Below are 111,200 nucleotides of genomic sequence, written 5' to 3'. Positions count from 1 at the left end.
CGCAGATCGGGCGGGGTCGCCTCACCCTTGAGCATCGCGATCGCTTCGGCGAGCGGCATGATGCGCTGGCTGTCCTGCCCGAGCGTGCGGATCGCAACGGTGCCCTCCTCGGCTTCGCGATTGCCGACGACGAGCAGGTACGGAACTTTTGCGAGGCTGTGTTCGCGGACCTTGTAGTTGATCTTTTCGTTGCGAACGTCGCTTTCGGCGCGGATGCCTGCGGCGACGAGCTGCCCCGCCGCGTCCTTCGCATAATCGTCGGCATCGCTGACGATGGTGGCGACGACCGCCTGCACCGGCGCGAGCCAGGTCGGGAAACGGCCGGCGAAATGCTCGATCAATATGCCGATGAAACGCTCATAGGTGCCGAGAATCGCGCGGTGGAGCATCACCGGCCGGTGCCGCTCGCCATCCTCGCCGATATAGCTCGCATCGAGGCGTTCGGGCATCACGCGGTCGGACTGGATCGTCCCGCACTGCCAGGTGCGGCCGATCGCATCGGTCAGGTGGAATTCGAGCTTGGGCGCGTAGAAAGCCCCCTCGCCCGGCAGTTCTTCCCAGCCATAATCGTCGTTCGCCATGCCCGCGCGTTCGACCGCTTCGCGAAGTTCCTGCTCGGCCTTGTCCCACATTTCGTCGGTGCCGAAACGCATGTCGGGGCGCAGCGCGAGCTTCACCGCATATTTTTCGAAGCCGAGCTGCTTGTAGACGCGGTCGAGCAGCGCGCAAAAATCGCGTACTTCCTCGACGATCTGGTCCTCGCGGCAGAAGATATGGCCGTCGTCCTGCGTGAACTGGCGCACGCGCATGATGCCGTGGAGCGCACCGTGCGGTTCGTTGCGGTGGCAGCAGCCCATTTCGGCCATGCGCAGCGGCAGGTCGCGATAGCTTTTCATCCCCTGACGGAAGATCAGGACGTGCGCGGGGCAGTTCATCGGCTTCAGCGCCATCCACTCGGCGCCGTCGGAGACGATCGGACCTTCGTCCTCGATATTCGGCACCTCGTCGGGGATCACGAACATATTCTCGCGATATTTGCCCCAGTGGCCCGATTGTTCCCACTGGCGCGCGTCCATCACCTGCGGGGTCTTGACCTCCTGATAGCCCGAGCCGTCGATCGCGCGGCGCATATAGGCCTCGAGCTCGCGATAGATGCGGTAGCCCTTGGGATGCCAGAAGACGCTACCATGCGCCTCTTCCTGCAAATGGAACAGGTCCATTTCGCGCCCGATCTTGCGATGGTCGCGCTTGGCGGCCTCTTCGAGCCGGACGAGATGCTCATTGAGCTGCTTCTTGTTGAGCCAGCCGGTGCCGTAGATGCGCGAAAGCTGCGCATTCTTCTGGTCGCCGCGCCAATAGGCGCCCGACACGCGCGTCAGCTTGAACGCGGCGGGGTCGAGCTTGCCGGTCGAAGCAAGGTGCGGACCGCGGCACATATCCATCCAGCCCTCACCCGAACGATAGACGGTGAGTTCCTCGCCCTGCGGCAGTTCGGCGGCCCATTCGGCCTTGAAGGTCTCGCCCTCGGCGGCCCATTTGGCGATCAGCTTGTCGCGCTCCCACACTTCCCTCGTGAGGGGGAGGTCGGCGGCGATGATCTTGCGCATCTCTTCCTCGATCAGCGGCAGTTCGTCGTCGCGGAACGGGCCATGCTCGGCGGTCGGCGCGAAGTCGTAATAGAAGCCGTCGTTCGTCGAGGGGCCGAAGGTGATCTGGGTGCCCGGAAACAGGTTCTGCACCGCCTCGGCAAGGACATGGGCATAGTCGTGGCGGAAGAGTTCGAGCGCGTCGGCCTCGTCGCGGCTCGTCACCAGCGCGAGGTTCGTGTCTTCCTCGAGCGGGCGCATGATATCGCGCAGCTCGCCGTCGATCTTTGCGGCGAGCGCAGCCTTCGCAAGGCCCGGTCCGATGTCGGCCGCGATCTGCGCCGCGGTAGTGCCGCGCACGACTTCACGGGCAGAGCCATCGGGAAGGGTGACACGGATCATCTGGGACATCGAAAAACTGGCCTTTCTTGCGCAAAAGTGCGGCGCCCCTTTGCCAGCATGCGATATGGGCGGCAAGGGGCGGATTCACAACAGGACTTGCAATGAGATAATGTATCATTATCTGGCGTGCGAACCCCTCCCGCGAAAGACAGATCATGTGCCTCCCCGCCGCGCGCCCGCGCCTTGCCGACCTGACGGGGCTTGCCCTATCCTTTACCTGCCTGCTCCACTGCCTCGCGCTGCCGCTCGTCCTCCTGCTCGCCCCCGCGCTGAGCCGATGGATCGCGCTGCCCGAGGGCGTTCATGCGGCGATATTGCTGCTGGCCTTGCCCGCAGCGGCGATCGCGATGCGCGATGGGTGGAGACAGCATCGGCGGATCGCGCCCGCAGCGCTCGCGACCATCGGGCTGGGCTTCCTCGCCCTGGGCCTGTCGGCGCACGAGGGGTGGATCGCCGCCGCCGATCCCGAAGCCGCCGACCGCTTGCTGACTTCGATAGGCGCGCTGACGCTTGCCGCCGCGCATCTCGTCAACTGGCGCTGGCGTCACCGCGGCGGCGGGCATAAGCTGCCGGCATGACCGACACCCCGCGCCATCACATCGCCGCAATCCTGCCGTGCAGCGACCTTGAAGCCAGTACCGCCTTTTACGAACAGCTCGGCCTGTCGGTCGTCAGCGACTATGGCACGTACCGCCTGCTCGAAGACGGCAAGGGATGGCAGCTTCACCTGACCAATGAATCGGGTCCGACCTGGCCCAAACGCGACCAGAATCCCTTTGGCCTCTATCTCTACAGCGAACGGGTCGACGAACTGGCCGGGCGCGTGCGCGACGCGATCCTCGGCCCGGTGAAGGCAGCGACGCACAAGCCATGGGGCATGTATGAATTCGCGCTCTCCGATCCCGACGAAACGCTCGTCCGCATCGGCTGGCCGAGCCGTCCGATAGCTTAGCTAAAACAGCACCCTTGTCATTATGTAAATGAAACTTGACCTTTCTGCAGAATGCGATGTAAAACTCCCTTGTCTTTCAGATAAGGAAGTTTGACATGTCCGAAAAGGCTGCAAAAGTTGAAGCCGGCTTTGCGGGTCGCCAGCCGGGCTTGTGGGCGGCCGCCTTCGCGGTAGCGTTGTGCGCGATCGCCTATGCCGAGCATCGCGGCTTTCTGGGCGGCTGGCGTTCGCTACCCTTTGTCGCAGCGGCAACGCTGTTTCTCTTTCCGCTGACGAAGGCGGCGAACAATCGGCAAGCCGCTGCAGGCGCGCTGTCGCCGGCGACGCGGCGATATAATCGCCGCATGTTGATCTGGTCCCTCGGCTATGTCCTGTGCCTGGGTATAGCTATGACCGTTCGCAACTACCTCCACCCGCAAGGCGCGCTGCTATGGGGGATCGCCGTGCTGCCATCGGCACCGATGCTCTTCTTCGTGTGGGTGCTGGCGCGTTATGTCGTCGAGGAAGAGGATGAATATCTGCGCTATCGCCAGACGAGCGCCGCCCTGATCGGCCTCGCACTCGTCCTTCTGGCCGGAACGCTGTGGGGCTTTCTGGAAACGTTCGGCGTCGCCCCGCATGTGCCCGCATGGTGGGTGGTACCGGTCTGGGCAATCGGCCTGGGACTGGGCCAGATGTTAGTGGCGTCGGCCGAACGGCGTGCCGACCGGACATGAAGAACCGCCTGAAAGTCCTGCGCGCCGAACGCGACTGGAGCCAGCAGGATCTCGCCGAGCGACTCGAGGTGTCGCGCCAGTCGGTCAACGCGATCGAGACCGGAAAATACGACCCCTCGCTCCCCCTCGCCTTTCGCATTGCCGACCTTTTCGACATGCGGATCGAAGAGATTTTCCTGCGAAGCTGACCGGCAACCTTGCCCCCCCGCCCGCGCCCCGCTAGGGCGGCGGCAGCCGGAAAGGAGCCGTCCCCATGTTCAAGCGCCTGTTCGTCGACCATCCGAAGAGCGTCGATGAAAATTACATCGAGCATTTCGGAGTCGCGTCGAAATTCGGCGTCACGATGATCTATGGCGGTCTGTGCGCGCTCGTCCACGCGGTCGTTCCCGGCTGGTGCATCACCACGGGCAGCGACACGATCCAGCGGCTGAACCACATCATGGTCGAAAAGCGGCGCGCCAAAGGGCAGGCCGTGATGCAGATGAGCACGATCGACTGGGTCATCTGATCCCGGTGGACGCTGCCCCCGATTATCTCGACCGTCCGGGCCGCCCGCGGCTCGCCTTTCGCTATACGCCGGGCACCGGTCCGACGATCGTCTTCCTGCCCGGTTACATGTCCGACATGGCGGGGGGCAAGGCGACCGCGCTGTTCGACTGGGCGGTGGCCGAGGGTCATGCGTGCCTGCTGCTCGACTATGCCGGATGCGGGCTGTCGGACGGGCTGTTCGCCGACCAGACCCTCCTCGACTGGCGTGGCGACGTGCTCGACCTGATCGATGCGAAGGCCGAGGGCCCCGTCGTCATCGTCGGATCGTCGATGGGCGGCTGGCTGATGCTACTCACCGCCTTGGCACTCGTGCAGCGCGACGGCTCCGCCCGCGTCGCCGGGCTGGTCGGCATCGCGGCAGCGCCCGATTTCACCGACTGGGGGTTCAGCGACGCCGAGAAGGCGATCATCTTCGCCGAGGGCGCGCTGATCGAGGAAACGCCGTACAGCGACCAGCCCTATTTGACGACGCGGGGCTTCTTTCAGTCGGGCGAGGCGAACCGGCTGCTGGCAAGCGAAATCCCCATCACCTGTCCCGTCCGCCTGCTCCACGGCGAAGAGGATGGCGACGTGCCGTCCGAGATCAGCCTGCGCCTGTCGGCGGCACTTGCCAGCACGGACGTACAGGTGACGCTGGTGAAGGGCGGCGACCACCGCCTGTCGCGCGATACCGACATCGCGCTGCTGATCGACACCGTCGCGCGTATCGCGACAAATTAGACACCGTCGCGCGTATCGCGACAAATTGGACCCCGTCGCGCGGCTCGCGACAAATTAGAGGAACATCATGGCTCGCAGCGATTTCAAATTCAGCGTCAAGAAGCGCGTCCGTTATGCCGAGATCGATGCCCAGGCCGTGGTGTTCAACAGCCGCTACCTCGAATATTTCGACATCGGGATCACCGAATATTGGCGCGCCGCGGGCGTTTATGAGCAATGGCCAGCCAACAGCAGCCCCGAATTCCACGTCGCACGCGCCGAGGTCGACTATAAGGTCCCGATCCTGCTCGACGAAGAGATCGACATTTGCGTGCGAGCCGCGCGCGTCGGCAAAAGCTCGATGACCTTCCTGTTCGAACTGCACGGCGCCGGTAAAGACGACCTGCGCGCCAGCGGGCAGCTCATCAACGTCCATGTCGCCGAGGCGCAGGGCGCACCGGCGCCGGTGCCGGACGAATTCCTATTCCTGTTCGAAGCGTTTGAAGGACGCGCCCTTCGCGCCTAATATAAGCGGATGATCAAATATCTTCACACGATGATCCGCGTGTCGGATCCCGATGCCACGGTCGAATTCTTCAAGCTGATCGGGCTCGAAGAAACGCGCCGCTTCGACAGCGAGCAGGGACGCTTCACCCTCATCTTCCTCGCCGCCCCCGGGCAAGGCGACGTCGCCGAGGTCGAGCTGACCTATAACTGGCCCCCCGCCGACGGCAGCGCGCCCGAGGAATATACGGGCGGGCGCAATTTCGGGCATCTTGCGTACCGCGTCGACGATATCTATGCGACGTGCCAGCGGCTGATGGACGCCGGGGTGACGATCAACCGCCCGCCGCGCGACGGCCATATGGCTTTCGTGCGCTCCCCCGACGGCATTTCGGTCGAACTGCTCCAGGAAGGCCATCTGCCGCCGCAGGAACCCTGGGCCTCGATGCCCAACACGGGCGCCTGGTAGGAGCCGTGCGATGCCGGGCCTGTTGATCAATATCGACGTGCCCGACCTTGCCAAGGCTGAGCATTTTTACACTGCGGCGCTGGGCCTGACCGCCGGGCGCCGCTTCGACGACGATATCGTCGAACTGCTCGGCAGCGACGTTCCCATCTATCTGATCCGCAAGCCAGCGGGGTCGGCGATCGGCCCCGGTGGCGGCGACTTTCGCCGGTACAACCGCCACTGGACGCCGGTGCATCCCGACTTTTCGGTCACCGGCCTCGATGCAGCGATCGCCAGAGCCGTCGCCGCGGGCGCGGTGCAGGAGGGCGAGACATTGGATCTCGCCTATGGCAGACAGGCGATGTTCGCCGACCCGTTCGGCAATGGATTCTGCCTGATCGAGTTCAACGCCCAGGGTTATGACGCCCTTCTGAGCTGAGCAGGCGGACCAAGGCCCCGGCGCCTCCGCTCCGTCTTGAAGGGGCGAGACGCTGGAAAGGAGATATCATGGCTGCGCTGGACATCGTCCGTATTCCCGTTCTCAGCGACAATTATGTCTGGCTGGTCCATGACCCCGAAAGCAAGGCGACGATGGTCGTCGACCCCGCGGTTGCCGAGCCCGTTCTCGAAGCCGCTGCGGCACGCGGCTGGACGATCACCGATATCTGGAACACCCACTGGCACCCCGACCACACCGGGGGCAACGCGGCGATCAAGGAAGCGACAGGGTGCACGATCACCGGCCCCGCTGCGGAATATGCGCGCATCCCGACGCTCGATGTGCAGGTGAAGGGCGGCGACAAGGTCAAGCTCGGCAACCATGTCGCCGACGTCTGGGACGTCCCCGCGCACACTGCAGGCCACATCGCCTATCATTTCGCGCGCGACGCCGCGATCTTCGTCGGCGACACGATGTTCGCGATGGGTTGTGGCCGCCTGTTCGAGGGCACCGCCGAACAGATGTTCGCGAATATGCAGAAACTCGGCACGCTCGACGACGCGACGCGCGTCTATTGCGCACACGAATATACGCTGTCGAACGCGCGCTTTGCGGTGAAGGTTGAGCCCGACAATGTCGCGCTCGCCGAGCGGCTGGCCGCGGTCGAGTCCGCACGCGCCGCGGGCGAGGCGACGGTGCCGACGAGCATCGGCGAAGAGCGCGCGACCAACCCCTTTTTGCGTGCGCCGAATGCCGCCGAACTCGGCCGTATCCGCGCACTCAAGGATGCGGCATAATGCCGCTTCAGCGCCCATTCATCTGTCCCGGCCATATTGGCCGATCACAAGGAGCATTTTCATGGCGAAGCTGAACCTGATGGCCGCCGCGCTGTTGACCGCGGCCGTGCCGCTGGTCGCCGGCTGCGCGCCCGCCGGATCGGGTGAGCCCGGCGCGGCGGCGCTGACCCCGAAACAGGCCGAACAGCTCGACAAGCAGCTCGCGGGCAAGGTCCCCGGCGAGCCGGTCAAATGCCTGCCCAATTATCGCAGCAGCGACACGATCCGCGTGTCGGACAATATCCTGCTGTACCGGTCGGGCGGTAACCTCGTTTACCGCAACGACCTGAGGAGCAGCTGCCCGGGCCTTGCGCGCGACAGCGACATCATGGTCGTCCGCCAGTTCGGGTCGTCGACCTGCGCCGGCGATTTCTTCCACCTCGTGGACCGGTCGAGCGGCATTCGCGGACCGACATGCGTTTTCGGTGAATTCGTCCCCTATCGCAAACCGGCGGGGGACAAAGGCTGAGCCACGGGTTCAGTCGCAGGCGGGGTCCGGTTTGCGCCGAGCTCTTCGGGTCGCACCCCCGCCTGCTCTGATGATCACGCCCTGTAAAGGGCCGCGATCTTGTCTTCGTAGACCTGCCGCAGGATATGGCGGCGGATTTTCATCGACGGCGTCATCTGCTCATTCTCGATCGTGAAGGGCTCGTCCGCGAAGTCGAACTTGCGGACCTTTTCGATTACCGAAAGCTGGCCGTTGACCCGGTCGACCGCAGCGCGCAGTGCGGCGCGGAACTTCTCATGCTCGCGGAGCAGCTTGAGGTCCTTGGGCAGCCCTTCGGCCTCGGCCCATTCGGCCATCCATTCGGGATCGGGCACAAGGATGCCGACAAGGTGCGGCCGCTTGTCGCCATAGACCATCGCCTGCAAAATCTCGGGCTGGAGCGTCAGCATGCCCTCGACGCGCTGCGGCGACACATTGTCGCCCTTGTCGTTGACGATCAGATCCTTCTTGCGGTCGGTGATGACGATGCGGCCCTTGTCGTCGATATGCCCGATGTCGCCGGTGTGGAGCCATCCGTCCACGAGCACACGCTCGGTTTCGGCCTTGTTGCGCCAATAGCCCTTCATCACCAGTTCGCCGCGGACGAGGATTTCGCCGTCGTCGGCGATGCGGACCTCGGTGTTCATCAGCGGCGGGCCGACGGTGTCCATCTTGATCCCGGCACTCGGACGGTTGCAGCTGATCACCGGGCCGGCTTCGGTCTGGCCATAGCCTTGCAGCAGGGTCAGTCCGATCGAGTGAAAGAAGACGCCGATTTCGGGATTGAGCGGCGCGCCGCCCGACACCAGCGCCTTCATCCGGCCGCCGAAGCGCTTGCCGATCTTCGGGCGGAACAATTTGTCGAGGATCAGGTCGACGGGGCGGTCGAGGATGCCCATCCGCCGCTCATAATCCTTTTCGCCGACGCGCAGCGCCTGATTGAGCATCCAGTTGGCGAGCTTGCCCTGCTTCTCGACGGACTTGATCATCCGCGCGCGGATCACCTCGAACAGGCGCGGCACGACGACCATGATCGTCGGGCGCGTCTCCTCGATGTTCGAGACGAGCTTTTCGAGGCCTTCGCTATAGTAGATTTGCGCGCCGACCATGATCGGCAGGAACTGGCCGCCCGAATGTTCATAGGCATGGCTCAGCGGCAGGAAGGAGAGGAACACCTCTTCGTCGCCGATGCCGAAATCATTGACGAGCACTTCGGCCGCGCCTGCGGCATTGTGCAGGATCGCGCCGTGATGCTGCATCACCCCGCGCGGCGCGCCGCCGGTGCCGCTGGTGTAGATGAGGCAGGCAGTATCTTCGCGTTTCACCCCGAGCCCGCGCGCCTTCGTCTCTTCTACCCACGCCTCTCCGCCCGCGACGAGCGGGTCCCAGTCGTGGATCGAGACTTCGCCCTGTTGGCCGACGCGCAGGCTTTCCATGCTGATGACGATGTGCGCTTCGGAGCGCATCACCGCAGGCATCAGCGTGCGCGCGAGCTTTGCGGTCGAGACGATCACCGCCTTCGCGCCGCTGTTGTCGAGGATATGCTGGTGGTCGCGTTCGGTGTTGGTCGTATAGGTCGGGACGGTGATGCAGCCCGCGGCCATGATGCCTAGGTCGGCGATGCACCATTCGGGCCGGTTCTCGCTGACGAGCACCACCCGGTCGCCGTCCTTGAGGCCCAGTTCGCGCAGATGATGCGCGAGCGCCGCCACCTGGTTGGCGACCTGCCGCCAGCTCAGCGGGTGCCAGGCGCGATCGGCCTTGCGCCACAGGAAGGGATCTTCGCCGCCGCGCCCCGCACGGTCGAAGAACATCGCGACCAGACTCGGAAAATGGTCGAGATGGGGATTTGCAAGCTTCATTCTGCCTCTCTCCAGGGAGATTTCATTGCTTCTGTTTTGTTATCGTTGATTAATTCTGCGCCGGCGCGCCGTCGATCGACGAGCTGCCGGGGCCGCGCGGATCGGCAGCGCCGCGCCAGCCGGCCGTCGTGTGCTCGACCGCGTTGAGCTTTGACCCGAGGCTGGTCGCGGTGAAGCTGTAACCGAACGGTTTCATCTTCGCGGCGATCGCCTTGCCCGCGTCATTATTCTCGATCAGCACGCCGTCCTTCCCGAAGAAAAGGTTCGGCAGCTCCATCGCCTGCTTCGCGTCGAGTCCCCAGTCGAGCACGCCGACGAGCACCTTGGTCACGTGCATGATGATGCGCTTGCCGCCCGCCGAGCCGACCGCGAGCACGACCTTGCCGTCGGGGCCGTAGACGACCGTTGGCGACATCGAGGAGAGCGGACGCTTGCCCGCTTCGACCCGGTTCGCGGTCGGCACCCCGCCCTCGGTCGGCGCGAGATCGAAATCGGTGAGCTCGTTGTTGAGGAAATAGCCGTTCGCCATCAGCTGGCTGCCGAAGATGCTTTCGATCGTCGAGGTCATCGACACGAGATTGCCGTCCTTGTCGACGGTCACGAAATGCGTCGTCCCCTGCTCCTCGACCGGCGGCGCGGCCGCGCGCGGCTTCGCGCCCGGCGGGGTGCCGGGTTCATATTTTCCGGCGGCGCCATAGGGCGAGATGAGCTGGCGGCGCTCGGCGAGATAGCTCTTGTCGAGCAGGCCCTTCACCGGGACGTCGACGAAATCGCCGTCGCCCAGATAAGCGGCGCGGTCGGCGTAGGAGAGCTGCATCGCTTCCGCGAGCAAATGCCAGCTCATCGGATTGTCCTTGCCCATCGTCTTCATGTCCCAGCCCTCGATCATGCCGAGGATGCCGAAGACGGTGGTCGCGCCCGACGAAGGCGGACCCATGCCGCACACCTTGTAGATGCGATAGGTGGTGCAGACCGCGGGGCGCTCCTTCGCCTTGTAGGCGGCGATATCCTTGACGGTCAGCTGGCTTGGATGGCGCGGCGCCTTGGCGACCGCATCGCTGATCGCCTTGGCATTGGCGCCGGTGTAGAAGGCGTCGGGACCGCGCGCCGCAATCTCGCGGAGCAGCTTGGCATAAGCGGGATTCTTGATCCGCGTGCCCACCGGCGCGGGCTTGCCATCAACGTAATAGATCGCCTGCGGCGCGGGAAATTCCTTCCACATCGGCTCGAACTGGACGAGCCAGGTGTTGAGCGCGGGGGTGACGATGAAGCCTTCTTCGGCAAGCTTGATCGCGGGCTGGAACAGCGCCTTCCATTCGAGCTTGCCCCATTTCTTGTGCGCCATTTCCATCAGCCGCACATTGCCGGGAACGCCAACCGACAGCCCGCCCGGAATGACGTCCATATAGCCGCGCGCCTTGCCGTCGGGGCCGAGGAAGCGTTCGGGTTTCGCCGCCGCGGGCGCCATTTCGCGTCCGTCGATCGTCGAGATGCTGCCATCCTTGGCATTGTGATGGGTCATGAAGCCGCCGCCGCCGATACCGCTCGACTGCGGTTCGACGAGCGTCAGCACCGCAACCATCGCGATGGCGGCGTCGGCGGCGGTGCCACCCTGATGCAGAATCTCGCGCCCCGCCTCGGTCGCGCGCGGATCGGCGGACGAGGTCACGCCCTGCGCGAGCACGGGGGCGCTGACGGTAACGGAAAGGAGGGCGGCGAGCGGGAGGAATCTTTTCAACATGCGCGCGACATTGGCGTGGGGTTGGGGTCAACGCAACCCTTGTTCCCCTCCGCGTGCGCGAGCGAGGCGAACCGCTTATTCCGTCCCCACCGCGTCCGACACACGCGCAAAACCGTCACGCGTCGCAAGCTTTTCGAGGCCATGCGCGATCCGGGCGGCGAGGCCGGGGCCTTCATAGACCATCGCCGAATAGATCTGGATCAGGCTGGCTCCCGCACGGATGCGTTCCCACGCCTGTTCGGGCGAGGCGATGCCCCCCGCCGCGACCAGCGCCAGCTTTCCTCCACTCGCGCTGCGGAAATCCCTGACCCGCTGCAGCGCCAGTCCGGCGAGCGGCGCGCCCGAAAGCCCGCCCGCCTCCTCCGCATGACGTGAAGCGAGCGCGGGGCGTACGATCGTCGTGTTCGACACGATCACCGCGGCGAGCCCCTTGTCGAACGCGACCGCAACGATATCGTCGATATCGGCGGGCTCGAGATCGGGTGCGACTTTGAGGAACACCGGCTTCGCGGACCCTGCGGGCTGCGCCGCGGCGACGCCGTCGAGCAAGGCTTCGAGCGCGCCCTTGTCCTGCAGAGCGCGCAGCCCAGGCGTGTTGGGCGAGCTGATATTGACCGTCAAATAGTCGGCGAGCGGCGCCATCGCCGCGGTGCCCTTCGCATAATCGGCAATGCGGTCGGCGCTGTCCTTGTTCGCCCCGATGTTGATCCCGAGCGGCACCGGCAGCCCATAGCGGCGGAGGCACCGGATTCGCTCGGCCGCCTTTTCCTGCCCGCCGTTGTTGAAGCCCATGCGGTTGATCACCGCGCGATCCTCGACGAGGCGGAACAGGCGCGGGCGCGGATTGCCTTCCTGCGGCAGCGGCGTGAGCGTGCCCACCTCGACAAAGCCGAAACCGAAATGCGGCATGACGTGCGCGACGCGCGCATCCTTGTCGAAACCCGGCGCGAGGCCGACGGGGTTCGGGAATCTCAATCCCGCAAGCTCGGTCGCGAGCGCGGGGCTGGTCAGCGCGTGCCGCGCACGCGGCAGCGGTTGCAGCGCGCCGAGCGTGAGATTGTGCGCCGCCTCGCCATCGGTGGCGTGGACGATCGGGCGGACGAGCGCATAGGCGCTATCGGTGAGCGAGGCGAAGAGCGACATGGCCCCGCCATTGCGCGCACGGTGACGCTATGGCAAGTCCCCTGCACATCGGAAAAACCGGGAGAAATTCGTGTCGCACCTCAAGATTATCGCTCGCTTGTCCACCGGCCTCGCGCTGTTCGCCGTGGCGGGCTGTGCGCCGTCCGCAGTGCAGGAAGCACCCGCCGTCGCCGCACCGGCGCCCGTTTCCGATGCCGCGCCCGCGGGTGCGAACCTCGCGCAATTCTTCGACAATTATGACGCGGCGCAGCTTTCGCTCACCCCGCAAGGCAAGGCCTATCGCGGCATTCGCGATGCCGATTATGGCAAGTGGAACGACGTCAGCGACGAAGCCGCGGTCGCGTCGCACAAGCTGCAACAGGCGACGGCCGAGGCGATGCGCGGCAGCTTCGATCCCAAGACGATGTCCGCCGACGATGCGCTGTCGTTCGAACTGTTCAACGCGCAGGCCGCGCGCGCCGACCGCCTGTTCCCCTATCGCAGCCATGGCTATGTCTTCGACCAGATGAACGGCGCGCAGAGCCAGCTTCCCGCCTTCCTGATCAACATCCACCGCGTCGCAAACGTCGCCGAGGCCGAAGCCTATGTGTCGCGCATCCGCGGCCTCGGCCCCGTGCTCGACGCGCTGTCGGCGCAGTCGGCCGAACGCGCGGCGAAAGGCGTCCAGCCGCCGAAATGGGTCTATGCCTATTTGATTTCCGACATCGGCAACCTGCAGAAGCCTGATAATGCGGTGGTCGAGGACATCGCGGCAAAGGTCGGCAAGCTCGACATCGACGCCGCCGAAAAGGCGCGGCTGATCGCGGCCGCGAGGGCGGCGTGGAACGAAAGCGCCGGCCCCGCCTATGGCCGCCTGCTGACCGAGATGAAGCGCCAGCAGGCGATCGCCCCGACCCAGGACGGCGTCTGGCGCCTGCCCGACGGCAAGGCCTATTATGAGGCGCTGCTCGCCAACTACACGACGACCGACATGACCGCGGCGCAGATCCATGACCTCGGCCTGTCCGAGGTCGCGCGCATCCATGGCGAGATGAAGGCGATCATGGCGAAGGTCGGCTTCAAGGGCACGCTCCAGCAATTCTTCGCGCACCTGCGTACCAGCCCGCAATATTATTACACGACCCGCGAGGCCTATCTGGCCGAGGTCGACGTCAAGGTGAAGGCGATGGAGGCGCGCCTTCCCGCTTTCTTTAACACGCTGCCGAAAGCGCATCTGCAGGTGAAGGCGGTCGAAGCGTTCCGCGAGAAATCGGCGGGCAAGGCCTTCTACCAGTCGCCGTCACCCGACGGGTCGCGGCCGGGCACCTATTATGTGAACCTCTACGACCTCAAGGACATGTCGAAGACCGAACTCGAAGCGCTCGCCTATCACGAGGGCGTTCCGGGGCATCATCTCCAGCGCGCGGTGCAGACCGAGCTCACCGGCCTGCCACCCTTCCGCCGCTTCGGCGGCTTCACCGCCTACACCGAAGGCTGGGGCCTCTATACCGAGGAACTCGGCAAGGACATGGGATTCTACACCGATCCCTACAGCGATTTCGGGCGGCTCGGCATGGAGCTGTGGCGTGCGTGCCGCCTCGTCGTCGACACCGGCATCCACGACAAACGCTGGACCCGCGAACAGGCGATCAAATATCTGAAGGACAATACGCCCAACCCCGACGGCGACATCGAGAAAGCGATCGAGCGTTATATCGTCTATCCGGGACAGGCGACGGCTTACCTCATCGGCAAGCTCAAGATCATGGAGTTGCGCGGCCGGGCGCAGGCGGCGCTCGGCGACAAGTTCGATTTCCGCACCTTCCACGACGTCGTGCTCGAATCGGGACCGGTGCCGCTCGACGTCCTCGAACGGCGCGTCGATGGGTGGATCGCGGCCCAGAAAGGTTAAGCAAATTGACGATTGCGGCTTGACGCGCGGGCGCGAAACGCAAATGATTTGACCCAGAAAATAAGGCAGCCGGATCACGGTTGCCAAAGGTCTGGGTCTTCATGTCGGATATTTCTTCCTCGCCTGGGGGCGTGGACGGCAGCGCGCCGTTCGAACTGCACTATTTCCCGCCGGACCCCGATCTGGCGGAAATGGTGTCGAGTTTCTATTTCGCGCGCATCAACATGCCGCGTTTCGACGAATATGAGCGCGCCGACCGCCCGCAATTCCGCTTTGTGACGGCGGCCGACGGCGAATATATCTTTGCCGACGACCACAGCTCCCATGTCTGCAAGGCCAATATCGTCGGCCCAACGAGCGGGCGCGTGCGCGCGATCAGCAATTGCCCGACCCAGATGTTCGGATTCGGCATGCTGCCCGCGGGCTGGGCGGCGCTGATGGGCGACGATGCCGACAAGCTGACCGACCGCGCGATGGATGCCGCCGACCTGTTCGGCCCCTGGATCGATGAGGTTGCGACCACGCTGGAAACCGCGACAAGTGTCGAGGAAAAGCTGGTGATCGGCAATAATTTCGCGCGCGAGGTGCTGACGCGGGGCGAGACCGCACCGATGTGGTTCATCCGCACCGTCGATGGCTGGCTCACCGAATCGCCTTCGCCGCAGGTTCCCGAGCTGGTCGAGGCGACGGGCATGTCGATCCGCTCGGTCGAGCGGATGACGAAGCATTATTATGGCCTATCGCCGCGGATGCTCGCGCGCAAATATCGCGCGGTCCGCGCCGCGTCGGCGCTCGCACGCGGCGAAGGGCTCGACGCCGCACAGCTCGGCGATGCATTCTACGACCAGTCGCACCTGATCCGCGAGATCAAGCGCTTCGCCGGCGCGACCCCTGGCCAGCTCGGCAAGCCGACCAGCTATACCGAAGCGACGACGAGGGGCCGCAAACAACTCGCGGGCAAGGTCAGCCCGCTCGTGTCCGAGACCTGACGCGGGTTAACCATCAAAAGCGCAGGCCGCGTCGTTTTGGCGTTTTCATCCAATCGCGAATCGTCGCGCGGGCATAATCCCCCGTTGCGACCCAGAAGAGCTCATCCTCTGACGAGGACTTGAGACCTTCATCTTGGCACTCATTTGGCTTCGGCCGGATGGGTGCCTTTTTTTTGGCGCAGCTTTTCTATCATCGCGCATATCCGCGATTGCTTGCGCTCGCGGGACCGCGCGCCTATGTAAGTGGAGTAATTTACTCCAGTTAAGAATCGTTCGCAACTGCGACGGAAAAGAACATGCGCCTGTCCAATCTTGCCGACTATGCCGTGGTGCTGATGAGCGCCGCCGCCCGCCAGTGCGGGTCGGTGCCGATTCACGCCGGCATGCTGGCCGAGCAGACGGGCATCCCGGGGCCGACCGCGCAGAAGCTGGTAAGCCAGCTTGCGCGCGCCGGACTGCTCGTCGCGTCGCGCGGTACCGGCGGTGGCGTGCGGCTCGCGCGGCCCGCGGCGGCGATCAATGTCGCCGAGATCATCGAAGCGGTCGAAGGACCGATCGCGCTCACCGCCTGTGTCGCCGAAGGGCGCCATGATTGCTCGCTCGAGGGCAGTTGCAAGGTGCAGCCGCACTGGGGCGTCGTGAACGGCGCGGTACGCGGCGCGCTGGCGGACATCAGCCTTGCGAGCCTGTCCGTCGCACCGAAAACTCCCCTCCCGATTCCGGCGCTTGCCGGCGACGAGATCAGATTATGACCGACAACACCGAACTCCCCGTCAAGGACCAGGCCGCGCACGATGCCGCCGCCAAAGTCGCCGATTACGAGCATGGCTGGTCCTCGGCGATCGAGACCGACTTCGCGCCCAAAGGGCTGACCGAGGATACGGTCCGCTTCATTTCGGCCAAGAAGAACGAGCCCGAATGGATGCTCGACTGGCGGCTGAAGGCGTTCCGCCACTGGCAGACGATGGAGACGCCCGACTGGGCGAAGCTCAACGTGCCGCCGATCGACTATCAGGACGCCTACTATTACGCCGCGCCCAAGGCGAAGCCGAAGCTTTCGAGCCTCGACGAGGTCGATCCCGAGATTCTCGAGGTCTACAAGAAGCTCGGCATCCCGATCGAGGAGCAGAAGGTGCTCGCCGGCGTCGAGGGCGCGCGCAAGGTCGCGGTCGATGCGGTGTTCGACAGCGTCAGCGTCGCGACGACCTTCCGCGAGGAACTGAAACGCGCGGGCGTGATCTTCCTCTCGATCTCCGAAGCGATCCGCGAATATCCCGAGCTGGTGAAGAAGTGGCTCGGCAAGGTCGTGCCGATGCACGACAATTATTTCGCGACATTGAACTGCGCAGTCTTTTCGGACGGGACGTTCGTCTATGTGCCCGAGGGTGTGCGCTGCCCGATGGAGCTGTCGACCTATTTCCGCATCAATGCCGAGAATACGGGGCAGTTCGAACGCACGTTGATCATCGCCGACAAGGGCGCGTACGTCAGCTATCTCGAAGGCTGCACCGCGCCGATGCGCGACGAGAACCAGCTCCACGCCGCGGTGGTCGAACTCGTCGCCTTGGACGATGCCGAGATCAAATATTCGACCGTCCAGAACTGGTACCCCGGCAACGCCGAGGGTCTGGGCGGCATCTATAATTTCGTGACCAAGCGCGCGCTGTGCCAGGGCAAGCGCAGCAAGGTGTCGTGGACGCAGGTCGAAACCGGCTCCGCGATCACGTGGAAATATCCGAGCTGCGTGCTCAACGGCGACGACAGCGTCGGCGAATTCTACTCGGTCGCGGTCACCAACAATTACCAGCAGGCCGACACCGGCACCAAGATGATCCACAATGGCAAGCGCACGCGCTCGACCATCGTTTCGAAGGGGATCAGCGCGGGCAAATCGAACAACACCTATCGCGGCATCGTGCGCGTCGCGCCGAATGCCGAGGGCGTGCGCAACTTCACCCAGTGCGACAGCCTGCTTTTGGGCAGCACCTGCGGCGCGCACACCGTCCCCTATATCGAGGTCCGCAACCCGACCGCGACGGTCGAGCATGAAGCGACGACGAGCAAGATCAGCGACGACCAGCTCTTCTACGCGATGCAGCGCGGGCTGGGACAGGAAGAGGCGGTGGCGCTGATCGTGAATGGGTTCGCGAAGGAAGTGCTGCAGCAGCTTCCGATGGAATTTGCCGTCGAGGCGCAGAAACTGCTGGGGATCAGCCTTGAGGGGAGCGTGGGGTGAAAAGATTGTTCCTTCTGCCTCTCGTTCTTGCGGTTGTTTCCTGCGGCAGCGAGGGCAATGAAAATCCAGCGTTTTTCGCTTATTATTCTTGCGCCGCGAATAAGATCGACCGTTCCTACTCTGAGCGGGAAATTGTCGATGAACCGTCTGCCCGCAAGGCGATTGAGGCAGCGCTTTCTTCCTGTGGCGAAAATCGAGATCAGGCGTTTGAAGCGTTCTTGGCCGAGGCGAAAGAACAGCCGGAGATTCAGGAATATGCCCGCGCCAACAATATGGATGAAGCGCAGATGCGAAAAAGCGCGGAAACCGAATTTGAACGCGCCATTCGCGGTCAATTGATGAGCAATATCGCCGAACTTCGCAGCGAAAAACTTTGAGAGCAAAATGCTGAATATCGAAAATCTCCACGCCACCGTCGCCGACAAGCCGATCCTCAAAGGCCTGTCGCTCGCCATCAACGCGGGCGAAATCCATGCGATCATGGGCCCCAACGGCGCGGGCAAGTCGACGCTCTCCTACGTCCTCGGCGGGCGCCCCGGCTATGAGGTCACCGACGGTTCGGCGACCTTCGACGGGCACGACCTGCTCGACATGGACCCGCACGAGCGCGCCGCGGCAGGCCTGTTCCTCGGCTTCCAGTATCCGGTCGAGATCCCCGGCGTGTCGAACGTCCAGTTCCTGCGCGAAAGCCTCAACGCCCAGCGCAAGGCGCGTGGGCAAGAGCCGCTGTCGGGCGGCGACTTCCTGAAGCTCGCGCGCGAGAAGGCGGGGCTGCTCAAGCTCGACATGGACATGCTCAAGCGCCCCGTGAACGTCGGCTTCTCGGGCGGCGAGAAGAAGCGCAACGAGATGGTGCAGATGGGGATCCTCGACCCCAAGCTCGCGATCCTCGACGAAACGGACTCGGGCCTCGACATCGACGCGCTGCGCGTCGTCGGCGACGGGATCAACAGCATCATGCGGCGCCCCGACAAGGCGGTGTTGCTGATCACCCATTACCAGCGCCTGCTCGACTATGTGCAGCCCGATTTCGTCCACGTCCTCGCCGCCGGCCGCATCGTCAAGTCGGGCGGCCCCGAACTCGCGCTCGAACTCGAACGCGAAGGCTATGCGGAGATCGCGGCTTGAGCGTGAGCGCCCTTCCCTCGCGGCGTGACGAAGCGTGGCGCTATAGCGACATCGACGCGGTGGCGGCGGCGTGGCCGCTGCCCGCGCCCGAAAGTATTGTCGTGCCCGCGGGCGGCGACTTCAGGCGCGCGATCGTGCAGGACGCAGGCGCGATCCAGCAGATCGAGATGAGCATCGGCAAGGGCGCGACCGCGTCGCTGCACATCCTCAACATCGGTGGCGCCTATGGCCGCATCGAACTTGCGGTGACGCTCCACGAAGGCGCCGACTTCACCCTCGGCGCGGCGCAGATCGGCGGCGGCGAACAGAATCTCGAGATCGTCACCACCGTCACGCATGCCGAACCCGGCGCGACGTCGCGGCAGATGGTGCGTTCGGTCCTCGGCGGTACCGCCACCGGCACCTATCTCGGCAAGGTCGCCGTCGCGCGCGATGCGCAGCAGACCGACAGCGAACAGGATGTGAAGGCGATGCTGCTCGATCGCAGCGCGACCGCCAACGCCAAGCCCGAGCTCGAAATCTTCGCCGACGACGTCAAATGCGCGCACGGCTGCGCGATCGGCGAGCTCGACGCGATGAGCCTTTATTACCTTCAGTCGCGCGGCCTGCCGCCCGCCGAGGCGAAAAAGATCTTGCTGCAGGCCTTCGTTGCGGGTGTGTTCGACGGCGCCGAGGATGAAGAGCAGTTGCAGGCGCTCGCGCTCGCGAAATTGGGGGAATTGGTGTGAGCACCGCGACCGCCCTCCGCACCTTCCCCGACGTCCGTGCCGACTTCCCCGGCCTGACCCCCGGCTGGCACTATCTCGACACCGCCGCGACGGCGCAGAAGCCGCAGGCGGTGATCGACGCGACCGTCAATGCGATGGGCCGCGACTATGCGACGGTGCACCGCGGCGTATACGCCCGCTCGGCCGACATGACACTCGCCTTTGAGGCGGCGCGGCGGCGGATCGCGGCATTTATCGGCGCGAAGGAAGAGCAGATAGCGTTCGTGCGCGGCGCGACCGAGGCGATCAACCTCGTCGCCTACTCGCACCCGCGCAAAGGCCGCGTGCTGCTGTCGACGCTGGAACATCACAGCAATATCGTGCCCTGGCAGCTCGCGGGCTGGCAGGTCGATGTGTGCCCGCTGACCGCCGACGGCTGCATCGACCTCGATGCGGCCGAAAAGCTGCTCACCCCCGAACATAATATGGTCGCCTTTGCGCATGTCTCGAACGTGCTCGGCAGCCCGCTCGACGTTGCGCGCGCCGCCGAGATCGCGCACCGCGTCGGCGCCGAGCTGCTGATCGACGGCTGTCAGGCGGTGCCGCGCCTGCCCGTCGATGTCGCGACGCTCGGCTGCGACTATTACGCCTTCTCGGGGCACAAGCTTTACGGTCCGACCGGCGTCGGCGTGTTGTGGAGCGACAAGCTCGAAATGCTCCCGCCCTGGCAGGGCGGCGGGTCGATGATCGACCGCGTGACTTTCGCGAAAACCACCTACGCCCCTGCCCCGACGCGCTTCGAGGCGGGCACGCCCGCGATTATCGAGGCAATCGGGCTCGCGGCGGCGGTCGATTATGTCGAGGCGATCGGCATCGACGCGATCCACGCGCATGAGGTTGCATTGGTGACCAGCCTGCGCGAACAGCTTGCGCGCAAGAATAGCATCACGCTCTTCGGCCCTGAAAACAGCGCGGGAATCGTGAGTTTTGCGATGGCGGGGGTTCATCCGCACGACATCGGCACTATCTTGGACGAAAGCGGGGTCGCGATCCGCGCCGGGCACCATTGCGCACAACCGCTGATGGAGCATCTGGGCGTCGCCGCGACCGCGCGCGCGAGTTTTGGCGTTTACAGCAATGACGACGATGTGGCGGCGCTGATCGATGGCCTCGCCCGCGTCGAGAGGATTTTCGGATGAGCGAGGATCGCATGATCAAGGTGGAAGAAGTCGCGAGTGTCGAGGCGCCGCCGAAGGCGCGCGTCGAGGATGCCGAGACAGCGCCCCAGAAATTGGAGCGCAAGCGCGACTATCTGGAAGGCTTCCTTGCCGCCAAGCCCGCCGAGGTTGCGCCCGGCGCGGTTGGCGGCGACCTGTACGAGGCGGTGATCGACGCGCTCAAGGAGATTTTCGACCCCGAAATCCCCGTGAACATCTACGACCTCGGGCTCATCTACAATGTCGAGATCGACGAAGGCCATGTGATGGTCACGATGACGCTGACCACGCCGCATTGCCCGGTCGCGGAATCGATGCCCGCCGAGGTCGAACTGCGCGTCGGCGCGGTTCCCGGGGTCGGCGATGCCGAGGTCAACCTCGTCTGGGATCCGCCGTGGTCGCCGCAGAATATGAGCGACGAAGCGCGGCTCGAACTGGGAATGCTGTGATGACCGAAACGAAAACGCGCGCGCGCCCTGCCGCCGTCACGCTGACACCGAACGCCGAAGAACGCATCGCGAAGCTGATGGCGTCGGCGCCCGAAGGCGCGATCGGCGTCCGCTTGTCGACCCCGCGCCGCGGCTGTTCGGGGCTCGCCTACTCGGTCGACTATGTCACCGAGGAGCAGAAGTTCGACGAGAAGATCGAGACCCCCGGCGGCACCTTCTACATCGACGGCGCATCGGTGCTCTACCTGATCGGGAGCACGATGGACTGGGTCGAGGACGACTTTGCCGCGGGCTTCGTGTTCGAGAATCCGAACGCCAAGGGCGCGTGCGGCTGCGGCGAGAGCTTCACGGTCTAAAGCGCGCTTTTCCGCGATAAATATGCTATGATGCCCGCTTCGAAAGAAGGGGCAGCACCATGGTTCGTGCCTTCTATCTGGCCTATGCGGGCCTGTGCTACGCGATATTCTTCGCGACATTCCTGTATCTTATCGCCTTTGTCGGCAACCTGCCCGTCGTCCAGCCGACGGTCGATTTCGCCCGCGAAGCGCAGCCCGGACGAACGGTGCTGATCGATGCCGCGCTGATCGCGCTGTTCGGTGTCCAGCATAGCGTGATGGCGCGCCCGGCATTCAAGGCGGCGTGGACGCGCATCGTCCCCGCGCCGATCGAACGCAGCACCTATGTGCTGTTGGCAAGCGCGGCGCTCATCGCCCTCATGCTGTTCTGGCACGAACTGACCGCGCCGGTCTGGACCGTCACCCATCCCGCCGGCGCCGCGCTGCTGTGGGCGCTGTTCGGTCTCGGCTGGCTGATCGTGCTGACGAGCACCTTCCTGATCAATCATTTCGAATTGTTCGGGCTGCAACAGGCGTGGTTCGCGCTGCGCGAAAGGGCGGCCGTGGCGCCAGTGCTGCGCCAGCCCTTCTTTTACCGGTTCGTCCGTCACCCGCTCTATGCCGGCTTCTTCATCGCTTTCTGGGCGACGCCGGCGATGACCGTCGGGCACCTGCTGCTTGCGGCGGGCATGTCGATCTATATGCTGATCGCGATCCGGCTCGAGGAACGCGACCTGATCGACATCTTCGGCGAAGCCTACGCTAGTTACCGCAGGCGCGTCGGCATGCTCGTCCCGCGCTTCGGCCGCCGTTAGTGGCAGACCGTCCAGCCCGCCGTCCGCGCCGCCATATCAAGGTGGAAATGGTCAGCGTGGGCGCGGTTGTAGTCGGGTGATAGGGTCGTGCTGAACAGGCCGCATGTTTCGTCGCGCACCGCGTGCAGGAATTCGCTGCGCTTGTCACCCGGCGCCCAGTCGTTGATCAGCGTGATGCGCGTGCCATCGGCCAGGACGAAGGCCGAAATATCGATCGCGTTGGCAGTCGAATGCTGGCTCTGCGCCTGTTCGCCCGCAATCTTGCGGCAATTATAGCTGCCGAGATTTTCGAGTTCGACGACCTTTTGCCCGAAATATTTCCGCGCGAGCGGCTGGACCACGTCGCGGTTCCACAGTGCCATCGCGGCGGTGACCGCGCAGCCCGGCGCGGCGCGCGCGGGCCGCATCGTCGGCACGAAGCTGTCGCCCGTCAGGATCATGCGCTGGCTCGCGCGGCACGCACCGGTGCCGATCGCGGGCCGCCGGAGATAGCCCGCACCCGCGCGATCGAAGGCGGCGAAGCAGGCGCTGTCGTCGCGCGCGAGCGCCGCCAGCTTGCGGTGCGTCGCCCAGCCTTGCGGCTGCGCAAGTTCGAAACGCGCGGCCGGATTATGCTCGGGATGGTCGCGCACCCACTGCATGCCAAGGATCGCGCCGAGGGTGACCAGCAGCGCGGCGCCGAACCAGAACAGATAGGGGCGGAGAGTCTTCATCTTGTCCGTTGCTGCGTGCCGCAAATTACCGCTTGTTGAAAGCGCTTTGCGGCTCGATAGCGTTCCGGGTGGCAAAACGCTCGATCCTGATCGTCGGCGGCGGCACCGCGGGCTGGCTGACCGCCGCCTATCTCGCGCGCTTTTTCGACCTGCCGCGCAACCCGCGCTTGTCGATCACGCTGCTCGCGTCGGACGAGATCGGCAGCATCGGGGTCGGCGAAGGCGCCTTCCCGACGATCCGCAGCACGCTGCAGTTCATCGGCATCGACGAGAGCGAGTTCGTGCGCGCGACGTCGGCGACTTTCAAGCAGGGCATCCGGTTCGACGACTGGGTCCATACCCCGGCGGAAGGCCGGTCGAGCCATTTTCTCCACCCGTTCGAGGCGCCCTATCATGGCGACGGGCACAGCCTGGTCTCCTACTGGCTGCTCCAGGACGAAAAGCTACGGCGGCCGTTCGCCGAGGCGATGACGATCCAGAACCGCGTCGCCGAGGCGCGCCGCGCGCCCAAACGCCGCGGCGAAGGCGAGTTCACCGGCCCGCTGAACTATGCCTATCATTTCGATGCAAAGCGGCTGGCCGACGTCCTGTCGAAACATGCGCGTGCGATGGGGGTCGTCCACCTGCACGGCACGCTGACCGGCGTCGAGCTCGACGGGACGAGCGGCGCAATCGACCATGTCGTGACCGCCGAGCATGGCACGCTGTCCGCCGACCTCTATATCGACTGTTCGGGTTTCCGCGCCGAGCTGATCCGCGGCGCGATGCAGGCACCGTTCCGCAGCGTGAAGGACATGTTGTTCACCGACCGCGCGCTCGCGTGCAAGATTCCTTACGACCAGCCCGAGGCCCCGCTCGAAAGCTATACGATCGCCGCGGCGCACGAAGCGGGATGGACATGGGATATCGGCCTTGCGGGCGCGCGCGGCATCGGCTGCGTCTATTCGAGCGATCATCTGGACGACGACCGTGCCGCCGATATCCTCGCTGCCTACACCGGCGGGCGCAGCCTCGACTTCGAGTCGCGGCGCATCCCGTTCGAGGCGGGCTACCTCACCACGCCATGGGTCGGGAATTGCGTCGCCGTCGGCCTGTCGGGCGGCTTCCTCGAACCGCTCGAATCAACCGGCCTCGTGACCATCGAAACCGCGGCGGCGATGATCGCCGAGATGTTCCCGCTCGGCGGCCCGATGCACGCCCCCGCGCGGCGCTTCAACGAGTTGATGACCGCGCGCTACGCCAATATCGTCAACTTCCTGAAGCTCCATTATTGCCTGAGCCGCCGGGGCGAACCCTTCTGGCGCGACAATGCCGACCCGGCGTCGATCCCGGAGCGGCTGAAAGAGCTGCTCGAGCAATGGCGCTATCGCCCGCCGGGACGCTTCGATTTCATCCTCGACCTCGAAAGCTTCGCCTTCTTCAATTACCAATATATCCTCTATGGCATGGAATATCGCACCGACCTGTCGCCGGTGCGCGAGGAATATCCCGACGTCGCCGAGGCCGAGCGCATCTTTGCCCGCATCCGCAGTTTTGGCGACCAGGCGGCGCACGACCTGCCCGCGCACCGCGCGCTGATCGACCAGATCAACGCGGGTGCCGCCGCCGCCTGAAATCAGGCGGGATTGGCGGACAGGCGTTCGGCGGGCTGCGCGTCGTCCGGCCCGTCGGTGCCGAGCGCGCCGAGTTCGCCGCTCTCGCGCGCCTTGCGGCCGTAGACCAACTCGAACAGCGGCCCCGCCATCACCGTGGTGACGATCGCCATCAGGACCATGATCGCAAACAGCGTCGGGCCGATGATGCCTTTCTGCAGGCCGATGTTGATGATGATCAGCTCCATCAGGCCGCGCGCATTCATCAGCGCGCCGATACCCATCGCGGTGCGATTGTCCTCGCCCGCGAGCCGGGCCGCGAGCCAGCAGGCGCCGAACTTCGCCGCGATCGAGACGAGCAGGATACCGGTGGCGATCGCAAGCAGGCTCAGGCTGTTCACCGTCGTAAGCTGCGTGTTGAGCCCCGAGTAAGTGAAGAACATAGGCAACAGGAAGACGACCGTCATCGGCTCGATCTTCTTCTTGATCTCATCGGTCAAAAGGCCGCGCGGCATGCACGCACCGAGCAGGAAGCCGCCGAACACCGCATGGATGCCGACCGCATCCATGAAGAACGCCGAAATGGCGTAGAGCATCAGCACGACCGCGAGCAGGCTGTGCGTGAGTTCGCCCTTCGCCTCGACCGCGCGGCCGAGCGGGATGAGCAGCTTGCGCCCGACAAAGAACATGAAGAGCGCGAAACCGAGGCCTCCAACGATCGCGAGCAGTGCGACCCCTGGACCGGCGCCGAAGGTCGCGAGCACGATCGCAAGCACGCACCACGACACGGCATCGTCGAAGGCGCCCGCGGTCAGGGTCAGCGTGCCAAGCGAGGTGTTCGCCAGACCGCGCTCGTTGATGATCCGCGCCAGCATCGGGAACGCGGTGAGCGCGATGCATGCGCCCATGAACAAAGTCGCACTTCCCTGCCCCAGCCCTTCGGTGAACAGACCGGGGATATCGAGCAGGAAGGGCGTGATCGCCGCTGCGAGCAGAAAGGGTGCGACGATACCCGCCGCCGACACGCCGACCGCGCTTTTCGCTTTCGACTGGAAATGGTCGAGGCGCAACGTGGTCCCGACGAGGAACATGTATAGGCCGACGCCGAATTGCGCGCCGACATAGAGCATGTTGCGCGTTTCCTTGGGGAACAGCGCAGCCTGGAATTCGGGGAAGAAAAGACCGAAGAGTGAGGGACCCAGCACGACCCCGGCGATCATCTCGCCGACCACCTGCGGCTGGCCCATGAAGCGGTGTGCCAGCCAGCCGACGACGCGGCAGACGAGCAGGATCACCGCAATCTGCAGAAAGAAATGGATGCTATAGTCGCTGGGCGCATAGCTTTGCGCCACATTCACCGCCGGGCCGTGCGCGCCGATGACATCGCCGACCGCCCGCATCAGCTCATCGAACATATGTGATACCAATTTCGTTCTCCCCACCGGAGCATGTGGCGACTCGCTTCAGCCTTCCACAACGCCCTTTCCCGACGTCAGGAGACACGAATGGCGCAAACACGCAATACCAACCATCAGATTGGTTCCATCTCGATCGGCGATTCTTGCGGCACCCCTCAAATTTGTTGCGGGCGCGTCACAGTGTAGTAACATACCTACATGTGAACGCTATCAAAATTGCCTTGTTTTTGCATAGGAAGGGCGGCGCACGATGAAACGGGTCACCAGCCGCGAGCTCAACCAGGACGTCAGCCGCGCGAAGCGGTTCGCGCTCGTCGAGCCGGTGTTCGTCACCGACCGCGGGCGCGCCACCCATGTGCTGATCAGCATCGACGCCTGGCGGCAGTTGAGCGGCGAGCGCGAGACGATGGCGCAACTGCTTGCGGCCGCACCCGGCGACATCCCGCTCGACCGCACGCTCCTGCGCCGCACACCGGACCGGGCCGGACGCGGCTGATGTTCCTCATCGATTCAGACTTGTTGCTCGACCTGCGCGATGCGCGCATCGACGGCGAAGGTGCGTTGCTGGCGGGCTGGGCACAGCGGACATCGCGCCAGTCGATGTTCCTGTCGGCGCTGTCGCTCGTCGAGCTGGAAAAGGCCGCGGCGCTCGCCGCAAAGCAGGGCAAGACGGCGGGCATTGCATGGCGGGGCTGGATCGACGGCCAGTTGCTGCCGGCGTTCGAGGGGCGCGTGCTGCCCGTCGACGTCGCGATCGCGCGCCGCCGCGCCGCTCTGCCCTTCGATCAGGATCATGACGCCCTGCTCGCCGCGACCACGCTCGAACATGGGCTGACGCTCGTCACCTATCGCACCCCGGCGTTTCGCGGCGCGCGGCTGAAGCTGCTCGACCCCAGCCGCCCCGCCCCCGATACGGGCGAGGACGGCGACTGGCGCGAGGCGACACGCGCGCGGGCGCCGTGGATCCGGAGCCTGTTTATTCGGGGATGACGGTCAGGCCGCCGCCTGCACCGGCCATGGGTCATCGTCGTTGGCGGGCTTACGCATATCAGGCCGAAGCGGACGGATGCGCCGTGCCCGCGCGCGAAACCGCCGGAACGGCGACAGCAGCACCGCCATGCGAACGGCGACCCACGCCTTCATCGACCGGATGCGCGCAAAGGTCGACAGCGCCCAAGTCGCGATCATGGCATCGACATAGGCAGTCATGTCCCACGCCAGCGCGACGGCGAGCTCGGCGGGAAGTACCGCAGCGTACGCCTGGATTGCGAACAGACCGACAATGAGGAACAGGATATGCTTGCGTTCGAGCCGTTCGAAGAGGCGGAGCGGCTCCTCCACCATCGCGCGGTGCATCCACCGCGCGGCATCCGTGTCGCGCGCAAACAGCATCACGCCGATCAGACCCGCCAGAAAAAGCGCAAAAACCATCGCCGCCCCCTATCGCCCCGAAAGTCTGGAGATAGGTCGGCGCCCCGCGCAAACAAGCAGGAGGCGTCGGGCCTAACCCAGCGGGACGAAGCTCACCGTCAGCCCGTCCTTCGGACGCGGGATCGGCAGCACCTGCCATTCGGGCGCGTACCCGTCGGCGACGGTGATGCGATGCGTCGTGATGACATGGTGGAAAAAGATCTTCGCCTGCATGTAGGCGAAGTGCAGCCCGAGGCACATGTGCGCGCCGCCGCCGAAGGGCACCCACGCATATTTGTGCCGCTCGCGCGCGACTTCGGGCGAAAAGCGCATCGGGTCGAACTTGTGGGGTTCGGGCCAATGCTCCTCCATCATATGCGTATAGGCGGGGCTGACACCGACCGAGGTGCCCGCTGGGATGCGGTAGCCGCCATATTCGAAATCCTTGAGCGCGCGGCGCGGGAAGCTCGGCACCGGGGGCACGAGGCGGAGGGCTTCCTTGAACGCCCATTCGGTCATTTCGAGCTGGCCGAGGCTGTTGTGGCCGACGCCCTCGCCCGCGGGGGCCACGGCAAGCATCTCTTCGCGCAGCTTGTCCTGCCATTCGGGGTTACGCGCGAGTTCCCACACCAATGTCGTGATCGAACTGGTGATCGTATCGTGCGCCGCCATCATCAGGAAGTTCATATGGTCGACGATCGCCTCGACCGACATGTAATTGCCGTCATCGTCGCGCGTGCGGCAGATCTGGCTGAACATGTCCTCGCCCGCGCCGTCGCGCCGCTCGGGCACCATCTTGCCGAAATAGTCGACCAGATAGGCGCGGCCCTTCGCGCCGCGGCCCATCGCGGTGAACGGCAAGGGCACGCGCACGACGCCGATCGACGCCTGTACCATGTCGACGAACGCCTTGTTGACCTTGTCCGCCTCGGGACCCCACGGGATACCGAGGAAGCTCGTCGCGGCGAGGTCGAGCGTGAGTTCCTTGATCGCCGGATAGAATTTGAAGGTCTTGCCGCTCCACTGGCCGATGCGATCCCTGATCCCCGCGTTCAGCGAATCGGCATAGTGGCGCATCGGTTCGGGTTTGAACGCGACCGAGAGAATCTTGCGGTCGGCGCGATGTTTTTCGAAATCCATCAGCATCAGGCCGCGCGGGAAAAGCAGGTTGAGCACCGGCCCCCATCCCTGTTCGGACGAGAATATCTTCTCGCGGTCGAACATGACGAGCTCGTTCGCTTCGGGGCCGTGCAGCGCAACGCTGCGCCCGCCGAAGCTGTTGTTGCGATAGACGCGGCCATATTTGGCGACCATGCGGTTCGCGAAGGCGGGATAGTCGCGAAGCTGGTCGAGCGTGTTGCCGAGCACGGGCATGCCGTCCTCGCCGGGGATATGGTCGAGCGCGCTGTCGGCGTTGCGCGGCAGCCAGTGCCGCGTGTCGGGGCCAAAGCGCTTTTCGGACCATTGGCCGGGCGCGGGCTGGATATTCGTCGGCGCGTTCATCGGGTCGAATCCTCATCCATTATCGTTGGCCTCATGGGTAACGAACTACTGACACTGATGCAAGTAACGCATCCGGCGAGCCTTTTCACCATTCACCGCAAATTCAACTCGACTCGTGCAGTTCAATAACCAAGGTGACGGGTCGCATCCGTTGGACCCTAAAGGACAAGGCTATGGCGAAGCGTATCAGGCGGCCCCTCTCCATCGCGCTCGGCGCACTCGCGACGACGATGCTCGGCGGCTGTTATTATGGCGATGTCTATGGCGCGAGCTATGCGTCGGGCGGCGATTGCGCCGCGCGCTATGGCGACGCCTATTATGATTATGACGGCTATGCCTATGACGATGGCTATGGCTACGACTGCTACGATGCGTCGGACTATGGCAGCGGCTTTGCCCAGATCGGCTTCGGCGGCGGCTGGTACGACAATTATTACTACCCCGGTTATGGCATGTGGATGTTCGACAATTACCGGAACCGCTATCCGCTGCGCGACCGCTATCTGAACTATTGGGGCGGGCGCCGCGCGTGGTGGAAACATCATGGCGGGCGCAACGACTGGAAGCCGGGACGTCCCGGCGGATGGAATCGCGGCGACGGCGACGGTCGTCCGGGCGATGGCCGCCCCGGCCGCCCCGGCGGCTGGAACCGCCCCGACCGCGACAATGACGGCCCGCGCGGCACGCGTCCGGGCCGCGGCCCCGGCGATGGCGCGACCGGAACGCCGCCGGTCACCGGCAATCCGGGGCGCCCCGACCGCGGCGACCGTCCGGGTCGCGGCGGCTGGAATCGTGGCGATCGCGACCGCGAGGGACCGCGCGGCACCTGGCCCGGCCGCAATCCGGCCAACCCGGGAACGCCGCCCGCCACGGGCAACCCCGGCCGTCCCGACTGGAGCGGAGGGCGCCCGGGTCGCCCCGATCGCGAACCGGGTGCCGGCCGTTCGCGCCAGATCCGCGATGTGATCGCGCCGCGCGACGGCGGGGCAAACCGCCCCCCGCGCGCCGAACGGCCCGCGCCGGCCTATCGCCCGCCCGCGCCGCAGCCGGCGCCGGTGGTGCGCAGCGCCCCCGAACCGCGGCCAGCTCCGGCAGCGGGACGCGCGCGCAGCGACCGTGGCAACGACGCCCGGCCCGACTAGGATATCAGGCCGGCGGCGCCGCTTTCGCCGCCGGCGCATCCTTCAGCCCCGCCGACACGACGGTCGCGGCGACAAGGTCGCCGATGACGTTGAGCGTCGTGCGGCACATGTCGAGGAAGCGGTCGACGCCGAGGATCAGCCCGATCCCTTCGGGCGGCACCCCCACCGAAGCGAGAATCAACGCGATCACCGGCAGTGATCCCGCAGGCACGCCCGCCGTGCCGATCCCGCCCAATATGCACACGAGCATCACGACGATCTGTTGCTGAAGCGTCAGGTCGATTCCGAAGAATTGCGCGAGGAAGATCACCGTCACCCCCTCGAACATCGCGGTGCCATTCTGGTTTGCCGTCGCACCGATGGTGAGCACGAAGCGCGCGACCTTGTCGGGCAGGCGCAGCCGGTCGTGCGCGACGCGGAGCGCCGTGGGCAACGTCGCGTTCGACGAGGCAGTCGCGAACGCCATGACGAAGGCCTCTTGCGTCTGGTGAAAGAAGGCAGCGGGCGATTTCCCCGCAAGCGCCTTCAGCAGCACCGGGAAGACGACGAACATCTGGAGCGCGAGCGCGAGCAGGACCACGCCGACGAAGGCCGACAGGCGGATGATCAGGTCCCAGCCGAACTGCGCGGCAAGGTTGAACATGAAACAGAAGACCGCGATCGGCGCGAGCTGGATGACGAGGCCGATCAGCTTCATCACCACCTCGAACACCCCTTCGACCACAGTCTTCAAGGCCTCGGTCTGCGGCGTGCGCACGAGCATCAGCCCGATGCCGAAGAAAAGCGCGAAGAACATCACCGCGAGCACGTCGTTCGCACCCATCGCGGCGAAGACATTGTCGGGGACGATCGCAACGACCGCGTCCATCCCCGTCTTCGCCTCGCCCGCACGATCGGCGATCGCCTGCGCGCCCGCCGCGCCCTCGGCCATCAGCGACCGTGCCAGCGCCGGATCGACCCCGGCGCCCGGCTGGAGCAGATTGACGAGGACGAGGCTGATGACGACCGAGATCGCCGAAACGATTACGGTGTAGACGAGCGTGCGGACGCCGACCGTTTTCAGCGCGCGCATCTCGCCCATTTCGGCGACCCCGACGATCAGCGCCGACACGAGCAGCGGGATGACGAGCATGAACAGGAGGCGCAGGAAAATCTGCCCGAGCGGCCCAGTCACATAGGTCGTCACCGTTCCGACCCAGGCCGCATCGGGCGCGCCATAATGGACGGCAAGCCCGATGATCAGCCCGGCAAGAAAGCCCGCGAGCATCCGCCATCGCAGCCGCCGGGCGCGGGCTTCATCCCGCGCCGCCCGATCGATTGCCGCTGCTTCGGCCATGGTCAGCTCCTTGCTCGCCCCCATGGGAGCGGCCCGAAGCTCGCGCGTTACGCGTTGTCGGCCGCCGGCTTATTTTCCCCTGCGTCATCTGTATCACGAAGATCGAGCCCGCGGGTTCCATGATGCGGTGTATGCGACGGTGCATGCGGCCGTTCGAGATCGGCGGGTTCGGGCACTTCGAGCATGCCCTCCCACTTCGTGATCACGCTCGTCGCCACGGCATTGCCGACGACATTGGTCGCGGTGCGGCCCATGTCGAGGAACTGGTCGATGGCGAAGATCAGCGCGACACCCTCGACCGGCAGGTCGAACATCGCGAGCGTCGCGGTGATCACGACGAGGCTGGCGCGCGGCACCGCGGCAATCCCCTTCGACGAAACCATCAAGGTCAGCAGGATCAGGATCTGCTGCGTGATCGACAGCTCGATCCCGTACGCCTGCGCGATGAAGATCGTCGCGAAGCTCGCATACATCATCGATCCGTCAAGATTGAAGCTGTAGCCGAGCGGCAGCACGAAGCCCGAAATACGGCGCGGCACGCCGAAACGGTCGAGCTGTTCGAACAGCTTGGGCATCGCCGCCTCCGACGAGGCGGTCGAAAAAGCGATCAGCAGCGGCTGGCGGATATAGCGGATCAGCGAGAATATCCGGCGACCGAGGAAGATCGCGCCGGCGCCGAGCAGGATGACCCACAGCACGACGAGCGAGAGATAGAATTCGGTGACCAGCTCGGCATAGGTGCCGAGGATGCCGAGACCATATTTGGCGACGACGCCGGCCAACGCGCCGAACACCGCGATCGGCGCAAGGCGCATCACATAGCCGGTGATCTGAAGCATCAGTTCGGCGAGCGACTCGGCGCCGCGCAGCAGCGGCTTGCCCTTTTCGCCGATGGCGGTGAGGCCGACCCCCGCGAACAGTGCGAAAACGAGAATCTGGAGGACGTTGTTGTCCGCCATCGCCTGAAAGATATTCTTCGGGAAGACATGCTCGACAAACTCGAACAGGTCGAGCTTCTTGACCTCGCCGACCTCGGCGATCGAGTGCGCCCCGACGGTGAGGTTAAGCCCTGCGCCGGGCTGGAAAAAATTGACCATGATCAGGCCAAGGCTGATCGAAATCAGGCTGGCGAGGATGAACCAGGCGATCGCGCGGGTTCCGATGCGGCCGAGCGCCGAGCTGTCGCCCATATGCCCGATGCCCGCGACCAGCGTGCCCAGAATGAGCGGCGCAACGACCAGTTTGATCAGGTTGAGAAAGATCGTCGAAAGCGTGCTGAAGCTGCGTAGCCAGTAAGTGAAAGCTTCGCTGTCGGCGGGGACATATACCCGCACCAGATAGCCGGTGACGACCCCCAGGATCATCCCGATCAGAATATACAACGTCAGGCGGTGCCCCATAATTTACTCCCTGTTCCGCCTTGGGCGGATCCATATGCCAGCGGGGGTAACAGGGTGATGCGCCGCGGGCAATCTCAGGTCAGGAAAAACACGATCGCGAAGCAGGTCGACACCCCCGTGATGATGTTGAGCGGCACCCCGATCTTCACGAAATCGACAAAGCGGTAGTCGCCAGCGGCATAGACGATCGTGTTCGTCTGATAGCCGATCGGCGTCGCGAAGCAGGCCGACGCGCCGATCATTAGCGCGATCACGAGCGGACGCGGATCGACGCCGAGTTCGGAAGCAATCGCCAGCGTTACCGGCGTCATCAGCGCCGCGACCGCATTGTTGCTGAGCAGCTCGGAGAGGATCAGCGCAAAGAAATAGATACCGAACACCAGAACCCACATCGGCTGGCCGGCAAGCGAAGGCTTGACCCAGCCGACCATCATCGCGACCGCGCCGCTCTGTTCGAGCGCAAGCCCGACGGCGAGCATCGCGAAGATCAGGATCAGCACGTCGCCGTCGATCGTTCCCCACGCCTCTTCGCTGTCGATGCAACGCGTGACCAGAATGACCCCGATCGCGATGATCGCGGCGACGCCGATCGACATCACATCGAACGCGGCGAGCGTCACGACACCGAACATGCACAATATCGCAATCCACGCCTTGCGGCGGCGGAAAGCGCGGACCTTGGCGAGGTCCGCGCCGATCAGGTGCGGATTGTCGCGCAGCGCCTCGACCTCGCGCGGGCCGCCGGCGACGAGCAGGCGGTCGGCAGGCCGGATACGGACGCTGGCAAGGTCAGGGCCGGGTTCGTGCGCCGGCCGGTCGAGTCCGATGATGCGCGCGCGCACCTTTTGCAGGAAAGGAATGTCGATCAGCCGCTGGCCGATCGCCGGATGGTTCGACGCGATCATCGTTTCGACGACCATGTCGCCCTCGGCGGGCTCGCCGCTGCCGATCCCGAGGCCGAAGCGCCCCTGTTCGCGCCAGGTCATCAAGGTTGCGCCATCGACGCGCAGGATAACGCGGTCGCCCGCGGCAAGCGTCCAATGTTCGAGGTCGCTGCCATGGACGACAACCGACCCGCGCCGCACACCCACGATCCGTGCCGAACGCGGCAAGTCGCGGAACGCCTCGGTGGTCATGCCGACCAGATCGTCGTCCTCGGCCAGCACCAGCTCGGTCAGATATTGATGCGCATCGTGGGTGCCCGCCGGACCTTTGACCGGCTTGTCCGAAGGCAGCAGCCACCACATCAACACAAGGCCGATCATGCCCGACGCCGCCGTGACAAGGCCGATCGGTGTGATCTCGAAGATGCCGAAGCGCTCCATCCCCGCCTGTCGCACGATGCCGTCGACGACGAGGTTGGTCGATGTCCCGATCAGCGTCAGCGTGCCACCGAGCACCGCCACGATCGAGAGCGGCATCAGCAATTTCTTCGCGCTGACCCCGGTGACCTCGGCGAGCTTCATCATGATCGGGATCAGCACGACGACGACCGGGGTGTTGTTGAGAAAGGCCGAGGCGACGAGCGCGCCGACGAGCACTTCGACGATGGCAAGCCGCGGATGTTTCTCCGCCCGCTTCATGATCGCGTCGGCGACACGCTGGATCACGCCGGTGCGGATCAGCGCGCCCGACAGCACGAACATCGCGCCGATGACGATCGGTGCCGAGTTCGAGAAGACCGAATACATGCCGTCGGCATCAAGGATACCGAGCGCGAGATAGGTGCACGCCCCGAGGATCGCGATGACCGTCGCGGGCAGCCGTTCGAGCAGAAAGCCGACGAACATCGCGGCGAGAATGATCAGCGACAGGACGGCCTGATGGGACTCGATGAAAGCTCGGACCGCTTCGACCATGTCAGCCGTTCTGCGCCCTGTGCAGCAATTTATGGTCGGCAAGGACAAGCGCCATCATCGCCTCGACCACCGGCGCGCCGCGAATACCCACGCACGGGTCGTGGCGGCCCTTGGTGACGATGTCGGTCGCCTCGCCCGCCTTGTTGACCGTCGGCACGGGGGTGAGGATCGAGCTCGTGGGTTTGAACGCGACGCGCACGACGACGGGCTGGCCGGTCGAGATGCCGCCCGCGATGCCGCCGGCATTGTTCGACAGGAAATCGGGGCGATTGCTGCCGTCGGCGGCAGGGCGCATCGGGTCGGCATTCTCTTCGCCACGCAGGCGCGCGGCGTTGAAACCCGCGCCGATCTCGACCCCCTTCACCGCGTTGATACCCATCATCGCGGCGGCGAGGTCGCTGTCGAGCTTGGCATAGATCGGCGCGCCCCAACCCGCGGGGACACCGCTCGCGGCGCATTCGATCACCGCGCCCAGTGAACTGCCCGACTTGCGCGCGGCATCCATCAGTCCTTCCCAGCGCTGCGCCGCGGCGGGATCGGGACAGAAGAAGGGATTGCGATCAATTTCGTCGAGGTCGAAGTTCGCCGGATCGATCGCATCGCCGCCGATTTCGGCGACCCAGGCATGGATCTGTACTTCGGGAATCACCAGCCGCGCGACGCCGCCCGCAGCAACGCGCGCCGCGGTCTCGCGCGCGCTCGACCGGCCGCCGCCGCGATAGTCGCGGATGCCGTATTTGGCGTCATAGGCATAGTCGGCGTGGCCGGGGCGATAGGCCTGCGCGATCTCGCCATAATCCTTCGATCGCTGGTCGACATTCTCGATCATCAGGCTGATCGGTGTGCCCGTCGTCTTGCCTTCAAAGGTGCCCGACAGGATCCGCACCTGGTCGGGTTCCTGCCGCTGCGTCGTGTGGCGCGACTGGCCGGGGCGGCGCTTGTCGAGGAAAGGCTGGATATCGGCCTCGGAAAGCGACAGGCGCGGCGGACAGCCATCGACGACGGCGCCGAGCGCGGGGCCGTGGCTTTCGCCCCACGTCGTGAAACGAAGAACGCGTCCGAAGCTGTTGAAACTCATTGCCCTATCCCATCCGGCCAAATGCGGGAGCATAATCCGCGCGTCCGCCTAGCGGCCAAGGCGCGCCCGAGTCCAGCATCATCGCCATGAAATGCGGCCCCGCAAAGGGCGACGCGAAGCGCGCGGCGAGATCGGGCGAATAGCGGAAGCGCGGGTAATAGGCCTCGTGCCCGAGGACGAAACCGATCGCCACGCCTTGGTCGCGCAAGGCATCGAGTCCGGCGCGGATCAGCGCATCGCCAATCCCCTGCCCCTGGCTGGCAGGTACGACCGAGACGGGCGCGAGGCCCGCGCCCGGAAGCGCGGCGCCGTCGGCTTCGACGTCCATCCGGCTGAACAGCACATGCCCGACGACGGCGCCGCCCTGTTCGGCGACGAGCGAGACCAGCGCATCGCCGTCCGCTTCGATCATGCGGACCAGTTCGGCCTCGCCCTGATGACCGAAGTCCGTCCCGGCGAAGGCCGCGCGAATGACGCCGTCGATCGCCTCCGCATCCGCCGCCGTCGCGGGGCGGATGACGAGGGCATCAGACAAGCGAGATGTCCGGGGCGTCTTCCTGTTTCATGCCGACAGTGTGATAGCCGGCATCGACATGGTGCGTTTCGCCGGTGACGCCGCTCGACAGGTCGCTGAGCAGATAGAGCGCCGAGCCGCCGACATCGTCGATCGTGACGTTACGGCGCAGCGGCGCATTATGCTCGTTCCATTTGAGGATCAGGCGGAAATCGCCGATGCCCGACGCGGCGAGCGTCTTGATCGGGCCGGCCGAGATCGCGTTCACGCGCACCCCCTGCGGACCATAGTCGTTGGCGAGATATTTGACGCTCGTTTCGAGCGCCGACTTGGCGACCCCCATGACGTTATAGTGGGGTATCACCTTCTCGGCGCCATAATAGCTCAACGTCAGCAGCGAGCCGCCGCCGTTGCCCGTCTCGGGATCGAACGGCGTCATCATCGCCGCCGCGCGCTTGGCGACTGCGGTGAAGCTGTAGACGCTGATGTTCATCGTCATCAGGAAGTCGTCGAGCGTGACATCGGCATAATGGCCGCGCAGCGCTTCCTTGTTCGTATAGCCGATCGCGTGGACGACGAAATCGATCGTCGGCCAGCGCGCCGAAAGCGTCGTGAACGCAGCATCGAGATTGTCCATGTCGGCGACATCGCAATCGATCAGGAAATCGCAGCCAAGTTCGTCGGCGAGCGGCTTCACCCGCTTCAGCATCACATCGCCCTGATATGAAATCGCGAGTTCGGCGCCATGCGCGTGGAGCGCCTTGGCAATGCCCCACGCAAGCGACTTGTCGTTCGCGAGGCCCATGATCAACCCGCGCTTGCCCTTCATCAGACCCGTCATTTTTTGTCTCCAGCCCCTTTGGCTTCAAACTTTACATCGTCGACGCGCCCAATAGCGTCGTGGCCCAAATCCTCAACCTCTACCAAAGCGGCATTGAGTTCGGCGCCCATCACCATACCCAATCCGACGAGGTAGAAAAAGAAGAGCGCGACCATGACACCCGCGAGGCTGCCGTAGGTTGCGTCGTAGGAGAGCAGGCTGGCGAGCAGCGGCGGCAGCGCGAGCGTGACCGCGATCCACCACAAGGTCGTGAACAGCGCGCCCGGCCATTTGGGAAACTGCCGCCGCCGGTATTTCGACGGCGTCAGGCTGTAGAACAGCATGTAGATCGCGAGGAACAGGCCGAAACCCGACACGCCGCGCGAGATCGCAACGACGCCGACCGACTGATATTGTTCGGGCAGCACGCGCGTGACGAACTGTTCGATGCCGACGATCAGCACCTGCATGCTGAACGACAGCAGCATGAGCACGACCGCGCCGGTGATGATGCCGATCGACAGCAGCCGGTAGTGGAAAAAACCCTTGCTGAAATGCGTGCCATAGGCGCGGCGAAGGATGTCGCGTACTGTCTCGATCAGGCTGCCGACGGTCCACAGCGCGACGAGCGCGCCGAGCCACAGGAAAATGCCCGTGCGCGCGGTCATCACCTCGCGGATCGGCCCCGACAGCGCTTTGGCGACCGTCGGCGGCATCGTCGAGAAAACCGCCTCGATCGCCGCTTCGCCGCCGCTGCTTCCGCCGAAAAGCGACAGCGCCGCGGCAAGCAGGATGAAGAAGGGGAAGAGCGCGATCAGCGCCAGATAGGCGAGGTTGCCGGCGTGGATGAAGCCGTCGGTGTAAGTGCCGACGACGACGCGGCGGGCAATGCGGTACGCGCGCGTCCCCGGCCCGAGCTGTTCGCGGCTGCGGTCGATAATTCCCTGCGCCCGCGCGCGCAGCTTGACGCGCTTCGCGCGCTCGGCGCGCGCCTCGGGCGAGTGCGGCGAATGCCCTTCGGCCAGAAATTCCTTGCCGACCTCGTCGGCGACCTCGCGCTCGAGCGCGGCGACGATCTTTTTCTCGCTGGCGTCAGCCACGCATCACACGCCAAGCTCCGCCCGCACGGCGCGGTCGTCGGTCCATTCGCTGAGCAGCGTCACCAGTGCATCGTCGTCGGCGGGCAGGTCGACCATCAGCCGCACGAGCTGGTCGCCGCGGCCGCCGCCTTTCTGGCTGAATCCCTTGCCCTTGAGGCGCATCACCTTGCCCGACGACGATCCCGCGGGGATCGACAGCATCACCGGCCCGTCGACAGTCGGCACCTTGACCTTCGCGCCCTTGACCGCCTCGTTGAGCGTCACCGGCAGGTCGAGACGGATGTTCGCGCCGTCGCGCTCGTAAAAGGGGTGATCCTTGACCGTGATCGTCACGATGCCGTCGCCATTGCCGCCCGGCCCCGGCTGACCTTTGCCGGAAAGGCGCATCTGCGTACCGGTTTCGACCCCGGCGGGCAGTTTCAGGTCGATCGTGCCGCCGTCGGCCAGTGTGATCCGCTGCGGCGCCTGCGTCGCGGCGTCGATGAAGGATACCGACAGGCGATAGGCGACATTCGCGCCCTTTTGCGGCGGCGCGCTGCGCCCGCCAAAGCCGCCGAACGGGCCGCCGCCACCGCCGCCGCCGCGACCGAACAGCCCCTCGAAAATGTCGCCGAAATCGGCGCTTTCGTTTCCGAAGCCGCTGAAACCGCCGGGTCCGGTGCGCTGGTCGCCGCGGAATCCGCCGCCACCGCCATAGCCGAACGGCATGGCAGGATTGCCCTCGCCGTCGATCTCGCCGCGATCGAACTGCGCGCGCTTCGTCTTGTCGGACAAGATGTCATACGCCTTGGTGACGTCGGAGAATTTCTCCGACGCCTTCGGATTGTCCTTGTTCTTGTCGGGGTGCAGTTCCTTGGCGAGCTTGCGATAGGCGGACTTGATCTCCGCTTCGCTTGCACTCTTCGCAACGCCCAGGGTGGAATAGGGATCGGCCATCATGCTCCTGTAGCCCGATAAGTGACTGGCCGTGAAGGCCCGATTGCGCGTCGATGTGGGAATGCGCCGCAAGAGATCAAGTTTCGCATATGCCGCTCGACCATGCGCGCGCGGCACATTATGACCGCGCGCATGACGGACGATCCCTTTGCCCTGTTCAACAGCTGGTTCGCCGAAGCGCGGACGAGCGAACCCAACGACTCCAATGCGATGGCGCTCGCGACGACGACGCCCGACGGCCGTCCGTCGCTGCGCATGGTGCTGCTGAAAGGGCATGGGCCCGACGGTTTCATCTTCTACACCAATCTTGACAGCCGCAAGGGCGGCGAGCTGGCGGCGAACCCGTATGTCGCGCTGCTGTTTCACTGGAAATCACTGCGGCGGCAGATCCGCATCGAGGGCGCGGTGACGCCGGTCGACGACGCCGTCGCCGACGCCTATTTCGCGACGCGCAGCCGCGACAGCCAGCTCGGCGCGTGGGCGAGCGACCAGTCGCGCCCGCTCGACAGCCGCAAGACGTTCGAGACGCGCTTCGAAGAGATGCAGGCACGGTTCGACGGACAGGACGTGCCGCGCCCGCCGCGCTGGTCGGGCTGGCGCGTGACGCCGACCGCCATCGAATTCTGGCAGGACCGCGCGCACCGGCTGCACGAGCGCACACGCTTCGTGCGATCCGGCGACGGATGGACCAGCGGATTGCTCTATCCATGAGCGCGCCGCGCCGCCTTCCGATCAGCCAGGTCGACGCCTTTGCCGACCGCCCGTTCACCGGCAACCCCGCTGCGGTCATGCCGCTCGACGAATGGCTTCCCGATGCGGTGCTGCAGGCGATCGCGGCCGAGAATAATCTGGCCGAAACCGCCTTCCTGATCCCCGACGAGAGCGGCGAGGCCGATTATGAGCTGCGCTGGTTCACGCCCGGGGTGGAGGTCGCGCTGTGCGGCCACGCGACGCTCGCGAGCGGGCATGTGCTGCTCTCGGCCGCCCAGTGGCGCAACGACATGACGTTCCGCACGCGCAAGGCGGGCATCCTGCGCGTCGCGCGCAACGGCGAGGACGAAGGCTACAGGATGGCGCTGCCCGCGTACCCGCCCGCGGCGAAGGCGATGCCCGATATCGTTCGCGCGATGGGCGGCGATGTCGTCGAAACTTTGTGGCACGAGGGCGGCTATGCGTTGATCGTCTACCCCGACGCGGCAAGCGTCCGCGCGCTCGAACCCGACCTGCGCGCGCTCAAGAAGGGCGGCGACATATTATATATCGCAACCGCGCCGGGCGCGGGCGACCCATCGGGGGCCGACGTCGTCAGCCGCGCCTTCGCGCCCGGCGCCGGGATCGACGAGGATCCGGTGACGGGATCGGCGCACAGCGTGCTGACGCCCTATTGGACGACACGGCTGGGGCGCGACCGGTTCGCCGCCTATCAGGCGAGCGCGCGCGGCGGCCATGTCGGCTGCCGCCTCGACGGCGGCATGGTCGAACTCACGGGGACCTGCGTCACGACGCTGGTCGGCGATTTCCTGCTATAGCGCTTCGGTCAGGTCGGCGAGATGGCGGCGCAAGGCCGGGAACTGCTCGTCGGTCGTCACGCCGAGCCGCACGATCGTCAGCCGCTGCGACGGCGAGACGATGATATATTGCCCCTGATGGCCGATGCAGGCGAACAGGTCGTTGGGGCCACGGTCGGGCCATAGCGCCGGGGTCACCCCCGCGGGGCGCTTGCGATTGAGCCAGATATGCCCGCCATAGCCCCCGTCATTCTTCGACGGGGTGAGCATGAAACGCATCCAGGTTTCGGGGAGCAGCCGCTGGCCGTTCACGACGCCATGGTTGCGCAGGAATTCACCGAACTTCGCATAGTCGCGCGCGGTCGCGTGCATGATCGACCCGCCGATCATCGTGCCGCGCGCGTCATATTCGGGCGTCAGGCTGGTCATTCCCAGTGGCTCGACCAGCCGCCCGCCGATGAAGTCGCGCATCGCGTCGCGGCGCGCGTCGGGGTTCTGCGACGGGGTCAGCGTGTCGGCGATGATGTCGGCGAGGATGACGCTGGTCGCCGAGCTGTAGTTGAACACCTCGTCTGGCTGCGCCGCTGCGGGCTTCGCTTCGGCAAAACCGGCCATGTCGCCCGCGCCGCCGCCGAACAGCATCGCGACCGTATCGCCCTGCCAGACCGGATCGCCGGTCTCGACATGCTCGAGCCCCGACGACATGTGGAGCAGGCTGCGGAGCGTGATCGCACCGCGCGGATCGCCGCTGCGCTGCCACGCATCGACCGGCGCCGGACCGTCGAGCGACAATTGCCCGTCGGCGACGAGGAAGCCGGTGAGCACCGCGGTGATGCTTTTTGCCATCGACCAGCTGATGAGTTTCGATTCGGGGCCGAACCCGGCGGCATAGCGTTCGTAGATCGGCTCGCCGTCGCGCAGCACATAGAGCGCGCGCGTCTGTCCGACATCGTCGGCGTCGGTGAAGAGCGCGTCGGCGCGCGCGCGGACCGCGGCGGGCAAGGCAGGAAGCGGCTGCGGCGCATCGACCGCGGCGACGCCGTCGAGCGACGCGCCGAATTTCGGCGCCGGCGAGGCGGGCGCCAAATTGCCCTGCCCCGCCGCCTGGCTCAGCGACCAGACGCCGAGCGTCGCGAGCGCCACACTTGCCAGAAGCCGTTTTTTCGTGATCATGGCGCGGGTGAATAACATCAATCCGACCGGGCCGACAACGGGCGAGACGCCGCCACACGCCGCGCCGCCGCCCGCCGACCCGACCCCCGCTGCGAGGCCCAGGAAGGCGAGCCGCTGGGGCGGCTGCCTGCCATGGGCGATCGGGCTCGCCGTACTGCTTGCGGTCTTCGCGATCTGGAAATTCCCGTCGTTCAAGGCGCAGGCCGAACTGGGGTCGGCCTATGCTGCGCGCGTCGGCTGTTCGTGCCGCTATGTCCAGGGCCGCAGCCTCGAAAGCTGCCAAAGCGATTTCGAACCCGGCATGGACATGGTTTCGCTGAGCGAAGACCCCGCAACGAAGACGGTCACCGGCAGCGTCCCGCTGCTCGCGTCGCGCAGCGCGCGCTACGCGGGCGCCAGCGGCTGCCTGCTACGCCCCGACAATTAACGCCGGAAACGAAGCGCGACGAGCGCAAGCGCCGCGGGCGCACCGAAGACAAGCAGCCCGATCGCCGCCTCCTCCGCCCAGCCATAACCGGCATGGAGCACGCCGACGAGCAGGTTGCCGATCGACACCGCCAGCCACAGAACGAGGAACAGCCGCGTCGCCCGTGCACCGTCCCGAATCGCAAGGCGCAGCGCGATCAACAACGCCAATCCGGCGAGAAGCATCATCATCGTGTGCGACATCCTATCCCGCGCCCTCCATGATCAGGGTCGCCGATCGATGGCGCCGCCGCCACTCGCCGGGCGACATGCCGAGCTTGCGGCGAAAGATCGCGCAAAGATGGGCATGGCTGGAAAAGCCGGTCGCGAAGGCAATTTCGGCGATTGTCAGCGGCCGGTTCATCAGGAACCAGCAGGCGTGACGCAGCCGCTGGCGCAGCACATATTGCGCCGGCGTGCGCCCGGTAGCGCGCGTGAAGTGGACGATCAGGCTGTTCACCGACATGCCGACTTCGGCCGCCATATCCTCCACGGTCAACGGCAGTTCGAGCTGCGTCTGGATGAACGCCATCAGGTCGTTGATGCGCTGAACGATGGCGGGAGAGTCGGGGCGGCCGGCCATCGCCGCGAGCGTCTCGTCAAGGATCGCCAGTAGCGGGCCGGCCGCCGCTGCATCGCCCGCGAGCAGCGCGCGAACCAGCGCCGCGAGCGCCATGTCGTGATGCGCCGCCAGCGCGCGCGTGCCCGGCGCGACCGTCAGCATCGCCGCCGGGATTTCGACCTCGATCGTGCGAACCGCGCCCCCCTTTGCCGCGGCGCGATAACGACGGCCCGCCGGCACCAGCCACATTTCGCCGGGCAGCGGATCGCCGAGCGACGTCCGTTGATCGTCCTGCCAGGTTTCGAGCCAATGATAGCTTCCCGCCTCATAGAGGATCAGCGCATGGACATCGCGTTCGATCGTCCAGCTCGACGGGCCATCGATCCGGTCAACGATCGAGGCGACCCTGAGTCCTCCCACTTCCATTACTTGAGTATGGCAAGAATGGGAAAATGTGAAAGCCTGCTATATTTGCCAATTCTATGGTTAAATCGCGCCAACCAATACTTCGCCTGACTTGCTCAGCCGGAGGAAAAACGAGCGTCAACAAGATCCTTTCGCGTGCCCCAGACACGTCGATACAGACCCCCCCCAGGCGGGCGACACCCTTGTCGCCCGCCGCCTTTTTAGGGTCCTGACCCTAAGGGCGAATACAGGGCCTTGTTTCAGGTCGCGGCGAGGAACTCGTCCATCGCCAGATTGACCGCGTCGGGTGCGTCCCACGGCACGAAATGACCGCAGTCGGGCACCTCGACAATCGTCACTTCGGGGACAAGCTCTTCCATCCCGTCGAGATTGCACGGCGGCAGCGCGACATCGTCGAGCGCCCAGATGACGAGCGTCGGGATGTTGAGCTTCGGGAACGGGACCGCCGGGGGTTCGGCATAGGGTGCGTCCATCGCGGGCACGTCGATCGTCGAACCGCGATACCAGTTGATCATCGCGCGGCAGGTGTCGCGATCCTCCCAATCCTTGAGCAGCCGGCCGATCTCGTCGGCGGGCTGGAGGCCGCCACTCGGCACGCGCCCTTCAAAGGCATGGGCGAGGATGCCCGCAATGCCATGTTCTTCGATGATCGCATCGCTCGCGGGGTCGCGAAAGGTGCGGATATACTGGCTCGCGGCGCGCTGGTCGGCGTTGACCGCGAGCAGCCGCTGGAAGATGCCGGGATGCGGCGCGTTGGCGATGACGGCGCGGGTCACGCGGCCCGCCCAGGCCGGGTGCAGCCCGCCCGGCTGGCCGCCAAGCGCAACGCCCCACGCGATCGCGCCGCCCCAGTCGTGCCCGACGACCGTGAATTCACCGACGCCGAGCGCATCGGCGAGCGCGAAGATGTCGGCGATCAGCTTGTCGGGTGTGTAGGATTCGACGTCCTGCGGCTTCGACGAGCCGCGATAGCCGCGCTGGTCGGGGGCGATGCAGCGGAAGCGCGTCGCGAAATGCGGCAATTGATGGCGCCAGGTACGGTGCGATTCGGGAAAGCCGTGGAGGAACATCAGAACCGGCGCGTCGCGCGGCCCCATATCGACGACGTCGAGCTCGACCCCGGTTGAAAGCTTTACACGCTGCTGCTCGAAATCGCCGATCATCGACACCGCTCCTTTGGTTTCTTTTCAAAACCAATCTGGCGGGGATCGATGCGGCTGGCAAGCTGCAACACATGGCGGGGTATCGGGCGATGGAAATCGGAGATTCGAACTGTCGGTTTGGGGGTGGGGAGCTGCCATACCCAATATTCGTCATCCCCGCGAAAGCGGGGACCCGGAGCGTACGTAAGCTGATCCCACACTGGGTTCCCGCTTTCGCGGGAATGACGAAGTTATAAGAACCGAAACGTCAACTTCCGGTCGCAACCTGCCCTTCAGGGATAGCTCACCGTCTTCGGCATTCCGGGAAGCGGGATGAATTCTTTGCTGTCGCCGGGGACGAGCGGGAATTTGCGCTCTTTCCACTCCTGCTTCGCGTCGTTGATGCGGTCGCGGCTGGAGCTCACGAAATTCCACCACAGATGGCGCGGCGTGCTGAACGCCTCGCCGCCCAGCAGCATGACGCGCGCATCGCTTTCGGCGCGCAGCGTCATCGCCTGTCCGGGTTTCAGGATATAGAGGCTGTACCGGTCGAGCGCCTCGCCATCGAGGCTCGCATCGCCGAGCGCGACAAGCACCGCGCGTTCGTCCGCCTCGGCATCGATCGGGATCGTCGCCCCGGCGTTCATCAAGATATCGGCATAGATGGTCGCGCTGTGCTGCGTCGTCGGCGCGGTCGCGCCCCACAAGCTGCCCATGATCACCCGCGCCGAAACATGGCCGTCCTCGACGAGCGGCAGATCGCCCGCCGCGACATGTTCGAAAGCAGGGTCGATCTCTTCCTTGCCGTCGGGCAGCGCGAGCCAGGTCTGCATCCCCGAAATGCCCGATCCGGTCGCGCGCTCGCCCTGCGGCGTGCGCTCCGAATGGACGATGCCGCGTCCGGCGGTCATCAGGTTGCACGCGCCCGGGCGGATCGTCGCATAGGTGCCAAGGCTGTCGCGATGGTCGATCGCGCCTTCGAACAAATAGGTCAGCGTCGACAGGTTGATATGCGGGTGCGGACGCACGTCCATGCCCTGCCCGATGTCGAAATGCGCGGGGCCGAACTGGTCGACGAAGATGAAGGGACCAACCATCGTGCGTTCCTTGTTGGGCAAGGTACGCCGCACGTCGAACGCGCCGATATCGTGGGTCGAAGGGGTGATGACGGTAAACATCAGCCGAGCCTTTCCAGTGTCTTTCGGGTCTTTTCGGTTTCGACATTGCCCGTGTTGCGCGTCGTGCCGGGTTCGAGCAGGACGACATGACATTCGCCGTCCAGCGCTTCGGGGCAATGTTCGACGCCGTGCGGGACGATGATGAACTCGCCGGGCCCGACGATCTCGTCGCGGTCGCGAAACGCCATCTTCATCCGGCCGGCGACGACGAGGAAAAGCTCATCCTCGACATCATGGTGATGCCAGTCGAATTTGCCGTCGAGCTTGACCAGCTTGACCTGAAAATCATTGATGTCGCCCGCGACGCGCGGGTTCCAGTGATCGTGGATGGTCGCGAAAGCTTCGGCGAGGTTCACCTTGGTCGTCATGTCAGTCCTCTTTCTGGCGCGCATCCATCATTGGGACGGCGCAATCGATGCGGCGACGGCGCGCAATTCGCGCACCATCGCACCGAACCCGAGGCCGCCGTCCGCCCAGCTGCCGATATCTATGGTGACGACGCGGCCGTTGATCCAGGTCGTACAGCCGGCCATCCGGACCGTCCCCACCTCGTCACCCTTCAATGCGACCGCCATCGTTCGCGCCTGATAGACGCACAGATCGTCATGGCCGAGGTGGACTGCCGATATCTGCGCGTCGATCTTCCGGCCCGTCGTGCTTTCCATACGGCGTTCGACGCGCTCGGCGAAAGCCTCGGATTCCTGTTCGCCGATATAGCTCGCGCTTCCCATCTGTTTCGCCACAAACGCCAGATAGGCCGCGCGCGACGGCGCGTTCGGATTGAAATTTTTCACATATTTCAGATGGATGAAATTCTGGTCGCCGCCATCGTCGCTGCTCGCGGATTTGCAATCCTGCACATAGGCAAGATTGGCGACAATATGCCCGTGGGCGCCCGAATGCTCACCGACCGCCGCCGCGGGCGTTCGCGGCGGTGTGCAATAGCCATTGGGCATGGGCAACCGATAGGACCGCCCGTCGATATCGAACACCAACGCTGCCGGTGCGTTCGGCGGCTGTGCAACCGGCGCATCGGCGAACAGCGCCAGCGCGGCGAGCGCGAACATGGTCACGCTTCTCCCGGCGCCGTCGCCTTGATCGCGAGCGCGTGGACGCGCTGGCCCGGCAGGTCGCCGAGCGCCTTGTTCACCGCGCGCTGGCGCGCGACGCGGTTCAGGCCCGCGAAGCCCGCCCATTCGATGCTCAGGCTGAAATGCGACTCGCCGCTGCCGTCGTCGCCCATATGGCCGTGATGGCTGGCGCTATCGTTGTTCACGACAAAATTTGCGTCGGGAAAGGCTGCGCTGAGCAGGCTTTCCATCTCTTGCTGTACGGGGCCTTTGCTGCTCATGGGTTGACCATAAGCGCTTCGTCGCCAAATTATAAGACCTCCAGCATCGCTCGAAAGTCCCTTGTGCCTTCTTCCGCACGCCCTTCCCGTTTTCATGGCCGCGTCCCGCGCGAGGAACTGTGCGCCGCGCCCGGATGCCGCGAACCCGGCGAATTCCGCGCGCCGATGGCGTGGACGCGCTCGCCCGACGGCCCGCCGCAATATCGCTGGCTGTGCCTCGACCATGTGCGCGAATTCAACGCCGGCTATAATTTCTTCGAAGGCATGACCGCCGACCAGATCATGGAGGCGCAGTCGCCGACCGCCGGCTGGGAAACCGAAAGCCGCACCTTCCGCCCCGCGGGCAGCGCCGACCTGCCGCCGCGCTGGGCCGATTTTCGCGATCCGATCGACGCGCTGGGCGCGCGATTCCGCCAGCGGATGGACGAGGCGCGGCGCGAGGCCGCCAATCCCGGCATCTCGCGCGAGGAACATGCCGCGATGCAGTTGCTCGGCCTGCCCGCCGGTGCCGACCGCGCGGCACTGCGGCGGCGCTACAGCGAGCTCGTCCGCAAATATCATCCCGACCGGAATGGCGGCGATCGCAGTTTCGAGACAAGACTCGGCGAAGTCGTTGCGGCATATCAGTTGCTGAGAAAGACTAAGGCATTCGCATAGGAGAGGCGCGATGACCGACCTGAACGAAGCGCGGATCGAGGTGGTGCGCCGGCACATGGCGCTCGAGATCACGCACGACTGGGACGGCGTCCTCGCGACCTTCGACCATCCACGCTACGAACTGATGGGGCCCGGCACGATCTTCGACGGCGAAGCGGCGGTGCGGTCCTATTTCGCCAGCTCGCGCGAGCCCTTTCCTGACCAGGCGAACGAGGTCATCGCGATCGCCGCCGATGAAACGACGAACACGGTGCTTGTCGAATTCTGGCTGACGGGCACGCACACCGGCCCGCTGAAACTCGGCGTGCGCACGATCCAGCCGACCGGCAAGGCCTTCCGCATTCGTATGGCCGCCAGCTTCGAATTCGCGCCCGGCGGCGACAAGATCGTGTGCGAACGTCCCTATTACGACCAGTCGGCGGTGATGAAGGCGCTCGGACTCCTCTGAAAAGGCGTTGCAAGCCGCAACCCATGACGATACCGCGACAGCCGAAGCGCCGCCGCGCGGCGACTCTCCCCGTTTGCTTGCTGGACTTTGCCATGACCGATATTCCGAACAGCCTTCCCGATCACCACGGCTCGACGCTGCTTGCGGCGCCCGATACCGAGGTCGATGCGCGCGAGGTCTTCGGGGTCGATATCGACATGAAGGTGCCGGCGTTCAGCGAGGCGGACGAGCGCGTCCCCGATCTCGACCCCGCCTATGTCTTCGACGGCGACACGACGCTCGCGATCCTCGCGGGCTTCAAATATAACCGCCGCGTGATGGTGCAGGGCTATCACGGCACCGGCAAGTCGACGCATATCGAACAGGTTGCCGCGCGCCTGAAATGGCCGTGCATCCGCGTCAACCTCGACGCGCATATCAGCCGTATCGACCTTGTCGGCCGCGACGCGATCGTGCTGCGCGACGGCCAGCAGGTCACCGAATTCCGCGAAGGCCTGCTCCCCTGGGCGCTGCAGACCCCCACCGCACTGGTGTTCGACGAATATGACGCCGGCCGGCCCGATGTGATGTTCGTGATCCAGCGCGTGCTCGAAACAGAGGGCAAGCTGACGCTGCTCGACCAGAACCGCGTGATCCGCCCGAACCCGCATTTCCGCCTCTTCTCGACCGCGAACACCGTCGGCCTCGGCGACACGAGCGGCCTCTATCACGGCACGCAGCAGATCAACCAGGGCCAGATGGACCGCTGGAACATCGTCGTTACGCTGAACTATCTGCCCGCCGCGACCGAAAGCGCGATCATCCTCGCCAAGGTGCCGGACACCGACGAGACGACGGTCGCCAATATGGTGAAGGTCGCCGACCTGACACGTCAGGGTTTCATCAACGGCGATATTTCGACCGTGATGTCGCCGCGTACGGTGATCAGCTGGGCGCAGAATACCGCGATCTTCAACAATATCGGCTTCGCCTTCCGCCTCTCGTTCCTCAACAAGTGCGACGAAGCCGAACGGATGATCGTTGCAGAATATTACCAGCGCGTGTTCGGCGAGGACCTGCCCGAAAGCGTCGTCGGCAAATAAGCGGCCGGGGCGTTCGCGCGCGCCGGATCGATTTCTCCCTTCCAAAGCCTGCCATCCTCTGCCAGCGTCGGCGAATGTGTCAGGCTTTTCAAAGGTGAAACCGCCGTGCGAATGATGCGCCTGCTCGCGATCCTTGCCCTTGCACCCTTGTCGGGATGCAGCATCGCAGCGGTCGATTATGGCAAGGTCCGCCATGCCGACTATGTCGCCGACCCGCGCTGCACCGCGCAGCCGGGCGCCGCCGTCGATGGCGAGGCATTGCCCTATTTCTTCGCGACGAGCCGCCTGCCCGACTGCCGGACGAGCGAGATCGAGCTACTCCATCACCGCGGCGACCAGATGCGTTACGGCCGCTTCAACGCGCCGCGCGACGTCGTAATCGGCAAGAAAAAGAAGCTGCTCGCGCCGCTCGCCTTCCAGACCTCGGCCGACTGGTGGCGCGCACTGCAGGCAGAAACCGACCGCAAGCAGGGCCGCGTGCTGCTCTATGTCCACGGCTATCGCGAAAATTTCTCGACGACGTCGAAGGACGCCGCGCAGATCGCGCGCATGACGGGATTCGACGGTCCGATCATCGAATATAGCTGGCCGTCGCAAGGCAAGGTCCTGAGCTATGTCGTCGACGAGACGAACATGTATCACGACGTCCGCAATTTCCGCGACTTCCTGAAATCGCTCGCCGAACAGAGCTGGGTGAAGGAGGTTGTGGTCGTGTCGCACTCGCTCGGCGCGCGGCTCGTGATCCCCGCGATCGCCTATGTCGATCGCACGTCGAGCAGCGCCGACAGCAGCAATATCTCGAACGTGATCCTCGCCTCGCCCGACATCGACCGCGAGACCTTCGAGCGCGACATCGAGGAGGAAGTGCTGTCCGCACGGCGCGTCGCCAACAATCGCCGGATCACCGTCTATGTCTCGCGCGCCGACAAGGCGCTCGCCGCATCGCGCGCGATCCACGGCTACCCGCGGCTCGGCTCGCCCTATTGCTTCAACCCGTTCGAGGCGGCCGACCTGAAAGCCCAGGGACTGCCCGAGCGTTGCTACCCGGCCTCGCGCGCCGGGTTGACGGTGATCGACACGACCGATGTGTCGCGCGGATCGACGGGGCACAGCAATTTCCTGCGCAGCGGCGTGGTGTGCTGGGACTTCATCGATGTCGTCGCCAACAAGCGCACGCGCCCCGAACGGGTCGCGACCCAGCTTGCGCATGTGTTCCGCCTGCTTCCCGATCCTGTGATACCCAAGAACGGCGACGATGCGATCTGTCAGCGGACGCCCGAAGTCGAAGAGCCGCAGTGAGGCCCTAAAAGCCGCACATGATCGCGAAGTTGGTGAGCCAGACGACCGGCCCCTCGCCGGTCCACAGCCACAAGCCCCCCGCCGCGATCAGGACAAAGAGCGCAAGCGCGATCCAGTCCTGCCGCGCGATCTTCACGCCGGCTGCAGCCGTTTGACCGGCGCGTCGGCGATCGGCAGGTGGACCAGCCCCGCGAACAGCCCGAGCGCGATCGAGAAGCCCCACGCGATATTATAGCTGCCGGTGGCGTCGAAGATGAGTCCCGCGGTATAAGCGCCGAAAAAGCTGCCGAGCTGGTGGCTCAAAAACACGATGCCATAGAGCATCGAGAGATAGCGGATGCCGAAGATGCGCCCGACGATCCCGCTGGTCAGCGGCACGGTGCCGAGCCAGAGAAAGCCCATCGCCGCCGCGAAAACGAGCGCGCTCGCGTGGCTCAGCGGCAAGAAAAGGAACAGCGCGATCACCGCCGAGCGCGCGGTATAGAGTGCGGAGAGCACATATTTCTGGCGCATCAAATCGCCCGCGCGGCCGAATACGTAAGAGCCGAGAATGTTGAACAGCCCGACGAGCGCGAGCACCTGCGCCCCGATCTCGATCCCCAGCCCCTTATCGTCGAGATAGGCAGGCAAGTGGGTGGCGATGAAGGCGATGTGGAAACCGCAGACGAAGAAGCCCGCGTTGAGCAGCCAGTAACCGCGATGGACCGCCGCCTCGCGCAGCGCCTCACGCGCGGTCTGTTCTTCGGCGACGAGCGCCCCGGGCGTGTCGGTGCGGCCCGAAACGCCGATCGCGAGCAGGCCGCACAGCGCGACGAGACCCGCCATGATCCACAAGGTCTGATGATAACCGATATCGCCGAGCAGCATCGAGGCGAGCGGCACGACAAGGAACTGGCCAAGCGAGCCGCCCGCAGTCACGATACCGAACGCGCTGCTGCGTTTTTCGGGGCTGACGACGCGGCCAACCGCGCCGAGCACGACGACAAAGGTTGTCGCCGACTGCGCCATGCCGATCAGCAGCCCGAAGCTGATGTGCAGCCCGATCGCATCGGTCGCAAACGCCGCCCCGACCAGCCCGAGCGCATAGAGCAGCGCGCCGCCAAGCACGACGCGCCCGGCGCCATGTTTGTCGGCGAGCGCGCCGACGAAGGGCTGGACGAGGCCGAAGAGCAGGTTCTGGAGCGCCATCGCGAGCCCGAAGTCCGAGCGGCTGATCCCGATATCGACACTCATCTGCGGCAGGAAGAGGCCGAACGACTGGCGCACGCCCATCGCCAGCGTGACGATGAAGGCGGCGCAGAGGATGACGACCCAAGGCGTTTTCATGGGGGAGAGTCTGGGGGAGGACATGAGCGGCGGATGCGCCTCCCTTCCGCTTGCGTCAAGCGAGCTTAGCTATGGCCGTCCGAGCCAAAACTCGGTAGCAAAGCAAAACCCTCCCCCTTGATGGGGGAGGCAGCGAGACTTGCGAACTTGTTCGCTAGTCGCAGCGGTAGGGGTGTGGTTGCGTCATGAAACGAACGCCGCCGAATGGCGCCACCCGGCGGGCAAGGCGATTGCGGAACGAAATGACCGAGGCCGAACGCAAAATCTGGACACTGTTGCGCACGGCCTTTCCCGATTGGCGCTTCCGCCGTCAGGTTCCGATCCGCCAGTATATCGCGGACTTTGCATGCCACCGTGCACGGATCGTAATCGAAATCGATGGCGGCCAACACAATGAAAAAACCGACGCGACGCGTACGGCGACAATCGAAAATGACGGCTATCGCGTGGTGCGTTTCTGGAACAATGATGTGCTCGCCAATATTGACGGTGTCGCCACCCTTCTGACAAAGGCTTTGAACGAGACATCACCCCCACCCAACCCTCCCCCATCAAGGGGGAGGGCTTTAGAAGACCGCCCCGCACGATGACCGCCCAATCTCCCCTCGACGATTTCAAGGCCGCGCTGTCGAGCGTCGCGCGCGCGGTGACCCGCGATGCCGAGGTCGAGGTCGGCTTCACCGCCGACGCGCCCGCGCAGATCGGCAAGGCGATCAAGGTGCCGACCCCGTCGCGCACGCTGCCCGCCGACCAGGTCGCCGAGGCGCGCGGCTTTGCCGACAGTTATGCGCTGCGCATGAAGCACCACAGCGAGAAATTGCACGCCGCGGCGCGCCCGAGCGAGCCGCTCGCCGCGGCCGCGTTCGACGCGATGGAGCGCGCGCGGATCGAGGCGCTGGGTGCGCGCCACATGAACGGCATGCGCAGCAACCTGTCGGCGAGCCTCGCGATGCGGATGCGCAGCGACCCGATCAGCCGCGCGCAAGGGCGCGAGGATGTGCCGATTTCGAGCGCACTCGAACTGATGCTGCGCGAGGCACTGACCGGCGAGCAGGCGCCGCAAGGGACCGAGACCGGCCTCTCGCTGGTGCGCGAATGGATCACGGGCGAGGCGGGCGGCGACCTCACCGCCTTGTCGATGCTGCTCGACGATCAGGCCGCCTTTGCCGAGACCGCGAAACTCGCGCTCCGCCACCTCGACCTCATCCAGAGCGACGAACCGCTCGAGGAAGGCGCCGAAGACGGCGGCGAGCAGGACGAAACCGAGGCCGAGGACTCGCCGGAAGAACAGGAAAGCGAAGACGGCGGCGCGGGTGAGAGCCAGGTCGACGCGCGCGCCGAAATGGCGGGCGATCAGGCCGATGACGGCGACAGCGACCCCGACGCGCAGGAAATGGAAGCCGACGGCGAACCCGAAATGGGCGGCGAAGGCGACGAGGGCATGCTGCCCGTGCGCCCCAACCGCCTGCCGAGCGACATTCCCGATTTCAACTATCTGCGCTTCACCGAAAAGCATGACGAGATCATCCTCGCGACCGAGCTGTGCGACGCCGACGAGCTGACGCGGCTGCGCGCCTATCTCGACCAGCAGATGACGCATTTGCAGGGCGCGGTGACCAAGCTCGCGAACCGTCTCCAGCGCCGCCTGATGGCGCAGCAGAACCGCGCGTGGGATTTCGATCAGGAAGAAGGCCAGCTCGACGCGGCGCGGCTCGCGCGCGTCATCGTCTCGCCCGGGCAATCGCTCAGCTACAAGATCGAGCGCGATACCGATTTCCGCGACACCGTCGTCACGCTGCTCATCGACAATTCGGGCTCGATGCGGGGGCGGCCGATCAGCATCGCGGCGATCAGCGCCGACATCCTCGCGCGCACGCTCGAACGCTGCGGCGTGAAGACCGAAATCCTCGGCTTCACGACGCGGACGTGGAAGGGCGGGCAGAGCCGCGAAGACTGGCTCGCCGCCGGGCGCCCTGCCCACCCCGGCCGCCTCAACGACCTGCGCCACATCATCTACAAACCCGCCGACGAACCCTATCGCCGCGCGCGCAAGTCGCTCGGACTGATGATGCGCGAAGGCTTGCTCAAGGAAAATATCGACGGCGAGGCGCTGATGTGGGCGCACCAGCGCATCATCGGCCGCCCCGAAGAGCGCAAGATCCTGATGGTGATTTCGGACGGCGCGCCGGTCGACGACAGCACATTGTCGGTGAACCATGGCGCCTATCTCGACCAGCATCTGCGGCAGGTGATCGAGTGGATCGAGAACCGCTCGCCGGTCGAACTGTGCGCGATCGGCATCGGCCATGACGTGACGCGCTATTACAGCCGCGCGGTGACGATCATGGACGCCGAGCAATTGGGCGGCACGATGGTCGAACAGCTCGCGGGCCTGTTCGACATCGATTGACCGGATAGCAAAAGGGGAACGGCCATGCCGTTCCCCTTCGCGTTTCTTCCGGCCATCCGGCCAGCGCTTATTTCTTCTTGCCGGTCCACGCTTCGGGATCGAAACCTTCGAGCGTGTCGCCCTTCGCCCCGGCGGCAATTTCCTCGGCGGTCAGGAACTTGATCGCGACGCCGCCGGCCTTGGTGCTGCCCCAGCTCATCGCCGTGATCCGGCTGTCGCCATATTTGGCGCCGATCACGGCATCGGCACCCAGCTTTTCGCCGCGTTCCCAGATCTCGTTATAGATTTTCTGCTGCGACGCTTCCTTGCTGAAAATCGTCGCCTTGCGCACCCCAGCGGTCACCACGCCGATGATCTTGTACGGCTTGTCGGTGATGTCATGGGGAAAGACGGGCACGCCCATTTCCTCATTGACCATCACATAGGTGGCGTCCTTCTTCTTCGCCGCGGCAGGCGTCGACACCGCCATTGCGGCGATAGCGATACCGCCAATCATCCCGATGAATTTCATTGTTTGCTCCCCCTTGTTGATCCGTGACAATTCCCTCTCCTTTCCAAGCGGGTCAACAAGATTCTGGCTTGGCAACTTCGCCTATTCATGGCCTATCTGGCGCGGGGTTGCGGGGGGCAGGAAATGACGTTGATATTGGGCGCGGCGATGGCCGTTTTACTTTCGGGAGCGGGGCAATCGGGGGCGATTGTCGAAGCGACTGCGGCGCCGAATTCCGTCCCGGCGGTGACCGCCGAACCGGCGGTTTCTCCGCTCGTCCTCAAGCGTGACACGCCCATTCATTTCATGGTGATCTCGGAAGTCACCACGAAGACCCACACGCCCGGACACCGTTTCAGGTTGCGCGTCGACAAGCCGGTTTTCGTCGATGGCGTCCTCGCACTTCCGGTCGGGACGATCGCGTGGGGCGAAGTGCTCGCTGCGAAGAAGAGCGGCAATGCCGGCAAGTCGGGATCGCTGGAGGCGCGGCTTCTTTATGTCGACGTCAACGGATATCGCGTGCCAATCAGCGGCAACAACACCGCCAAGGGCGCGGGCGGCGGTGCCGAAACGGCGCTCGGCGTCCTCGCGCTGGGGCCGCTCGGCCTGCTCGCCAAGGGCAATAATGCAAAGATCAAGGCAGGCGAGCTGATGACCGGCTTCGTCGAACAGGACACCGAGATTCCGCGCCCGCAAGCGGCGGCGCCATGATGAGAGGCCGCGCGCTTCTTGCCGCAGCCGGGCTGGTGCTCGCCTGTCCGGCTGCCGGCGGAGAGCCCGCTGCCGCACGCGGCGCTGCGGCACCGGCGGCGCAGCTGTTGCTGCCGGCGGGGACGCGGATCGACCTGGTCACGCGCGATGCCGTGTCGACGAAGAAAAACGAAAAGGGCGACCTGCTTTATCTGAAGGTCGCGACGCCCGTGACCGTGGACGGCGTGGTCGCGATCCCCGCCGGCACCATCGTCGTCGCGCAGCTGACGCGCGCCGAAAAGCGCGGCGCCTTCGGACGGTCGGGCAAGCTCGACGTCCAGTTGCTCTATGCCGAGCTTCCCGGCGGCCCCTTGCGCGTCAGCGGCACATTGGAAGCGCGCGGCAAGAAGGATGCGGGCGATGGCGCCGCGACCGCCGCGGCCTTCCTCGTCCTGCCCTTTCTTTCTACGGGCCGCAGCGCCGAAATCCCCGCGGGGTCGGAGGTTTCCGCCCGGCTCGACCGCGATCTGCGGGTCGACCCGCGATAATCGCGGCCCGGAATCGCCTCTTCTGCACGCAGGGTGACAAGCCCTTTGCCCCTCGTTACAACCCCTTCCCGATGCAGCAGGGACTCGCGGCCTGACGACGAGAGCCACTGGATCGACATATGTGCTGAGGGGTCGCCGGCATGACTTGGGGCCGCACCGGAGTGGTGCGTGGCTGAGGGGGCGACTGACACATGAAAAAAGCATCCGACCTGTTCATCGAATGTCTCGAAGAAGAAGGCGTCGAATATATCTTCGGCGTTCCGGGCGAGGAGAATCTCGATTTCCTCGACAGCCTGTCGCGATCGAAGAAGATCAAGCTGATCCTGACCCGCCACGAACAGGGCGCGGGCTTCATGGCCGCGACCTATGGCCGCCACACCGGCAAGACCGGCGTCTGCCTCGCGACGCTCGGCCCCGGCGCCACCAACTTCGTGACGGCGGCGGCCTATGCGCAATTGGGCGGGATGCCGATGATGATGATCACGGGCCAAAAGCCGATCAAGAAGTCGAAACAGGGACGTTTCCAGATCCTCGACGTCGTCGCGATGATGGGGCCGATCACCAAATATACGCACCAGATGGCGTCGTCGGACAATATCCCGAGCCGCGTGCGCGAAGCCTTCCGCCTCGCCGAGGAGGAAAAGCCCGGCGCGGTGCATATCGAACTGCCCGAGGATATCGCCGACGAGCATACCGACAGCCTGCCGCTCAAGCGCAGCCATTCGCGCCGCCCGACCGCCGACGTCAAATCGATCCGCGAAGCGGTGAAGGCGCTCGAGGAAGCGACCTCGCCCGTCCTCGTCATCGGCGCGGGCGCGAACCGCACGATGACCAGCCGGATGCTGCTCCAGTTCATCGAGAAGACCGGCATCCCCTTCCTCACCACCCAACTCGGCAAGGGCGTGATCGACGAGCGCCATCCGAAGTTCCTCGGCTGCGCGGCGCTGTCGGCGGGCGATTTCGTCCACCGCGCGGTCGAGGCGTCGGACTGCATCGTCAACCTCGGCCACGACGTGATCGAGAAGCCGCCCTTCTTCATGCAGCGCGGGGGCCCGACCGTGATCCATGTGTCGACCAAGACCGCCGAGGTCGACCCCGTCTATTTCCCCGACATCGAAGTGATCGGCGATATCGCCAACGCCGTATGGCAGATGAAGGAAGACATCGTCCCCAACGGCGGATGGAAATTCGATCACCTGCTCGCCTATCGCAAAGCCGAGGTCGAGCATACGGCGCCGCTCGCGAAGGACGAGCGCTTTCCGATCTTCCCGCCGCACCTGGTGCAGTCGATCCGCGACGCGATGCCCGACGACGGGATCATCTGCCTCGACAATGGCGTCTACAAGATCTGGTTCGCGCGCGGTTATACCGCGTGCAAGCCGAACACGGTGCTGCTCGACAATGCGCTCGCGACGATGGGCGCGGGACTGCCGTCGGCGATGATGTCGGCGATGGTCTATCCGGGTCGCAAGGTCATGGCGATCTGCGGCGACGGCGGCTTCATGATGAACAGCCAGGAGATGGAGACCGCGGTGCGCCTCGGTCTCAACATCACCGTCCTGATCCTCAACGACAACAGCTATGGCATGATCCGCTGGAAACAGGCGAACATGGGCTTCAAGGATTGGGGGCTGACCTATGGCAACCCCGATTTCGTCAAATATGCCGAAGCCTATGGCGCCAAGGGACACCGCGTCGAAAGTGCGGCGCACCTCAAGGAATTGCTCGCGCATTGCCTCGACACGCCGGGGGTCCACCTGATCGACTGCCCGGTCGATTATTCGGAGAATGACCAGATCCTGAATATCGACATCAAGAAATTGTCGAAGGAATTGTGATCCCCTCCCCTCCCGCTTGCGGGAGGGGCAGCGAGACTTGCGAGCTTGCTCGCTAGCCGCAGCGGGGTGGGCAATCTCACCGCCGCTGGCCCACCCCCGACCCCTCCCGCAAGCGGGAGGGGGGAGAAGCTGAATGAAACTCAAGGACGTCTACCCGCTCTACCTCAACAACAAGGCGGTGCAGCCGAACACCGATCTTGAGGTGGTCGACAAATTCACCGGCGAGGTCGCATTCCGCACAGCGCTCGCGACCCCCGACATCATCGACGAGGCGATCGCGGGCGCCGTCCGCGCCGCCGAACCGATGGCGCGGCTCGCGAGCTTCGAGAAGCGCGACGTCCTCAACCATTGCGTGACGCGCTTCCAGGAGCGCGCCGACGAGCTGGCCTATGCCCTGTGCGTCGAGGCGGGCAAGCCGATCGCCGACAGCGAGGGCGAGGTCAGCCGCCTGATCGACACCTTCCGCATCGCCGCCGAAGAGGCGGTGCGCAATTATGGCGAGGTCCAGCCGCTCGACATTTCGGCACGCGCCAAGGGCTATATGGGGATGTGGAAGCGCGTGCCGATCGGGCCGTGCAGCTTCATCTCGCCGTTCAATTTTCCGCTCAACCTCGCCGCGCACAAGATCGCCCCGGCGATCGCGATCGGTTGCCCGTTCGTGATGAAGCCCGCGTCGCTGACACCCCTCGGCGCGATCATCATGGGCGAAGTGCTCGCCGAATGCGACATCCTGCCCGAGGGCGCGTTCAGCATATTGCCCGCGACGCGCGCGGGCGCCGACCTGTTCACCACCGACGAGCGGCTCAAGCTCCTCTCCTTCACCGGCTCGCCGGGCGTCGGCTGGGACCTGAAGGCGAAGGCAGGCAAGAAGAAGGTCGTGCTCGAACTCGGCGGCAACGCCGCGGTCGTCGTCGACAAGGATGCCGACCTCGACCATGCGCTCGCGCGGATCATCTTCGGCGGCTATTACCAGTCGGGGCAGAGCTGTATCCATGTCCAGCGCGTGATCATTCACGAGGATATCTACGACCGCTTCCGCGACATGCTGACCGCGAAGGTCAAGACGCTGAAATCGGGCGATCCGAAGCTGCGCGATACGTTCATCGGCCCGATGATCTCGGTCAAGGAAGCGCAGCGGCTGAAAGGCTGGATCGACGATGCGGTCGCCGCGGGCGCGACGCTGCTCGCGGGCGGCGGCTGCGAAGGAAACATGCTCGAAGCCGCGTTGCTGGAGAATGTCCCCGGCGACACCGACGTCGTGCGCGAGGAAGCTTTCGGCCCCGTCGTCATCCTGTCGAAATTCGCGAACTGGGACGAGGCGCTCGCCGAAGTCAACGACAGCAAATTCGGACTGCAGGCCGGGCTGTTCACCAGCGACATCCAAAAGGTGCTCGACGCGTGGGACCATCTCGACGTCGGCGGCATCGTCGTCAACGACGTGTCCTCCTATCGCGTCGACAATATGCCCTATGGCGGGGTCAAGGATTCGGGCCTCGGCCGCGAGGGTGTGCGCTTCGCAATCGAAGATATGAGCGAAATCAGGAATTTGGTGATCCGGCGAACCTGATTGGATCATGGTTAACCGGATATGTGTCAAATAGGCAACGTCACCAAAGCGTCTTCGAACTTTCTTCATATTGTCGCGATTTTGAATCGCACGCTGTAACATTTCGCGTGTCTACGCCGGGGACAGCTAAAGGCTGTTTCCGGAGTGTGACATGGCATCGATTTCGACCCTGCCGATCCCCGCCCGCTTTCCCGACCCCTTCACGACCGATCCGCATGTTCCCGAACGGCTGATCGGCGAGCGGCGGAGCTATCGCAGCGTGTGGGTCAGCGACATCCACCTCGGCACGCGCGGCTGCAACGCCGCGATGCTGATCGACTTTTTCGACCATGTCGATTGCGAAACGCTGTACCTTGTCGGCGACATCATCGACGGCTGGCGGCTCAAGAAGCGCCATTTCTGGCCCCCCGAGCACAATGACGTCGTCTGGCGCGTGCTGAAGCGCGCGAAGCGCGGCACGCGCGTCGTCTACGTCCCCGGCAACCATGACGAGATGGTGAAGCCGTTCGACGGCTTCGATTTCGGCGGGGTCGAGATCCGGCGCGAGGCGATCCACGAGACCGCCGACGGCCGCAAACTGCTCGTCGTCCATGGCGACGAGTTCGACGCGGTGATGCTCGCGCACCGCTGGCTCGCCTTCGTCGGCGACGCCGCCTACACCGCGCTGATGAAGTGCAACGTCGTGGTCAACGCGGTGCGCAGCAAGTTCGGCCTGCCCTATTGGTCGCTGTCGATGGTCGCCAAGCACAAGGTCAAGAACGCTGTCCAGTTCATCGGCCGCTACGAAGAAGTCGTCGCGCACGCCGCGCGCTCGCGCGGGGTCGACGGCGTCGTGTGCGGCCATATCCACAGCGCCGAGATGCGCGAGATCGAGGGCACCGAATATTATAACGACGGCGACTGGGTCGAAGGCTGCACCGCGCTGGTCGAACATCACGATGGCACGATGGAAATATTGCACTGGGCCGAAGAGGTCGCGGCGCGCAGCGCCCCGGCGAAACTCGCGCTGCCGGCAGCCGCATGAGGATCCTCATCGTCACCGACGCATGGGAACCGCAGGTCAACGGCGTCGTCCGCACGTTGCAGGCGACGATCGGCGAATTGCGCGCCGGCGGGCATGACGTCGGGGTCGTCTCGCCCGACCTGTTCCGCTCGATCCCCTGCCCCTCCTATCCCGAAATCCGCCTCGCCTTTGCCGGATGGCGCAAGGTCGGGCGGCATATTCGCGCCTTTGCCCCGCAGGCGATCCATATCTCGACCGAGGGTCCGCTCGGACTCGCGGCGCGGCGCTGGTGTCTGAAGAACGGTTTTCCCTTCACCACCGCCTATCACACGCGCTTTCCCGAATATGTCGCGGCGCGTTTCCCGATCGCGCCCGATGTCGTCTGGCGCTTCATCCGCTGGTTCCACCGCCCGGCGCGGCACATCATGGTCGCGACGCGCAGCCTCGCACGCGAGCTCGCCGAACAGGGCCTTGGCCAGACGATGATGTGGGAACGCGGGGTCGACCACGCGTTGTTCCGCCCCGACCGCGCGCCCCACCCGGCCTATGATGCCCTGCCGCGGCCAATCCAGCTCTATGTCGGCCGCGTCGCGGTCGAGAAGAATATCGGCGCGTTCCTCGGATGCGACCGGCCCGGTACCAAAGTCGTCATCGGCGACGGCCCGGCGCTCGCCGAGCTGAAGGCGCAGCATCCCCAGGCGCTGTTCCTCGGCAAACTTGGCGGCGAAACGCTCGCCGCGGCCTATGCGGGCGCCGATGTCTTCGTCTTCCCGAGCCGCACCGACACCTTCGGCCTCGTCGTGATCGAGGCGCTGAGTTGCGGAACCCCGGTTGCGGCTTTCCCGGTGCCGGGTCCCGGCGACATCGTGACCGACGGCGCCGGGGCGCTCGACGACGACCTCGGACGCGCGATCGACGCAGCGCTGGCGTGCGACCGCGCCGACGCCGCGGCGCTCGGCGCGCGTTATAGCTGGTCGAGCTGCACCGCGCAGTTCGCGAAGGCGCTGACCTTTGTCCCGTCGGAGCCCGCGCCCGACGCGCCCCGCGGCGCGGCGGGCCTCGCGGCCTAGAAGGTCTTGCGCCACTCCAGCTCGATATAGCGGCCCAAGGGGTCGATATAGCCGGGCTGGTAGTTGAGCGGCACGACGCCGTTCGCATTGGTGATCTTGCGCTGCGCGTCGAAGACATTGTCGATCGACAGGCGCACGCGCGAGCCTTTCAGGAAGGGCAGCTTTTCGGTCAGCTTCGGCTTCTGGTTCAGGTCGACGAAGAAGCGAAGGTTGAAGGTCGCTAGGTCGCCGAACTTCAGGTCGCCCGCCGTGCTGCCGGTTACCGTGCTGCCGCTGTCATATTTGGCGCTGAGCCGGACGCCCATGCCCTTGTTGAACAGCCCGCCGTCGAGCTCGAACAAATGCCGGTTGCTGCCGCCGTTGCTGCCCGTCGCCGACCCGTTGAGCAGGTCGAGTTCGGGGACGCCCGGACGGATCAGCACCGTGTCGGTCAGCTTGATCGTATGATAGAGCGAGACCTGCCAGCGCCCGCCCTGCGGCCCGCCGAACATGCCGCCGGGACCGCCCGGACCACGGCCGCCGCCGCCCATGCGCGGACCACCGCCACTACCGCGCGGACGATCGGCGCCGCCACCCTGACGGCCGCCCGGGCGCGCGCCTTCGCCGCCGGGCGCGCCGCCGGGGCCGCCCGCGCCAGGACCGCGCTGTTGCTGCTGGCCGAAGCTCTTGCCGAAGTTGAGGCCCCAGCGAATCTGCGAATTTTCGGCGCGGTCGAAATTGACCGGCCGCTGGTCGATCGCGAGCAGCACGCCGTTCGGATCGCGGAACACGCGGTCGGGGAAGGCCGCCTCGATCTCGGGCGTCAGCAACGGAAAGCTGTTCGCCGTGTCATAGCTTTTGTTGCGATTGTAATTGATCGAGACATTCAGCCCCTCGACCATCGGCGGCGACCAGTTGAGCCCGAGTTTGAGGTCGCGGCGCTGTTCGGCGAGCAGGAAGGGATTGCCGCCCGTCGTCGTCGTGATCTGGACCGTCTGGCCGGTCCGGATGTCGTAATAGGTGACACCATCGGTCACCAGCGGCGCGGCGCCGAGCTGCTGGATGCCCGGCGCAGCCTCGTCCTGGTTGAAACTCGCGATCAGCGACAGATTGTCCGTCACCCCCCAGTTGAGGTTGGCGCCCCAGCTCTTGAGTGCCGAAAAATCGCTGGGATTCTGCACCTGCCCGCTCAGCGTCAGCGACACGCGGCCGATGTTGCCGACCTGATATTCGGGGTCGAGCAGCGGCACGGTCAGCGAGCCGAAAACCCCCGGCAGGTCGCGCGCGAGGTCGCTGGTGGCGATGCCATTGCTGTTTTCGGACCGGCTGTCGAAACGCAGCCCCGAATAGCTGCCCGTCATCGACAGGCGGATCGGGCCCGCCCAACCCTCGGTCACCGTGCCCGACAGATTGGCGTTGCCGCCGAAGGTCTGCTGGCTGCTGTCGAACCGGTCGCGCGCGCCGCTGATACGGTCGGTAAAGGTCAGTTGATCGGCGTCGGCATAATTGCCCGACACCGACCAGCGCCAGTCGCCGAGCATGCCGTTGACGCTCGCGGTGGTGGTGAGGTTGCGGCTGCGGCTGTCGCGTGTCAGCGGATCGGAAACCCCGCCGACGCCGGGGCCGAGCAGCGAGAGGCTGTCGGTCTGGTCGAAGCGCACGTTGATCGACGCGTCGGTCACCTTGTTCAGGCTGCGCTGGATCGTCGCGTCGATCAGATATTGGTCGGACGCCGACAGCAGGCTGCGCGCGGGCGCCTCGGCCGCCTGCGCGGGATCGTCGTAGACGAGGTTCCGCTCGCTTTCGAGCAGCATCGTCTTATGTTCCCAGCCCGCGTTCACGTTCAGCCGGCCGTTTTCGCCGATCATCAGGAAGCTCGGCTCGATCTCGCTCTGGAAGCGGCCGCCCTGCGTCGGGATACCGCCCTCGCCCTCGACCGCGATCTGCCGGAAATTGGGCTTGAGCACCATGTTGACGACGCGTTCGTCGGCCGAATAGCCATATTGCAGTGCGACCTCTTCGGGGAAAACCTCGACCTTCGCGATCGCCTCTGGCGGCAGGTTGCGCACTTCGCCGAAGCCGCCGATGCGGCGGCCGTTGACGAGGATGATCGGCCGGCCGCCACCGCGTCCGCGGCCCGAGCGCGTCTGCGGCGCGAGCGCGTCGAGCAGTTCGGACACGTTCGACACGCCATAGCTTGCGATCGCCGCTTCATCGAGTTCGGCCTCGGCCTTGATGTCGGTGTCGAGCTGCCCCGCAAGACGCGGCGCAGTAACGATGATTTCGTCCTCGTTATAATCGTCATAGGCGTCCTCGACCGTTTCGGGCGCGGCAGGGACGGATTCGGCTGGCTGTTCGGCCACGGCGCCGGCGACAGGCTGGCCGATCGGCGCCTGCGCCATCGCGGGCAGCGCGAACGACGCCCCGGCGGCAAGCAGCGCGGCACGTGCGGAAAGGGGCAGGCGGGCATTATTCATCGGGGGAGAGCCTCTGTTTCTTTTCTGTCTTGGTTTTTTCTTTGCATGACGGGGCTTAACGCCTCCTGACGCAAGGCTTTGTCTCGCGTTCACTTATGTCGCAATTGTCGCAACAATGTGTCGGGGCCATCGCCGTTCGACGGGCAGCCGATATCGACCGCTGGACAGCATGGGCCTTCGCCCTTATCGGCCACCCATGCCGACTCCAGACTCTTCCGCTCCGCCCGAATCCATCCTGATCATCGACTTCGGATCGCAGGTGACGCAGCTCATCGCCCGCCGCGTCCGCGAAGCCGGCGTGTATAGCGAGATCGTCCCGTTCAGCGCCGCCGAAGCCGCGCTCGAACGGATGCAGCCGAAGGGCGTGATCCTGTCGGGTTCGCCCGCCTCGGTCCCCGCGACCGGCAGCCCGCGTGCGCCGCAATCGGTGTTCGACAGCGGCCTCCCCATCCTCGGCATCTGTTACGGCCAGCAGGTGATGAGCCAGCAGCTCGGCGGACAGGTCGAACCCGGCGGTGCCGATGGCGAGCGCGACGGCGAATTCGGCCGCGCCTTCCTGACCGTCACCGAACCCTGCGTGCTGTTCGACGGCCTATGGGAGGTCGGCGAGCGCCATCAGGTGTGGATGAGCCACGGCGACCGCGTGACGCAGTTCGCCCCGGGCTTTCGCATCGTCGCGATCAGCGACGGCGCCCCCTTCGCGCTGATCGCCGACGACGAGCGCCGCTATTATGGCACCCAGTTCCACCCCGAAGTCGTCCACACCCCCGACGGCGCCAAACTGATCGCCAATTTCGTCCGCCACGTCTGCGGCTGCAGCGGCGACTGGACGATGGCCGAGTTCCGCGCCACCAAGATTGCCGAAATCCGGGCGCAGGTCGGCGACCAGCGCGTGCTGTGCGGCCTGTCGGGCGGCGTCGACAGCGCGGTCGCCGCAGTGCTGATCCACGAGGCGATCGGCGAGCAGCTCACCTGCGTCTTCGTCGACCACGGCCTGCTGCGCATGAACGAACGCGAACAGGTCGAGCGCCTGTTCCGCGATCACTACAATATCCCGCTCGTCGTCGTCGACGCCGAGGAGCGTTTCATGAGCGGCCTCGCCGGCGTCACCGATCCCGAAAAGAAGCGCAAGTTCATCGGCGCCGAATTCATCAACGTCTTCGAGGAAGAGGCGAAGAAGATCGGCGGCGCCGATTTCCTCGCGCAGGGCACGCTCTACCCCGATGTCATCGAGAGCGTCAGCTTCACCGGCGGCCCGAGCGTGACGATCAAGAGCCACCACAATGTCGGCGGCCTTCCCGAGCGGATGAACATGAAGCTCGTCGAACCCTTGCGCGAGCTGTTCAAGGACGAGGTCCGCCTGCTCGGCAAGGAGCTCGGCCTCCCCGACATCTTCGTCGGCCGCCACCCCTTCCCCGGCCCCGGCCTCGCGATCCGCATCCCGGGCGAGGTCAGCAAGGACCGCTGCGATATCCTCCGCAAGGCCGACGCGGTCTATCTTGAGGAAATCCGCAATGCGGGGCTTTACGACGCAATCTGGCAGGCCTTCGCGGTGCTGCTGCCCGTCAAGACGGTAGGCGTGATGGGTGACGGGCGCACCTATGACCATGTCTGCGCGCTGCGCGCCGTGACGTCGACCGACGGCATGACCGCCGATATCTACCCGTTCGACGCCAGCTTCCTCAGCCGCTGCGCAACGCGCATCATCAACGAGGTGCAGGGCATCAACCGCGTGGTGTACGACTATACGTCGAAGCCGCCGGGCACGATCGAGTGGGAATGATTTGGGGCACCAAAAACGCCTTGATTAGCTCGCAACGCCTCCCCGTAACCAATTGATAAAATTTATTTTAGTTGTCGATAACATTCGACGACTATCGGTGGGTAGGCTTCCCATTTGTCGGCGCCGCTGACGGTGCCTGCTGCTCTTGTCACTTTTGAAAATCGTCGATACCGTCAGGGACACAACAGCCCCTGACGGTCTTTTTTTCCTCTAATAGTCGGAAAAGTGGTGCTTTTTCGAGCGGGAGAGCTGCGTTTTCGGGCTGACGGTGTTTTATTGTTGGAGGCCTAGCGATGCTCACTGATGCCGAGCTCAAACATTTGAAACCAAAAGAGAAACCTTATAAGGTGACGGACCGTGACGGCATGTACGTCCTCGTTTCCTGTGGTGGCGCCATCTCATTCCGTCTCGACTACCGGCTGAACGGACGTCGGGAGACCGTCACCTTCGGCCGATATGCTCCGTCGGGCCTTTCGTTGGCCCGGGCGCGCGAGAAATGTATCGACGCAAAACGCCTGATCGAAAGCGGCCAGTCTCCGGCACTCGAGAAGCAGCGGGCAAAGCGTCGGCTGAAGGAAGCAAAGAGCTTCGGGCAGTTCGGTGAGAAGTGGCTCACATCCGCGCCAATGGCGGACAGCACGCGAGCCATGCGGCGCTCCATCTTCGAACGCGAACTTCTGCCACTCTGGAAAAATCGTCTTCTGACCGAGATCACCCCTGGTGACCTTCGCGCGCACTGCCTCAAGATCGTAGATAGGGGTGCGCCAGCCACAGCCATACACGTGCGCGACATCGTCAAGCAAATTTACGGCTTCGCGAAACTTCACGGTGAGAAGGTCGCCAACCCCGCCGATGAGGTTGGACCGGCGTCGATCGCTACTTTTGTTCCGAAGGATCGCTCGCTTTCACCGTCCGAGATCCGCGTCCTCTTCAAAGTTATCGAACGCGTGCCGACCTTGCCGACTATCCGGCTCGGCATGAAATTCTTCCTCCAGTCGATGGTGAGAAAGAGCGAGCTGCAGGACGCGGTCTGGGATGAAGTCGACTTCGAGAACGCGGTCTGGTCAATTCCAGCAGAGCGAATGAAGCGGTCGAGGCCCCACAATGTCTATCTCTCCACGCAGATGCTCGACATCCTGATTGCGCTCAAGACCTGCGCCGGCAGCTCGAGATATCTGCTCCCGTCGCGCTATGATGCGGATGCTCCCATGTCGCGTGCGACGTTCAACCGGGTTACATATTCGGTGGTGGAGCAGGCAGAGAAGGACGGGCTGCCCCTAGCTGCGTTCACCGTACATGATCTCCGCAGGACGGGTTCAACCCTCCTGAATGAACTGGGATTCAATAGCGACTGGGTCGAGAAGTGCCTCGCCCATGAAGACGGCCGCTCCTCGCGCGGTGTCTACAACAAGGCGGAATATGAGCAGCGGCGCCGACACATGATGCAGGAATGGTCGAATTGCATCGATGCCTGGATCGCGGGTCAGCGCTACGCCCCCGTTGTCGTCCCGCCGACTTGCCTTTGCTCGAACTCGATCCTAGCCTTTGACCGGGCGGGTGCGCCTGTCGCGCACATCGACATGCTGGGCCCGTGCGATCGGCCGCGCCCGGCGATCGGCTAGCCAGGCTTCTACCTCGGCGAGGTTCCAGACCACCGTCCTTGGCGACAACGCGTAGCGACGCGGGAACTCACCGCGCCGCTCCATCTCGAAGATCGTACTATCCGCGAGCGGCACCATCTCCTTAAGCTGGTGGCGCCGGATGGTCCGGGTATAGTCGACAGGGTCGCCCTTGGGCATTGGTACGTCTCGCATTCTGCCTGGTTTTGGAGGTCCGGCGCCCAGAAGGTGACCGGCCGCATTTGGGCCGCAGACACGCGAGCGTCCACACTGTTCCCATGAACTGCCCGAGCATGCGCATGATGGGTCGTTACGGAAGTTTTCGAACGAATAGTTTGTATCGATCTCATGATCGAAGCTCAGCCATCCGTCGACCGATCATCGCAAGGCATCGCCGTTCGATATCGGCGAGATCTGCAACGGAAAAATTGATCGGAAGCTGGCGTCCATAGGATCGATAGAGCAAAGGAATAAAGATATAGGTCGGTGCCATCTGCAAGGCGCTGGCACAGCGTAGGTGGTCGTCGAATTTGACTACCGGATTGCCCGCCTCAATCTCACGGAGCCAGCGGATGCTGATGTTCGCCTTTGGCGCGAACTGGCGCTGCGTCATACGCCGGCGCCGACGTTCATCCTCGATCCGGCGCCCAGAGATTTCCTTGAGTTCATCAAGTATCCTGTTGTCAGAACTCTCCATGAATTTGGGAAATGACATTCGCGCCTCCGATTGGACCCACAGCTCGCGGAAATGTGCGACTGTCGGCGCACGGCCGCAACGCAAGACGCTTTCAACCTGAAACAGTTATTCGGTTTTTCCATTGGCTTACGGTTACTTCGACTTGTTCGGTTGTCCGGAATTACCGGGAAATCCCGGCTCGTCAGCTCAAGCAACTAGCCAAACGCGAGCACTACAATACCCCGATGGGGCACGGCCGTGCCCCTCGCCTTGTTCCGCGCCGATCCAACCTTCATCCGTCCGGCATCAGGTCCGACGAAGAGCCGATCCTATTGGCTCGACCGGTTGCCAGTCCAGGCAATCAAAGTGGACGCCCAACGCCAAGGAGGACTCATGCTCAGGGATCGTACCAATACCCACTCGTTGCCATCAAATTGGCAGGAGTTGCGCCGCCCCCTGCTACAGCCGCTCAGCCACGATGTCAGCGGCACCGCACGCGACCACCCAAGTTGTTGTGAGCATCTGTCCGGATGGGGTGGGACCCGAGATTCGTTAAGTAGCTCCTCCAACTTTCGGAATCGCAACGGTATATCGCAGTGCGCCAACATCCTGCTTGCCGCAGCCGCTTTAACTGTAACGCCGCCGAGCCAAGCGCGGAGCATCGATAACAAAGCTGTGCTCGCGGCGGCAGCTGCCGAAGCCGAGCGTAATCTGCGCCAAAGCTTCACCAATCTCCAATTCGAGGATTTCGAGCCGTCACCGGTTCGTGGGCCGATATACCAGATGAGCGCCGGCGGCCGCATCATATACTACGCGCCCGATAGCGAGCACCTGCTGTTCGCGTCGATCTTCGACAAGAACGGCGTCAACCTGACTGCGCTGGCGCAGGAAGTCGGAGCTGCAAAAAGGCTGAAGGCAGTCGACACTGCCCTTGCCTTCACCGTCGGTCCCGAAAACGCGCCGACAGTCATCGAGTTCACCGATCCCGATTGTCCTTATTGCCGAGCGCTCGACCGCTATTGGGCGGCCAAGGCCGCAGAGGGCAAGCCGGTCCGCCGCCTGATCTTCTTCGTCAGCGGCATCCACCCGGAGGCAGCCGCGAAGGCGGAGCATATTCTCTGCTCGACCGACAAAGCGGTGGCTTTCAAGACCATCTACACCGGTGCGGCGCCGGCCATGCTGCGAACATGCACCGAGGGCCGAGCAAAGGTCGAAGCTCATGCGCGGATCGTCGGTTCGGCCGGGATCACCGGGACGCCGACGCTGATCGCCGGCGGCAAGCTGATCTCCGGCTTTCAGCAGGCCGAGATCGAAACGTTCCTCTCGTCAGCGAAGAGCGCCCATGCACCCCGCTGACTCCCTTCTCTTCATGGCGGACGCCCGGACGCGGGGAGCATCGTCGCTCTCCGCCCGAGCGCACCGGAATGCCGGCGGCGGCGCCCCCATCGGGCCGTCCAGCGCTGCCGTCGGCCGACAGCGATTGCCATCGATGCCGGCAGGCAAGTCAGCGGACAGCCCGACTTTTGAGAAAGCAGGTAATATGGTCAAAAATCTCCGCAAGAATGCGCTCTCGGTCGTCAACATCGGCATTCCCGTGCTGCTGTTGTCGATCATCGCGGCGAGCGCGCACGCCTTCACCGCGCCGGTCGCGGGCGACCTCGGCTACGACATCTACGACATCGTCGTGAACCAGGGCGTCAAGGGCCCGCTCGGCTTCGTCGGCGGCGTCGCGGCCTTCCTGTTCGGCGTGTCGCGGCTGTTCTCAAACATCATGATCGGCATTCCGACGATCGTGGCGGCGGTCTGCCTGATCAAGGCGGACTCGATCCTCCAGACCTTCGGGATGGTGATCTGACGGCATCGGATTGCGGACGAGCGGTTCGGTTCCTTCGCTCGCTCGCAATCCGGTAACCGGGAGGACAACGCTCCCGGAAAAGACCCTGTGTTTGGCGTCTGCGGACACGGGGTTGTGAAGCAGGAGGAGAAGGGTCGATGGACGAACGCCTGCCCCAATATCTGCACAAGCCGGTCCAGATCCTCTGGTTCGGATCGGACGAGTTCGTGCTGGTGGTCACGACCATCTTCGTCGCCGTCATCGTCGGCGGACTGGTCGGCTGGGCGTTTATCGCGGCCCTTCTCCTTTTCCTGCCGTGGAAGCGCGCACAGCCGCGCGGCTTCCTCGCGCATCTCGCATGGCGCTGGGGAATGCTCCGGTTTCGCCATTACCCGGGTCCGACCCAGACCCGCTTCTATGAATGAGGGCGGCTCATGTTTTCAAGAAATCGAAAGGTCGCTCCCGTCGATCTTCTGGTCGGCAAGCCCGCCAGCTTCGGCATCCATCGCTATGTCCAGGGCTCATCGAATTTGTTCGAGGAGAACCGGCTGCTCAAGTTCGCAATCGTCGGCCTGTTCGGCATCACAGCGGTACTCGGCGCGGTGATCTACAGCTCGGACCAAAAGCAGCGCACGGTGCTCGTGCCGTTCGGGGCGGGCGGCGACCTCTATGTGACGGGCTCGAAGCCGTCGGCGGCGTACATCCGCACGATCACGCGCAACATCGTCGCGCTCGCGGGGACCTATTCGGCTTATTCGGCAGACCGGCAATTCCAGGAACTGCTCTCGATCGTCCACCCGTCGGCGTACAACAGCATGCGCGACGGCCTGAACGGCATATTGGACGAACTTGCCGGCAATCCGACACTGTCGATCGCAACCTATATTCGTCCCGATCAGCCGGTTCAGTGGACCGATCGCGATATCCTCGTTCCCGTCGAGAAGGTCCGCGTGATCGGCGGCGTCATCCGCAAGTTCCGCGGCAATCTTCGCATTCGCTATGCCGTCGAGAACGGCCGCTTCTGGCTGGTTTCGCTCACCGAGGAGAGTTTCGATGCACAAGCTCGCTAGGGCGAGTGCGGCGCTGGTCGGCGCCGCGTTGCTGCTGCCCGCTTCCGCTTTCGCGCAGGCGATTACCGCCCTGCCCGATCAGACCAGCACGGTCCGGCTCTCGAACCGCGACGTCAATCATATCGTCTGCGTCGGCGGCGAGATCGAGGACGTCAAATTCTCGGCCGAGAAAGCGATCGCTGTAGAGCGCGCGGGTTCGGACGCCTGGATCAAGTTCCTCGTCAAGGAAATGGACGATATGGGGGCGGTCACCCGCACCTATGTGACGACTCCGAGCGAATTCTTCATTTCGTGCAACGGCGCGATCTATCCGATCTATGCGGAGCCTTCGGACATTCCCGCGCAGACGGTGACGTTGGTTCCCGGGCGGCCGCAGCGGGCGCGCGCTAACGAGGACCTGCTTGGGCCGCTGGTCGAGGAGGAGCGGGCGATCTCGATCAGCCTCGCGATGCTGCAGGATCGTGTGCCGGCGAGCTTCGCCGAAGTCGCGCCGCGCGCCGGGATCATCACGGTCCAAGCCGTGCCGTCGGCGACATTGATCGAGCGACGCAGGCTCGAGATCGAGGGATCGGGCCTCTCGGCCTCGGAGTACCGCCTCACCAGCGACAGCGATGCGACTTTGGAAGAACGGCAGTTCCTCGATCGCGGTCTGGGCGCTGACATATTCGCGGTCACGCTTGACCGGCTCAGCCTGAAGGCGGGCGAAAGTGTCCGGCTGATCGTCATCCGCCGCGGAGACGGACAATGACCGGCGGCCCCGAACCAGAAACGCTCGATCTCGGCGAGGTCGGCCAGCCGCTGCTGCCCGAATCTCCGCGCCCTGAGCGCGGCCCTGCATTGCTCGCCCTCAAGGAACGCTGGGCCACGCTGAGCTCGAAACAGAAGCTGCGCGCCAAACAATTCGGCGTCGCTGGTGTTGTCGCGCTGCTCGGGACAGGCCTTTATACCGCGAGCACAGGCGGAAGCGACGACAAGCCCGAAGCACCGACGGCGACCAAGCTCGACATGGGCGCGGGGCTGCGTGGCGACAGCCTCGAGGTGAAGCTCCGCGGCGATCTTCAGAAGATCCTCGATGGGCAGTCGCTGCTTGGCGAGCGCGTCGCCGCGATAGAGGAGGGCAAGGTCATCCCGGGAAGCAAACCTGCGTCGGCGCCCGACGGCGATCCGGGATTGCCTCCTGCCCTGTCCGGCGCCATTCCCGACTATCCTCCGGCGCCCGGCGAAGCCGAGGGGATGGCGGGTGAGATTCCGGCTCCGCCGATGCCTCCGTCTGCGCCCCCTGCCCCGCCCGCGCCGCCGGTCGAGAAAACCATCGGCGCGATCGGTGCGGCCGTAACGGCGCCCGGCGTGATCGCGGCCGCCGATGGGAAGGGCGTGCCTGCAGGCGCTAAAAAAAAGACCCGGACGATCTATTTGCCGCCTGGTTTCATGAAGGCGCGGCTGCTGACCGGGATCGACGCGCTCGCGAGCCGCGATGCGACCTCGAACCCCGAGCCGCTGATTGCCCGCGTCCAGGCGCCCGCGGTCCTGCCAAATGACGTGAAAGCCAATCTCTCAGGCTGCTTCGTCATCGGCAATGCAACGGGCAGTCTCGCAAAGGAGCGCGTCGAGGTTCAGCTTGTCTCGCTCTCCTGTGTCAAACGGCGTTCAAAAGGGACCCCCGATCGGCGTCGAAGAGGGACCCCTTTTCGGATATGATGTTGGTTTGTTGAAGATGGCCTTGCGCTGCGTGCGGCGGAGGGCGGGCGTAGCCCGACCGGAGGCGCGCGCAGCGCAAGATAGATTTTTGAAGGCGCCGAAGGTGGCTGTCAGCTGCGGTTTTTGAAGCGCCAGCTGTCGTTGCCCGTCTCGACGATATCGCAGTGGTGGGTGACGCGGTCGAGCAGCGCCGTGGTCATCTTGGGATCGCCGAACACGGTCGGCCATTCGCCGAAGGCGAGGTTCGTGGTGATGATGACGCTGGTCCGCTCATAAAGCTTGCTGATGAGGTGGAACAGCAACTGCCCTCCCGAGCGGGCGAACGGCAGATAACCGAGCTCGTCGAGCACGATCAGGTCGAGCCGCGACAGCTGCGCCGCCAGGGTCCCGCCTTTGCCGATCCGGGTCTCCTCTTCGAGGCGTGTCACCAACCAGCTCCCCGAGCTGGCCTTGCTTCCTTGACTTCAGCGCTTTCGCCTTGTCGGTAAGCGCTTGGAGTTCGGCATCGAAATCACGCGGTTTCCGCATCGTCTGTCCTTTCCATGAAATGGGGTCGGACGATCCAGCTATGTCACGTTTCGCTGGCGCGCAAGCGGCTGAAATCTCATGCGACTTTGTGATCCCGAGCGCGATGAAATCGTGTGAGGGCGCGCTTATACGTCGTGCCGACGTGCTCGTTTTGCCCTAAATGGATAGCCCTCATGGCGCTCTATCATTTCTCGGCAAAAGTCATCTCCCGCGCTGTCGGTAGCAGCGCGGTCGCCGCCGCGGCCTATCGTTCGGCCGATCGGCTGCACGATGAGCGACTCGGTCGTAGCCATGACTTCTCGAACAAGGTCGGCGTTGTCCACAGCGAGGTGCTGCTCCCCGAAGGGGCGGACGAACGCTGGCTGGACCGCGAAAAGCTCTGGAATGATGTCGAGGCAGCCGAGCTTCGCAAGGACGCGCAGCTGGCGCGCGAGATCGAATTCGCCATCCCGCGCGAAATGAGCGAGCAGCAGGGCATTGGGCTCGCTCGTGACTTCGTGGCTCGCGAGTTCGTCGATCGCGGCATGATTGCCGACCTCAACGTACACTGGGACATCGGTGGCGATGGGCTCGCGAGGCCGCACGCGCACGTCATGTTGACGATGCGCGAGATCCGCATCGGCGAAGACGGCCGTGCGCAATTTGGCGCGAAGGTGCGCGACTGGAACCGCACCGAGCTTTTAACCCATTGGCGCGAGGCTTGGGCCGAGCATGTCAACGAACGCCTCGCGGCTCTCGACATCGACGCGCGTGTCGATCACCGCACCTTAGAAGCGCAGGGCATCGATCTTGAGCCGCAGCACAAGATCGGCCCCGCTGCGTCACGCATGGCGGCCGAAGGGCTGGAAGCCGATCGTCATGGCGAGCATCTCGAGATCGCGCGATCGAATGGCGAGAAGATCATCGCCAATCCCGCCATCGCGCTCGACGCGATCACGCACCGCCAGGCGACATTCACGAACCGGGACCTCGCCATGTTCGTGCATCGCCACAGCGACGGCAAAGAGCAGTTCGACGCGGTGATGGGCGCGTTAAAAGCATCGCCCGACTTAGTTGCTCTGGGGCTGGACGGGCGCGGTGAGGAACGGTTCACCTCTTGCAGCATGATCGACACCGAACAGCGCCTCGAACGTGCGACGGCGACGCTCGACGCGCGGCGTCATCATGGCGTTGCCGATCATCATCGCGAGCGGGCGCTCGTGCTTGCCGCCGAACGGGGTCTGGACCTCTCGGTCGAACAGCGCGGCGCGCTCGAACATATCACCGACGCGCGCGGTATCAGCAATGTCATTGGGTACGCCGGGACGGGGAAGAGCGCGATGCTCGGTGTCGCACGCGAGGCGTGGGAGGCGGCCGGCTATCAAGTGCAGGGTGCCGCGCTGTCGGGCATTGCAGCCGAGGGGCTTGAACAGGGCTCGGGCATCGGCTCACGCACACTTGCGAGCCTTGAACATCAATGGGCCAATAATCGCGATGGGGTGACCGACAAACATATTCTCGTGATCGACGAGGCCGGCATGGTTGGTACGCGCCAGCTCGAACGCGTCGTGTCCGAAGCCGAAAGGCAGGGCGCGAAGGTTGTCCTTGTCGGTGACCCGCAGCAACTCCAGGCGATCGAGGCCGGCGCTGCGTTCCGGTCCGTCGCCGAACGCCACGGCGCCGTCGAGATTATGGACATCCGGCGGCAGCAGGAGGAGTGGCATCGCGAGGCGACGCGCGAGCTTGCCACCGGGCGCACCGGCGAGGCGATCGGGCGCTATGCGGACGCGGGTTTCGTACATGCCGCGGAGACGCGCGAGGCCGCGCGTGCCGAGCTTGTCGACTCCTGGGAACGCGATCGGCAGCATTATCCGGATGCCAGCCGGATTATCCTGACCCACACCAATGACGAGGTGCGCGCTCTCAACGAAGAAGTGCGCGATCGCCTGAAGGCGAGCGGTGCGCTCGGCAATGAGGTTGTGGTCACCATCGAGCGCGGCGAGCGCGGGTTCGCCGAGGGAGATCGCGTCATGTTCCTGCAGAATGAGCGCGGTATGGGCGTCAAGAACGGCTCGCTCGGCACCGTACAGAATGTCGACCGGATGCGCATGGCGGTGATGCTCGACGACGGGCGCAGCATCGCCTTCGACCTGAAGGATTACGCCCATGTCGAGCACGGCTATGCCGCGACAATACACAAGGCGCAGGGCATGACCGTCGACCGGGTGCAGGTGCTCGCGACGCCGGGGGTAGACAGCCACTCGACTTACGTCGCGCTGTCCAGGCATCGCGAGCAGGTGAACCTATATTATGGCCGCGACGATTTTGCGAGCCAATCGAAGCTGGTCCGCGCCGCATCGCGCGAGCGCGGCAAGGACATGGCGAGCGACTACCGCGTGCAGGAATCTGCAAAGAGGGTAGAGTCCAAACGATCGATGTTCGACGGGCTCAAGCTCACTGTCTCGCGCGCGGCGCTCGAAGAGCCGACGCCTGCATTGCGACGCTCACCCCATCTTTCCGAGGTGAAGATCCGTGGCCGCAGCCTCCATCCCGCACCGGCGCGCTCGCCGATCGAAAAGGCGGTCGAACGTTTTGCGCGCGTGACCAAGGAGATCGTCGATGTTCGGCGCGCCGGCGGCAAGGAACTGCCGCATGAAATCGACGCCTATCGGAAGGCGCGAACCGAGCTCGATGCGTTGCGCCCCGGCGGCGCAAACGATCTGCGCGAGGCGTTCGGGAAAAGTTACCACCTGACGAAGGACGCCGCAGAGGGACGAACCACGGGCGCGATCGCGGCGATGGACCGACAGGAAGCGGAGCGCGCAGCCGATCGCGCGACGCATGATCGTGCGCGGCTGGCCGTTCAGGCGAAACAGCTTACCGCCGAGACCGAGAAGCGCGCCGAACTGTTTATCGCCTCGTGGAAGCAGAAGAGCGCCATGGTCCGCGACGCACCGACCTTTGCCGCGCGCGACGAAGCGCGCGCCAGTCTATCCGACATGGCGAAAAGCCTCCATCGCGATCCGCAGCTCGAGTCGCTGCTCCGGGATCGGCGCATCGAACTGGGCCTGAAATCTCGTGCGACGGGAAATTTGTCTCATGATCTCCAGCAATGGCTCGGCCGCTCGCGGGGAATCGGGATATCGATGTAGGCGGATGCCATGACAGAAGAACCGCTCCGCTCGCCCACGCCCTCCGCCAATGCCGCCGATGCTTTCGATGAGTTGCGCAGGGAAGTGTCTCTCCTGCATGCGGCGATTGAAGGGCTCACGGCAGCGAAGGACAAACTTCCCGACTACTCGCCCACGCTTCGCAAAATCGAGGCGCGTCTCGAGTGCATCGATCGACATGTTGAAAGCATCAACGACAAACCGGCGATGCGCCTAACGCCGCTCACCCTTGCCGCCGAAAGCTATGAGGCATCGCGATCCTTCGGTGCCGAGGATCGCAAATCCGTCGGCGAAGCCCGAGAATCACTCGCACGGTCACTTGGGCTTGTGGAAGGCATGATCAAGCAGCGCCGATCGACCGAAGAACAGGACTGGTGGGTGACTTGGGCGGCCACCGGCGGATTGCTATTGGGAATTTTCTTTGCGCTCATCAGTGTTGCCATTGTGACGTAGGATTAATTTCCGCGCCCGCGGCATACAGAGCGTCGAATCGAGCGCAAGCGCGGCGACGGCGAAATCGACGCAACCCAGGTTAACTTGCTGCAACCGCTGTAAGAGGGGGCGGTTTCAGCAGCATGATACCGCCAACCGATGACAGTTCCCATCCTCTGGCTCAACGCTTCCAGGACTTTATCCGTTCTGCGGATTTCCCATGTGTTGGAGCGAAGTCTGCGCTAGCGAGGCGCCAAATCCGCTTCGTCGTCGCCCGCGATATGCGCTCGGCTTGGGACGATCTGCGCATCTTCCCCAATCTCCTGGATCTCGCCTGGAGCTACGCGAAGTCGCCGAGCCTCTTCCATTCGCTCGTGGTGATCTTCGAGGAGGATGGCGGCCTCGACGAGGAAGGGTTCGAGGCATGCCTTTGGGAGCGCCTCGACTCGCTGAGCCAGAAAGACGACTGGGCAGGCCAGCCGCCCGATCCACGTGTCAGCCACAGCCCCGAAGACCCACATTTTTCGCTGAGCTTCGGCGGCGAGGCTTTTTTCGTCGTCGGTCTTCATCCGCGAGCGAGCCGTCCTGCTCGCCGCTTCGAACGCCCTGCGCTGGTTTTCAATCTCCACGATCAGTTCGAGAAACTGCGCGAGAGCGACGTCTACGAGACGATGCGCGGTAAGATCATCGCGCGCGACATCGCCTTGGCTGGTAGCGTGAACCCTATGCTCGCTCGTCACGGCGACGTGTCGGAGGCCCGGCAATATTCGGGGCGGGCGGTCGGACCCGATTGGCGTTGTCCCTTCTCCGGGCGCAGCACGACGCCCTGAGCGCTTCGGCGCCGCCTCAAAAGGGGCGGTGCTGCGCCAAGTCGAAACAGTCTCCCTCGCCAAGCGCATGGAGCGTCGCGCCGTGAAGCGACACGATGTCGTCGGGCTTCGCGCCCTTCGCATTGCTACGGCTCGCGCGCGACGCGTCGAGGATCGTGACGCCGCCGCTTCCGATCACGCGCGCGGTGCCAGCCTCGATCCGGAGCGCGGTGTCCTCGTCAATCCCGATCCCGAGACAGTCCGGACGACGGTTGACCGCGCCGAGAAGCCGCCCAATGCGGCCGCGCTCCGCGAAATGCTGATCGATGATGCAAGCGGGGATAAGGGCAAATCCCGGCGCCAGTTCGATGTCGCCGAGGCGCGGTGTCTCTTCGCCGCTTCCGCCGACGAGCATCGTCTCTCCTTGCGCCGACGCACCTGCCGAGGTCCCCGCGACAAGCCCCCCGCGCTGGTGGAGCGCACGAATGGCCGCCGCAATAGGGGTATCTTCGGTTAGCTTCATGAGGCGCGATTGATCGCCGCCAGTGAAGAAGATGCCGTCGGCCTGGTCGATCATACGGGCGCGCGCTGGTTCCCAGGCTTGCTCCCGATCGTCGAGATAAAGCTCGACGATCCGGCCGATCCCTAGCGGCGCAAAGCCCTCGCAATAGGTCTCGAAATATCCATCACGCTTCGCGCTGGCGATGGTCGCAATGACGAGCGTGCCTTCGCCCAGCTCCGCAGCGATTGCGCCGAGGATCTTGCGGCTGCCTTCCTTGTCTTCATGGCCGCCGATCACGAATAGAGGGCCGCTATTGGGCATGCTGGTCCTTCCAGACGATGGCGGAAACCGCGTCCATTCCCTCACGCGCATAGGCGGCGGCGAAATGCGGACTGTTGTGGGCGATGCCGAGCGCGCCGTCGCGGTCGAGGAGAATGACGCCCGCCTCGGCTCCAAGGCGCGCCATCGGCTCGGAGATTGTTGCCGCCGCCGAACTGGCATTCTTGGTCTCGAGCGCGCGCATGACCCGCGCGGCAAGCAGCGTTCGTGCGATCGCCTCGCCGTCGCCCGAAAGCGACACCGCTCCGATGCCGTCCTCGGCGTAGAAGCCGCAGCCGGGCAGCGGTGCGTCACCTACTCGGCCGGTGAGCGTGCCCGCCAGTCCCCCGGTCGATGTGGCTGCGGCAACATGTCCCTCGCGGTCGCGCGCTACGCAGCCGACGGTATCATGATCGCTTCCATTGTGCGTCGCCGGGCGAATGCCCTCCTTGCATTCGGCGATGCCCCTCGCTGTTGCGAACGCCTCGGCGCCGGCGCCAACGAGGAGGACGGGCGGCTCGCGAAGCATGGCATGCGCCGCTTCGACGGGGTTGTAGAGGAAACGCACGCACGCGACGGCGCCGACGTCGAGCGTTGCGCCATCCATGATGCCCGCGTCCATCTCGACCTCGCCATCGGCATTCGCCACCGACCCACGGCCGGCGTTAAACAGCGGATCGTCCTCGAGAAGGCAGACCGCCGTCTTGACCGCCTCGAGCGCTCCGCCGCCACGCTCCAATATCGATCTGCCGGCCTCCAGCGCCGCTGCGCATCCCTCGCGGCGCGGCACCTGCAACGCGGCAGGGATCCGGCACGCTCCGCCATGGACCGCGATTGACCAGCGGCCGTCAGCCATTCGCCGCCTGCAGCAATCGCACGTCCTCGGGGCCGGGGTCGGCCGCCCAAGCTTCGACCAGTCTCCATATGCCATCGACGTCGGTCGGGGTCAGCACGACGATGTCCCCGGGCCGCGCGGCCGCGAGGCACGCCGCCGCCGCGTCATACTCGCCGTCGTACAGGCCGATCGCCGCCGCATCGAGGCCAGCCGCGAGGGCGCCCTGGCGCATCAGGGCATTGGCTTCGCCGGGCGGACGTCCCCTGAGGTCGACATTCTCGCGTAGCATCAGCACATCGAACATCCGGCCCGAAAGGGCGCCGATATCGACGAGATCGCAATCGCGCCGGTCGCCCGGGATGCCGATCATTCCGATTACCCGGGCATTGCGCTCGCCGCGCATCGAGGCGAGCAGGTCGGCGAGTGCGGTGAGCGCGGCGCGGTTGTGGGCATAATCGACGACGATGCGCACGCCGTGCGCCTCGGTAAGGCTGAGGCGCCCCGGCGAATCCTCGAAGCTCGGACGAAAGGATGCCAAGCCGGCGGCGATCGTGCCCGGAGCAATTCCATAGGCCGCTGCCATCGCGGCGGCTGCAGCGGCATTTTCGATATTGAACCGGGCAGCGCCGTCCAGCGTCGCGGGTATATTGGCGGCGGGGATGAGGACGGCCTCATGACCGAGGCCGCGGCGCGGATCATCATTCACCGCCTCGATCAGCCTGGAGATGCTGCTCCTGCCGTCGCCGGTCACATGCGCGGCGACGCGCTCGGCCACCGCGACCACCGCGTTGCCGACGACGAGAATGCGGTGATCGGTCCCGATGAGCTGGCGCTCGACGATGACGCGCGGCGCGATGCCTTGCGCTCGTTCGAAGGCATCTCGGAGCGCGCCATCGTCGGCGACACCAGTGGTGACGCCGCGGCCCTGATTGCCGTCGAGCGGTTTGACGACGACCGGCCAGCCGAGTTTTGCGGCGGCGCGCTCCGCCTCCGGCGCCGTCCGCACGAGTTCGCCGGCCGGTACCGGGGTGCCGATGCTTGCGAGCATTTCCTTCGCCGCCTGCTTGTTGGCGGCGAGTTCGGCTCCGATCAGCGACGTCGCGCCGGTCACGCTCGCGCGAATGCGGCGCTGGCGCTGACCGGTGCCGAGCTGGATGAGGCTTGCCCTATCTAGTCGGAACACCGGGATATGCCGGCGCCGCGCTTCGGCGACGAGCGCGGCGGTACTGGGTCCGAGCCCGTTCTTGCGGACGAGCGCTCGAAGCGCGCTCACCCTCGCTTCGATATCGGTCGCAGCGCCATCCAGCGCGGGCGCGACGCGGTCGAGTCCTGCCGTGCCCTGCATCGCGCTCGGCAGAAGCGCGTCCACCAGTTCGATCGCCGCGCGCCCGGCGGCAAGACCGCTCGGCGCATCGGCATAGCAATAGAGAATGTCATATTGGCCCGGCTTGCCGCGAACCTTGCGCGTCTTGCCTCTGGTGACCGCTGACCCGGCCTTCGTCTGCAGTTCGATCGCGACATGCTCGATGATATGTCCGAGCCAGGTTCCCTCGGCGAGCCGGCGCAAGAAACCGCCGGGCTCGCCATAGCTGCAGCCATGGTCCGCGAGACCGGGGAGCAGGGATCGCAAGGCTTCGCCAAGTCCGGGGAGACGATCGCTGGGATATTGGTCGAGTATCCCGAGGTCGACGCGGATGCGGATCATCGGACGACGGCTGTAAAGGTTGGGGCCGCCATAGACGGAGCGTTCGAGCACCCGCAGCGGAGCGGTGGTCAACGCGCCGGCCTTGCGCAGCGCAGCGACCGCAGGCTCCGGACATCGAACACGGTTCGGACGGCAGTACGGGAGGAGTTGCGGCCGGAAAGCGGAAGGCCGGAGAGGAAGAGGGGGGCGGGCGGCATGCTTGTCCTTGGGTCTGATCCTGCTGCTGCCAACGCCAGCGGCTGGCGCCCGGTTGCGCGGGTTAACCTGGATCATGGCGATTGTTTCCAAGGGGCCGGCAACCGCGCCCGTGGGGACGCGTTGGGTAGGCAGGCGATACGCATCTCCTCCCAGACCGGACGCGCCCTTCGGGCGCGACGGTTTACCTGATCGACCAGTCTCGCAGGGAATGAAGGAAGGTCGGTGCGCGCGCCTGTTCTTCATTCGGGGGGACCGGACAGAAGGCACGACAATGAAATTCGACAGCGAGACCAGCTTCCTCACCGCATTCGATAATGAAGAAGGCCGCCATAGCGGCCCCATCGACGGGATCGCCGCACGCGTCCGGCGCCTCGCGCTGATCGGCTGCTTCCGCCCGCGCCAGTGCGGGATCGCGACCTTCACCGCCGACACTTACGACCAGCTGAAAGCCGCGCGCCCCGACATGGCGATCGACGTCTATGCCATGGCGGCGCGGGCGGGCGATGCGAGCGACGCCGCCGCCGCCCGCGGGATCGAGGAGCGCGACGCCGACGGTTACCGCGCCGCAGCCGAGGCGATCAATGCGAGCGGCGCCGACGCCGTCTGGCTCCAGCATGAATTCGGCATCTTCGGCGGACCGGCGGGCGATATGGTGCTCGGCCTCGTCGACCGGGTGGCGCCGCCGCTGATCGTCACCTTTCACACCATCCTCGCCGAGCCGAATGCCGACCAGCGGCGCGTGATGGAGCATCTCGTCGCGAAGGCGGCGAAGCTCGTCGTGATGAGCGACTTCGGCCGCGAGACGCTGATCGGCGTCTATGGCGCGAAGGCAGAACGCATCGAGCTGATCGAACATGGCACCCCCGACCGGGCCTTTGCCGACTGCTCGCCGCTTCGTGAGCGGCTGGGCCTTGCGGACCGTCCGGTCGTCTCGACCTTCGGTCTCCTTGGCCCCGGCAAAGGTCTCGAAGCCGCGATCCGTGCGCTGCCCGCCATCGCCGCGCAATATCCCGACATCCTCTATCGTATCGTCGGCGCGACCCACCCCAACCTCGTCGCGGCCGAAGGCGAGGCCTATCGGCAGAGCTTGGCCGATCTTGCAGAGGAACTCGGCGTCGCTGACAACATCGCCTGGGAAAACCGCTTCCTCGACCTGCCCGAACTTCTCGAACAGATCGAGCTTTGCGACATTTATCTCGCGCCCTATCCGAACCTCGCACAGATTACCTCGGGCACGCTCGCCTATGCCGTGGCGCTCGGCCGCGCGGTCGTCTCGACGCCCTTCGTCCATGCGCGCGAGCTGCTCGCCGACGATGTCGGTATCCTCCTGGGCGGCGCCGACAGCGATGCGATCGCCGAGGCCGTGTTGCTCCTGCTCGCGCACCCGGACGAGCGGCGCGCGCTGCAAGAGCGCGCCTATGCGCGCGGCCGGCTGACCGCTTGGCCGGCGATCGCGGCGCGCTTCGCATCGCTGATCGAAGAGGTGGCGGCGGCACCGGCGCGGCGCGAACCGCGGCGGATGTTTCCCTCCTTCGCCGCGATCCGCGCGCTCTCGGACGATGTCGGCATATTGCAGCATGGGGCGGGGCTCATCCCCGACCGGAATCATGGCTATTGCATCGACGACAATGCGCGCGCGCTGATGCTCGTCAATGCGAGCCCCTCGCTCGGCGAGGAAGAATATGGCCTCCTTTTCGCGCGCTACGCCGCCTTCCTTCACCATGGCTGGAATGCCGATCGCGGGCGCTTTCGCAACTTCATGGGCTATGACCGGCGCTGGCTTGAGGACGAAGGCTCCGAAGACAGCAATGGACGCACCCTCTGGGCGCTGGGTCATGGCGCGGCCCACGCGCGCTCGCCCGAACTCCGCGCCTGGTGCGCGGGATTATTTGCGCGCACGGCACCGCTCGCGGCGGGGCTCAAGAGCCCGCGAGCGATCGGCTTCGCGCTGCTTGGAGCCGACGAGCTGCTGACGCGCGAGGCGGACCATGCCGAGGCGCTTGCGATCGTCGAGCGCGGCGGCGCCTTCCTGCACGCGCTCTGGCGAAGCGCGCGGCGAAGCGATTGGGACTGGTTCGAGCCGGTGCTCGCCTATGACAATGCGCGGCTTGCCGAGGCGCTCCTGCGCGCGGGCCGGCGGCTGGACTCCGTTCCGATGGAAGAGGCCGGCATCGCGGCGCTCGATTGGCTCTGCGATATCCAGACTAGCAGCGAGGGGCATTTCCGCCCGATGGGCTGCGAGGGCTTCGGCGCCGAGGGCGAGCTGTTCCCCTTCGATCAGCAGCCGCTCGAAGCCTGGGCGACGATCGATGCCGCCGCCACCGCTTACCGGTTGACGGGCAAACTGCGCTGGCATGACCGCGCCGAGCGAGCCTATGGCTGGTTTCTCGGCGCGAACGACCGCGGCGCGGTGATCGCAAGCTCGGCGACGGGCCGCTGCTGCGACGGGCTGACCCGTCACGGGGTCAATTCGAATGTCGGAGCGGAGTCCGCGCTGGCTTTTCACCTTGCGCACCGCGCGATGGCCGATACATTCTGGACGCGGGGGACAGCGAAGGACACCAGCGCGAGCGATGTTGATCTGCAATCCCAACCACACGCCGCTGCACATTCTTCATGAGAAGCTCGCCGCCGACCCCGCGCGGGTCGTGCTTCGGCCTTTCCACCTCGCCTGGCAGTCCAATGTCTCCGAACCCTCGCGCGCGGCGCAGCTCGCCGGCGACATATTGGCGATGGACGAGGAGGAGGCCGAGGCGCAGCTCGGCCTCGTGTGGAAGGATTTCTCCGAGCGCCACTGGCAGATCGGGCGTATCTTCGACGAACGCTTCGCCGAGGTGGCCGAAGATCTGGAGCTCGATCCGGCGGGTGTCTCGCCCGTCAAGCGGCGGCTGATCGGCGCCTATTTTTGCCACGAATATAGCTATGCCGCCGCGGCGCTCATGAACCCGAGCGTCGTTCCGCATCCCGACCAGAGCGGGCTGGCCGCCGACCAGCAGCGCTTCCTCATGTCGATGCGCGCGGTGGGCGAGGGGCATATCAGCTCGGTCGCGTTCCGCGAGGGAATCATCGGCGAGGGCGGCGACTTCACGCTGTGGCCGCAGTCGGGACCCGCGATGGCGGCGGTCGCCGACGACCGCCACCGGCTCGGCGAAGACGGGAAGGTGAACGTGCACCGCCAGCCCGACAGCGCGATCTCGAACAGCGTTCTCTTTCCGATGACCGAGGCGCAGCGCGGCGGCATCGAGGATCTGCGGCTCGTGCCTTTCGTGCACGACGACGGCCGCACCGAATATATCGGCACCTATACGGCCTATTCGGGGCAGGCGATCCGCTCGGAACTGCTGCGCACGACGGATTTCTCGGGCTTCTCGCTCGAGCCGCTTTCGGGCCGCGCGGCGCGCCACAAGGGCATGGCGCTGTTTCCGCGCAAGGTCGGCGGCCGCTATCTCATGATCGCACGGCAGGACGGAAAGAACATCACGATCATCGCGTCGGACAGTCTCACCGACTGGGACGATGAGGGACAGATCCTCATGCGTCCGGCCTTTGCGTGGGAGCTGGTCCAGATGGGCAATTGCGGCAGCCCGATCGAATGCGACGAAGGCTGGATCCTCCTCACCCACGGCGTCGGCGCAATGCGCAAATACAGCCTTGGCGCGGCCTTGCTCGACCGCGACGATCCGACGAAGCTCATCGCGCGCACCGAATGCCCGATCCTCTCGGCCGCCGAGAGCGACCGTGAAGGTTATGTGCCGAATGTCGTCTATACCTGCGGCGCGATGCGAGTCGGCGGCGACCTGTTCATTCCTTACGGAATTTCGGACAGCGCGATCGGCTTTGCGACGACGCCGATCGAGCGGCTGCTCGCGAGCATGAGTTAGAAGCCTTCGGCTATTTCGGGGGCTCGGGACGCTCGGTTTTCCGCCGGGCGTCGACCGAGGCAATCAGCACGGCGCAGCAAAGGCAACCATCCTCGTCGGTCACCTCGATGCGGAGCGTATCGACGTCGTTGATGAGTTCGGGATTGTCGCCGAGCAGGTGGCCGGCGTAGCGCGCCGCCTCGACCCGCGCCGCGGCCGTATCGGGAAGATCGACGCCTTCATCGTCGAGCTCGCGCTGCCCGCTGCTGCTGTGGAAATAATAACGGGGCATCCAACTTCTCCCACCTTCGGCAACTCACAAGTCTGCCTGGGGTTTCGATCCGGCCACCGCCCCTTCGTCACTGCACCACGACACATGGCGATCGGGCGGGCCTCACGCCCGCCTATGCCGTTCAGGCTGCAGCAAATCCAGCCTTGTTCATCACCGCGGTCACATGTTTGTTGCCGTCGTCGCCGAGTGCCGCCTTGAGGCGGGGGAAAAGGCGCTGCTCCTCTTCCTCGACATGCGCTTCGATCTCGCCGCGAAATTCGCGGACCTTGGCCATCCAGGCGGGATCGGCGGCGTCCATTTCCGAAAGGTCGAACAGATATTGTTTCACATAGCCATGATCGTGGACGAGCTTGTCGGCATCCTCGATCTGGCCATGATCGCGCATCGCCGGATAGACGACATTCTCTTCTTCGAAAGCATGTTTCGCGAGCGCGTGCTGGAGCTGGACGAGCAGCGCCTTGCGCTTGCGCACGTCATTATCGTCGGTCGCTTCGAGTGCGTCGAAAAGCTTCAGCGTCAACCGGTGTTCCGCCTTGAGGCCCTCGTCCCATTGTCCCTTGAGTGCGGTAAGGCTCTGTACCGCGGCCTTACGGCCGAAGTTGGCGAAGAGGCCGACCGCAAATCCCGCCGCGGCCGCACCGAAGAGGAGGGCCGGATTGTCGAGCGGCGTGCGTCCGTTCGCGAAAATGTTGAGGGACATGGGGGAGGCTCCTTCGAAGGTCAGGGATGGTCGAGCCGCGTCTCGACGCGGATGAGCGATACCGCGGTGCGCCGCGGCTGGACGAGCATGAAGTGGGCGGCGACCGCGATATCCTCGGCACGCAGCATCTGATGCTTGCCGATCAATTCCTTCTGCTTGTCGGGCGGGAATTCGGGATATTGGAAGTCGGCGCCGGTGAAGCCCGGCTCGATCAGCCCGACCTTGATATCCTGCTCGGCCAGCTCCTTGCGAAACGACTGGACGAAGCCCTGGATGCCGCTCTTCGCCGCGACATAGATCGAGCTGCCCGGCCCGCGCGAAACCGCCGTCATCGATCCGATGACGATGATGTCGCTACCCGGCGACATGCAGCGCGCCGCTTCCTGGGCGCAGATGAGATAAGCGGTGAAATCGGTCTCGAGCTGGTAGCGCGTCTCGCTTTCGCCCGCATCGGCGAGCGCCGCTGCGGGAACGGCGGCGTTGATCACGGCAATATCGATGTCGCCAAGATAGTCCCTGGCCGCCTCGAAAAACCGGTCGACGTCTTCCGCTACCGACAGATCGACATTGATACCGTCGCCTTCGCCCACTTCGCGGATGCGCTGGAGCGCATCGCCCAGATGCTCGGGGGTACGGCCGCAGATGAATACTCTCACCCCATAGCTTGCCAGCAGGACTGCGATCGCGCGGCCGATCCCGGTCGTCCCGCCGGTGATGATCGCGCGCCGGCCCTTGATGTCGGGAGCCTCGGTATGCGCGTCGGCTTCGTCGATCATGGCACTTCCTCTGTAGACGCGGAGATGGGATCGTCGCTCGTTCTCGCCGCCGACGCGGCGACGATCCAGTAGGGATTGTCCTCGTCGGCCTTCAGCAGACTGCAGAGCGGCATGCCGTCGACGAAGAGGCGCGCAGTGCGGCCTGCCGCTTCTGCGGCTGCGATTTCAAGCGCACTGGCGGGACTGTCCGCCTCGAAAAGCAGGCGCTTCTCGAGGCCGATATCGTCCTCGTCATAGTGGAGCGCGAGCGTGGGTTTGCCCGGGGGCGCTGGGCTGGCGTCCGACGTCATCGCGGATAGTTGATCAGGGAGGCGAGCGCTCATTGTCCCCGCCTCAATAGTGGCCCGGCGGATCGCTGCTCGGAAAGGATTCGTCGGCGGCCTGGTCGACGCGGTCCCATTCGCGCCGGACTTCGTCGCGCATGCCCTCCGGCCCCGCCGAGCGGGTCTGGTCGAAATTCTCGGGATGCGTCTCGCCGTCGGCGAAGGCGGCCGAATGGCCGTCGTCCTTGGTGTCGGTCGGCGCCGGCTTGCGCGTGAACCAGAAGAGCGCGCCGAGGACGCCGATGCCGAGCAGCTTACCGAAGCCTGAAGAGCGCCGGGGCGCCGTCATTGTGTGCGACATGGTCTGTCTCCATCTTGTGAGAAAATCGGGAAGTCTGAAAGGGCAACGGGGGGGCGGCTCCAAAGTTGCCGCCGCGCCCGCGCCGATTAACAAATGTTGCGCTCTTTGTGCCCGGCGCAGCGGCAGATGCCTCAATCCCAGCTGAGAACGAGGCTGCCGCTCGCCGGAACGAGAAAGTCGAGCCTGTCGGCGCTTGTCCCGTCGGGTCGGATCGCGTCGCCGTCCGCTGCTGCGACGCGTAACGCGGGAAGCTTGCGCCGGTTCTTCCGGATCACACCGATCCGCGCCGTGCAGCCTTCGCCGCCGTCGAGGCGAAGCGAGAGCCGCGCCGGCCCCATGCGTTCGACGGCGCGGACGAAATGATCGCAGTGGAGATCGAAGGGGGCGTCCTCGACGCGGTGAAAGGCGCGGGTCGCGAAGATGAAAGCCGCACCGGCGCCGTAGATTTCCTGCCCCACCTGCCCGGCGGGCTGACCGTCGGCATAGAGGTCCTCAAGCGGGAAGGAGAGGGCGGGATCGACATGCCCGTTGCCGGGGCGCTGTTCGTCCGAGACGGCTTCGGCGGGGAGCGCGTCGGGATAATAATACCAGGCCCGGTCGAGCGCGTAGCGGCAATATTCCGAAATCAGCATGCGCGCCGCGGGCTCGAGGTCGGGGCCGCTGTCGGCTAGATAATGTTCGAAGGCGGCGAAGCTGTCGAAGCATTCGTAGATCGCCATATAGGGCGCGTCCTGCAGACAGGTCGCGCCAAGGAAATTGCGGTGGTGGACGGCGAGGCCGATCTCGCTTTCCCAGATCTCGGTGTGATGGAAGAAGCTCGCGAGATAGACATAGCTCTGCTCGCGGTACACGGCTCGGCCGGTGATGCGCCACAGCCGCATGCAGGCGGCGGCGCCCCAAGCGGTGAGGTTCGCCTGGTAATTGATGTCGAACCCGAGACCGACCGCCGCATCGATCGCCGCGCATGCCTCGTCGAGATAGCGTTTCTCGTCGGTGAGTTCGAAGGCTTCGAGCATCACCCAGGCATAGACGCCGCCGACATCGGTCTGACCCCGCCCGTCGGCCCCGGCGCTTTCGGTGATCACCGAGAAATCGGTGATCTTGTACTGGATCGGCCACTTGTACGCGAAGTGCCGCGCGGCGCGGATGGGGTAGGGCAGCGACTTCAGGAACAGCCGCCGCGCCGCCCTGTCGCCGTCGAGCGCGAGCTTTCCGAGATTCAGGAGCGGATGGTAGAGATACCAGCTGTCGACGGCATCTTCATCCTTGTCGTCACCGACATTGGGCAGATAGCGGCGAAGCGTCTCGAGCTTCGGGTCGTAGAATTTCCCAAGGCCGGCCTTGAACTCATCCTCGAGCGGGTGAACCTCGCCGCGCCATTTGCCCCAGTCATGGAGCGCCTGTATGATCGACATCTGCACCATCGCGTCCGGATATTCGGCATCGGTATAGGGACGCACATAGCGATGGCCATAATGGCAGACCGTCGCCTCTGGCGCGGCGGCAAGATGCCGCGCCGTCCGCTCGGCTCTCTGCCGCCAGTCGCGATATTCGGTCGGAGGCAGGGACAGCGAGCGATAGGCGGCTCCGAGCATTTGCAGGAACCGCCGCGCACTGTCGCGTTCGTCCGCCGGAGCGCCGTCGCGGACGACGAGCCGCGCATCGCTCAGCGTATAGGTGACGCCGCTTGCCAGCGGCGCGGCTTCGTCTGCGGTGTGGGGGGCCTGGCCGGGAAGGCGGAAGCCGAGTTCGGGCCAGCTGCCTCCCACCGCCGCATCCGGATTGGTGCCCGTCGCCCGAAAATAGGGATTGAGCGCCGTGAAATCCTGGAAGTAGAAGTAACTGCCGAAGGCGGGATCGGTAAGTTCGCCGTAGAGGAGCCCGGCGTTGAGACCGCGCTGAACCGCCTCGACGGTGCCGCCTGTCCCCAGCGGATCGCCTTTCGCGTCGAGCGGAAAGAGATCGCGCGGCCCATGCGGAAGCAGCAGCGGCGCGGAGGGGCGCAATGCCGATACAAGGCGGAGACAGGGGAGTGGACCGCTGTGCACCGCAAGTCCGACCTCATGCGCGCCGATCGCACTGTCAACATGGACACGGGCGAGTTCGCCCTCCGCGCGCTTGACGCGCCGGACCTTCGCTTCGCCGGGCCATGCGGCTGCGCGCAGGGCGATGCCGCCGGCTTTTGCGCGCCGGACGAGCAGCCAGAGCGCTTCGGCGCCCGCAGCAAGCTCGACCGAGAGATCGCCCACTTTATGCGAGGCGATCGGGGCGGCCGCGGCGAGGTCAGTGCGAACGCGGACGAGCTCGGGCGTCAGCAGCACGTCCCGGCGCGTCTTTACGCGCTGGTCAGCCACCGAAACAGGCCTTTGGAACATGGGTGATCCGGCAAGCAAGATCGGCTTCGCCCGACGCGACGATATAATGATCGCCGCCATCGGTGATGCCCGTCGTGAAGACGACGTCGCGTATATAGAGCTTGTCTTCGAGTGGACGCGTAAGCTCGGGGCTCGCCTCGAGGAGCGGGCGGTGATCGGTCCGGAGGACCACCGAGGGATCGTCGAGATCGAGGAGCGACCAGTAGGTGCGATAGATACCGACAATCTCTTTCGGTTCGACGCCATGCCAGAGCGATAGCCATCCCGCGTCGGTGCGGATGGGCGGTGTGCCGCCGCCGATGCGCGCGGTCGCGACCGTGTCGGCATGCGGACGGATGCCGGGCGCCTCATAAGGCTTCCAGTGCAAGGCGTCGGGCGACGTCGCGAGATTGATCGAGGGGCCCGAGCGCCACTCCGAACCCGGCGGATAGGCGAAGTAGAGATCGCCGAGCGGCCGCGTCTGCGCCCAGTAGCGGCCATCGATCAGTCCCTCGAAGATCAGCATGTCCTTGTTCTGATGATCGAGAACGATTCCCTCGAAGACCCAGTCGAGGCCGTTCGCCGAACTGTAGAGCGTCGTCGAGTGGCGCTCGGGGCTCACCGAACAGGTGGTCATCAGCCAGCGCCTTCCGACCCGGCTGATGCGCGCATCCTCGACGCCATAGCATTGGAATTCGGCGCCCGGATCGACCGCCTTGTCATAATGAACGGCGACAATCTCGAGCCCGTCGGGCGAGAGCTCGACGGGGAGCAGCCAGGAAAGCGACGTCAGCGCCATGACCCGCCAGCTCCCGCCGCGCACCATGAACTTTCTGGGGTCCGACGTGTCGCAAAGCTCGAGCGGCCATCGGTCGACCTTGTAGCGGCCCGCCTCCCACCGAATCGAATGGACATGGCCATCCTCAATCGGGGAACGGAGCGCTTCGGCGACGCGCACCATCATCAAAAGATTGCCCGAGGGCAGGCGCAGCAATCCCGGGTTGAAGGCGCCGAGCACATAGGTCTCGCGGCCGAGTTGCCCCGCAAGCGGCGAGCGCGAGAGGTCGACATCGTCGGGGCCGAAGACGAGCCGGTCGGTCTCGAAGCGCATCGGTGCCGCTCCTTCGGGCCGGTCGGTCATTGTGCCGGCTTTGAAGCCGGTTTTGATGACCGAGCCGACGCCGCCTTGCTCGCCGATGTCTCGCCGCCTTCCTTCGCTCCGCCTTTTGCGTCGAGGTCGACGCCGGCTTCACGCGGCCAATGCCGAAGCGTGGTGCAGGCATCGAGGAAGGAGGTGACATCGCCTGGTTTTGCCAGCGCGATGCAGGCTTCGTCGAGCTTGTCGGCGAGGCCGGCGGCCGCGAAGATCGGTGCCGCTTCGGCGCTATGCCCGATATATTTGCAATGCGCGAAGGCGTCGCTGACGAAATCCTTCGCTGCCGCATCGCCTGCAAGCAGCGCCGCGCCGTCCTCGCTGAGGAGAAGCGCGACCGCATCGAACAGCACGGAGGGGCCGCCGTCGATCTTGTGCCGTCCCGCGACGCTCGTGCCGTCCGAAAGCGTAACCCCGCCGATCTTCGGCGCGACGAGGTCCCAGACGGCGCCAGCGGCGTCGACCGCCTTGGTCAGCGCCTTGAAAAGCTTTGCGTCGGCGCCGTCGGTCGCGAGGATCCCGAGCTTGCGGCCCGCGAAGCTCGCCGGACCGTTGAGAAGGATGCTGAGCGGCCGGGAAGGGGGAAGGTCGGTCAGTGGCTTTTTCGCGGCCTTGGCCGGCGCCGGAAGCGGCAGTCCCAGCCCATCCGCGACGGTGGCTGCGAGGCCGCGGTCGATGTGGAGGAGATGCGACACCGTGCGGGCGCGAATGTCGGGGCGCTCGACCTTCGACAGCTCGAAGACGAGCGCGTCGCCGATATGCTTCTGCTCGACCGGGGTCTGGCTGACGAAGAATTGCCGCGCCTGGCTATAGTGATCGGCGAAGCTCTCAGGCCGGATGCGGCGCTTGGCGCCTTCGGCCTCTTCGGGAAAGCTCGCAAAGCCGCGGACGGGATCCTCGCGCGGGCCGCCATCACTCGGTCCCCAGCTGTTCGGCTCGTAATTGGCGCGGCCGACGGGGTTCCGCATCGCCATATGGCCGTCCTGCTGGAAATGCGCCATCGGGCACTTCGGCGCATTGATCGGGATATGGGTGAAATTCGGGCCGCCGAGCCTTTTGATCTGCGTGTCGAGATAGGAGAAGTTGCGGCCCTGGAGCAGCGGATCGTTCGAGAAATCGATGCCCGGGACGATATTCTGGGTGCAGAAGGCGACCTGCTCGGTCTCGGCGAAGAAATTGTCGACGACGCGGTCAAGCACGAGGCGGCCGACCGTGCGGATCGGCACCTGCTCTTCGGGAATGAGCTTGGTGGCATCGAGCACGTCGAATTCGAACCTGTCCGCGAAGGCGTCGTCGAAGAGCTGAACGCCGAGTTCCCATTCGGGAAAGTCGCCGCTGTTGATTGCATCCCAGAGGTCGCGGCGATGGAAATCGGGATCGGCGCCGTTGATCTTGACCGCCTCGTTCCACACCACCGACTGGAGGCCCTGCTTGGGCTTCCAGTGGAATTTGACGAAGGTCGATTTGCCCTTGGCGTCGACGAGGCGGAAGGTGTGGACGCCGAAGCCTTCCATCGTGCGGAAGGAGCGGGGGATTGCGCGGTCAGACATCACCCACATGATCATGTGGAAGCTCTCGGGCATCAGGCTCACGAAATCCCAGAAATTGTCGTGGGCCGATTGCGCCTGCGGGAAGGCTCGGTCGGGCTCGGGCTTCACCGAATGCACGAGGTCGGGGAATTTCATCGCATCCTGGATGAAGAAGACCGGGATATTGTTGCCGACAAGATCCCAATTGCCTTCCTTGGTGTAGAGCTTGACCGCAAAGCCGCGCACGTCGCGCGCGAGGTCGAACGAGCCTTTGGAACCCGCGACGGTCGAGAAGCGCACGAAGGCGGGCGTGCGCTCGCCGACGCGCTGGAAGATGTCGGCGCGGCTTACGTCGGCGAGGCTGTCGGTGAGCTCGAAATAGCCGTGCGCGCCATAGCCGCGTGCATGAACGACGCGCTCGGGGATGCGCTCATGGTCGAAGTGAAAGATTTTCTCGCGGAAATGGAAATCCTCGAGCAGCGTCGGGCCGCGCGCGCCCTGCTTGAGGCTGTTCTGGTCGTCGGCGACCGGCACGCCATGCTGGGTGGTGAGCGGCGCATGGCCGGCGCCCGCCTGATGCGTCTCGCCGCCGGTTCCACGATCCTCGCTATAGCTCTGCGTTATCGCCGCATCGGCCGGAAAGAGCGGTGCCTTGCGCGGGGACTCTCCGCCTATGTCCTTTCCTGCAATCGCAGCGGCGCCCTGCCCACGGCGCGGCTTCGGCTTCGCGGCGTCCGCGCGGGTGGAAGAGGGGGCGGTGGGGGATTTGGCCATGTCGGATCTCGCTTTGTCTGAAGGTGCGCAGCAGTTGGGCGGAACGCGGTCCGCGGGCGTGCAAGCACGCCCTCCGGACCCGGCGATGGAACGAGTTTGCGCTTTGAAAGTTGCTGCACCGGGCATGCGATTAACCTCGATCATGACGATTCCGCTTCCCTTGTTGGCGGTTGCCGGGCTTTCGGATGATCGCAGTTGAGCAGGCCCGCTCACGCATTTCGGACGAAACAGGGAACGTCAGTGATGTTAACCGATCGCTTCTTGAGAGACCGTCGCGGGGTAAGCCTCGAGGCCGGCGAGCGCGCGCGCCTCGAAGCCGCCATCAGCACCACGTCGACCGTCGAGGCCCGCAAGATCATCGCGCGCGCCGGCGAGTGGCTCGACCAGAGCACGCTCCTCGTCGAGGGTATCATGTCGCGCTATCTCGACGACCGGGACGGTCTTCGCCAACTTGTCGCGATCCACCTGCCGGGCGACTTTGTCGACCTCCACGCCTACCCGCTGAAACACCTCGACCATGATGTTGGTACGATGACCCCGGCGACGATCGCGATCGTCCCGCATGTCGAGCTCGACGCGATCACCGAGGAAATGCCCGAGCTGACGCGCAAGCTCTGGTTCGCGACCTTGCTCGATGCCGCAATCCACCGCGCCTGGCTCTTCCGGCTCGGCCGCCTCGATGCCATCGGCCGCGTCGCGCATTTCTTCTGCGAGACCAATGTGCGTCTCCAGTCGGCGGGGCTGAGCGACGGGCGTCAGTTCACGCTCGGACTGACGCAGGCCGATGTCGCCGAGATCTGCGGCCTGACGACCGTGCATGTGAACCGGGTCGTACGCCATCTTCGCGAGGAAGGGCTTTGTACGTTCCGCAACGGCAAGGTCGAGATCCTCGATGCCGCGAAGCTGGCGCGGCGCGGCCAGTTCGATCCCGCCTATCTCTATATCGACGATCCCGCATCTCCGCCGCTCCCAGACCAGAGGCCCCGCCGATGACCGATGATTTGTCTTCCCCCCAGCCGCCCGAGACGGAAGCGGGGGTCGCCACCGCGGAAGATGGCGTTGTCCTGCTCGATGGCCCCGACGGTGTCGCGGTGACGATGACCCCGGCGGCGGCGCGCAGTACCGGCGAAAGCCTTATCGAGGCGGCGAGGCGCGCGGAAGCACAGCTCGCGGCCAGGCGGTCCTGAAGGATCGCCTGATCGCGCGCGTACGGGGGCGACGGGGCCGTCGGCGATTTGGCACCAGGGAGCCGACGCACAGCGCGCGGCGCCGATAAACGCATTGATCGATGTTGCATCGCCGCCGTCCGGGGGAACGCGGTGATACGGCGGCGGGTTCTGCCAGTAGCGGCGCCAACGGGTGCCGCCGACCGAGGAGAGCCGCACGTGGAAGAGGCCGCCGGACTGATTGCGCCTGCCGCGACGATGATCGCGGCGATGATGACGGCAGCCAATCTCGGCGCGCGAGTGACCGGCTCGGGCTTCGTCGTGTTCACTTTGGGCTCGCTCGCCTGGTCGGTCGTCGGGTTTACATCGGGCCAGGCCAATCTTCTTGCGACGAACCTGTTCCTGACGCTGGTCAATCTCGTCGGAATATGGCGATGGCTCGGCCGCCAGCGCGGCTATGAGGATGGCGCGCGGCGTGCCGCAAAACGGAGCCGGATCGCGGCCTCGCCCTCGCTCTTCGCCGCGAGTGCGCTAGGCGGTCTTCCGGTGAGCGATATCCGCGGCGAAGTTGTCGGCCAGGCGGTCGATGCGATGATCGAATGCGAAAGCGGATGCCTCTCTTATGTCGTCGTCGCGAGCGGCGGGCTCGGCGGCATCGACGAGACGCTGCGCGCGGTACCGGCGGCGATGCTCGACTGTCATGCCGACGGGCTCGTGCTGCTGATGAGCGCGGCGGAATATGAGAAGCGCGATACGCTCGACGGCGCCGCCTGGCCTGCGCGGCCCCCACGCGGACAGGTAGCCACGGAGGCGTTGCTCGCCCCCGCGGCGGCGGCGGGCGAGGGGCCGCGGGGCGCCGGAAAGGAAGTGGCCCATGACGCGGCTCAAGGATAATGGTCTCACCATCGTGCTGCTGCTGCTGTTCGCAGCGTCGATCGTCGGCCACTGGGTAACGGGGTGGCACGTCGCGCTCGCGGACGCTGCGCGGTACCATCAGCCCGGTCTCTCGCTCTGGGCCTATGGCGGCAGTCCGCAATTTCTGTCCTCGGTGTTCGAAAACTGGGAAAGCGAGTTTCTCCAGATGTCGGCCTATGTCGTGCTGACAGCGATGCTCTTTCAGCGCGGTTCGTCGGAATCGCGGGGTCCCGACGCGCGGCTGCGCGACGCCGATCTTGCCGCGCAGGCGCGTAAGCCCGGTGCCCCTGCGGTGCTGCGCAAGGGGCGTCTCGCGCGCGCTCTTTATGCCCGCTCGCTGGGGCTGGTGCTCGCGATGCTGTTTCTTGCTTCTTTCATCCTCCACTGGACGCAGAGCGCGCGCGCGGCCGCCGAGGACGCGCGCGAGCATGGCGAAATCGCCCTTTCCACCTTCGCCTATCTCGGCGACCCCGGCCTCTGGTTCGAATCCTTCCAGAACTGGCAGAGCGAATTTCTGTCGACCGCCGTTCTCGTGCTCTTGTCGATCTTCCTTCGTCAGAAAGAGTCGCCCGAATCAAAGCCCGTCGCCGCTCCGCACGCGGAGACGGGATCGTGACGGCGAATGGCCGAGCGAACGGGCGTGCGTGTTACGGCCCCGCTGCCCCGGTGCCTGTCTCGCTGGGCGCTCGGAGCGCCGATTTAATCCTCGAACCGCGGAACGATCGCAGCGGACGGGCGTCAGTCGTTCATCGCCCCGAAGCCGGGGCCGCTTCCCCCGACCGGCGCCGGCCCCGCCGACGCTCCCCAGATGACGCCCGGCCTCTGCCCGGGCGGGAGATGATCCATGTCCAGATCCAAGAATGACCTTCCCGATCCGTTGATTCTCGCCGCCGCGGGCGCGGGCATCGCCGTGCTCGCAACCGGCGCGGCGCTCTGGCAGCGCCGTCGGCACCGCAAGAGCCGAGGGCAAGAAGAAGCAATCGCGACCGACGCGCCGCATTGGACGCTCGACAAAGCCTCCTCCCGCGCGATGTTCGGCAAGTCGGTGCTGATCAATCGCCCCCGCGCCGAGCTCTATGCGGCGTGGACGCCCGAACGCTTTCCCGACTTCATGGAGAATGTGGTCGCGGTCGACGACCTCGGCGACGATGTCTCGCAGTGGACGATCAAGGCGCCCGCCGGGCGCGAGGTGACACTGGTCAACCGCATCACCGAGCGCGTCGAGGACACATCGATCTATTGGCAAAGTACGCCGGCCTCCGACATCGCGAACAGCGGCGACGTGCGCTTCACCGACGCGCCGGCGGGGCGAGGCACCTATGTCAGCCTGATCCTCGCCTATGACCCGCCCGCCGGGAAGGTCGGGCGCCTCGCCGCCAAGCTCCTTCAGCGCGAGCCCGAAGTGCAGGCGCGGCGCGACCTTCACCGTTTCAAGCAGCTCATGGAAACCGGCGAAGTGACGACCAATGCCTCGCCCTCCGCGCGAGGCGCCGAGAGCCCTGCCGAGCCGCACATCTGAACGCCGAACCGCAGCAAAATCACATCAAGGAGAAGGCCATGCGCGCCGTTACCTGGCAGGGACGCCACAAGATCAGTGTCGAAACCGTTCCCGATCCCGAAATCGTCAACCCGCGCGATGCGATCATTCGCGTGACCTCGACCGCGATCTGCGGCTCGGACCTTCATCTTTACGACGGTTATATTCCGGGCATGCGCGCCGGCGATATCGTCGGGCACGAATTCATGGGCGAAGTCATCGAGACTGGCGCCGCCTCGACGCTGAAGCGCGGCCAGCGCGTCGTCATTCCCTTCACGATCAGCTGCGGCCAATGCTTCTTCTGCGAGAAGCAGCAATATAGCGCCTGCGACAACAGCAATCCGTCCGAGACGCGCGATGCATCCGAGCTGATGATGGGTCATGCGATGGGCGGGGCGTTCGGCTATGCGCATCTCACCGGCGGCTACGCCGGCGGGCAGGCCGAATATGTCCGCATTCCCTATTCGGATGTCGGGCCGGTGGTCATTCCCGACGGCCTTGCTGACGACGACGTGCTCTTCCTCTCGGACATCTTGCCGACGGGTTGGCAGGCGGCGGTCAACGCCGACATCGAGCCCGGCGACACCGTCGCGGTGTGGGGCTGCGGCCCCGTCGGCCTGTTCACGATCCAGTCGGCGCTGCTGCTGGGCGCCGGGCGCGTGATCGCGATCGATCACTTTCCGACGCGCCTCGCGCTCGCGAAGAAATATGGTGCAGAGATCCTCGACTATACGAAGGTCGATGTCCGCGAGGCGCTCGCCGAAATGACCGGCGGCATCGGGCCTGACGCCTGCATCGACTGCGTCGGCATGGAGAGCCACGGGTTCACGGTCGACAACATCCTCGACCAGGTGAAGGTCAAGCTGCTCTCGTCCACCGAGCGCATCCACGCCTTGCGCCAGGCGATCCTTGCGTGCCGCAAGGGCGGCCGCCTTTCGATTCCCGGGGTTTACGGCGGGTTCGCCGACAAATTCCCGCTCGGCCAGCTCATGGAGAAAGGCCTCACCGTCAAGAGCGGTCAGACGCATGTTCAGCGCTATTCGGGCGAGCTTCTCGACATGATCCAGGCCGGCAAGTTCGACACCGTCTCGCTCATTTCGCATCACGCATCGCTCGAGGACGCCGCCGACATGTACCGGCACTGGCACGACGAGCAGGACCTCTACACGAAGATCGTGCTCAAGCCCGGCCTCGCAAAAGGGGCCGTCTCGGCCCGACAGGAGATGGAACATGCCTGATCGCAAACTCGCTATCGTCACCGGCGCCTCGAGCGGCATCGGCCGAGAGATCGCCATACTCGCCGCGAAGGATGGTTACGACCTCATCGTCGCGGCCGACGAGCCGCTCGTCGATGCTGCCGCGGGCCTCCTTGCCAAGGGCGTCGAGGTCGAGGCGGTCGAAGCCGACCTCGCGACCGTTGCCGGGGTCGAACGTCTTCTCGCCGCTGCGGGCGGCAGGCCGATCGACATTCTCGTCGCCAACGCGGGTCACGGCCTCGGCCACGGTTTTCTAGACCAGCCCGTCGACGCGTGGCGTCACGTCATCGACACCAATATCACCGGCACGCTGTTGCTGCTCCAGCCGGTCCTGAGGGCGATGGTCGCGCGCGGCGAAGGCAAGGTGCTGATCACCGGCTCGATCGCCGGTCATCTCGCCGGCTCTTTTCAGGCGGTGTATAACGGCACCAAGGCCTTCGTCGACAGTTTCGCCGCGGCGATCGGCAACGAATTGAAGGACAGCGGCGTCACTATCACCTGTCTCAAACCCGGCGCGACTGAGACGCGCTTTTTCGAGCGGGCCGGCATGCTCGACACGAAGGTCGGGCAATCGGAAAAAGACGATCCCGCCGATGTGGCGAAAACCGGATGGGATGCGCTCCTCGCAGGAGAGCATGCGGTCGTTCACGGGCTCAAGAACAAGGCGCAGGTCCTCGCCTCGGGCGTTCTCAGCGAAGCGGCGACAGCCGAGATGCACCGGAAGCTGGCCGAGCCGGGGTCGGGGACGCAAGGCTGATCTGGCCGATCCGGCCTCATTTGGTAAAGAGGAGACGATCATGAACAATCGCAATGACAGCAGGGATGGGGGCTCCGCCGGGGACGGGTCGCTGCCGCAAGAGCCCGTGGAACGCCGGGAGAATGTCGGAGCGACGACGCCCGACCGCTATCCCGCCGGGGAGCGCGAGGCCGGCGACGTATCGGGCGCCGCCAACCGCGGCCATCGGCGCAGCCCCGGCAGCGGTCCTGTCAGCGGAAGCGGCGCGGGTGCCGGCGGCAAAGGCAATGCCGAGGATTATGACAGCGACCCGCAGGGAGGCGGCGGGCGCGCCGCCGAACCCGATACGCCCCCGCCCGGCAAGGGGGCGGACGCGCCGGTCGGCGGGAGCCGTTAGGCCCTCGCGGCGGTCGGGAGGCGCGGCGCAATCGCTGTGGCAGCGCTGTACCCGCCGGTTCACTCGATCCGGTAGTCGATCGGCTTGAAGCTGCCGCCGCAGCTGTCGTAGGCCGAGCAGGCGGTGAGCCCGACGATCAGGTCGTCGAGCGCGCGAAGCCGTATGAAGTCACCGGCCTTCGTCGTCGGCGGAAGGACGCGGATCTTGCCTTCGCTGCCGACCGGCACATTCATGAACAGGTTGAACGCGACGGGAATGGCGTCGGCAGCAATCCCATATGGCTCGAGCGCTTCGACCAGATTGCCGAAGCAGCCGCGATGAACGGGCTTGTCGGCGTAGAAATGGCGAAAGGTCGCCTCGCTGCATGGCGTCAGCAGAAAATCATGCACCCCGCAGCTGTCCTCGACGATCTCGAGCAATGCGTTTGACCGGTTCGACCACAAGCGGTTGCCGGTCGTCAGCCGGATCGTCTCTTCATAGTCGAACGTTCGCCCGTTCGAGATCGCTTCGCGGGGATCCGCCGCGCGAAACGCAAGAAGGTCGCCGACCTGGCCGCCATCGGGGTCGGTCACGCAGAGAATCGTGTCCTTGGGAAGCGTGAAGGCGACGCCGCTGCGGGGCGCGATCCGGTCTGTCATGAATGCTCCTGAACTGAGAAGGTGCGGCAAGGGTAAAAGGAAGCCGCGCGGTGTTGCCGGGCAGGATCAGGGGCGGCAACCGAAAGCCGCCGCGCAAAAGCGCGCGGCGGCTTTGAAATGCCTGTTCCGAGCCTCTGTCAGGTTGCCAGCTTGCCGAGTTCCGCTCGGTGCGCTTCCACCACCGGCACAATCTCTGCTGCCGCCTGCTTAAGTGCGACCGCCTCGCCCGAGGCGGCATAGCCTTGGTGCAGCGCCAGTGCCGCACCATGCGCGGTCTTCTGGTGGTCGAGATAGATTTTGTCGATACCCGCGGCATCGGCGGCCTTGATGTCCGCCAGCATCTTCTCCTGCTCGGGAGCAAGTGTCGGTGCCGGCGCCTGGACCCCGGCGCTCGCGGCGGCCGCCTTCACTTTCGCGGTCGATTTTCCGTGATTGTCGATCATCATCTCGGCAAAGGCCCTGACCTTTGCATCTTTCGATTTGGCGAGCAGGGCTTTCGACGATTCGATCTCCCAGAGGTCGCCGGCACCCGCCTGCGCGATATAATCGGCCGTGCTGACTGCTTGCGCCGGCGTTGCGGCGGCCGGACCGGGCTCGGGTGCCACAACGGCCGTGTCAGCAGACGCGGCGGCTTGCTCCTCGTCGCGCGTATCGGGTCCGCCGCATCCCGCGACGATCGCGGCGATCGCCGCGGCTCCAATCCATGTCTTCATCTCGTCTCTCCTCAAATGATCTTCTGCGCTTCGGCCTCGCGGCTTTTCCGCATGCAAGACCGGGCCGCGGCGCGCGCGGCCCGGTCTTTCACCCGGAAAGCGGGGGCGAAGGTCAGCTGCGCTGTTTGCCCTGGTCCTTGCTGCCCGACTGCTTGTCGTCTCCCGACTGGCTCTTGCCGCCGTCCTGCTGCTGCTGGCTGCCCTTGCCGGACGAGCTGCCCTGCTGCTTGCCGTCTTTCTTGTCATTCTGTGCCATGACGCATCCTTTCCATGCGGCCCGAGGCGGGCCAATATGGAAACCCCGCGCTTGTCCGGCTTGTTGCGTGAAAGAGGAGCCGGGTTGATCGAAGTTATACGCTTTTGGCGTGCGGCAACGGTCCGGGGCGCCGTGCGCGTTCCGGCCGCCTTTCGGGACGGCACGGCCGCGCGGCAGCGGGGCGGGCAGGCGCGTTTGGGGCGTCGCCGGCCTCATCATGCGTTCGGGTGGCCGGCGGCGCGGCGCCGGTGCGGCCAAAAGAGGCCTGCCGCGTGGCGCGGCTCGCGGTCGCCTGACGCACCTTCAACCGAGGCAGGCGACGATCGCCTCGATCACCGCGATCGTCTCACTGGGGTCGCGCACGCGCACCGTGTCGAGCCCGAGCAGCTTCGCCGGATAGTCGTTGCCGCCCGGAAAGATCGCGTCGCCGATGAAGATCATGTCGCCGAGCGCGATTCCGCTCTCGGCGCTCAGCTTTTTGAGGCCATAGCCCTTGTCGACGCCCTCGCGCGTGACGTCGATCGAGGTCGCGCCGCCCATGTTGATCGACAGGCCCGGGAGCCGCTCGCCGAGATCCGCCTGGATGATCCGCCGCTTCGCGAAGTCGGGATCCCAGACTTCCTTGGCGGCGATCGGCGCCTGCTGGCCGAGCGCCGAGAAGGTGATCTGGCTGCCGCGGTCCTCGATGCGATCGCCCCAGACTTCCTCGGGAACGAACCCCGTCGCCTCGAGCGACGCGTCGAAGGCGGCGAGGATGCGCGCCTTTTCCTCGTCACTGAACAGCTCGGCATAAAGCGGCGTCCAGCCGCCGCCGCGGTGGACGAAAAGCTTCGTGCCCGTCGTCGGCATCAGCCAGAGCCGGCCCCGATCGGCGTCTGCCGGAAGTCGGCTCGCGACCTGCTTGTCGAATTGCGGCCAGTCGCCGCCCGAAATCACCGCGACCTCGGCGACGCCCAGGAGCTTCGCGATCGCCGCGCCCATCTCAGGGGCGAGCGGCTGCTTGCTTTCCGCCAGGGTTCCATCGAGATCGAAGGCGACGAGTTTCTTCATGATTGTCTCCTCTGTTCGCTGTCGCCGACGCTGAGCCGACAAAGTATCCCAATCGCCTGAGGCCTCTCGAAGTTCCTGCGGGCACCTCTCCCCGACCTACCTCGCGGGCAAAATGTCAAAGGCGGGGCGACGAGCACGGCGGGAGCGGGCGTGGCGGGGACGGATGGCGGGCCGTCGTTTTCGGCATGCCGCGGCCGCGGCAAGGTCGGGGCCGCTCGCTGGGCGACCCGCGAGCCTAACGCAACGAGTTCGGCTTTGGAGGCGTTAGCGTCTCGATGACGAGGAAGACCATTCGATGACCCCGCGCTGGCCTTCGGTGCTCTGGGTGGTTCGCCACGGCCAGAGCGCGGGCAATGTCGCGCGCGATGCCGCCGACGCGGCGGGTGACCTGCGCATCGCGCTCGACCACCGCGATGTCGATGTGCCCCTCTCGGCGCTGGGCGAGCAACAGGCACAGGCGCTCGGCGCCTGGTTCGCCGCGGGCGAGGAAGACGGCCGCCCCGAGATCATGCTCGCCTCGCCCTATGTGCGGGCCGTGCAGACCGCCGAAATCTTCCGCAGCGCGGGAGGCTGCGCGGCCGAGGAGAAAATCTGCATCGACGAGCGGCTGCGCGAGAAGGAGTTCGGCATCCTCGACGGCCTCACGCGCCGCGGCATCGAGGCGGCGCATCCCGATCAGGCCGAATTCCGGCTGGCGCTCGGCAAATTCTATCACCGCCCGCCGGGCGGCGAAAGCTGGTGCGACGTGATTCTGCGCCTCCGCTCGCTCCTCGACACCGTCTCGCTCCATTATGGCGGGCGGCGCGTGATGATCGTCGCGCACCAGGTCGTCGTCCTTTGCCTGCGCACCATTATCGAAAATCTGGGAGAGGCCGAGATATTGGCAATCGACAGCGAGGGCGACGTCGCCAATTGCGCGATCACCGAATATCGCTTCGACGCTGACGTGGGCCGCGACGGCAACCTCGTCCTGTCGCGCTACAATGTGACTGCGCCGATGGAGGGCGAAGTCCCGGTCACCCGCGAACCCGATGCGATGGTGGCCGCGCGTGGCTGAGGCAACCCCGCTCGACACCGCCTGGCTCAAGGCGCATCCGCTTCCCGATCATCATGACAATGTCGACAAGAACGGCCGCGGCCGGGTGCTCGTGATCGGCGGTTGCCGCCGGGTGCCAGGCGGCATGCTGCTTACCGCCGAGGCGGCGTTCCGCGCCGGGGCGGGCAAGGTGACGATCGCGACGATCGCCTCGGCCGCGATCCCGATCGGCATCGCCTTTCCGGCCTGCGCCGTCGTCGCGCTCCCCGAAACCGAAGCGGGCGAGATTGCGCCCGAGGCGGCCGAACTGCTGCTCGCCGAGGTGGCGCTGCACGACGCCGTCGTCTTTGGACCCGCGATGATCGACGCCGACATCGTCCGGACCCTGCTCGAAGCCCTGCTGCCGGCGCTGCCCGAGGACATCTTCCTCCTCCTCGACGCCGTCGCGCTGCGCGCGGCGGCCGCGCATTCGGATGCGATCCGGGCGCGCGCCGCGCACACAATCCTCACCCCGCACGAAGGCGAACTTGCCGCGATGCTCGATGTAGCGAAGGAGGAGGTCGCGAGCGACCCGCTCGCGTCGCTCGGCAAGGCCGCCGACCGGTTCGGCGCGGCGGTGATGGTCAAGGGCGCGACCAGCCACCTGATCGCCGAGGGGAGCTGCCTAGCTTATGCGGGCGGCGGGCTCGGCCTTGCCGTCAGCGGCTCGGGCGACGTGCTGGCGGGCCTCATCGCCGGGCTCGGTGCGCAAGGCCTCTCGCCCCTGCAGGCGTCCGCCTGGGGCATCTGGCTGCACGGCGAAGCGGGGCGGCGGCTCGGCGAAACCATGGGGCCGCTCGGCTATCTTGCGCGCGAGCTGCTGCCGCTCGTCCCGGGGCTGATGCGCGGTGTCTGAGCTCGATCTCCTCGATCCCGATCTCCTGCTGCCGATCGCGGGCGCGGTCATCGCCGGCGCGATCATCGGCGGCGAGCGCGAATATCGCGCGAGCCCGGCGGGCCTGCGCACCCATATCCTCGTCGCGCTGTCCTGCTGCCTCCTCATGCTGTCGGCCGTCCACCAGATGGAATGGCTCACCGACACGCCGACCGAGGTCGTGCGCATCGACCCGGTGCGCATGGCGCATGGCGTGCTCACCGGGATCGGCTTCCTGTGCGGCGGCGTGATCTTTCGCGAGGGGCTCAACGTCCGCGGGCTTACCACCGCCGCGTCGCTCTGGATGACCGCGACGCTCGGCATCCTGTTCGGGGTGGGCTTCTACGAACTCGCCATCTTCGGCGGCGTCGCGACCTTCCTCGTGCTCGCTGCCGTCACCTGGACCGAGCGCCACGCGCCGCAGCGGCGTATCGCGCATGTCACGCTCGATTATCGGGCGGGCACGAGCATCGCCTCGGCCGAGGTCATCGCCTTGCTCGGGGAACATGGCCTCAAGGCGATCACCGTCGAACAGCGCCGCGCCGGCGGCGCACCCGGCTTTACCGCGATCGCCGCAGGCTATGGCGAGGAATGTGCCGATGCGCTGGCGGCGGCGCTCAGCGGGGACGATCGCATCGCCGCCTTCGACATCAGGCCGCAGCAGGGATGAAGGGTGGGGCCGGAACGGGAGCGCGCATGCCCGCTGGCCGCGACCCCTCAGGCGAGCCCGCTTATGATGCGCTCGTCATCGGCGCCGGACCCGGAGGGCTCACCGCTGCTCTCTATCTTGCGCGCTATCGCCGCCGCACCCTCGTGCTCCATGACGGACGATCGCGCGCGCTTGGCGCGCCGATGGCCTGGAATGTGCCCGGATTTCCGGACGGGATATCGGGAGCCGATCTCGTCGCGCGGCTCACCGATCAGGCCGGGCGATACGGTGCCGAAATCGAATTGGCGCGTGTCGACTGTCTGTCCGCAGGCGCCGGCGGTGCCCCCTTCGCGGCGCGGCTCGAGGACGGCCGCCGCCTGTCGGCGCGCGGGCTCATTCTCGCGACGGGCGTCATCACCAACGAGGCGGTGCTTGCCAGCGGCGACCATGACGCCGCCGTCCGGAGCGGCGCGCTGCGCTACTGCCCGATCTGCGACGGATTTGAGCATCGCGGGCGCAAGATCGCCGTACTCGGGTCGGACCTTCATGGCGCCGCAGAGGCGATGTTCCTGAGGCAATATACCGACGATGTGACCCTCATCCCCAGGTGGCAGGTCGAGCTCACGCCCGCGCAGCGCGCCGAACTTCTGGCAAGCGACGTGCGGATCGAGGAGCGGCAGCTGCTTCGCCTCGCGCACCGGGACAGACGCATCGCGGTGCAGCTGGAGGGTGCAGAGGACGCGCTTCTCTTCGACACCCTCTATCCGGCGCTCGGGTCCGAACCGCGCAGCGAATTGCTGGCGGGGCTCGGTCTCCAAGGCGACGCCAATCGCTGCCTGCCGGCCGATGCCTTTGCCGAGCCCTTGATGCCCGGCGTCTATGGCGCCGGCGATGTTCTCGCCGGGCTCGACCAGATCAGCACCGCGACGGGCCATGGCGCGGCGGCTGCGACGCGGCTTCACAACTGGCTGCGCCGTGTCGAAGGGCATGTAATGGCGGACCAGCACTGAAGGGCACGGGGCAGGCTATCGCTTCGACGGATGCACGAAAGCTGCTCGGCCGGGCGCGTTCGGCCCACATGGTTGTTGGGCAAAACCTGCCTCGATGGATCTGGCGACGCGACGGGCGGATGGGGCCCAGCCCGCCGCACCGCGTGCAGGATTGATCTCGATCATCACGATTTTCGCGCCTTGGGGTGCCAAATCTGCTATGCAGAAGTGGCTGAGTCCCACCCTCGTCGGCGTGTCTTGCCGCTGCCTCATTTTGCGGCCCGTCCTTACATGAGGCCTGCCGATTGTCGGGTGCTAAGAGCAGGGTCGTGCTTGCTCCGGAACAGGAACGGAGCATGTCATGCGCCTTTTTCATCTTCTTTTTCATGGCGAGGATGCGCGCGAGCCGCGCCGCGTCGAATTTCGCGCGCCCGACGCCTATCAGGCGTTTCAGTTCGCGCTCAACGATCGCGGCAGTGCCGAGGTCGAACTATGGGACGGCGAGCAGCTTCTCGTTCGCATGAGCAAGACCGAAGCCAATCTCTGGAAGCTGCACGGCCTCCCCCATCCCAAGGCACCGCGGGGCCCTCTGCTCAGCCAGGCGCCGCCGCCGCCTGACTCGCGCTGCGGAGGTGACGGGCGCGATGGATGCGGGGCAGGTGGATAATGCCCGCTTGCCCGCCTCAGGCGGGCCGGCCGTCCTGCCCGGCGCAGAGGCCGAGGCATGCATCGACGAGCGCGCTCATCAGCACGGGTTTCGAGAAGAAGAAGCTGCCCTCGACCTGTCGATCGGCAAGCGGCACATTGGCCGAGGCATAGACGACGCCGCCGCCCGGATGAGCGTCGCGATAGGCTTCCGCGAGGCTCCATCCGTCGAGAGCGCCGGCAAGCCGGATATCGGTCACGAGAATATGCGGTCGCTCCTCGCCGATCAGGAGGAGCGCATCCTCGGCGCTTTCGACCTCGCGAGCCGCGAACCCGGCTGCCTCGAGCGCCTCGACGACGTCGATGCGGACGAGCCATTCGTCTTCGGCGACGATCGCCGTGCAGAGAGGGGCGGGGGACGGGTTTGGCACGCTGATGACTTTCGCCCTGAAACATGGATCGAAGTTGAGAGGTCGCTCGGCGTCACGGCTGGGCGCATGGCAGTCTCGGCGGAACGCATCAACCACTCAAGGGTTTCTTTGCGATGGCGAATTCCAGTTTCGGGAACGCCGGGGCCATCGGAGGGGCAGGGACCATGACATATGCGTGAGACGCTGATCGAGGACGAAGCGGCGCAAGGGGGCTTAGCCGTGCGCGAAAGTGCCGCGCACCTCGCGGCTCTCGTCGAGGGCTCGGACGATGCGATCATCAGTAAAACGCTCGATGGTATCATCACCAGCTGGAATCCCGCGGCCGAACGCATGTTCGGCTATTGTGCCGACGAGATCGTCGGCCGCTCGATCCTCACCCTCATCCCCGAGGAACGCCGCAGCGAAGAAACCGCGATCATCGAGCGCATTCGCGCTGGCGAGCGCGTTCCGCCTTTCGAGACGGTCCGGCGGCGCAAGGACGGCAGCCTCGTCGATCTCTCGATCACCGTGTCGCCGGTGCGCCGCGCCGACGGCACGATCATCGGCGCTTCGAAGATCGCGCGCGACATCTCGGAACGAAAGGCGGTCGAGGCGCAGCTCGCCCGCCAGGCCGAGCGGCTGACCCACCTCAATCGCGCCGCCCTCCTCGTATCGCAGGATCTCGACCTCGAACGGATCGTCCAGGCGGTGACCGATATCGCGACGGAGCTCAGCGGTGCGCGCTTCGGGGCCTTCTTTTACAATGTGCTGGGCGACGAGGGCGAAAGTTACCTGCTCTTCTCGCTATCCGGCGCCCCGCGCGAGGCGTTCGAGCGCTTCGGCATGCCGCGCAATACCGCCGTCTTCGACCCGACGTTCCGCGGAGCGGGGACGATCCGGTCGGACGATATCCGCAAGGATCCGCGCTACGGCCTGAGCGCGCCGCACCACGGCATGCCGGAGGGGCATCTGCCCGTCGTGAGCTATCTCGCGGTTCCCGTCATCTCGCGCTCGGGCGCGGTGCTCGGCGGTCTTTTCTTTGGCCATGACGAGCCCGCCATGTTCAATGCCGAGGTCGAGGAGCTTGTCGAGGCCGTGGCTGCGCAGGCGGCGGTGGCGATGGACAACGCCCATCTTCACGAGGCGGCGCGCGTCGAGATCGCGGCGCGCGTGAAGGCCGAAGAGGAGCTCCAGCTCACTCTCGCCGAAATGCGCCACCGGGTGAAGAACACGCTCGCGATGGTCCAGGCGATCGCCGCGCAGACGTTTCGCGAGACGCCGGCCGCCGAGCGCCAGTCGTTCGAGGCGCGCGTCCGCGCCCTCTCCGACGCGCACGACCTCCTCACCGAGCGCCACTGGGGCACCGTATCGGCCGGTGAAATGATCGAGCGCGCGCTCCACGCCTTCGACAAGATGAAGCCAGGCCGCATCAGCCTCGCGGGGCCGGACGCCGAGGTGCCGGCTTCAAGGGCGCTGCTCGCGGCGATGGTGCTGCACGAACTAGGGACCAATGCGGTCAAATATGGAGCGCTGTCGGGCGATGCCGGCACGGTCGCGGTCGAGTGGGACATGGTGAACGAGAGCGGCCGGGATCGGCTCCGCCTGCGCTGGAGCGAGCAGGGCGGTCCCCCCGTCGCGCCTCCCGCGCGTACGGGGTTCGGCACGCGGATGCTCGAACGGGCGCTCCGCGGGCAGGGCGGCAGCGCCGCGATCGAATTCAGGCCCGAGGGTGTCTGCTGCACTCTCGAGCTTCCCGCATGACCAGCATCTTGCGCGCGGCGGGATCGCGCGAGGTTCGCGCGCTTCGTGGGTCGAGGATCGAAGGTGCGGGCCGAAGGTCGATGGTCGAGGGGAGCGGTTCGCAGGGCGGGCGTCTCAAACCTTGCTCGTGGCTGGCGAGTCCGGCGCGGCTCGGTTAAGGCGTAGCCATGGCGGGAATCGGATCACGCATCGACGAGTCGGGAATGCTGCTGCGGGTGGCTGGCGGCTTCGCGCTTCGCCGCGACCTCGGCGGCCGCTGGCGGCTCGACCTTCGCCGCACCCCCGTCGACCATGTCGAGAAGCGCGTGCGCATCACGGGCACGCTCGTCGGCGACGATCTTGTCGAGGTCGACGGCGTCGCCCCGGAAGGCGCTACCGCGGCGGGTTATGCTCTTCCGGACAGCGGCTCGCCGATCGAAGCATAGCCGCGCCGCCACTGGCCGAAGCCGCCTGGCGGGAGGATCGTAAAGCCGGATGTCCGCAGGCGGTCCGGATGCCTCTCAATTTTGACCGGCCCAAGTAGCGGAACAAAGTTGTGCGACGCCGGTTAGAGCTGCATGACCCAGACCATCGCAACCCCCGCACCCGCCGCCGATCCGGCGCGTTTCATCGTCCTTATCTGTGCGCTGGCGCAGATCGGAGCTGCCCTCTTGCCCGTGATGGGGATCGGCACGCCGGTCGGCGAGCGTTCGGACGCCGTGCAGACGCTGATAACGCCCGCGGGCTGGGCCTTCTCGATCTGGGGAGCGCTTTATCTGGGATCTCTGGTTTTCTCGCTTCTCCAGTTTACGTCGGCCGGGCGCGATAGCACCTTGTTCGCCGCGCTGCGCTGGCCGGCAGCCGGTGCTTTTCTCGGCAATGCGCTCTGGGCCACTTGGGTGCAGCTAGGCGACATCGACGCGGTATCGACCCTCATCATTTTCGGCTCGCTTGTCTCGATCCTCATCGCCTATCGCCGTATCGCTGCCTGGACGGCGCCCTTTTCGGCGGCCGAGCGCTGGGGCGCCATCCTGCCGCTGTCGGCGCTCGCTTCCTGGTTGACGGCGGCGTCGATCGTCAATGTCGCCGCCACTTTGCGCTACTATGGCGTCGACGCTGCGCCCGATGTCGCGCCGCTCATCTCCGCCGCGATTATCGTCGTCGGCGGTCTGATCGCGGCCGCGGCCCTTGCGCGGGGCAAGGGTAATCCGCCCTTCGCACTCGTCTTCCTCTGGGCGCTGGCAGCAATCTTTGCAGCCGGCGGACAGGAGGCGGCTGCCGTCGCGGTGGCGGCAGCGATCGCGGCGATCCTCGTGCTGATCGGAATTTCGCTGGGCTGGCGCGACGGCGGCGCGCACCATTGGTCCGGTTCGAGATCGTAATTCTGTCTCGGGGACGCTTGAGCGTCTTCGCCGCAGGCGGTTTGATTTCGAACTTTTCCAGGGTCGATCGCTTGATCGGCACCTTCTTACGGCCAGGGGCACCGGGCGTCGCCGTTTCCCCGCGGCCAGCCGCGATCCCGACCCGCGCTTGAGGCGTCTGCCGGGGCGCGGCCCCGGCGCAACGGGCTTCGCCCGTCCTCCACTGCCGTTGCGGCCCTCTGGGTGCGCCGGCGCCTGGCGGCGCCCCGGCTGCCTTTCTGCGCCGCGGGACGGGCTCGCGGGCAAGGGCAGGAGACACATCATGGGAGCCATCGGCTTCGTCAGCGGCACGATCGAGAAGGGCTTTGTCGGCGAACTTCGCACCCTCTCGATCCGGGTGCCGATCGAAATTCGCATCAATCGCGGCAAGGGGAGCGAGGTGCAGCCCGACTACCGCGTCTACTCCGACGAAGTCGAGATCGGCGCGGGATGGGTCCGCCTCGCAGCAGTGTCCGAGCGGCGCTATGTGTCGCTGGCGCTCGAAGCCCCCGAGTTCGGGCAGCGACGCCTTTATGCGAACCTTGCCCGCGCGGCGGGGCAGGACAATCCCGACGCTTACGCGCTGCTCTGGAATCCCGCCGACTGACGGCGTGCAAGAAACACGCGGCTTATCCTCGCACTGGCTGCAATAGCTGGTGCGCGGAAGCCGCCGCCTTGATAGGGTGACGACGATGAAAAGCGGTATCGACCATCTTCCCCCGCACAAGCAGCGCGAACTCGAGCGCGTCGTCGAGATCGTCTTCGAAGAATTCGAGGATGCGCTGGCGCTCGCGACGCAGGGCTGGAAGAAGAAGGGCCGCATCTCGAAGATCATTCTCTACGGCAGCTATGCGCGGGGAGGGTGGGTCGACGAGCCGCACACCGCCAAGGGCTACCAGTCGGACTATGACGTGCTGATAATCGTCAACGACAAGCGGCTCACCGATCGGGCCGACTATTGGTCGAAGCTCGACGACCGGCTCATTCGCGAACTGTCGGTGACGAAGACGCTGCGGACGCCGGTGAACTTCATTGTGCACAGTCTGGACGAAGTGAACTCCGGGCTGTCGCAGGGGAGATATTTCTTCATGGACGTCGCGCGCGACGGGATTGCGTTGTACGAAGCCGAGGACAGTGAGCTTGCCGAGCCGCAGCCGAAGACGCCGCATGCGGCGCTGGAGATGGCACGGGAGTATTTTGACGAGTGGTTGCCCAGCGCGGAGAGTTTCGTACGGGGGTTTCGTCACGCCGTTGATGATCGTGATCTTAAGAAAGCCGCGTTTGATCTGCATCAGGCTACCGAGCGTTTCTACCATTGCGCTTTGCTAGTCTGCAATTTCTACACGCCACATGTTCACAACCTCGCGTTCCTGCGAACGCAGGCCGAGCGGATCGATCCCCGGCTAGCAGAAGTGTGGCCGCGAGAGGCGAAGCTCGATCGGTCACGTTTTGAGAAGCTCAAGGAAGCTTACATCAAGGCGCGCTACTCGAAGCATTATCGGATCTCCGAGGATGAGCTTTCCTGGCTCGGCGAACGCGTCACAATACTGGCAAAGGTGGTGGAATCGGTTTGCGCCGAGCGAATCGCTCAGCTGGAATCCACCGCAAAGCAGGCAGGCTGATAGGGCTCGACCGTTCGCTTATTTGCCGCGGAACCGTTTGAATTTCTCTCGGGCTTCCGCGGTTTCGACTGCGATGCTTGCGTTCTGGCACTCATCGCCGCGGTGAGTATCATTCGTAACCGTGTCCTGAAGGTAAGCGCTGTTTCCGGGCCACCTTGCGTCGTGGGGTGATCGCGTCAGATGATGGGCTGTATGGATGACGACAGCCTTGCGAGCGCACTGGACACCTACACTGGAGTGGCTCGGGAGCCTGTTTGTCGACCGGAGTTGCTC

At 65.3% G+C, this 111,200-nt stretch carries 118 protein-coding genes and 1 pseudogene (1 of these 119 running past the window's edge); 72 read left to right on the top strand and 47 right to left on the bottom strand.

The window, feature by feature from the left end:
* A protein-coding gene (thrS, locus tag VGN62_RS14955) for a threonine--tRNA ligase (protein ID WP_327455264.1) crosses the window boundary here: on the bottom strand, positions 1-1,997 show its 5' portion. Its footprint begins 7 nt before the window's first position; the window shows 1,997 of its 2,004 coding nt (coding positions 1-1,997); it begins with the start codon at positions 1,995-1,997; the stop codon falls past the left edge of the window.
* Between the two features lie 146 nt (positions 1,998-2,143).
* On the opposite strand from thrS, the gene VGN62_RS14950 reads away from it, so the two are divergent.
* The 11 genes from VGN62_RS14950 to VGN62_RS14900 all read left to right on the top strand — a co-directional run bounded on the left by VGN62_RS14950 (position 2,144) and on the right by VGN62_RS14900 (position 7,600).
* Positions 2,144-2,566 carry a MerC domain-containing protein gene (locus VGN62_RS14950; protein WP_327455262.1) on the top strand — a complete coding sequence of 141 codons (423 nt, stop codon included), beginning with the start codon at positions 2,144-2,146 and terminating at the stop codon, positions 2,564-2,566.
* A complete protein-coding gene (locus VGN62_RS14945; RefSeq protein WP_327455261.1) occupies positions 2,563-2,940 on the top strand; it encodes a VOC family protein in 378 nt (125 codons plus the stop codon). Before VGN62_RS14950 ends, VGN62_RS14945 begins: the two co-directional genes overlap by 4 nt.
* 95 nt (positions 2,941-3,035) lie before the next feature.
* Positions 3,036-3,656, top strand: coding sequence for a hypothetical protein (locus VGN62_RS14940; RefSeq protein WP_327455259.1), 621 nt, complete (start codon positions 3,036-3,038; stop codon positions 3,654-3,656).
* The gene (locus VGN62_RS14935; protein WP_327455257.1) at positions 3,653-3,844 is read left to right on the top strand and encodes a helix-turn-helix transcriptional regulator; all 192 of its coding nucleotides are present in this window, start codon (positions 3,653-3,655) and stop codon (positions 3,842-3,844) included. The genes VGN62_RS14940 and VGN62_RS14935 overlap by 4 nt, the downstream gene beginning before the upstream one ends.
* 65 nt (positions 3,845-3,909) lie before the next feature.
* Complete coding sequence (locus tag VGN62_RS14930; protein WP_037511175.1) at positions 3,910-4,164, top strand: DUF6356 family protein; 255 nt, start codon at positions 3,910-3,912, stop codon at positions 4,162-4,164.
* Positions 4,161-4,925, top strand: coding sequence for an alpha/beta hydrolase (locus VGN62_RS14925; protein ID WP_327455608.1), 765 nt, complete (start codon positions 4,161-4,163; stop codon positions 4,923-4,925). Before VGN62_RS14930 ends, VGN62_RS14925 begins: the two co-directional genes overlap by 4 nt.
* 67 nt (positions 4,926-4,992) lie before the next feature.
* A complete protein-coding gene (locus VGN62_RS14920; RefSeq protein WP_327455255.1) occupies positions 4,993-5,430 on the top strand; it encodes a thioesterase family protein in 438 nt (145 codons plus the stop codon).
* 9 nt (positions 5,431-5,439) lie between these two features.
* On the top strand, positions 5,440-5,877 hold the full coding sequence (locus tag VGN62_RS14915) for a VOC family protein (protein ID WP_327455253.1): 438 nt from the start codon (positions 5,440-5,442) through the stop codon (positions 5,875-5,877).
* A gap of 10 nt (positions 5,878-5,887) precedes the next feature.
* Positions 5,888-6,295: a VOC family protein gene (locus tag VGN62_RS14910; RefSeq protein ID WP_327455251.1), complete on the top strand. Its 408-nt coding sequence runs from the start codon at positions 5,888-5,890 to the stop codon at positions 6,293-6,295.
* A 68-nt stretch (positions 6,296-6,363) separates the two neighbouring features.
* The gene (gene gloB / locus VGN62_RS14905) at positions 6,364-7,092 is read left to right on the top strand and encodes a hydroxyacylglutathione hydrolase (protein WP_327455249.1); all 729 of its coding nucleotides are present in this window, start codon (positions 6,364-6,366) and stop codon (positions 7,090-7,092) included.
* Between the two features lie 61 nt (positions 7,093-7,153).
* Positions 7,154-7,600 (top strand): hypothetical protein, encoded by a 447-nt coding sequence (locus tag VGN62_RS14900; RefSeq protein WP_327455247.1) that lies wholly within the window; start codon positions 7,154-7,156, stop codon positions 7,598-7,600.
* A gap of 74 nt (positions 7,601-7,674) precedes the next feature.
* Here the strand turns inward: VGN62_RS14900 and VGN62_RS14895 are convergent, their stop codons facing one another.
* The 3 genes from VGN62_RS14895 to VGN62_RS14885 all read right to left on the bottom strand — a co-directional run bounded on the left by VGN62_RS14895 (position 7,675) and on the right by VGN62_RS14885 (position 12,364).
* On the bottom strand, positions 7,675-9,480 hold the full coding sequence (locus VGN62_RS14895; RefSeq protein WP_327455245.1) for an AMP-dependent synthetase/ligase: 1,806 nt from the start codon (positions 9,478-9,480) through the stop codon (positions 7,675-7,677).
* Between the two features lie 49 nt (positions 9,481-9,529).
* A complete protein-coding gene (gene ggt, locus VGN62_RS14890; protein ID WP_327455243.1) occupies positions 9,530-11,221 on the bottom strand; it encodes a gamma-glutamyltransferase in 1,692 nt (563 codons plus the stop codon).
* A 75-nt stretch (positions 11,222-11,296) separates the two neighbouring features.
* Positions 11,297-12,364 carry a quinone-dependent dihydroorotate dehydrogenase gene (locus VGN62_RS14885; protein ID WP_327455241.1) on the bottom strand — a complete coding sequence of 356 codons (1,068 nt, stop codon included), beginning with the start codon at positions 12,362-12,364 and terminating at the stop codon, positions 11,297-11,299.
* 70 nt (positions 12,365-12,434) lie between these two features.
* On the opposite strand from VGN62_RS14885, the gene VGN62_RS14880 reads away from it, so the two are divergent.
* The 11 genes from VGN62_RS14880 (at position 12,435) to mddA (ending at position 22,131) form a co-directional block, all read left to right on the top strand.
* A complete protein-coding gene (locus VGN62_RS14880; RefSeq protein ID WP_327455239.1) occupies positions 12,435-14,255 on the top strand; it encodes a DUF885 domain-containing protein in 1,821 nt (606 codons plus the stop codon).
* Positions 14,256-14,356: 101 nt separating this feature from the next.
* Entirely contained in the window at positions 14,357-15,244 is an 888-nt protein-coding gene (locus VGN62_RS14875) for a helix-turn-helix domain-containing protein (protein WP_327455237.1), read from the top strand.
* 296 nt (positions 15,245-15,540) lie between these two features.
* Positions 15,541-15,996, top strand: a complete 456-nt coding sequence (locus VGN62_RS14870) for an SUF system Fe-S cluster assembly regulator (protein WP_327455236.1) — start codon at positions 15,541-15,543, stop codon at positions 15,994-15,996.
* Entirely contained in the window at positions 15,993-17,480 is a 1,488-nt protein-coding gene (gene sufB / locus VGN62_RS14865) for a Fe-S cluster assembly protein SufB (protein WP_327455234.1), read from the top strand. The genes VGN62_RS14870 and sufB overlap by 4 nt, the downstream gene beginning before the upstream one ends.
* Positions 17,477-17,857: a hypothetical protein gene (locus VGN62_RS14860; protein ID WP_327455232.1), complete on the top strand. Its 381-nt coding sequence runs from the start codon at positions 17,477-17,479 to the stop codon at positions 17,855-17,857. The genes sufB and VGN62_RS14860 overlap by 4 nt, the downstream gene beginning before the upstream one ends.
* 7 nt (positions 17,858-17,864) lie before the next feature.
* On the top strand, positions 17,865-18,608 hold the full coding sequence (gene sufC, locus VGN62_RS14855) for a Fe-S cluster assembly ATPase SufC (RefSeq protein WP_327455230.1): 744 nt from the start codon (positions 17,865-17,867) through the stop codon (positions 18,606-18,608).
* A complete protein-coding gene (locus VGN62_RS14850) occupies positions 18,605-19,336 on the top strand; it encodes a SufD family Fe-S cluster assembly protein (RefSeq protein WP_327455228.1) in 732 nt (243 codons plus the stop codon). Before sufC ends, VGN62_RS14850 begins: the two co-directional genes overlap by 4 nt.
* Positions 19,333-20,514, top strand: coding sequence for a cysteine desulfurase (locus tag VGN62_RS14845; protein ID WP_327455226.1), 1,182 nt, complete (start codon positions 19,333-19,335; stop codon positions 20,512-20,514). The genes VGN62_RS14850 and VGN62_RS14845 overlap by 4 nt, the downstream gene beginning before the upstream one ends.
* Positions 20,511-20,981, top strand: coding sequence for an SUF system Fe-S cluster assembly protein (locus VGN62_RS14840; RefSeq protein WP_327455224.1), 471 nt, complete (start codon positions 20,511-20,513; stop codon positions 20,979-20,981). Before VGN62_RS14845 ends, VGN62_RS14840 begins: the two co-directional genes overlap by 4 nt.
* Positions 20,981-21,337 (top strand): iron-sulfur cluster assembly accessory protein, encoded by a 357-nt coding sequence (locus tag VGN62_RS14835; protein ID WP_327455222.1) that lies wholly within the window; start codon positions 20,981-20,983, stop codon positions 21,335-21,337. Before VGN62_RS14840 ends, VGN62_RS14835 begins: the two co-directional genes overlap by 1 nt.
* A 59-nt stretch (positions 21,338-21,396) precedes the next feature.
* Positions 21,397-22,131, top strand: coding sequence for a methanethiol S-methyltransferase (gene mddA / locus VGN62_RS14830; RefSeq protein WP_327455220.1), 735 nt, complete (start codon positions 21,397-21,399; stop codon positions 22,129-22,131).
* On the opposite strand, the gene VGN62_RS14825 is transcribed toward mddA, so the two are convergent.
* Complete coding sequence (locus VGN62_RS14825) at positions 22,128-22,844, bottom strand: extensin family protein (RefSeq protein WP_327455218.1); 717 nt, start codon at positions 22,842-22,844, stop codon at positions 22,128-22,130. The two genes, mddA and VGN62_RS14825, sit on opposite strands and share 4 nt — an antisense overlap.
* Before the next feature lie 68 nt (positions 22,845-22,912).
* Between VGN62_RS14825 and VGN62_RS14820 the strand changes: the two genes are divergently transcribed.
* Entirely contained in the window at positions 22,913-24,457 is a 1,545-nt protein-coding gene (locus VGN62_RS14820; protein ID WP_327455216.1) for a tryptophan halogenase family protein, read from the top strand.
* A 2-nt stretch (positions 24,458-24,459) separates the two neighbouring features.
* Here VGN62_RS14820 and VGN62_RS14815 read toward each other — a convergent pair whose 3' ends face one another.
* A complete protein-coding gene (locus VGN62_RS14815; RefSeq protein WP_327455605.1) occupies positions 24,460-25,851 on the bottom strand; it encodes a cation:proton antiporter in 1,392 nt (463 codons plus the stop codon).
* A gap of 253 nt (positions 25,852-26,104) precedes the next feature.
* On the opposite strand from VGN62_RS14815, the gene VGN62_RS14810 reads away from it, so the two are divergent.
* Together VGN62_RS14810 and VGN62_RS14805 are read left to right on the top strand one after the other, a co-directional pair.
* Positions 26,105-26,350 carry a type II toxin-antitoxin system Phd/YefM family antitoxin gene (locus tag VGN62_RS14810; protein ID WP_327455214.1) on the top strand — a complete coding sequence of 82 codons (246 nt, stop codon included), beginning with the start codon at positions 26,105-26,107 and terminating at the stop codon, positions 26,348-26,350.
* Positions 26,350-26,844, top strand: coding sequence for a VapC toxin family PIN domain ribonuclease (locus VGN62_RS14805; protein WP_327455212.1), 495 nt, complete (start codon positions 26,350-26,352; stop codon positions 26,842-26,844). The genes VGN62_RS14810 and VGN62_RS14805 overlap by 1 nt, the downstream gene beginning before the upstream one ends.
* A 3-nt stretch (positions 26,845-26,847) precedes the next feature.
* Here the strand turns inward: VGN62_RS14805 and VGN62_RS14800 are convergent, their stop codons facing one another.
* Positions 26,848-27,285, bottom strand: a complete 438-nt coding sequence (locus VGN62_RS14800) for a hypothetical protein (RefSeq protein ID WP_327455210.1) — start codon at positions 27,283-27,285, stop codon at positions 26,848-26,850.
* A 72-nt stretch (positions 27,286-27,357) separates the two neighbouring features.
* A complete protein-coding gene (locus tag VGN62_RS14795; RefSeq protein ID WP_327455208.1) occupies positions 27,358-28,767 on the bottom strand; it encodes a cytochrome P450 in 1,410 nt (469 codons plus the stop codon).
* 173 nt (positions 28,768-28,940) lie between these two features.
* Here VGN62_RS14795 and VGN62_RS14790 point away from each other — a divergent pair, with 173 nt between their 5' ends.
* Entirely contained in the window at positions 28,941-29,909 is a 969-nt protein-coding gene (locus VGN62_RS14790; RefSeq protein ID WP_327455206.1) for a hypothetical protein, read from the top strand.
* A 4-nt stretch (positions 29,910-29,913) separates the two neighbouring features.
* Here the strand turns inward: VGN62_RS14790 and VGN62_RS14785 are convergent, their stop codons facing one another.
* From VGN62_RS14785 to VGN62_RS14750, 8 genes are all read right to left on the bottom strand, one after another.
* The gene (locus VGN62_RS14785) at positions 29,914-31,245 is read right to left on the bottom strand and encodes a dicarboxylate/amino acid:cation symporter (RefSeq protein WP_327455204.1); all 1,332 of its coding nucleotides are present in this window, start codon (positions 31,243-31,245) and stop codon (positions 29,914-29,916) included.
* Positions 31,246-31,292: 47 nt separating this feature from the next.
* A complete protein-coding gene (locus tag VGN62_RS14780; RefSeq protein WP_327455202.1) occupies positions 31,293-32,645 on the bottom strand; it encodes a dicarboxylate/amino acid:cation symporter in 1,353 nt (450 codons plus the stop codon).
* A gap of 74 nt (positions 32,646-32,719) precedes the next feature.
* A complete protein-coding gene (locus tag VGN62_RS14775; protein WP_327455200.1) occupies positions 32,720-34,504 on the bottom strand; it encodes an SLC13 family permease in 1,785 nt (594 codons plus the stop codon).
* 1 nt (position 34,505) lies between these two features.
* Complete coding sequence (gene aroC, locus VGN62_RS14770; protein ID WP_327455198.1) at positions 34,506-35,582, bottom strand: chorismate synthase; 1,077 nt, start codon at positions 35,580-35,582, stop codon at positions 34,506-34,508.
* 4 nt (positions 35,583-35,586) lie between these two features.
* Complete coding sequence (locus tag VGN62_RS14765) at positions 35,587-36,117, bottom strand: N-acetyltransferase (protein WP_327455196.1); 531 nt, start codon at positions 36,115-36,117, stop codon at positions 35,587-35,589.
* Positions 36,110-36,937 carry an enoyl-ACP reductase FabI gene (fabI, locus tag VGN62_RS14760; RefSeq protein WP_327455194.1) on the bottom strand — a complete coding sequence of 276 codons (828 nt, stop codon included), beginning with the start codon at positions 36,935-36,937 and terminating at the stop codon, positions 36,110-36,112. The genes VGN62_RS14765 and fabI overlap by 8 nt, the downstream gene beginning before the upstream one ends.
* Positions 36,934-38,016: a YihY/virulence factor BrkB family protein gene (locus VGN62_RS14755; RefSeq protein ID WP_327455192.1), complete on the bottom strand. Its 1,083-nt coding sequence runs from the start codon at positions 38,014-38,016 to the stop codon at positions 36,934-36,936. The genes fabI and VGN62_RS14755 overlap by 4 nt, the downstream gene beginning before the upstream one ends.
* A gap of 3 nt (positions 38,017-38,019) precedes the next feature.
* A complete protein-coding gene (locus tag VGN62_RS14750) occupies positions 38,020-38,952 on the bottom strand; it encodes a DnaJ C-terminal domain-containing protein (RefSeq protein ID WP_327455190.1) in 933 nt (310 codons plus the stop codon).
* Between the two features lie 132 nt (positions 38,953-39,084).
* Here VGN62_RS14750 and pdxH point away from each other — a divergent pair, with 132 nt between their 5' ends.
* Both pdxH and VGN62_RS14740 read left to right on the top strand, forming a co-directional pair.
* Positions 39,085-39,663 (top strand): pyridoxamine 5'-phosphate oxidase, encoded by a 579-nt coding sequence (gene pdxH, locus VGN62_RS14745; protein WP_327455188.1) that lies wholly within the window; start codon positions 39,085-39,087, stop codon positions 39,661-39,663.
* Complete coding sequence (locus VGN62_RS14740) at positions 39,660-40,481, top strand: PhzF family phenazine biosynthesis protein (protein ID WP_327455186.1); 822 nt, start codon at positions 39,660-39,662, stop codon at positions 40,479-40,481. The genes pdxH and VGN62_RS14740 overlap by 4 nt, the downstream gene beginning before the upstream one ends.
* On the opposite strand, the gene VGN62_RS14735 is transcribed toward VGN62_RS14740, so the two are convergent.
* Positions 40,476-41,633, bottom strand: coding sequence for a serine hydrolase (locus VGN62_RS14735; RefSeq protein WP_327455184.1), 1,158 nt, complete (start codon positions 41,631-41,633; stop codon positions 40,476-40,478). The genes VGN62_RS14740 and VGN62_RS14735 overlap by 6 nt on opposite strands.
* On the opposite strand from VGN62_RS14735, the gene VGN62_RS14730 reads away from it, so the two are divergent.
* The gene (locus VGN62_RS14730) at positions 41,632-42,060 is read left to right on the top strand and encodes a hypothetical protein (RefSeq protein ID WP_327455182.1); all 429 of its coding nucleotides are present in this window, start codon (positions 41,632-41,634) and stop codon (positions 42,058-42,060) included. The two genes, VGN62_RS14735 and VGN62_RS14730, sit on opposite strands and share 2 nt — an antisense overlap.
* Here VGN62_RS14730 and VGN62_RS14725 read toward each other — a convergent pair.
* From VGN62_RS14725 to VGN62_RS14695, 7 genes are all read right to left on the bottom strand, one after another.
* Positions 42,057-42,290, bottom strand: coding sequence for a hypothetical protein (locus VGN62_RS14725; protein ID WP_327455180.1), 234 nt, complete (start codon positions 42,288-42,290; stop codon positions 42,057-42,059). The two genes, VGN62_RS14730 and VGN62_RS14725, sit on opposite strands and share 4 nt — an antisense overlap.
* Before the next feature lie 13 nt (positions 42,291-42,303).
* A complete protein-coding gene (locus tag VGN62_RS14720) occupies positions 42,304-43,080 on the bottom strand; it encodes an AraC family transcriptional regulator (protein WP_327455178.1) in 777 nt (258 codons plus the stop codon).
* Positions 43,081-43,325: 245 nt separating this feature from the next.
* Positions 43,326-44,249: an alpha/beta hydrolase gene (locus VGN62_RS14715; RefSeq protein ID WP_327455176.1), complete on the bottom strand. Its 924-nt coding sequence runs from the start codon at positions 44,247-44,249 to the stop codon at positions 43,326-43,328.
* A gap of 272 nt (positions 44,250-44,521) precedes the next feature.
* A complete protein-coding gene (locus tag VGN62_RS14710; protein ID WP_327455174.1) occupies positions 44,522-45,406 on the bottom strand; it encodes a pirin family protein in 885 nt (294 codons plus the stop codon).
* Positions 45,406-45,774, bottom strand: a complete 369-nt coding sequence (locus tag VGN62_RS14705) for a cupin domain-containing protein (protein WP_327455172.1) — start codon at positions 45,772-45,774, stop codon at positions 45,406-45,408. The genes VGN62_RS14710 and VGN62_RS14705 overlap by 1 nt, the downstream gene beginning before the upstream one ends.
* 27 nt (positions 45,775-45,801) lie before the next feature.
* Entirely contained in the window at positions 45,802-46,479 is a 678-nt protein-coding gene (locus VGN62_RS14700; RefSeq protein WP_327455170.1) for a hypothetical protein, read from the bottom strand.
* Positions 46,476-46,757 (bottom strand): BolA family protein, encoded by a 282-nt coding sequence (locus VGN62_RS14695; protein ID WP_327455168.1) that lies wholly within the window; start codon positions 46,755-46,757, stop codon positions 46,476-46,478. The genes VGN62_RS14700 and VGN62_RS14695 overlap by 4 nt, the downstream gene beginning before the upstream one ends.
* Positions 46,758-46,820: 63 nt before the next feature.
* On the opposite strand from VGN62_RS14695, the gene VGN62_RS14690 reads away from it, so the two are divergent.
* The 4 genes from VGN62_RS14690 (at position 46,821) to VGN62_RS14675 (ending at position 50,243) form a co-directional block, all read left to right on the top strand.
* Positions 46,821-47,414 carry a J domain-containing protein gene (locus tag VGN62_RS14690; protein WP_327455166.1) on the top strand — a complete coding sequence of 198 codons (594 nt, stop codon included), beginning with the start codon at positions 46,821-46,823 and terminating at the stop codon, positions 47,412-47,414.
* A 10-nt stretch (positions 47,415-47,424) separates the two neighbouring features.
* A complete protein-coding gene (locus VGN62_RS14685) occupies positions 47,425-47,862 on the top strand; it encodes a nuclear transport factor 2 family protein (protein WP_327455164.1) in 438 nt (145 codons plus the stop codon).
* Between the two features lie 92 nt (positions 47,863-47,954).
* On the top strand, positions 47,955-48,944 hold the full coding sequence (cobS, locus tag VGN62_RS14680; protein WP_327455162.1) for a cobaltochelatase subunit CobS: 990 nt from the start codon (positions 47,955-47,957) through the stop codon (positions 48,942-48,944).
* A gap of 111 nt (positions 48,945-49,055) precedes the next feature.
* Positions 49,056-50,243 (top strand): alpha/beta hydrolase, encoded by a 1,188-nt coding sequence (locus VGN62_RS14675; protein ID WP_327455603.1) that lies wholly within the window; start codon positions 49,056-49,058, stop codon positions 50,241-50,243.
* A gap of 4 nt (positions 50,244-50,247) precedes the next feature.
* Here the strand turns inward: VGN62_RS14675 and VGN62_RS14670 are convergent, their stop codons facing one another.
* Positions 50,248-50,379 (bottom strand): hypothetical protein, encoded by a 132-nt coding sequence (locus VGN62_RS14670; protein WP_327455160.1) that lies wholly within the window; start codon positions 50,377-50,379, stop codon positions 50,248-50,250.
* Positions 50,376-51,569 carry an MFS transporter gene (locus tag VGN62_RS14665; protein WP_327455158.1) on the bottom strand — a complete coding sequence of 398 codons (1,194 nt, stop codon included), beginning with the start codon at positions 51,567-51,569 and terminating at the stop codon, positions 50,376-50,378. Before VGN62_RS14665 ends, VGN62_RS14670 begins: the two co-directional genes overlap by 4 nt.
* A gap of 242 nt (positions 51,570-51,811) precedes the next feature.
* Between VGN62_RS14665 and VGN62_RS14660 the strand changes: the two genes are divergently transcribed.
* Both VGN62_RS14660 and cobT read left to right on the top strand, forming a co-directional pair.
* On the top strand, positions 51,812-52,159 hold the full coding sequence (locus VGN62_RS14660; protein WP_414713287.1) for an endonuclease domain-containing protein: 348 nt from the start codon (positions 51,812-51,814) through the stop codon (positions 52,157-52,159).
* Positions 52,156-53,979 (top strand): cobaltochelatase subunit CobT, encoded by a 1,824-nt coding sequence (gene cobT / locus VGN62_RS14655; protein ID WP_327455154.1) that lies wholly within the window; start codon positions 52,156-52,158, stop codon positions 53,977-53,979. Before VGN62_RS14660 ends, cobT begins: the two co-directional genes overlap by 4 nt.
* A gap of 67 nt (positions 53,980-54,046) precedes the next feature.
* Here cobT and VGN62_RS14650 read toward each other — a convergent pair whose 3' ends face one another.
* Entirely contained in the window at positions 54,047-54,490 is a 444-nt protein-coding gene (locus VGN62_RS14650) for a hypothetical protein (protein WP_327455152.1), read from the bottom strand.
* 123 nt (positions 54,491-54,613) lie between these two features.
* Between VGN62_RS14650 and VGN62_RS14645 the strand changes: the two genes are divergently transcribed.
* The 6 genes from VGN62_RS14645 (at position 54,614) to VGN62_RS14620 (ending at position 61,185) form a co-directional block, all read left to right on the top strand.
* Positions 54,614-55,180, top strand: a complete 567-nt coding sequence (locus tag VGN62_RS14645; RefSeq protein ID WP_327455150.1) for a hypothetical protein — start codon at positions 54,614-54,616, stop codon at positions 55,178-55,180.
* Entirely contained in the window at positions 55,177-55,707 is a 531-nt protein-coding gene (locus VGN62_RS14640) for a hypothetical protein (protein WP_327455148.1), read from the top strand. The genes VGN62_RS14645 and VGN62_RS14640 overlap by 4 nt, the downstream gene beginning before the upstream one ends.
* Positions 55,708-55,898: 191 nt before the next feature.
* Positions 55,899-57,545, top strand: coding sequence for an acetolactate synthase large subunit (locus VGN62_RS14635; protein WP_327455146.1), 1,647 nt, complete (start codon positions 55,899-55,901; stop codon positions 57,543-57,545).
* A gap of 133 nt (positions 57,546-57,678) precedes the next feature.
* Positions 57,679-59,112 (top strand): aldehyde dehydrogenase family protein, encoded by a 1,434-nt coding sequence (locus tag VGN62_RS14630; RefSeq protein ID WP_327455144.1) that lies wholly within the window; start codon positions 57,679-57,681, stop codon positions 59,110-59,112.
* 151 nt (positions 59,113-59,263) lie between these two features.
* Complete coding sequence (locus tag VGN62_RS14625) at positions 59,264-60,136, top strand: UDP-2,3-diacylglucosamine diphosphatase (RefSeq protein WP_327455142.1); 873 nt, start codon at positions 59,264-59,266, stop codon at positions 60,134-60,136.
* Positions 60,133-61,185, top strand: a complete 1,053-nt coding sequence (locus VGN62_RS14620) for a glycosyltransferase family 1 protein (RefSeq protein WP_327455140.1) — start codon at positions 60,133-60,135, stop codon at positions 61,183-61,185. The genes VGN62_RS14625 and VGN62_RS14620 overlap by 4 nt, the downstream gene beginning before the upstream one ends.
* Here the strand turns inward: VGN62_RS14620 and VGN62_RS14615 are convergent.
* Complete coding sequence (locus VGN62_RS14615) at positions 61,182-63,641, bottom strand: ABC transporter ATP-binding protein (RefSeq protein WP_327455138.1); 2,460 nt, start codon at positions 63,639-63,641, stop codon at positions 61,182-61,184. The genes VGN62_RS14620 and VGN62_RS14615 overlap by 4 nt on opposite strands.
* Before the next feature lie 196 nt (positions 63,642-63,837).
* On the opposite strand from VGN62_RS14615, the gene guaA reads away from it, so the two are divergent.
* Together guaA and VGN62_RS14605 are read left to right on the top strand one after the other, a co-directional pair.
* Positions 63,838-65,424 carry a glutamine-hydrolyzing GMP synthase gene (gene guaA, locus VGN62_RS14610; RefSeq protein ID WP_327455136.1) on the top strand — a complete coding sequence of 529 codons (1,587 nt, stop codon included), beginning with the start codon at positions 63,838-63,840 and terminating at the stop codon, positions 65,422-65,424.
* Positions 65,425-65,717: 293 nt separating this feature from the next.
* A complete protein-coding gene (locus VGN62_RS14605; protein WP_327455134.1) occupies positions 65,718-67,046 on the top strand; it encodes a tyrosine-type recombinase/integrase in 1,329 nt (442 codons plus the stop codon).
* On the opposite strand, the gene VGN62_RS14600 is transcribed toward VGN62_RS14605, so the two are convergent.
* On the bottom strand, positions 66,963-67,223 hold the full coding sequence (locus VGN62_RS14600) for a helix-turn-helix transcriptional regulator (RefSeq protein WP_327455132.1): 261 nt from the start codon (positions 67,221-67,223) through the stop codon (positions 66,963-66,965). The two genes, VGN62_RS14605 and VGN62_RS14600, sit on opposite strands and share 84 nt — an antisense overlap.
* A gap of 166 nt (positions 67,224-67,389) precedes the next feature.
* Positions 67,390-67,758 carry a helix-turn-helix domain-containing protein gene (locus tag VGN62_RS14595; protein ID WP_327455130.1) on the bottom strand — a complete coding sequence of 123 codons (369 nt, stop codon included), beginning with the start codon at positions 67,756-67,758 and terminating at the stop codon, positions 67,390-67,392.
* A 621-nt stretch (positions 67,759-68,379) separates the two neighbouring features.
* Here VGN62_RS14595 and VGN62_RS14590 point away from each other — a divergent pair.
* The 6 genes from VGN62_RS14590 to VGN62_RS14565 all read left to right on the top strand — a co-directional run bounded on the left by VGN62_RS14590 (position 68,380) and on the right by VGN62_RS14565 (position 72,321).
* Positions 68,380-69,075 carry a DsbC family protein gene (locus VGN62_RS14590; RefSeq protein ID WP_327455601.1) on the top strand — a complete coding sequence of 232 codons (696 nt, stop codon included), beginning with the start codon at positions 68,380-68,382 and terminating at the stop codon, positions 69,073-69,075.
* A gap of 184 nt (positions 69,076-69,259) precedes the next feature.
* Positions 69,260-69,574 carry a hypothetical protein gene (locus tag VGN62_RS14585; protein WP_327455128.1) on the top strand — a complete coding sequence of 105 codons (315 nt, stop codon included), beginning with the start codon at positions 69,260-69,262 and terminating at the stop codon, positions 69,572-69,574.
* 137 nt (positions 69,575-69,711) lie between these two features.
* On the top strand, positions 69,712-69,978 hold the full coding sequence (locus VGN62_RS14580; protein ID WP_054588706.1) for a type IV conjugative transfer system protein TraL: 267 nt from the start codon (positions 69,712-69,714) through the stop codon (positions 69,976-69,978).
* 9 nt (positions 69,979-69,987) lie between these two features.
* The gene (locus VGN62_RS14575) at positions 69,988-70,623 is read left to right on the top strand and encodes a TraE/TraK family type IV conjugative transfer system protein (RefSeq protein ID WP_327455126.1); all 636 of its coding nucleotides are present in this window, start codon (positions 69,988-69,990) and stop codon (positions 70,621-70,623) included.
* Entirely contained in the window at positions 70,607-71,371 is a 765-nt protein-coding gene (locus VGN62_RS14570) for a type-F conjugative transfer system secretin TraK (protein WP_327455124.1), read from the top strand. Before VGN62_RS14575 ends, VGN62_RS14570 begins: the two co-directional genes overlap by 17 nt.
* Positions 71,368-72,321, top strand: coding sequence for a hypothetical protein (locus VGN62_RS14565; protein ID WP_414713286.1), 954 nt, complete (start codon positions 71,368-71,370; stop codon positions 72,319-72,321). The genes VGN62_RS14570 and VGN62_RS14565 overlap by 4 nt, the downstream gene beginning before the upstream one ends.
* Positions 72,322-72,431: 110 nt before the next feature.
* On the opposite strand, the pseudogene VGN62_RS14560 reads toward VGN62_RS14565, so the two are convergent.
* A pseudogene (locus tag VGN62_RS14560) lies at positions 72,432-72,752 on the bottom strand (ATP-binding protein); the annotation flags it as partial.
* 270 nt (positions 72,753-73,022) lie between these two features.
* On the opposite strand from VGN62_RS14560, the gene traA reads away from it, so the two are divergent.
* The 3 genes from traA (at position 73,023) to gntA (ending at position 77,260) form a co-directional block, all read left to right on the top strand.
* Positions 73,023-75,980, top strand: a complete 2,958-nt coding sequence (traA, locus tag VGN62_RS14550) for a Ti-type conjugative transfer relaxase TraA (RefSeq protein WP_327455122.1) — start codon at positions 73,023-73,025, stop codon at positions 75,978-75,980.
* Between the two features lie 9 nt (positions 75,981-75,989).
* Positions 75,990-76,451, top strand: a complete 462-nt coding sequence (locus tag VGN62_RS14545; RefSeq protein WP_327455120.1) for a hypothetical protein — start codon at positions 75,990-75,992, stop codon at positions 76,449-76,451.
* Between the two features lie 122 nt (positions 76,452-76,573).
* A complete protein-coding gene (gene gntA / locus VGN62_RS14540) occupies positions 76,574-77,260 on the top strand; it encodes a guanitoxin biosynthesis heme-dependent pre-guanitoxin N-hydroxylase GntA (RefSeq protein WP_327455118.1) in 687 nt (228 codons plus the stop codon).
* A gap of 16 nt (positions 77,261-77,276) precedes the next feature.
* On the opposite strand, the gene VGN62_RS14535 is transcribed toward gntA, so the two are convergent.
* Genes VGN62_RS14535 through VGN62_RS14525 form a run of 3 tightly spaced genes read right to left on the bottom strand, consistent with a single transcriptional unit; the run spans position 77,277 to position 80,671 of the window.
* Positions 77,277-78,062: a cyanophycinase gene (locus tag VGN62_RS14535; protein WP_327455116.1), complete on the bottom strand. Its 786-nt coding sequence runs from the start codon at positions 78,060-78,062 to the stop codon at positions 77,277-77,279.
* Positions 78,052-78,915 carry an isoaspartyl peptidase/L-asparaginase family protein gene (locus tag VGN62_RS14530; protein ID WP_327455114.1) on the bottom strand — a complete coding sequence of 288 codons (864 nt, stop codon included), beginning with the start codon at positions 78,913-78,915 and terminating at the stop codon, positions 78,052-78,054. Before VGN62_RS14530 ends, VGN62_RS14535 begins: the two co-directional genes overlap by 11 nt.
* Positions 78,908-80,671 carry a cyanophycin synthetase family protein gene (locus VGN62_RS14525; protein ID WP_327455112.1) on the bottom strand — a complete coding sequence of 588 codons (1,764 nt, stop codon included), beginning with the start codon at positions 80,669-80,671 and terminating at the stop codon, positions 78,908-78,910. The genes VGN62_RS14530 and VGN62_RS14525 overlap by 8 nt, the downstream gene beginning before the upstream one ends.
* Before the next feature lie 397 nt (positions 80,672-81,068).
* Between VGN62_RS14525 and VGN62_RS14520 the strand changes: the two genes are divergently transcribed.
* Positions 81,069-83,417 (top strand): glycosyltransferase family 4 protein, encoded by a 2,349-nt coding sequence (locus VGN62_RS14520; RefSeq protein ID WP_327455111.1) that lies wholly within the window; start codon positions 81,069-81,071, stop codon positions 83,415-83,417.
* Entirely contained in the window at positions 83,371-84,678 is a 1,308-nt protein-coding gene (locus VGN62_RS14515; protein ID WP_327455109.1) for a glycoside hydrolase family 130 protein, read from the top strand. The genes VGN62_RS14520 and VGN62_RS14515 overlap by 47 nt, the downstream gene beginning before the upstream one ends.
* A gap of 10 nt (positions 84,679-84,688) precedes the next feature.
* Here VGN62_RS14515 and VGN62_RS14510 read toward each other — a convergent pair whose 3' ends face one another.
* The 8 genes from VGN62_RS14510 to VGN62_RS14475 form a co-directional block, all read right to left on the bottom strand.
* Positions 84,689-84,949 (bottom strand): DUF6894 family protein, encoded by a 261-nt coding sequence (locus VGN62_RS14510; RefSeq protein WP_327455106.1) that lies wholly within the window; start codon positions 84,947-84,949, stop codon positions 84,689-84,691.
* Positions 84,950-85,070: 121 nt separating this feature from the next.
* Positions 85,071-85,649 carry a hemerythrin domain-containing protein gene (locus tag VGN62_RS14505; RefSeq protein ID WP_327455104.1) on the bottom strand — a complete coding sequence of 193 codons (579 nt, stop codon included), beginning with the start codon at positions 85,647-85,649 and terminating at the stop codon, positions 85,071-85,073.
* A 20-nt stretch (positions 85,650-85,669) separates the two neighbouring features.
* Complete coding sequence (locus VGN62_RS14500) at positions 85,670-86,425, bottom strand: SDR family oxidoreductase (RefSeq protein ID WP_327455102.1); 756 nt, start codon at positions 86,423-86,425, stop codon at positions 85,670-85,672.
* Complete coding sequence (locus VGN62_RS14495) at positions 86,422-86,748, bottom strand: hypothetical protein (protein ID WP_327455100.1); 327 nt, start codon at positions 86,746-86,748, stop codon at positions 86,422-86,424. Before VGN62_RS14495 ends, VGN62_RS14500 begins: the two co-directional genes overlap by 4 nt.
* A 10-nt stretch (positions 86,749-86,758) precedes the next feature.
* Positions 86,759-87,049, bottom strand: coding sequence for a hypothetical protein (locus VGN62_RS14490; protein WP_327455098.1), 291 nt, complete (start codon positions 87,047-87,049; stop codon positions 86,759-86,761).
* Positions 87,050-87,180: 131 nt separating this feature from the next.
* Entirely contained in the window at positions 87,181-89,403 is a 2,223-nt protein-coding gene (locus VGN62_RS14485; RefSeq protein ID WP_327455096.1) for a hypothetical protein, read from the bottom strand.
* The gene (locus VGN62_RS14480) at positions 89,396-90,514 is read right to left on the bottom strand and encodes a glycosidase (RefSeq protein ID WP_414713289.1); all 1,119 of its coding nucleotides are present in this window, start codon (positions 90,512-90,514) and stop codon (positions 89,396-89,398) included. Before VGN62_RS14480 ends, VGN62_RS14485 begins: the two co-directional genes overlap by 8 nt.
* Before the next feature lie 26 nt (positions 90,515-90,540).
* Positions 90,541-92,859 (bottom strand): catalase, encoded by a 2,319-nt coding sequence (locus VGN62_RS14475; RefSeq protein ID WP_414713285.1) that lies wholly within the window; start codon positions 92,857-92,859, stop codon positions 90,541-90,543.
* 243 nt (positions 92,860-93,102) lie between these two features.
* Between VGN62_RS14475 and VGN62_RS14470 the strand changes: the two genes are divergently transcribed.
* The 8 genes from VGN62_RS14470 (at position 93,103) to VGN62_RS14435 (ending at position 98,866) form a co-directional block, all read left to right on the top strand.
* Positions 93,103-93,852, top strand: coding sequence for a Crp/Fnr family transcriptional regulator (locus VGN62_RS14470; protein ID WP_137892520.1), 750 nt, complete (start codon positions 93,103-93,105; stop codon positions 93,850-93,852).
* On the top strand, positions 93,849-94,046 hold the full coding sequence (locus tag VGN62_RS14465; RefSeq protein WP_062179314.1) for a hypothetical protein: 198 nt from the start codon (positions 93,849-93,851) through the stop codon (positions 94,044-94,046). Before VGN62_RS14470 ends, VGN62_RS14465 begins: the two co-directional genes overlap by 4 nt.
* Before the next feature lie 198 nt (positions 94,047-94,244).
* Positions 94,245-94,919 (top strand): PRC-barrel domain-containing protein, encoded by a 675-nt coding sequence (locus tag VGN62_RS14460; protein WP_327455083.1) that lies wholly within the window; start codon positions 94,245-94,247, stop codon positions 94,917-94,919.
* Positions 94,900-95,556 carry a DUF6766 family protein gene (locus VGN62_RS14455; protein WP_327455081.1) on the top strand — a complete coding sequence of 219 codons (657 nt, stop codon included), beginning with the start codon at positions 94,900-94,902 and terminating at the stop codon, positions 95,554-95,556. Before VGN62_RS14460 ends, VGN62_RS14455 begins: the two co-directional genes overlap by 20 nt.
* Positions 95,557-95,784: 228 nt before the next feature.
* Positions 95,785-96,459, top strand: coding sequence for an SRPBCC family protein (locus VGN62_RS14450; protein WP_327455079.1), 675 nt, complete (start codon positions 95,785-95,787; stop codon positions 96,457-96,459).
* A gap of 38 nt (positions 96,460-96,497) precedes the next feature.
* Positions 96,498-97,715, top strand: a complete 1,218-nt coding sequence (locus VGN62_RS14445; protein WP_327455077.1) for a zinc-dependent alcohol dehydrogenase — start codon at positions 96,498-96,500, stop codon at positions 97,713-97,715.
* Positions 97,708-98,490 (top strand): SDR family NAD(P)-dependent oxidoreductase, encoded by a 783-nt coding sequence (locus tag VGN62_RS14440; protein WP_327455075.1) that lies wholly within the window; start codon positions 97,708-97,710, stop codon positions 98,488-98,490. Before VGN62_RS14445 ends, VGN62_RS14440 begins: the two co-directional genes overlap by 8 nt.
* 40 nt (positions 98,491-98,530) lie before the next feature.
* Complete coding sequence (locus VGN62_RS14435; RefSeq protein WP_327455073.1) at positions 98,531-98,866, top strand: hypothetical protein; 336 nt, start codon at positions 98,531-98,533, stop codon at positions 98,864-98,866.
* A 59-nt stretch (positions 98,867-98,925) separates the two neighbouring features.
* Here VGN62_RS14435 and VGN62_RS14430 read toward each other — a convergent pair whose 3' ends face one another.
* From VGN62_RS14430 to VGN62_RS14415, 4 genes are all read right to left on the bottom strand, one after another.
* On the bottom strand, positions 98,926-99,504 hold the full coding sequence (locus tag VGN62_RS14430; protein ID WP_327455071.1) for an urea carboxylase-associated family protein: 579 nt from the start codon (positions 99,502-99,504) through the stop codon (positions 98,926-98,928).
* Between the two features lie 137 nt (positions 99,505-99,641).
* On the bottom strand, positions 99,642-100,217 hold the full coding sequence (locus VGN62_RS14425) for a DUF4142 domain-containing protein (protein WP_327455069.1): 576 nt from the start codon (positions 100,215-100,217) through the stop codon (positions 99,642-99,644).
* 112 nt (positions 100,218-100,329) lie between these two features.
* On the bottom strand, positions 100,330-100,473 hold the full coding sequence (locus VGN62_RS14420) for a hypothetical protein (RefSeq protein ID WP_327455067.1): 144 nt from the start codon (positions 100,471-100,473) through the stop codon (positions 100,330-100,332).
* 303 nt (positions 100,474-100,776) lie between these two features.
* Positions 100,777-101,523, bottom strand: a complete 747-nt coding sequence (locus VGN62_RS14415) for an HAD-IIB family hydrolase (RefSeq protein ID WP_327455065.1) — start codon at positions 101,521-101,523, stop codon at positions 100,777-100,779.
* A 295-nt stretch (positions 101,524-101,818) separates the two neighbouring features.
* Between VGN62_RS14415 and VGN62_RS14410 the strand changes: the two genes are divergently transcribed.
* The 5 genes from VGN62_RS14410 (at position 101,819) to VGN62_RS14390 (ending at position 105,777) form a co-directional block, all read left to right on the top strand.
* Positions 101,819-102,580, top strand: a complete 762-nt coding sequence (locus VGN62_RS14410; RefSeq protein WP_327455063.1) for a histidine phosphatase family protein — start codon at positions 101,819-101,821, stop codon at positions 102,578-102,580.
* Positions 102,573-103,454 (top strand): NAD(P)H-hydrate dehydratase, encoded by an 882-nt coding sequence (locus VGN62_RS14405; protein ID WP_327455061.1) that lies wholly within the window; start codon positions 102,573-102,575, stop codon positions 103,452-103,454. The genes VGN62_RS14410 and VGN62_RS14405 overlap by 8 nt, the downstream gene beginning before the upstream one ends.
* The gene (locus tag VGN62_RS14400; RefSeq protein ID WP_054728014.1) at positions 103,447-104,142 is read left to right on the top strand and encodes an MgtC/SapB family protein; all 696 of its coding nucleotides are present in this window, start codon (positions 103,447-103,449) and stop codon (positions 104,140-104,142) included. Before VGN62_RS14405 ends, VGN62_RS14400 begins: the two co-directional genes overlap by 8 nt.
* 26 nt (positions 104,143-104,168) lie before the next feature.
* Entirely contained in the window at positions 104,169-105,131 is a 963-nt protein-coding gene (locus tag VGN62_RS14395; protein WP_327455056.1) for an NAD(P)/FAD-dependent oxidoreductase, read from the top strand.
* 340 nt (positions 105,132-105,471) lie between these two features.
* Complete coding sequence (locus VGN62_RS14390) at positions 105,472-105,777, top strand: hypothetical protein (protein WP_327455054.1); 306 nt, start codon at positions 105,472-105,474, stop codon at positions 105,775-105,777.
* Positions 105,778-105,793: 16 nt separating this feature from the next.
* Here VGN62_RS14390 and VGN62_RS14385 read toward each other — a convergent pair whose 3' ends face one another.
* On the bottom strand, positions 105,794-106,186 hold the full coding sequence (locus tag VGN62_RS14385) for a response regulator (RefSeq protein WP_327455052.1): 393 nt from the start codon (positions 106,184-106,186) through the stop codon (positions 105,794-105,796).
* Positions 106,187-106,357: 171 nt separating this feature from the next.
* Here VGN62_RS14385 and VGN62_RS14380 point away from each other — a divergent pair, with 171 nt between their 5' ends.
* The 5 genes from VGN62_RS14380 to VGN62_RS14360 all read left to right on the top strand — a co-directional run bounded on the left by VGN62_RS14380 (position 106,358) and on the right by VGN62_RS14360 (position 110,927).
* A complete protein-coding gene (locus VGN62_RS14380) occupies positions 106,358-107,926 on the top strand; it encodes a PAS domain S-box protein (protein WP_327455050.1) in 1,569 nt (522 codons plus the stop codon).
* Between the two features lie 167 nt (positions 107,927-108,093).
* Positions 108,094-108,351: a DUF5818 domain-containing protein gene (locus VGN62_RS14375; protein WP_327455048.1), complete on the top strand. Its 258-nt coding sequence runs from the start codon at positions 108,094-108,096 to the stop codon at positions 108,349-108,351.
* 132 nt (positions 108,352-108,483) lie between these two features.
* Complete coding sequence (locus tag VGN62_RS14370; RefSeq protein WP_327455046.1) at positions 108,484-109,287, top strand: hypothetical protein; 804 nt, start codon at positions 108,484-108,486, stop codon at positions 109,285-109,287.
* A gap of 301 nt (positions 109,288-109,588) precedes the next feature.
* The gene (locus VGN62_RS14365) at positions 109,589-109,912 is read left to right on the top strand and encodes a DUF736 domain-containing protein (protein ID WP_327455044.1); all 324 of its coding nucleotides are present in this window, start codon (positions 109,589-109,591) and stop codon (positions 109,910-109,912) included.
* Between the two features lie 85 nt (positions 109,913-109,997).
* Positions 109,998-110,927 (top strand): HEPN domain-containing protein, encoded by a 930-nt coding sequence (locus VGN62_RS14360; RefSeq protein WP_327455042.1) that lies wholly within the window; start codon positions 109,998-110,000, stop codon positions 110,925-110,927.
* The last annotated feature ends 273 nt before the right edge of the window (positions 110,928-111,200 follow it).

Origin of the sequence: Sphingopyxis sp. (assembly GCF_035998905.1) — a bacterium.
Classification (GTDB): domain Bacteria; phylum Pseudomonadota; class Alphaproteobacteria; order Sphingomonadales; family Sphingomonadaceae; genus Sphingopyxis.
The sequence above is the reverse complement of the archived record's forward strand: the minus strand, read 5'-3'. Positions and strand labels throughout refer to the sequence as shown.

Coding starts and splice junctions, on each gene's coding strand:
- VGN62_RS14950 (WP_327455262.1), top strand. CDS start 2,144: ATGTGCCTCCCCGCCGCGCGCCCGCGCCTTGCCGACCTGACGGGGCTT.
- VGN62_RS14945 (WP_327455261.1), top strand. CDS start 2,563: ATGACCGACACCCCGCGCCATCACATCGCCGCAATCCTGCCGTGCAGC.
- VGN62_RS14940 (WP_327455259.1), top strand. CDS start 3,036: ATGTCCGAAAAGGCTGCAAAAGTTGAAGCCGGCTTTGCGGGTCGCCAG.
- VGN62_RS14935 (WP_327455257.1), top strand. CDS start 3,653: ATGAAGAACCGCCTGAAAGTCCTGCGCGCCGAACGCGACTGGAGCCAG.
- VGN62_RS14930 (WP_037511175.1), top strand. CDS start 3,910: ATGTTCAAGCGCCTGTTCGTCGACCATCCGAAGAGCGTCGATGAAAAT.
- VGN62_RS14920 (WP_327455255.1), top strand. CDS start 4,993: ATGGCTCGCAGCGATTTCAAATTCAGCGTCAAGAAGCGCGTCCGTTAT.
- VGN62_RS14915 (WP_327455253.1), top strand. CDS start 5,440: ATGATCAAATATCTTCACACGATGATCCGCGTGTCGGATCCCGATGCC.
- VGN62_RS14910 (WP_327455251.1), top strand. CDS start 5,888: ATGCCGGGCCTGTTGATCAATATCGACGTGCCCGACCTTGCCAAGGCT.
- gloB (WP_327455249.1), top strand. CDS start 6,364: ATGGCTGCGCTGGACATCGTCCGTATTCCCGTTCTCAGCGACAATTAT.
- VGN62_RS14900 (WP_327455247.1), top strand. CDS start 7,154: ATGGCGAAGCTGAACCTGATGGCCGCCGCGCTGTTGACCGCGGCCGTG.
- VGN62_RS14895 (WP_327455245.1), bottom strand. CDS start 9,480: ATGAAGCTTGCAAATCCCCATCTCGACCATTTTCCGAGTCTGGTCGCG.
- ggt (WP_327455243.1), bottom strand. CDS start 11,221: ATGTTGAAAAGATTCCTCCCGCTCGCCGCCCTCCTTTCCGTTACCGTC.
- VGN62_RS14885 (WP_327455241.1), bottom strand. CDS start 12,364: ATGTCGCTCTTCGCCTCGCTCACCGATAGCGCCTATGCGCTCGTCCGC.
- VGN62_RS14875 (WP_327455237.1), top strand. CDS start 14,357: ATGTCGGATATTTCTTCCTCGCCTGGGGGCGTGGACGGCAGCGCGCCG.
- VGN62_RS14870 (WP_327455236.1), top strand. CDS start 15,541: ATGCGCCTGTCCAATCTTGCCGACTATGCCGTGGTGCTGATGAGCGCC.
- sufB (WP_327455234.1), top strand. CDS start 15,993: ATGACCGACAACACCGAACTCCCCGTCAAGGACCAGGCCGCGCACGAT.
- sufC (WP_327455230.1), top strand. CDS start 17,865: ATGCTGAATATCGAAAATCTCCACGCCACCGTCGCCGACAAGCCGATC.
- VGN62_RS14840 (WP_327455224.1), top strand. CDS start 20,511: ATGAGCGAGGATCGCATGATCAAGGTGGAAGAAGTCGCGAGTGTCGAG.
- VGN62_RS14835 (WP_327455222.1), top strand. CDS start 20,981: ATGACCGAAACGAAAACGCGCGCGCGCCCTGCCGCCGTCACGCTGACA.
- mddA (WP_327455220.1), top strand. CDS start 21,397: ATGGTTCGTGCCTTCTATCTGGCCTATGCGGGCCTGTGCTACGCGATA.
- VGN62_RS14825 (WP_327455218.1), bottom strand. CDS start 22,844: ATGAAGACTCTCCGCCCCTATCTGTTCTGGTTCGGCGCCGCGCTGCTG.
- VGN62_RS14815 (WP_327455605.1), bottom strand. CDS start 25,851: ATGTTCGATGAGCTGATGCGGGCGGTCGGCGATGTCATCGGCGCGCAC.
- VGN62_RS14810 (WP_327455214.1), top strand. CDS start 26,105: ATGAAACGGGTCACCAGCCGCGAGCTCAACCAGGACGTCAGCCGCGCG.
- VGN62_RS14805 (WP_327455212.1), top strand. CDS start 26,350: ATGTTCCTCATCGATTCAGACTTGTTGCTCGACCTGCGCGATGCGCGC.
- VGN62_RS14800 (WP_327455210.1), bottom strand. CDS start 27,285: ATGGTTTTTGCGCTTTTTCTGGCGGGTCTGATCGGCGTGATGCTGTTT.
- VGN62_RS14795 (WP_327455208.1), bottom strand. CDS start 28,767: ATGAACGCGCCGACGAATATCCAGCCCGCGCCCGGCCAATGGTCCGAA.
- VGN62_RS14790 (WP_327455206.1), top strand. CDS start 28,941: ATGGCGAAGCGTATCAGGCGGCCCCTCTCCATCGCGCTCGGCGCACTC.
- VGN62_RS14785 (WP_327455204.1), bottom strand. CDS start 31,245: ATGGCCGAAGCAGCGGCAATCGATCGGGCGGCGCGGGATGAAGCCCGC.
- VGN62_RS14780 (WP_327455202.1), bottom strand. CDS start 32,645: ATGGGGCACCGCCTGACGTTGTATATTCTGATCGGGATGATCCTGGGG.
- VGN62_RS14775 (WP_327455200.1), bottom strand. CDS start 34,504: ATGGTCGAAGCGGTCCGAGCTTTCATCGAGTCCCATCAGGCCGTCCTG.
- aroC (WP_327455198.1), bottom strand. CDS start 35,582: ATGAGTTTCAACAGCTTCGGACGCGTTCTTCGTTTCACGACGTGGGGC.
- fabI (WP_327455194.1), bottom strand. CDS start 36,937: ATGACGGGTCTGATGAAGGGCAAGCGCGGGTTGATCATGGGCCTCGCG.
- VGN62_RS14750 (WP_327455190.1), bottom strand. CDS start 38,952: ATGGCCGATCCCTATTCCACCCTGGGCGTTGCGAAGAGTGCAAGCGAA.
- pdxH (WP_327455188.1), top strand. CDS start 39,085: ATGACGGACGATCCCTTTGCCCTGTTCAACAGCTGGTTCGCCGAAGCG.
- VGN62_RS14740 (WP_327455186.1), top strand. CDS start 39,660: ATGAGCGCGCCGCGCCGCCTTCCGATCAGCCAGGTCGACGCCTTTGCC.
- VGN62_RS14730 (WP_327455182.1), top strand. CDS start 41,632: ATGGCGCGGGTGAATAACATCAATCCGACCGGGCCGACAACGGGCGAG.
- VGN62_RS14735 (WP_327455184.1), bottom strand. CDS start 41,633: ATGATCACGAAAAAACGGCTTCTGGCAAGTGTGGCGCTCGCGACGCTC.
- VGN62_RS14725 (WP_327455180.1), bottom strand. CDS start 42,290: ATGATGATGCTTCTCGCCGGATTGGCGTTGTTGATCGCGCTGCGCCTT.
- VGN62_RS14715 (WP_327455176.1), bottom strand. CDS start 44,249: ATGATCGGCGATTTCGAGCAGCAGCGTGTAAAGCTTTCAACCGGGGTC.
- VGN62_RS14710 (WP_327455174.1), bottom strand. CDS start 45,406: ATGTTTACCGTCATCACCCCTTCGACCCACGATATCGGCGCGTTCGAC.
- VGN62_RS14705 (WP_327455172.1), bottom strand. CDS start 45,774: ATGACGACCAAGGTGAACCTCGCCGAAGCTTTCGCGACCATCCACGAT.
- VGN62_RS14695 (WP_327455168.1), bottom strand. CDS start 46,757: ATGAGCAGCAAAGGCCCCGTACAGCAAGAGATGGAAAGCCTGCTCAGC.
- VGN62_RS14685 (WP_327455164.1), top strand. CDS start 47,425: ATGACCGACCTGAACGAAGCGCGGATCGAGGTGGTGCGCCGGCACATG.
- cobS (WP_327455162.1), top strand. CDS start 47,955: ATGACCGATATTCCGAACAGCCTTCCCGATCACCACGGCTCGACGCTG.
- VGN62_RS14675 (WP_327455603.1), top strand. CDS start 49,056: ATGATGCGCCTGCTCGCGATCCTTGCCCTTGCACCCTTGTCGGGATGC.
- VGN62_RS14665 (WP_327455158.1), bottom strand. CDS start 51,569: ATGAAAACGCCTTGGGTCGTCATCCTCTGCGCCGCCTTCATCGTCACG.
- VGN62_RS14660 (WP_414713287.1), top strand. CDS start 51,812: ATGACCGAGGCCGAACGCAAAATCTGGACACTGTTGCGCACGGCCTTT.
- cobT (WP_327455154.1), top strand. CDS start 52,156: ATGACCGCCCAATCTCCCCTCGACGATTTCAAGGCCGCGCTGTCGAGC.
- VGN62_RS14650 (WP_327455152.1), bottom strand. CDS start 54,490: ATGAAATTCATCGGGATGATTGGCGGTATCGCTATCGCCGCAATGGCG.
- VGN62_RS14645 (WP_327455150.1), top strand. CDS start 54,614: ATGACGTTGATATTGGGCGCGGCGATGGCCGTTTTACTTTCGGGAGCG.
- VGN62_RS14640 (WP_327455148.1), top strand. CDS start 55,177: ATGATGAGAGGCCGCGCGCTTCTTGCCGCAGCCGGGCTGGTGCTCGCC.
- VGN62_RS14635 (WP_327455146.1), top strand. CDS start 55,899: ATGAAAAAAGCATCCGACCTGTTCATCGAATGTCTCGAAGAAGAAGGC.
- VGN62_RS14630 (WP_327455144.1), top strand. CDS start 57,679: ATGAAACTCAAGGACGTCTACCCGCTCTACCTCAACAACAAGGCGGTG.
- VGN62_RS14625 (WP_327455142.1), top strand. CDS start 59,264: ATGGCATCGATTTCGACCCTGCCGATCCCCGCCCGCTTTCCCGACCCC.
- VGN62_RS14620 (WP_327455140.1), top strand. CDS start 60,133: ATGAGGATCCTCATCGTCACCGACGCATGGGAACCGCAGGTCAACGGC.
- VGN62_RS14615 (WP_327455138.1), bottom strand. CDS start 63,641: ATGAATAATGCCCGCCTGCCCCTTTCCGCACGTGCCGCGCTGCTTGCC.
- guaA (WP_327455136.1), top strand. CDS start 63,838: ATGCCGACTCCAGACTCTTCCGCTCCGCCCGAATCCATCCTGATCATC.
- VGN62_RS14605 (WP_327455134.1), top strand. CDS start 65,718: ATGCTCACTGATGCCGAGCTCAAACATTTGAAACCAAAAGAGAAACCT.
- VGN62_RS14600 (WP_327455132.1), bottom strand. CDS start 67,223: ATGCCCAAGGGCGACCCTGTCGACTATACCCGGACCATCCGGCGCCAC.
- VGN62_RS14595 (WP_327455130.1), bottom strand. CDS start 67,758: ATGTCATTTCCCAAATTCATGGAGAGTTCTGACAACAGGATACTTGAT.
- VGN62_RS14585 (WP_327455128.1), top strand. CDS start 69,260: ATGGTCAAAAATCTCCGCAAGAATGCGCTCTCGGTCGTCAACATCGGC.
- VGN62_RS14580 (WP_054588706.1), top strand. CDS start 69,712: ATGGACGAACGCCTGCCCCAATATCTGCACAAGCCGGTCCAGATCCTC.
- VGN62_RS14575 (WP_327455126.1), top strand. CDS start 69,988: ATGTTTTCAAGAAATCGAAAGGTCGCTCCCGTCGATCTTCTGGTCGGC.
- VGN62_RS14570 (WP_327455124.1), top strand. CDS start 70,607: ATGCACAAGCTCGCTAGGGCGAGTGCGGCGCTGGTCGGCGCCGCGTTG.
- VGN62_RS14565 (WP_414713286.1), top strand. CDS start 71,368: ATGACCGGCGGCCCCGAACCAGAAACGCTCGATCTCGGCGAGGTCGGC.
- traA (WP_327455122.1), top strand. CDS start 73,023: ATGGCGCTCTATCATTTCTCGGCAAAAGTCATCTCCCGCGCTGTCGGT.
- VGN62_RS14545 (WP_327455120.1), top strand. CDS start 75,990: ATGACAGAAGAACCGCTCCGCTCGCCCACGCCCTCCGCCAATGCCGCC.
- gntA (WP_327455118.1), top strand. CDS start 76,574: ATGATACCGCCAACCGATGACAGTTCCCATCCTCTGGCTCAACGCTTC.
- VGN62_RS14535 (WP_327455116.1), bottom strand. CDS start 78,062: ATGCCCAATAGCGGCCCTCTATTCGTGATCGGCGGCCATGAAGACAAG.
- VGN62_RS14530 (WP_327455114.1), bottom strand. CDS start 78,915: ATGGCTGACGGCCGCTGGTCAATCGCGGTCCATGGCGGAGCGTGCCGG.
- VGN62_RS14520 (WP_327455111.1), top strand. CDS start 81,069: ATGAAATTCGACAGCGAGACCAGCTTCCTCACCGCATTCGATAATGAA.
- VGN62_RS14515 (WP_327455109.1), top strand. CDS start 83,371: ATGTTGATCTGCAATCCCAACCACACGCCGCTGCACATTCTTCATGAG.
- VGN62_RS14510 (WP_327455106.1), bottom strand. CDS start 84,949: ATGCCCCGTTATTATTTCCACAGCAGCAGCGGGCAGCGCGAGCTCGAC.
- VGN62_RS14505 (WP_327455104.1), bottom strand. CDS start 85,649: ATGTCCCTCAACATTTTCGCGAACGGACGCACGCCGCTCGACAATCCG.
- VGN62_RS14500 (WP_327455102.1), bottom strand. CDS start 86,425: ATGATCGACGAAGCCGACGCGCATACCGAGGCTCCCGACATCAAGGGC.
- VGN62_RS14495 (WP_327455100.1), bottom strand. CDS start 86,748: ATGAGCGCTCGCCTCCCTGATCAACTATCCGCGATGACGTCGGACGCC.
- VGN62_RS14490 (WP_327455098.1), bottom strand. CDS start 87,049: ATGTCGCACACAATGACGGCGCCCCGGCGCTCTTCAGGCTTCGGTAAG.
- VGN62_RS14480 (WP_414713289.1), bottom strand. CDS start 90,514: ATGCGCTTCGAGACCGACCGGCTCGTCTTCGGCCCCGACGATGTCGAC.
- VGN62_RS14475 (WP_414713285.1), bottom strand. CDS start 92,859: ATGGCCAAATCCCCCACCGCCCCCTCTTCCACCCGCGCGGACGCCGCG.
- VGN62_RS14470 (WP_137892520.1), top strand. CDS start 93,103: ATGTTAACCGATCGCTTCTTGAGAGACCGTCGCGGGGTAAGCCTCGAG.
- VGN62_RS14465 (WP_062179314.1), top strand. CDS start 93,849: ATGACCGATGATTTGTCTTCCCCCCAGCCGCCCGAGACGGAAGCGGGG.
- VGN62_RS14455 (WP_327455081.1), top strand. CDS start 94,900: ATGACGCGGCTCAAGGATAATGGTCTCACCATCGTGCTGCTGCTGCTG.
- VGN62_RS14450 (WP_327455079.1), top strand. CDS start 95,785: ATGTCCAGATCCAAGAATGACCTTCCCGATCCGTTGATTCTCGCCGCC.
- VGN62_RS14445 (WP_327455077.1), top strand. CDS start 96,498: ATGCGCGCCGTTACCTGGCAGGGACGCCACAAGATCAGTGTCGAAACC.
- VGN62_RS14440 (WP_327455075.1), top strand. CDS start 97,708: ATGCCTGATCGCAAACTCGCTATCGTCACCGGCGCCTCGAGCGGCATC.
- VGN62_RS14435 (WP_327455073.1), top strand. CDS start 98,531: ATGAACAATCGCAATGACAGCAGGGATGGGGGCTCCGCCGGGGACGGG.
- VGN62_RS14430 (WP_327455071.1), bottom strand. CDS start 99,504: ATGACAGACCGGATCGCGCCCCGCAGCGGCGTCGCCTTCACGCTTCCC.
- VGN62_RS14425 (WP_327455069.1), bottom strand. CDS start 100,217: ATGAAGACATGGATTGGAGCCGCGGCGATCGCCGCGATCGTCGCGGGA.
- VGN62_RS14420 (WP_327455067.1), bottom strand. CDS start 100,473: ATGGCACAGAATGACAAGAAAGACGGCAAGCAGCAGGGCAGCTCGTCC.
- VGN62_RS14415 (WP_327455065.1), bottom strand. CDS start 101,523: ATGAAGAAACTCGTCGCCTTCGATCTCGATGGAACCCTGGCGGAAAGC.
- VGN62_RS14410 (WP_327455063.1), top strand. CDS start 101,819: ATGACCCCGCGCTGGCCTTCGGTGCTCTGGGTGGTTCGCCACGGCCAG.
- VGN62_RS14395 (WP_327455056.1), top strand. CDS start 104,169: ATGCCCGCTGGCCGCGACCCCTCAGGCGAGCCCGCTTATGATGCGCTC.
- VGN62_RS14390 (WP_327455054.1), top strand. CDS start 105,472: ATGCGCCTTTTTCATCTTCTTTTTCATGGCGAGGATGCGCGCGAGCCG.
- VGN62_RS14380 (WP_327455050.1), top strand. CDS start 106,358: ATGCGTGAGACGCTGATCGAGGACGAAGCGGCGCAAGGGGGCTTAGCC.
- VGN62_RS14375 (WP_327455048.1), top strand. CDS start 108,094: ATGGCGGGAATCGGATCACGCATCGACGAGTCGGGAATGCTGCTGCGG.
- VGN62_RS14370 (WP_327455046.1), top strand. CDS start 108,484: ATGACCCAGACCATCGCAACCCCCGCACCCGCCGCCGATCCGGCGCGT.
- VGN62_RS14365 (WP_327455044.1), top strand. CDS start 109,589: ATGGGAGCCATCGGCTTCGTCAGCGGCACGATCGAGAAGGGCTTTGTC.
- VGN62_RS14360 (WP_327455042.1), top strand. CDS start 109,998: ATGAAAAGCGGTATCGACCATCTTCCCCCGCACAAGCAGCGCGAACTC.